General features: G+C 64.6%; 105 protein-coding genes, 5 tRNA genes and 13 pseudogenes (2 of these 123 only partly in view). 79 read left to right on the top strand and 44 right to left on the bottom strand.

The genetic code is table 11. The features are described from left to right. A protein-coding gene (gene ligD / locus FGL25_RS10845) for a DNA ligase D (RefSeq protein ID WP_138141680.1) crosses the window boundary here: on the top strand, positions 1-924 show its end. It extends 1,608 nt beyond the left edge of the window; only the last 924 of its 2,532 coding nucleotides appear in the window; its start codon lies beyond the left edge, outside the window; the stop codon is at positions 922-924. Between the two features lie 3 nt (positions 925-927). Here the strand turns inward: ligD and ku are convergent, their stop codons facing one another. The 6 genes from ku to FGL25_RS10815 all read right to left on the bottom strand — a co-directional run bounded on the left by ku (position 928) and on the right by FGL25_RS10815 (position 8,522). Beyond that, positions 928-1,761 carry a non-homologous end joining protein Ku gene (gene ku / locus FGL25_RS10840; RefSeq protein WP_112999382.1) on the bottom strand — a complete coding sequence of 278 codons (834 nt, stop codon included), beginning with the start codon at positions 1,759-1,761 and terminating at the stop codon, positions 928-930. A gap of 91 nt (positions 1,762-1,852) precedes the next feature. Further along, complete coding sequence (locus tag FGL25_RS10835; protein ID WP_167493335.1) at positions 1,853-2,470, bottom strand: cation transporter; 618 nt, start codon at positions 2,468-2,470, stop codon at positions 1,853-1,855. After that, a complete protein-coding gene (locus FGL25_RS10830) occupies positions 2,467-5,688 on the bottom strand; it encodes an efflux RND transporter permease subunit (RefSeq protein WP_138141679.1) in 3,222 nt (1,073 codons plus the stop codon). The genes FGL25_RS10835 and FGL25_RS10830 overlap by 4 nt, the downstream gene beginning before the upstream one ends. 12 nt (positions 5,689-5,700) lie before the next feature. After that, entirely contained in the window at positions 5,701-6,876 is a 1,176-nt protein-coding gene (locus FGL25_RS10825; RefSeq protein ID WP_088411366.1) for an efflux RND transporter periplasmic adaptor subunit, read from the bottom strand. Beyond that, complete coding sequence (locus FGL25_RS10820; protein ID WP_138141678.1) at positions 6,876-8,129, bottom strand: TolC family protein; 1,254 nt, start codon at positions 8,127-8,129, stop codon at positions 6,876-6,878. The genes FGL25_RS10825 and FGL25_RS10820 overlap by 1 nt, the downstream gene beginning before the upstream one ends. Before the next feature lie 54 nt (positions 8,130-8,183). Continuing rightward, complete coding sequence (locus FGL25_RS10815) at positions 8,184-8,522, bottom strand: hypothetical protein (protein WP_197733830.1); 339 nt, start codon at positions 8,520-8,522, stop codon at positions 8,184-8,186. Between the two features lie 247 nt (positions 8,523-8,769). On the opposite strand from FGL25_RS10815, the gene FGL25_RS10810 reads away from it, so the two are divergent. The 8 genes and pseudogenes from FGL25_RS10810 to FGL25_RS17565 form a co-directional block, all read left to right on the top strand. Beyond that, positions 8,770-9,945, top strand: coding sequence for a M24 family metallopeptidase (locus FGL25_RS10810; RefSeq protein WP_138141677.1), 1,176 nt, complete (start codon positions 8,770-8,772; stop codon positions 9,943-9,945). Continuing rightward, positions 9,942-10,625, top strand: coding sequence for an FAD-dependent oxidoreductase (locus FGL25_RS10805; protein WP_138141676.1), 684 nt, complete (start codon positions 9,942-9,944; stop codon positions 10,623-10,625). Before FGL25_RS10810 ends, FGL25_RS10805 begins: the two co-directional genes overlap by 4 nt. A gap of 260 nt (positions 10,626-10,885) precedes the next feature. After that, positions 10,886-11,197 (top strand): FAD-dependent oxidoreductase, encoded by a 312-nt coding sequence (locus FGL25_RS10800; protein ID WP_138141675.1) that lies wholly within the window; start codon positions 10,886-10,888, stop codon positions 11,195-11,197. Positions 11,198-11,330: 133 nt separating this feature from the next. Further along, positions 11,331-12,026: pseudogene (locus tag FGL25_RS10795) on the top strand (IS6 family transposase). Positions 12,027-12,638: 612 nt separating this feature from the next. Continuing rightward, positions 12,639-13,103 (top strand): hypothetical protein, encoded by a 465-nt coding sequence (locus tag FGL25_RS10790; RefSeq protein ID WP_138141674.1) that lies wholly within the window; start codon positions 12,639-12,641, stop codon positions 13,101-13,103. A gap of 61 nt (positions 13,104-13,164) precedes the next feature. Continuing rightward, positions 13,165-13,956, top strand: a pseudogene (locus FGL25_RS10785) (IS3 family transposase); the annotation flags it as partial. 181 nt (positions 13,957-14,137) lie between these two features. After that, a pseudogene (locus tag FGL25_RS17570) lies at positions 14,138-14,488 on the top strand (DUF3768 domain-containing protein); the annotation flags it as partial. Positions 14,489-14,494: 6 nt separating this feature from the next. Continuing rightward, positions 14,495-14,902: pseudogene (locus tag FGL25_RS17565) on the top strand (DDE-type integrase/transposase/recombinase); the annotation flags it as partial. A gap of 69 nt (positions 14,903-14,971) precedes the next feature. Here FGL25_RS17565 and FGL25_RS10775 read toward each other — a convergent pair. The 3 genes from FGL25_RS10775 to FGL25_RS16970 form a co-directional block, all read right to left on the bottom strand. Then, entirely contained in the window at positions 14,972-15,463 is a 492-nt protein-coding gene (locus tag FGL25_RS10775) for an Hsp20/alpha crystallin family protein (RefSeq protein WP_087141226.1), read from the bottom strand. A 20-nt stretch (positions 15,464-15,483) separates the two neighbouring features. Next, positions 15,484-15,882 carry an Hsp20/alpha crystallin family protein gene (locus FGL25_RS10770; protein WP_087141225.1) on the bottom strand — a complete coding sequence of 133 codons (399 nt, stop codon included), beginning with the start codon at positions 15,880-15,882 and terminating at the stop codon, positions 15,484-15,486. Between the two features lie 171 nt (positions 15,883-16,053). After that, complete coding sequence (locus FGL25_RS16970; protein WP_197733829.1) at positions 16,054-16,257, bottom strand: hypothetical protein; 204 nt, start codon at positions 16,255-16,257, stop codon at positions 16,054-16,056. 551 nt (positions 16,258-16,808) lie between these two features. Between FGL25_RS16970 and FGL25_RS10760 the strand changes: the two genes are divergently transcribed. The 6 genes from FGL25_RS10760 (at position 16,809) to FGL25_RS10730 (ending at position 24,227) form a co-directional block, all read left to right on the top strand. After that, complete coding sequence (locus tag FGL25_RS10760; RefSeq protein ID WP_252970131.1) at positions 16,809-19,655, top strand: ATP-dependent Clp protease ATP-binding subunit; 2,847 nt, start codon at positions 16,809-16,811, stop codon at positions 19,653-19,655. Positions 19,656-19,731: 76 nt separating this feature from the next. Continuing rightward, positions 19,732-20,874 carry an RNA polymerase sigma factor gene (locus FGL25_RS10755; RefSeq protein ID WP_138141672.1) on the top strand — a complete coding sequence of 381 codons (1,143 nt, stop codon included), beginning with the start codon at positions 19,732-19,734 and terminating at the stop codon, positions 20,872-20,874. 27 nt (positions 20,875-20,901) lie between these two features. Beyond that, a complete protein-coding gene (locus FGL25_RS10750; RefSeq protein WP_167493334.1) occupies positions 20,902-21,549 on the top strand; it encodes an HdeD family acid-resistance protein in 648 nt (215 codons plus the stop codon). A gap of 208 nt (positions 21,550-21,757) precedes the next feature. Then, on the top strand, positions 21,758-22,267 hold the full coding sequence (locus FGL25_RS10740) for a hypothetical protein (RefSeq protein WP_197733828.1): 510 nt from the start codon (positions 21,758-21,760) through the stop codon (positions 22,265-22,267). Positions 22,268-22,398: 131 nt separating this feature from the next. Beyond that, positions 22,399-22,974 (top strand): NADH dehydrogenase ubiquinone Fe-S protein 4, encoded by a 576-nt coding sequence (locus FGL25_RS10735; protein ID WP_167493333.1) that lies wholly within the window; start codon positions 22,399-22,401, stop codon positions 22,972-22,974. A gap of 116 nt (positions 22,975-23,090) precedes the next feature. Next, positions 23,091-24,227, top strand: a complete 1,137-nt coding sequence (locus FGL25_RS10730; protein WP_197733827.1) for a cation:proton antiporter — start codon at positions 23,091-23,093, stop codon at positions 24,225-24,227. 9 nt (positions 24,228-24,236) lie between these two features. Here FGL25_RS10730 and FGL25_RS10725 read toward each other — a convergent pair. From FGL25_RS10725 to FGL25_RS10710, 5 genes and pseudogenes are all read right to left on the bottom strand, one after another. Then, positions 24,237-25,003, bottom strand: a protein-coding gene (locus FGL25_RS10725) for an IS5 family transposase (protein ID WP_138141670.1) whose coding sequence is annotated in 2 segments (ribosomal slippage) — positions 24,237-24,673 and positions 24,673-25,003 — 768 coding nt in all. Because the reading frame shifts where the segments join, the coding sequence is not laid out codon by codon here. Then, the gene (locus FGL25_RS10720; protein ID WP_252970261.1) at positions 25,000-26,067 is read right to left on the bottom strand and encodes an IS3 family transposase; all 1,068 of its coding nucleotides are present in this window, start codon (positions 26,065-26,067) and stop codon (positions 25,000-25,002) included. The genes FGL25_RS10725 and FGL25_RS10720 overlap by 4 nt, the downstream gene beginning before the upstream one ends. Continuing rightward, positions 26,034-26,186, bottom strand: a pseudogene (locus FGL25_RS18120) (transposase); the annotation flags it as partial. The gene FGL25_RS10720 and the pseudogene FGL25_RS18120, both read right to left, overlap by 34 nt. Positions 26,187-26,213: 27 nt before the next feature. Continuing rightward, positions 26,214-27,440 (bottom strand): hypothetical protein, encoded by a 1,227-nt coding sequence (locus FGL25_RS10715; protein WP_197733826.1) that lies wholly within the window; start codon positions 27,438-27,440, stop codon positions 26,214-26,216. A gap of 325 nt (positions 27,441-27,765) precedes the next feature. After that, positions 27,766-28,786 (bottom strand): annotated as a pseudogene (locus tag FGL25_RS10710) (IS110 family transposase). A 135-nt stretch (positions 28,787-28,921) separates the two neighbouring features. Here FGL25_RS10710 and FGL25_RS10705 point away from each other — a divergent pair. From FGL25_RS10705 to FGL25_RS10675, 7 genes and pseudogenes are all read left to right on the top strand, one after another. Further along, a complete protein-coding gene (locus FGL25_RS10705; protein ID WP_138141668.1) occupies positions 28,922-29,620 on the top strand; it encodes an IS6 family transposase in 699 nt (232 codons plus the stop codon). Between the two features lie 54 nt (positions 29,621-29,674). After that, positions 29,675-29,809 (top strand): annotated as a pseudogene (locus FGL25_RS10700) (transposase); the annotation flags it as partial. Between the two features lie 57 nt (positions 29,810-29,866). Continuing rightward, positions 29,867-30,415, top strand: coding sequence for a TetR/AcrR family transcriptional regulator (locus FGL25_RS10695; RefSeq protein ID WP_138141667.1), 549 nt, complete (start codon positions 29,867-29,869; stop codon positions 30,413-30,415). A 68-nt stretch (positions 30,416-30,483) separates the two neighbouring features. Beyond that, on the top strand, positions 30,484-32,076 hold the full coding sequence (locus FGL25_RS10690; RefSeq protein WP_252970130.1) for an MFS transporter: 1,593 nt from the start codon (positions 30,484-30,486) through the stop codon (positions 32,074-32,076). Positions 32,077-32,119: 43 nt separating this feature from the next. Further along, the gene (locus FGL25_RS10685; protein ID WP_138141666.1) at positions 32,120-33,262 is read left to right on the top strand and encodes an HlyD family secretion protein; all 1,143 of its coding nucleotides are present in this window, start codon (positions 32,120-32,122) and stop codon (positions 33,260-33,262) included. Then, positions 33,262-34,626, top strand: coding sequence for an efflux transporter outer membrane subunit (locus tag FGL25_RS10680; protein WP_138141665.1), 1,365 nt, complete (start codon positions 33,262-33,264; stop codon positions 34,624-34,626). Before FGL25_RS10685 ends, FGL25_RS10680 begins: the two co-directional genes overlap by 1 nt. 170 nt (positions 34,627-34,796) lie before the next feature. Further along, positions 34,797-35,813 (top strand): alpha/beta hydrolase, encoded by a 1,017-nt coding sequence (locus FGL25_RS10675; protein ID WP_197733825.1) that lies wholly within the window; start codon positions 34,797-34,799, stop codon positions 35,811-35,813. Positions 35,814-35,853: 40 nt separating this feature from the next. Here FGL25_RS10675 and FGL25_RS10670 read toward each other — a convergent pair. Continuing rightward, positions 35,854-36,611 (bottom strand): IS5 family transposase gene (locus FGL25_RS10670; RefSeq protein WP_125901841.1). Its coding sequence is split into 2 segments (ribosomal slippage): positions 35,854-36,278 and positions 36,278-36,611, totalling 759 coding nucleotides; the frame shifts between segments, so codons are not numbered across the junction. A 134-nt stretch (positions 36,612-36,745) separates the two neighbouring features. On the opposite strand from FGL25_RS10670, the gene FGL25_RS10665 reads away from it, so the two are divergent. Next, positions 36,746-38,527 (top strand): putative bifunctional diguanylate cyclase/phosphodiesterase, encoded by a 1,782-nt coding sequence (locus FGL25_RS10665; protein ID WP_167493331.1) that lies wholly within the window; start codon positions 36,746-36,748, stop codon positions 38,525-38,527. A gap of 94 nt (positions 38,528-38,621) precedes the next feature. Here FGL25_RS10665 and FGL25_RS10660 read toward each other — a convergent pair. Then, positions 38,622-39,379 (bottom strand): IS5 family transposase gene (locus tag FGL25_RS10660; RefSeq protein WP_125901841.1). Its coding sequence is split into 2 segments (ribosomal slippage): positions 38,622-39,046 and positions 39,046-39,379, totalling 759 coding nucleotides; the frame shifts between segments, so codons are not numbered across the junction. A 684-nt stretch (positions 39,380-40,063) separates the two neighbouring features. Between FGL25_RS10660 and FGL25_RS10655 the strand changes: the two genes are divergently transcribed. After that, entirely contained in the window at positions 40,064-41,068 is a 1,005-nt protein-coding gene (locus FGL25_RS10655; protein ID WP_138141662.1) for an AAA family ATPase, read from the top strand. Positions 41,069-41,128: 60 nt separating this feature from the next. Next, complete coding sequence (locus FGL25_RS10650) at positions 41,129-43,681, top strand: S8 family peptidase (protein ID WP_138141661.1); 2,553 nt, start codon at positions 41,129-41,131, stop codon at positions 43,679-43,681. 361 nt (positions 43,682-44,042) lie between these two features. Here the strand turns inward: FGL25_RS10650 and FGL25_RS10645 are convergent, their stop codons facing one another. Next, positions 44,043-45,065 carry an IS110 family transposase gene (locus FGL25_RS10645; RefSeq protein ID WP_138141660.1) on the bottom strand — a complete coding sequence of 341 codons (1,023 nt, stop codon included), beginning with the start codon at positions 45,063-45,065 and terminating at the stop codon, positions 44,043-44,045. A gap of 149 nt (positions 45,066-45,214) precedes the next feature. Here FGL25_RS10645 and FGL25_RS10640 point away from each other — a divergent pair, with 149 nt between their 5' ends. Genes FGL25_RS10640 through FGL25_RS10630 form a run of 3 tightly spaced genes read left to right on the top strand, consistent with a single transcriptional unit; the run spans position 45,215 to position 47,080 of the window. Beyond that, entirely contained in the window at positions 45,215-45,907 is a 693-nt protein-coding gene (locus FGL25_RS10640) for an IS6 family transposase (protein ID WP_138141659.1), read from the top strand. Then, entirely contained in the window at positions 45,879-46,178 is a 300-nt protein-coding gene (locus FGL25_RS17990; protein ID WP_138141658.1) for a DUF1295 domain-containing protein, read from the top strand. The genes FGL25_RS10640 and FGL25_RS17990 overlap by 29 nt, the downstream gene beginning before the upstream one ends. Beyond that, positions 46,178-47,080, top strand: a complete 903-nt coding sequence (locus FGL25_RS10630; RefSeq protein ID WP_138141657.1) for an SDR family NAD(P)-dependent oxidoreductase — start codon at positions 46,178-46,180, stop codon at positions 47,078-47,080. Before FGL25_RS17990 ends, FGL25_RS10630 begins: the two co-directional genes overlap by 1 nt. On the opposite strand, the gene FGL25_RS10625 is transcribed toward FGL25_RS10630, so the two are convergent. From FGL25_RS10625 to FGL25_RS10605, 5 genes are all read right to left on the bottom strand, one after another. Beyond that, positions 47,077-48,012 carry a winged helix-turn-helix transcriptional regulator gene (locus FGL25_RS10625; protein WP_138141656.1) on the bottom strand — a complete coding sequence of 312 codons (936 nt, stop codon included), beginning with the start codon at positions 48,010-48,012 and terminating at the stop codon, positions 47,077-47,079. The two genes, FGL25_RS10630 and FGL25_RS10625, sit on opposite strands and share 4 nt — an antisense overlap. Before the next feature lie 62 nt (positions 48,013-48,074). Next, positions 48,075-48,887, bottom strand: coding sequence for an alpha/beta fold hydrolase (locus tag FGL25_RS10620; protein ID WP_138141655.1), 813 nt, complete (start codon positions 48,885-48,887; stop codon positions 48,075-48,077). After that, positions 48,884-50,098 (bottom strand): acetyl-CoA C-acyltransferase, encoded by a 1,215-nt coding sequence (locus FGL25_RS10615; protein WP_167493330.1) that lies wholly within the window; start codon positions 50,096-50,098, stop codon positions 48,884-48,886. The genes FGL25_RS10620 and FGL25_RS10615 overlap by 4 nt, the downstream gene beginning before the upstream one ends. Beyond that, complete coding sequence (locus tag FGL25_RS10610) at positions 50,095-51,588, bottom strand: carotenoid oxygenase family protein (RefSeq protein WP_167493329.1); 1,494 nt, start codon at positions 51,586-51,588, stop codon at positions 50,095-50,097. The genes FGL25_RS10615 and FGL25_RS10610 overlap by 4 nt, the downstream gene beginning before the upstream one ends. Positions 51,589-51,660: 72 nt before the next feature. Then, entirely contained in the window at positions 51,661-52,137 is a 477-nt protein-coding gene (locus tag FGL25_RS10605) for a MaoC family dehydratase (protein WP_138141652.1), read from the bottom strand. Between the two features lie 329 nt (positions 52,138-52,466). On the opposite strand from FGL25_RS10605, the gene FGL25_RS10600 reads away from it, so the two are divergent. Genes FGL25_RS10600 through FGL25_RS10580 form a run of 6 tightly spaced genes read left to right on the top strand, consistent with a single transcriptional unit; the run spans position 52,467 to position 58,791 of the window. Continuing rightward, positions 52,467-54,578 carry a TonB-dependent receptor gene (locus FGL25_RS10600; protein ID WP_167493328.1) on the top strand — a complete coding sequence of 704 codons (2,112 nt, stop codon included), beginning with the start codon at positions 52,467-52,469 and terminating at the stop codon, positions 54,576-54,578. 42 nt (positions 54,579-54,620) lie between these two features. Next, a complete protein-coding gene (locus FGL25_RS10595; protein WP_138141650.1) occupies positions 54,621-56,321 on the top strand; it encodes a class I adenylate-forming enzyme family protein in 1,701 nt (566 codons plus the stop codon). Further along, a complete protein-coding gene (locus FGL25_RS10590) occupies positions 56,318-57,052 on the top strand; it encodes an NAD(P)H-dependent flavin oxidoreductase (protein WP_252970129.1) in 735 nt (244 codons plus the stop codon). Before FGL25_RS10595 ends, FGL25_RS10590 begins: the two co-directional genes overlap by 4 nt. Next, positions 57,036-57,248, top strand: a complete 213-nt coding sequence (locus tag FGL25_RS17555; RefSeq protein WP_252970128.1) for a hypothetical protein — start codon at positions 57,036-57,038, stop codon at positions 57,246-57,248. The genes FGL25_RS10590 and FGL25_RS17555 overlap by 17 nt, the downstream gene beginning before the upstream one ends. Before the next feature lie 56 nt (positions 57,249-57,304). After that, on the top strand, positions 57,305-58,207 hold the full coding sequence (locus tag FGL25_RS10585; protein ID WP_138141649.1) for an MFS transporter: 903 nt from the start codon (positions 57,305-57,307) through the stop codon (positions 58,205-58,207). Positions 58,208-58,230: 23 nt separating this feature from the next. Next, positions 58,231-58,791 (top strand): hypothetical protein, encoded by a 561-nt coding sequence (locus FGL25_RS10580; protein WP_138141648.1) that lies wholly within the window; start codon positions 58,231-58,233, stop codon positions 58,789-58,791. A gap of 236 nt (positions 58,792-59,027) precedes the next feature. On the opposite strand, the pseudogene FGL25_RS10575 reads toward FGL25_RS10580, so the two are convergent. Continuing rightward, positions 59,028-60,049 (bottom strand): annotated as a pseudogene (locus tag FGL25_RS10575) (IS110 family transposase). A 146-nt stretch (positions 60,050-60,195) separates the two neighbouring features. On the opposite strand from FGL25_RS10575, the pseudogene FGL25_RS10570 reads away from it, so the two are divergent. Then, positions 60,196-60,887: pseudogene (locus FGL25_RS10570) on the top strand (IS6 family transposase). Positions 60,888-61,110: 223 nt separating this feature from the next. On the opposite strand, the pseudogene FGL25_RS10565 reads toward FGL25_RS10570, so the two are convergent. Continuing rightward, positions 61,111-62,301 (bottom strand): annotated as a pseudogene (locus tag FGL25_RS10565) (IS3 family transposase). Positions 62,302-62,746: 445 nt separating this feature from the next. Here FGL25_RS10565 and FGL25_RS10560 point away from each other — a divergent pair. Next, positions 62,747-64,078: a site-specific DNA-methyltransferase gene (locus FGL25_RS10560; protein WP_138141647.1), complete on the top strand. Its 1,332-nt coding sequence runs from the start codon at positions 62,747-62,749 to the stop codon at positions 64,076-64,078. Beyond that, positions 64,075-64,497, top strand: a complete 423-nt coding sequence (locus FGL25_RS10555; protein WP_138141646.1) for a DUF5681 domain-containing protein — start codon at positions 64,075-64,077, stop codon at positions 64,495-64,497. Before FGL25_RS10560 ends, FGL25_RS10555 begins: the two co-directional genes overlap by 4 nt. Before the next feature lie 23 nt (positions 64,498-64,520). On the opposite strand, the gene FGL25_RS10550 is transcribed toward FGL25_RS10555, so the two are convergent. Continuing rightward, a complete protein-coding gene (locus FGL25_RS10550) occupies positions 64,521-64,727 on the bottom strand; it encodes a helix-turn-helix domain-containing protein (RefSeq protein ID WP_114817804.1) in 207 nt (68 codons plus the stop codon). 119 nt (positions 64,728-64,846) lie between these two features. On the opposite strand from FGL25_RS10550, the gene FGL25_RS10545 reads away from it, so the two are divergent. The 6 genes from FGL25_RS10545 (at position 64,847) to FGL25_RS10525 (ending at position 67,757) form a co-directional block, all read left to right on the top strand. Beyond that, positions 64,847-65,392, top strand: a complete 546-nt coding sequence (locus FGL25_RS10545; RefSeq protein ID WP_138141645.1) for a hypothetical protein — start codon at positions 64,847-64,849, stop codon at positions 65,390-65,392. A 69-nt stretch (positions 65,393-65,461) separates the two neighbouring features. Next, positions 65,462-65,728 carry a DUF3489 domain-containing protein gene (locus tag FGL25_RS10540; protein WP_138141644.1) on the top strand — a complete coding sequence of 89 codons (267 nt, stop codon included), beginning with the start codon at positions 65,462-65,464 and terminating at the stop codon, positions 65,726-65,728. After that, positions 65,725-66,147: a DUF2924 domain-containing protein gene (locus tag FGL25_RS10535; RefSeq protein ID WP_290125517.1), complete on the top strand. Its 423-nt coding sequence runs from the start codon at positions 65,725-65,727 to the stop codon at positions 66,145-66,147. Before FGL25_RS10540 ends, FGL25_RS10535 begins: the two co-directional genes overlap by 4 nt. Beyond that, positions 66,147-66,704, top strand: coding sequence for a recombinase family protein (locus FGL25_RS16965; RefSeq protein ID WP_197733823.1), 558 nt, complete (start codon positions 66,147-66,149; stop codon positions 66,702-66,704). Before FGL25_RS10535 ends, FGL25_RS16965 begins: the two co-directional genes overlap by 1 nt. Before the next feature lie 13 nt (positions 66,705-66,717). Beyond that, positions 66,718-67,047: a recombinase family protein gene (locus tag FGL25_RS16960; protein ID WP_252970260.1), complete on the top strand. Its 330-nt coding sequence runs from the start codon at positions 66,718-66,720 to the stop codon at positions 67,045-67,047. 23 nt (positions 67,048-67,070) lie between these two features. Continuing rightward, the gene (locus FGL25_RS10525; protein ID WP_138141642.1) at positions 67,071-67,757 is read left to right on the top strand and encodes a hypothetical protein; all 687 of its coding nucleotides are present in this window, start codon (positions 67,071-67,073) and stop codon (positions 67,755-67,757) included. Between the two features lie 418 nt (positions 67,758-68,175). On the opposite strand, the gene FGL25_RS10520 is transcribed toward FGL25_RS10525, so the two are convergent. From FGL25_RS10520 to FGL25_RS10490, 7 genes and pseudogenes are all read right to left on the bottom strand, one after another. Next, a tRNA-Ser gene (locus tag FGL25_RS10520) sits at positions 68,176-68,266 on the bottom strand. A gap of 98 nt (positions 68,267-68,364) precedes the next feature. Beyond that, positions 68,365-69,144, bottom strand: a complete 780-nt coding sequence (locus tag FGL25_RS10515) for an NUDIX hydrolase (RefSeq protein ID WP_436835252.1) — start codon at positions 69,142-69,144, stop codon at positions 68,365-68,367. 234 nt (positions 69,145-69,378) lie between these two features. Next, positions 69,379-69,973, bottom strand: a pseudogene (locus FGL25_RS10510) (YfbR-like 5'-deoxynucleotidase). 154 nt (positions 69,974-70,127) lie between these two features. Further along, positions 70,128-71,009, bottom strand: coding sequence for a methyltransferase type 11 (locus FGL25_RS10505; protein ID WP_138141641.1), 882 nt, complete (start codon positions 71,007-71,009; stop codon positions 70,128-70,130). Positions 71,010-71,116: 107 nt separating this feature from the next. Then, positions 71,117-71,977, bottom strand: a complete 861-nt coding sequence (locus FGL25_RS10500; RefSeq protein WP_046653002.1) for an AAA family ATPase — start codon at positions 71,975-71,977, stop codon at positions 71,117-71,119. Between the two features lie 71 nt (positions 71,978-72,048). Beyond that, the gene (locus tag FGL25_RS10495; RefSeq protein ID WP_164918008.1) at positions 72,049-72,255 is read right to left on the bottom strand and encodes a hypothetical protein; all 207 of its coding nucleotides are present in this window, start codon (positions 72,253-72,255) and stop codon (positions 72,049-72,051) included. Between the two features lie 8 nt (positions 72,256-72,263). Beyond that, positions 72,264-72,686: a hypothetical protein gene (locus FGL25_RS10490; RefSeq protein ID WP_138141640.1), complete on the bottom strand. Its 423-nt coding sequence runs from the start codon at positions 72,684-72,686 to the stop codon at positions 72,264-72,266. A 167-nt stretch (positions 72,687-72,853) separates the two neighbouring features. On the opposite strand from FGL25_RS10490, the gene flbT reads away from it, so the two are divergent. Together flbT and flaF are read left to right on the top strand one after the other, a co-directional pair. After that, positions 72,854-73,279, top strand: a complete 426-nt coding sequence (flbT, locus tag FGL25_RS10485) for a flagellar biosynthesis repressor FlbT (RefSeq protein ID WP_046653004.1) — start codon at positions 72,854-72,856, stop codon at positions 73,277-73,279. Beyond that, positions 73,239-73,601: a flagellar biosynthesis regulator FlaF gene (gene flaF / locus FGL25_RS10480; protein ID WP_076224771.1), complete on the top strand. Its 363-nt coding sequence runs from the start codon at positions 73,239-73,241 to the stop codon at positions 73,599-73,601. The genes flbT and flaF overlap by 41 nt, the downstream gene beginning before the upstream one ends. A gap of 2 nt (positions 73,602-73,603) precedes the next feature. Here the strand turns inward: flaF and FGL25_RS10475 are convergent, their stop codons facing one another. The 7 genes from FGL25_RS10475 to FGL25_RS10445 all read right to left on the bottom strand — a co-directional run bounded on the left by FGL25_RS10475 (position 73,604) and on the right by FGL25_RS10445 (position 78,623). Then, positions 73,604-74,242: an exopolysaccharide biosynthesis protein gene (locus tag FGL25_RS10475; protein ID WP_003164324.1), complete on the bottom strand. Its 639-nt coding sequence runs from the start codon at positions 74,240-74,242 to the stop codon at positions 73,604-73,606. A gap of 93 nt (positions 74,243-74,335) precedes the next feature. Beyond that, complete coding sequence (locus FGL25_RS10470; RefSeq protein WP_003164325.1) at positions 74,336-74,524, bottom strand: DUF3008 family protein; 189 nt, start codon at positions 74,522-74,524, stop codon at positions 74,336-74,338. Between the two features lie 50 nt (positions 74,525-74,574). Next, positions 74,575-75,738, bottom strand: a complete 1,164-nt coding sequence (locus FGL25_RS10465; protein WP_088411376.1) for an isovaleryl-CoA dehydrogenase — start codon at positions 75,736-75,738, stop codon at positions 74,575-74,577. 44 nt (positions 75,739-75,782) lie between these two features. Next, the gene (locus FGL25_RS10460; RefSeq protein WP_167493327.1) at positions 75,783-76,607 is read right to left on the bottom strand and encodes a lysozyme; all 825 of its coding nucleotides are present in this window, start codon (positions 76,605-76,607) and stop codon (positions 75,783-75,785) included. Positions 76,608-76,698: 91 nt separating this feature from the next. Beyond that, on the bottom strand, positions 76,699-78,117 hold the full coding sequence (mgtE, locus tag FGL25_RS10455) for a magnesium transporter (protein ID WP_138141638.1): 1,419 nt from the start codon (positions 78,115-78,117) through the stop codon (positions 76,699-76,701). A gap of 62 nt (positions 78,118-78,179) precedes the next feature. Then, positions 78,180-78,264, bottom strand: a tRNA-Leu gene (locus tag FGL25_RS10450). 107 nt (positions 78,265-78,371) lie between these two features. Beyond that, positions 78,372-78,623 carry a FliM/FliN family flagellar motor switch protein gene (locus FGL25_RS10445; RefSeq protein WP_138141637.1) on the bottom strand — a complete coding sequence of 84 codons (252 nt, stop codon included), beginning with the start codon at positions 78,621-78,623 and terminating at the stop codon, positions 78,372-78,374. A gap of 65 nt (positions 78,624-78,688) precedes the next feature. Between FGL25_RS10445 and lipB the strand changes: the two genes are divergently transcribed. Beyond that, a complete protein-coding gene (lipB, locus tag FGL25_RS10440) occupies positions 78,689-79,405 on the top strand; it encodes a lipoyl(octanoyl) transferase LipB (protein ID WP_138141636.1) in 717 nt (238 codons plus the stop codon). Here the strand turns inward: lipB and FGL25_RS10435 are convergent. Next, on the bottom strand, positions 79,381-79,773 hold the full coding sequence (locus FGL25_RS10435; protein ID WP_138141635.1) for a DUF805 domain-containing protein: 393 nt from the start codon (positions 79,771-79,773) through the stop codon (positions 79,381-79,383). The two genes, lipB and FGL25_RS10435, sit on opposite strands and share 25 nt — an antisense overlap. A gap of 1,022 nt (positions 79,774-80,795) precedes the next feature. Between FGL25_RS10435 and FGL25_RS17550 the strand changes: the two genes are divergently transcribed. The 4 genes from FGL25_RS17550 (at position 80,796) to FGL25_RS10415 (ending at position 83,461) form a co-directional block, all read left to right on the top strand. After that, a complete protein-coding gene (locus FGL25_RS17550) occupies positions 80,796-81,443 on the top strand; it encodes a hypothetical protein (RefSeq protein WP_252970127.1) in 648 nt (215 codons plus the stop codon). Between the two features lie 72 nt (positions 81,444-81,515). Next, positions 81,516-82,007: a peptide-methionine (R)-S-oxide reductase MsrB gene (gene msrB / locus FGL25_RS10425; RefSeq protein WP_046653013.1), complete on the top strand. Its 492-nt coding sequence runs from the start codon at positions 81,516-81,518 to the stop codon at positions 82,005-82,007. Between the two features lie 43 nt (positions 82,008-82,050). Then, on the top strand, positions 82,051-82,671 hold the full coding sequence (locus FGL25_RS10420) for a hypothetical protein (protein WP_252865858.1): 621 nt from the start codon (positions 82,051-82,053) through the stop codon (positions 82,669-82,671). Between the two features lie 121 nt (positions 82,672-82,792). Then, positions 82,793-83,461, top strand: coding sequence for a DedA family protein (locus FGL25_RS10415; RefSeq protein ID WP_003164335.1), 669 nt, complete (start codon positions 82,793-82,795; stop codon positions 83,459-83,461). A 214-nt stretch (positions 83,462-83,675) separates the two neighbouring features. Here FGL25_RS10415 and FGL25_RS10410 read toward each other — a convergent pair whose 3' ends face one another. Then, on the bottom strand, positions 83,676-86,948 hold the full coding sequence (locus tag FGL25_RS10410; protein ID WP_138141634.1) for an amidohydrolase family protein: 3,273 nt from the start codon (positions 86,946-86,948) through the stop codon (positions 83,676-83,678). A 224-nt stretch (positions 86,949-87,172) separates the two neighbouring features. Between FGL25_RS10410 and FGL25_RS10405 the strand changes: the two genes are divergently transcribed. The 5 genes from FGL25_RS10405 to FGL25_RS10395 all read left to right on the top strand — a co-directional run bounded on the left by FGL25_RS10405 (position 87,173) and on the right by FGL25_RS10395 (position 91,410). After that, complete coding sequence (locus FGL25_RS10405) at positions 87,173-87,721, top strand: GNAT family N-acetyltransferase (protein ID WP_211205968.1); 549 nt, start codon at positions 87,173-87,175, stop codon at positions 87,719-87,721. 435 nt (positions 87,722-88,156) lie between these two features. Continuing rightward, entirely contained in the window at positions 88,157-88,975 is an 819-nt protein-coding gene (locus FGL25_RS17545; RefSeq protein WP_252970126.1) for a TonB-dependent receptor plug domain-containing protein, read from the top strand. Then, positions 88,920-89,807, top strand: coding sequence for a hypothetical protein (locus tag FGL25_RS17540; protein WP_252970125.1), 888 nt, complete (start codon positions 88,920-88,922; stop codon positions 89,805-89,807). The genes FGL25_RS17545 and FGL25_RS17540 overlap by 56 nt, the downstream gene beginning before the upstream one ends. Before the next feature lies 1 nt (position 89,808). Further along, positions 89,809-90,153 carry a TonB-dependent receptor gene (locus tag FGL25_RS17535; RefSeq protein ID WP_252970259.1) on the top strand — a complete coding sequence of 115 codons (345 nt, stop codon included), beginning with the start codon at positions 89,809-89,811 and terminating at the stop codon, positions 90,151-90,153. Beyond that, a protein-coding gene (locus FGL25_RS10395) for an IS3 family transposase (protein ID WP_095046155.1) occupies positions 90,038-91,410 on the top strand; the annotation gives its coding sequence in 2 pieces (ribosomal slippage) (positions 90,038-90,395 and positions 90,395-91,410; 1,374 coding nt in all). Before FGL25_RS17535 ends, FGL25_RS10395 begins: the two co-directional genes overlap by 116 nt. Before the next feature lie 211 nt (positions 91,411-91,621). Here FGL25_RS10395 and FGL25_RS10390 read toward each other — a convergent pair. Next, positions 91,622-91,873: a hypothetical protein gene (locus FGL25_RS10390; RefSeq protein ID WP_138141633.1), complete on the bottom strand. Its 252-nt coding sequence runs from the start codon at positions 91,871-91,873 to the stop codon at positions 91,622-91,624. A 589-nt stretch (positions 91,874-92,462) separates the two neighbouring features. Continuing rightward, positions 92,463-92,537: transfer RNA gene (locus tag FGL25_RS10385), tRNA-Thr, on the bottom strand. Between the two features lie 395 nt (positions 92,538-92,932). Here FGL25_RS10385 and murA point away from each other — a divergent pair. From murA to FGL25_RS17525, 15 genes and pseudogenes are all read left to right on the top strand, one after another. Beyond that, positions 92,933-94,222: a UDP-N-acetylglucosamine 1-carboxyvinyltransferase gene (gene murA, locus FGL25_RS10375; RefSeq protein WP_128116546.1), complete on the top strand. Its 1,290-nt coding sequence runs from the start codon at positions 92,933-92,935 to the stop codon at positions 94,220-94,222. Beyond that, positions 94,212-94,715, top strand: coding sequence for a DUF2948 family protein (locus FGL25_RS10370; protein WP_046653022.1), 504 nt, complete (start codon positions 94,212-94,214; stop codon positions 94,713-94,715). Before murA ends, FGL25_RS10370 begins: the two co-directional genes overlap by 11 nt. Further along, positions 94,712-95,179 (top strand): UPF0262 family protein, encoded by a 468-nt coding sequence (locus tag FGL25_RS10365; protein WP_138141632.1) that lies wholly within the window; start codon positions 94,712-94,714, stop codon positions 95,177-95,179. The genes FGL25_RS10370 and FGL25_RS10365 overlap by 4 nt, the downstream gene beginning before the upstream one ends. A 105-nt stretch (positions 95,180-95,284) precedes the next feature. Next, complete coding sequence (gene infA, locus FGL25_RS10360; RefSeq protein ID WP_003164348.1) at positions 95,285-95,503, top strand: translation initiation factor IF-1; 219 nt, start codon at positions 95,285-95,287, stop codon at positions 95,501-95,503. Positions 95,504-95,511: 8 nt separating this feature from the next. Further along, positions 95,512-96,111: a Maf family protein gene (locus FGL25_RS10355; RefSeq protein WP_138141631.1), complete on the top strand. Its 600-nt coding sequence runs from the start codon at positions 95,512-95,514 to the stop codon at positions 96,109-96,111. After that, complete coding sequence (locus tag FGL25_RS10350; RefSeq protein ID WP_252970124.1) at positions 96,111-96,914, top strand: ribonuclease E/G; 804 nt, start codon at positions 96,111-96,113, stop codon at positions 96,912-96,914. The genes FGL25_RS10355 and FGL25_RS10350 overlap by 1 nt, the downstream gene beginning before the upstream one ends. A gap of 58 nt (positions 96,915-96,972) precedes the next feature. Further along, positions 96,973-97,122: a hypothetical protein gene (locus tag FGL25_RS17530; protein ID WP_252970123.1), complete on the top strand. Its 150-nt coding sequence runs from the start codon at positions 96,973-96,975 to the stop codon at positions 97,120-97,122. A gap of 2 nt (positions 97,123-97,124) precedes the next feature. After that, positions 97,125-97,289, top strand: coding sequence for a DNA gyrase inhibitor YacG (locus FGL25_RS10345; RefSeq protein WP_138141630.1), 165 nt, complete (start codon positions 97,125-97,127; stop codon positions 97,287-97,289). A 63-nt stretch (positions 97,290-97,352) separates the two neighbouring features. Beyond that, positions 97,353-97,428, top strand: a tRNA-Phe gene (locus FGL25_RS10340). A gap of 431 nt (positions 97,429-97,859) precedes the next feature. Next, positions 97,860-98,777 carry a MotA/TolQ/ExbB proton channel family protein gene (locus FGL25_RS10335; RefSeq protein WP_046653025.1) on the top strand — a complete coding sequence of 306 codons (918 nt, stop codon included), beginning with the start codon at positions 97,860-97,862 and terminating at the stop codon, positions 98,775-98,777. Positions 98,778-98,782: 5 nt separating this feature from the next. Further along, positions 98,783-99,214, top strand: coding sequence for an ExbD/TolR family protein (locus FGL25_RS10330; protein ID WP_040345002.1), 432 nt, complete (start codon positions 98,783-98,785; stop codon positions 99,212-99,214). Between the two features lie 17 nt (positions 99,215-99,231). After that, complete coding sequence (locus tag FGL25_RS10325; RefSeq protein WP_138141629.1) at positions 99,232-99,945, top strand: energy transducer TonB; 714 nt, start codon at positions 99,232-99,234, stop codon at positions 99,943-99,945. A gap of 182 nt (positions 99,946-100,127) precedes the next feature. Further along, complete coding sequence (locus tag FGL25_RS10320) at positions 100,128-100,886, top strand: M48 family metallopeptidase (RefSeq protein WP_167493326.1); 759 nt, start codon at positions 100,128-100,130, stop codon at positions 100,884-100,886. A gap of 93 nt (positions 100,887-100,979) precedes the next feature. Beyond that, positions 100,980-101,056, top strand: a tRNA-His gene (locus FGL25_RS10315). Between the two features lie 41 nt (positions 101,057-101,097). Continuing rightward, positions 101,098-101,502 (top strand): annotated as a pseudogene (locus FGL25_RS17525) (methyltransferase domain-containing protein); the annotation flags it as partial. Positions 101,503-101,731: 229 nt separating this feature from the next. Here FGL25_RS17525 and FGL25_RS10305 read toward each other — a convergent pair. Beyond that, positions 101,732-103,603, bottom strand: a complete 1,872-nt coding sequence (locus tag FGL25_RS10305) for a patatin-like phospholipase family protein (protein WP_252970122.1) — start codon at positions 103,601-103,603, stop codon at positions 101,732-101,734. Positions 103,604-103,682: 79 nt separating this feature from the next. Between FGL25_RS10305 and FGL25_RS10300 the strand changes: the two genes are divergently transcribed. The 9 genes and pseudogenes from FGL25_RS10300 to FGL25_RS17520 form a co-directional block, all read left to right on the top strand. Then, positions 103,683-105,275, top strand: a complete 1,593-nt coding sequence (locus tag FGL25_RS10300; protein ID WP_003164353.1) for a carboxyl transferase domain-containing protein — start codon at positions 103,683-103,685, stop codon at positions 105,273-105,275. 113 nt (positions 105,276-105,388) lie between these two features. Further along, positions 105,389-105,871 carry a hypothetical protein gene (locus FGL25_RS10295; RefSeq protein ID WP_138141628.1) on the top strand — a complete coding sequence of 161 codons (483 nt, stop codon included), beginning with the start codon at positions 105,389-105,391 and terminating at the stop codon, positions 105,869-105,871. Between the two features lie 68 nt (positions 105,872-105,939). Next, positions 105,940-106,842 (top strand): enoyl-CoA hydratase-related protein, encoded by a 903-nt coding sequence (locus FGL25_RS10290; protein ID WP_138141627.1) that lies wholly within the window; start codon positions 105,940-105,942, stop codon positions 106,840-106,842. A 9-nt stretch (positions 106,843-106,851) separates the two neighbouring features. Next, entirely contained in the window at positions 106,852-108,855 is a 2,004-nt protein-coding gene (locus FGL25_RS10285; RefSeq protein ID WP_138141626.1) for an acetyl/propionyl/methylcrotonyl-CoA carboxylase subunit alpha, read from the top strand. Continuing rightward, positions 108,852-109,190 carry a hypothetical protein gene (locus FGL25_RS10280; protein WP_046653033.1) on the top strand — a complete coding sequence of 113 codons (339 nt, stop codon included), beginning with the start codon at positions 108,852-108,854 and terminating at the stop codon, positions 109,188-109,190. Before FGL25_RS10285 ends, FGL25_RS10280 begins: the two co-directional genes overlap by 4 nt. A 42-nt stretch (positions 109,191-109,232) precedes the next feature. Then, entirely contained in the window at positions 109,233-109,628 is a 396-nt protein-coding gene (locus FGL25_RS10275) for a DUF1489 family protein (RefSeq protein WP_046653039.1), read from the top strand. A 63-nt stretch (positions 109,629-109,691) separates the two neighbouring features. Then, positions 109,692-111,059, top strand: a complete 1,368-nt coding sequence (locus FGL25_RS10270) for an MATE family efflux transporter (RefSeq protein ID WP_138141625.1) — start codon at positions 109,692-109,694, stop codon at positions 111,057-111,059. A gap of 77 nt (positions 111,060-111,136) precedes the next feature. Beyond that, positions 111,137-112,844, top strand: a pseudogene (gene metG, locus FGL25_RS10265) (methionine--tRNA ligase). Between the two features lie 11 nt (positions 112,845-112,855). After that, positions 112,856-113,083, top strand: the 5' portion of a protein-coding gene (locus tag FGL25_RS17520; RefSeq protein ID WP_252970121.1) for a hypothetical protein. Its footprint extends 153 nt past the window's final position; 228 of the gene's 381 nt are visible here — the first part of the coding sequence; the start codon lies at positions 112,856-112,858; its stop codon lies beyond the right edge, outside the window.

The raw sequence follows: 113,083 nt of genomic DNA, 5'->3' as shown, positions 1-113,083 counted from the left end.
CCGTCGACGTCGAAAAAGGGCGGCAAGGTCATGGTGGCGGGCGTCGTCATCTCCAGCCCTGACAAGGTGCTGTGGCCGGCGAGCGAAGGTCGTCCGCCCATCACCAAGGCCGACTTGGCGCGCTATTACGAGGCGGCGGCCGAGCGCCTGCTGCCCCATGTGGCTGACCGGCCCACGTCGATCATCCGCGCCCCGGACGGCATCGAAGGCGAGATTTTCTTCCAGCGCCACGCCATGACCGGATCGAACCCTCGTCTGAAGTTGATCGATGTGAAGGCGCGCACGCCCTATGTCGCCGTCGTCGATGTGGGCGGCCTGGCCGCCGTCGCCCAGTCGGGAGGGCTGGAATTGCATCCCTGGGGCTGCAAGCCGGGCGATCCCGAGACGCCGGAGCAGATCACCTTCGACCTGGACCCCGACGTGGGATTGGGCTTCGACGACGTGATCGCGGCCTCTCTTGTGGTGAAGGCCAAGCTGGAGGCGCTGGGCCTCAAGCCCTTCGTCAAGACGACGGGCGGCAAGGGTCTTCATGTGGTCGCGCCGATCCGCGCCGACGGGCGTTCCCGCGTGACCTGGGAGCAGAACAAGGCCTTCGCCAAGGTCGTGTCCGAGGCGATCAAGGCCGAGGCGCCGGACCGCTTCACCACCACCCTGGCCAAGAAGGCGCGCGGCGGAAAGATCTTTATCGACTATCTGCGCAACGGCCGGATGGCGACCGCCGTGGCGCCCTGGTCGCCGCGTGCGCGGCCGGCGGCGGGGATCGCCTTTCCCCTGTCGTGGGATCAGGTGAAGCCGGGACTGAGGCCCGCGGACTACAATCTGTGGGTCTGGCCCGAATTGCTTGAGCGGCCCGATCCCTGGGCCGATTTCCGCGCCGCCGCCGTCAGCCTGAGACCCGCCCTGCGCAAGATGGGCATGGAGTGACGATCAGGCCGATTTCTTGCGCGGCGAGGGTTTCTTGGACGCCGGCTTGCGCGCGGCGCCGGCCGAACCCTTCAGGCTGTTCTTCAGCGCCGCCATCAGGTCGATGACGTTGGTGTCGTCCGGCTCGGCCACGTCGACCAGGCCCTTGCCGCCCTTGGTCTTGGCCTTGATCATCTCGCGCAGGGCGTCGTCGTAGCGATCCTTGAAGGCGGTCGGGTCGAAGTCTGCCTCCTTCTGGGCGATGATGCGGGCGGCGATCTCGACCATGTCGGCGTCAGCCTTCACCTTGGGAATGTCGTCGAAATAGTCGTCGGCGTCGCGCACCTCGTCATGGGCGCGCAGGGTGTAGGCCAGCAGGCCCTTGCCGCGCACCTCCAGCGCCAGCTGGCGTTCCTTGCCGCGCAGGACAAGCTGGCCCAGCGCGACCTTGCCCTGCTTCTGCATGGCGTCGCGTATGACGGCGAAGGCCTCGACGCCCGCGCCCTTCTCGGGAACGACGAAGAAGGGATCGTCCCAATACAGGCGGTCGATGTCGGACTCGTCCACGAACTTGTCGATGGCGATGGTCTTGGTGCTGTCCAGCCGCACCTTGTCGAAATCGGCGTCGTCGAACAGGACGTATTCGTCCTTGGACACCTCATAGCCGCGCACCAGATGGCTGCGCTCCACCGGACCGGCGTCGGGGTCGGTCGGCACCATGCGGATGCGGTTGTGGGTGTCCGGATTGATCAGGTGAAAGCGCACGTCGGCGGCGCTGGTCGTCGCGGTGTAGAGCGCCACCGGGCAGGTGACGAGCGACAGCTTCAGGTGTCCTTGCCATGTGGGGCGAGCGGCCATGTCGGTTCTCCTCGACAGGCTAAATGCCCGGCGCCGACATATGTTCGCTATCGCGGGCAAGCGCGGGGGCTCCCCGGCTGCCCGCGACGGTTCAGGTTTCGGCGTTCGCCTCGGCTTCTTGCGAAACGGGCCGACTCTCACGGGCGTCCTTGAGGATGTCGACGCCGCCCTTCACCGCGATAGCCGCTACGATCAGCCCCACCACCAGGTCCGGCCACGCCTGATCCAGCGCCATGACCAGACCCCCGGCGATCAGGATGCCGCCATTCGACGCGAAGTCGTTGAAGCTGAAGGTCTCGGCTGCGCGCATGTTGACGTCGTCGCCGCCCTGACGCCGGATCAGCATCAGGCAGATCAGGTTCACCACCGCCGCGATGACGGCCAGGCCCATCATGGTCCAACCGACCGGCTCGGTCCCGACGATCCAGCGCCGCCCCACGTCGATCAGCACCCCGGCCGCGAAGACCAGCAGCATGATCCCTGACAACCGAGCGGCGCCGCGCTTCCACGCCATCGCCCGCCCGACCGCCAGGAAGCTGATCAGGTAGACGATGGCGTCCGATCCGTTGTCGGCGGCGTTGGCCAGCAGGGCGCTGGACTCGGCGAACAGGCCGCCGAGTCCGAGCATGACGAACAGTAGGACGTTCAGCACCAGCACGATCAGCAGCGTGCGGCGCTGAAGCCCCTCTCCATGATGAGATCCGCTCAATCCTCTATTCCTTCCGTCTTGCGGTGTTTGACGGCCTTAGCCGCGAAGGTCGGCAGCACCAGCAGCGTCAGGGCGGTCGCCGTCAGAAGGCCGCCGATGACTACTGTCGCTAGGGGTTTCTGCACCTCGGCGCCGGCCCCGGTGGCGATGGCCATGGGGATGAAGCCGACGATGGCGACCAGGGCCGTGGTCAGCACCGCCCTTAGACGACTGAAGGCGCCGAGCAGGGCGGCGTCACGCGGCGTCTGGCCCGCCTGCAACCGCTCGCGGATGGCCTGCATCAGCACCAGGCCGTTCAGGGTCGCGACGCCCGACACGGCGATGAAGCCGACCGCCGCCGAGACCGAGAAGGGCATCCCCCTCAGCAACAGCGACAGCGCCCCGCCGACCAGGGCCAGCGGCACGCAGGCGAACACCAGCCCGGCCTCCGCGAACGATCCCAGCGCCATGAACAGCAGGATGCCGATAAGGACGAAGACCACGGGGATGACCAGGCCCAGCCTCTGCTCGGCCCGCTTCAGGTTCTCGAATTGCCCGCCCCATTTGAGCGAATAGCCCGCGGGCAGCTGGACCTGCTGATCGACCTGCTTCTGGGCGTCGGCGACGAAGCCGCCCAGATCGCGGCCGCGCACATTGGCCTGAACCACCATGCGGCGGCTGCCGTCGTTGCGGCTGATCTGGTTCTGGCCCTCCTTCACCTGAATGCGGGCGACCGAGGACAGGGGGATGGCTGCGCCGCTCGCCGTGGTGACGGGCAGGGCGTTCAGGGCGGCGGGATCGTTACGCTCCGCGTCCGACAGGCGGACCACCACGTCGAAGCGGCGGTCGCCCTCGAAGATCTGACCCGCCTCGGCGCCGCCGATGGCGGCTGAGACGGCTTCGGACACGTCGGCCGCCGACAGGCCGTAGTTGGCGGCGGCGAAGCGGTCGACGCTGACCGTCAGGGTCGGCAGGCCGGACGCCTGCTCCACCCGCACGTCGGCCGAGCCGGGCGTGTCGCGCAGGGCGTTGGCCACCTGATCGGCCGTCTTCTGAAGCTGGGCGAAGTCGTCGCCATAGACCATGACCGCCAGATCGGTGCGGACGCCCGAGATCAGTTCGTTGAAGCGCAGTTCAATCGGCTGGCTGAACTCAAAACTGTTGCCTAGCTGGGTCGAGGCGGCCTTTTCGATGCGGGCGATCAGCTCTTCCTTCGGCAGCTTCGGATCGGGCCACTCCTTGCGCTTCTTCAGCACGATGACGGCGTCCGAGATGTTCGGCGGCATGGGGTCCACCGCCGCCTCGGCCGTGCCGGTGCGCGAGAAGATGGTTTTCACCTCGGGCTGGGCCTTGATGGCCCGCTCCAGCGCCATCTGCATGGCCAGCGACTGCTCCAGCGAGGCGGAGGGCACGCGCAGCGCCTGCATGGCGATGTCGCCTTCGTCCAGCGTCGGGATGAACTCGCGCCCCAGCAGGGTGAAGGCCAGGGCGCCGATCAGCAGGGCCCCGAAGGCCGAGGCCAGCACCGTTTTCGGATGCGCAACGGCGGCGCGGATGGCCGGTTCGATCCAGCGACGCGCGTGGCGCAGCAGGAAGGTCTCGTGCTCCTCCGCTTCGCCGTTCTCATCGACGTGGACGGTCTTGGGCTCCTTGACCAGCAGGGCGGCCATGGCCGGGACGAAGGTGAAGGAGAAGATGAAGGCGCCGACCAGGGCCAGCATGACCGTGGCGCCCATGGGGATGAAGGTCTTGCCCTCGACACCTTCCAGCATCAGCAGGGGCGTGAAGACCAGAAGGATAATAAGCTGGCCGAAGGCGGCGGGCTTGACCATCTGACGGGCGGCGCCGGCGGCGACGCCCAGACGTTCGTGGCGGGTCAGGGCGCGGCCTAGATCGGCGCGCTTCTGGCCCAGCCGCAGCAGGGTGTTCTCGACCACCACCACGGCGCCGTCGACCAGCAGGCCGAAGTCCAGCGCCCCCAGGCTCATCAGGTTTCCGCTGATGCCGAAGCGGTTCATGCCGATAACCGCGAACAGGAAGCTGATCGGGATCATTAGGGCCGTGATCGTCGCCGCGCGGATGTTCCCCAGCAGCAGGAACAGCACGACGATGACCAGCAGCGCCCCTTCGGTCAGGTTCTTGGCCACCGTCTTGATGGTCGAATTGACCAGGGCGCTGCGGTTCAGCACCGGCTCGGCCACGATGTCGGGCGGCAGGCTGGCGCTGATCTGCTCCAGCCGCTCGGCGGAAGCCTGGGCCACGGTGCGGCTGTTCTCGCCCGCCAGCATCAGGGCCGTGCCGATCACCGCCTCATGGCCGTCGCGACTGGCCCCGCCCAGACGCGGCGCCTGGCCGATCTCGACCGTCGCCACATCGGCGACCCGCACGACCAGGCCGTTGCGGTTGACCACGGGCGCCTGGGCCAGATCCTCGACGGTCTGGGCCAGGGCGTCGGTGCGAACGGTCAGGGCCTCGCCCGCGCGCTGGATATAGCCCGCGCCCGCTTGCGTGTTGGCGCGGTCCAGCGCTTGGATCAGATCATTCAGGCTGAGGCCGTAACTCGCCAGCCGCGCCGGATCGGGACGGACGGCGTATTCCTTCACATAGCCGCCGTTGACGTCGACGCCCGCCAGACCGGGGGCGGTCCGCATCCGGGGCGCGATTATCCAGTCCTGAACGGTGCGCAGATAGGTGGCGCGCGTCTGGGGCGTGTCCAGCCGCTCGCCCTCGGGCGTCAGATAGGCGCCGTCGGGTTGCCAGCCGGGTCGGCCTGCGCGCGCTGTCTTGGCGTCGAAAGGCTTGAGATCGACCGTCCACATCAGGACTTCGCCCAGGCCGGTGGTGATGGGCGACAGGGCCGGTTCGACGCCCTCGGGCAGGTTCTCACGCGCCTGGGCCATCCGCTCTGCCACCTGCTGGCGGGCGAAATAGATGTCGGTGGCGTCGCTGAAGATGACCGTCACCTGGCTGAAACCGTTGCGGGTCAGGGAGCGGGTGCTCTGGATTCCCGGAATGCCCGCCATCGCCGTTTCCAGCGGGTAGGTGACCTGACGCTCCATCTGTTCGGGGGCCAGGGCCGGGGCCACGGTGTTGATCTGCACCTGACGGTTGGTGATGTCGGGCACGGCGTCGATCGGCAGCTTGGTCAGCTGGAACAACCCCCAGGCCGCGACCAGGGTCGTGGCCAGGACGATGAACCAGCGGAAGCGGACGGACGCCTCGATGATCGCTTTGAACATGATCGCCCTCCCTTAGTGGCCGTGCTCGGCTTCGCCCTTGGCCAGTTCGGCCTTGAGCAGGAAGGCGTTGGTCGAGGCGACTTTCTCGCTCCCGGTCAGGCCGCGCAGGATCTCGGTGGCCCCCCCGGCCTGACGCCCCGCCAGCACGGGCTGGGCGCGGAAGCCGCCGTTCGCCTGGACGAAGACCACCGTGGCGCCGTCGACCGTCTGAACTGCCTCGGACGGAACGGTCAGGGCGCCGCCGGTCTGACCTTCGGTGACGACCGCGCCGGTGACGGGCGATCCGGCGGGCGGCAGGCGGCCGCCCTCGGGCCGAGCACGGATCACGGTGGCGCCGCTGTCCTGCAGACCGGCGTCGGCGGCGACGCCCGTGACCAGGGCGTTGAACTCGCCCTGCGGACCGGTGACGCGAACGTGCGAGCCGAGGCGCACCTGGGCCGCCAGATGCGGCGGGGCGTTGAAGACCAGCTCGACCCGCGCCGGATTGGTCACTTCGGCCACCACCGCGCCTTGGGCGACGAAGCCGCCGGGGCCGACCTGAACATTGGTCACGACGCCTGAGATGGGGCTGACCACGCTCATCCGGCCCGAGGCGTTGGGCGAGCCCGCCGCCGCCGCCCGCGCCCGCGCGGCGCGGGCCAGGGCCTCGGCGCTGGCGGCCTGGGCCTGCGAGGCCTCGACTTCCTGACGGGCGACGACGCCCTGATCGGCCAGGTTGCGGTTGCGCTGGTGCGCTTGACGCGCGGCGGTCGCGGCGGCCGAGGCCGCGTCGATCTCGGCCCTGAGGGCGGCGCCGTCGCCGCTGATCAGGCTGACCAGCGGCTGGCCCGCGCGGACCGCCTGACCCGGCGCGACCAGCACACGCTCGACCGTGCCGCCGACCACGGCGCCGACGGCGGCGCGCGCGTCGACCATGGCCTCCACCCGGCCGGACAGGCGCGTCTCGCCGCCTCCGCCGCGCGAGACGGCGACGACCGAGATTCCGGCCGCCTGAAGCTGTTCGGCGGTCAGTTCGACCAAGCCCTCCGGCGCCTCGGCGGCTTCGCCCTTCGTCTCGGTCTTCGTCGCCTCGGGGGCGGGCGACGGGTCCGATCGGAAGCCGCCCAGATAGAGCGCGCTTCCTCCGAGAAGCAGCACGGCGGCGGCCGCGGCGATGTTGACCTTCTTGTTTGACGACAGCTTGCGCATCAGCGGCTTCCTTCAAAGGGGGCGCGGCCTTCCAGGCGCGCCAGATCGATCTCGGCGCGGACGCGCGCCATACGGGCGTCGACGGCTGCGGATCGGGCGTTGATCAGGGCGGCGCGTCCGGTGCGCAGCTCCAGTTGGGAGATGCGTCCGGCCTCGGCGCCGATGCGCGACAGGCGATAGGCCTCCTCGGAGGCGGTCACGCCCGCGTCGGCGGCCGATACCCGGCTGGCCGAAGAGGCCAGGCGCGCGGCCGCGGCGGCACGGTCGGCTCCGGCGTCCTGACGCGCCTGCATGACGCGCGCCTCGGCGGCCCGGTGTTCGGCGCGCGCGGCGTCGATGTTGCCCCGGTTTCGGTCGAACAGCGGCAAGGGCAGGCTGAGAGCGAAGGTCATGGCCGTCTCATCGTTCTCGCCGAAGCGGGTCACGCCGACGCTGGCGGTGACGTCAGGGCGGCCGTTGATGCGCTCGACGTCGATGCGGCGCTCGGCCGCCGTGGCCTCGGCCTCGGCTGCCCGCACCGTCGGCGCCTCGCGTTCGGATCGGGCGGAGGGCGTCGTCGGCGCGTCCAACAGTCCGGCCTCGATCGAGGTGGCGGGCGTCGGCAGCATGGCGACGGCGCTCAGACGGGCGAAGGCGGCGTCGCGCTCGGCCTTGGCTTCGTCGAGGCTGGCGCGGGCGGCGGCGGCCTCGCTTTCCGCCTGAATGCCGCGCAGCAGGGGCTCGCGCCCTTCCTCGACCAGGGCCAGGGCCGCGCGGGCGTCGGCCACGGCCAGGGTCAGCGCTTCCTCGGCAAGGGCGGCGCGGCGCTGGGCGGCCTCGGCCTCGGCATAGGCCAGGGCCAGCCGCGCGGCCGTTTCGACCACGGTCAGGTCGCGGCGCAACGCCGCCGCGCCCGCGTCGGCGCGGGCGGCGTTCACCCTTGCGGGGCGGCGGCCCCACAGCTCCAGATCCTGGCTGAACGCCAGGCTGAGGTCGCCTGCGCTGAGACCGGAATAGGGGCCGGACCCGACGACGTTCTCAAGGTTGATGGACAGGTTGGGATTAGGCCGAACGCGCGCCTGACGGACGCGCGCTTCGGCGGCGTCGCTGAGGGCGTCGGCTTCGACGGCGGCGGGCGTTCGGCCCAGGTGGGCGAGCAGTTCGCCATAGGAGGGCGCGGGATCAGCCCACGCTGGGGCGGCGCCGAAAACGGCGACCACGGCGAGCGCGCAGCCGACCGCCAGACGCGGCCGACGACGATGTGTCGGAGACATGTTTGATTTCCAGAGATGATCAGAAGAAGGGCGCGCGAGGGCGCAGACTTCCGATCAGCTTCTGGGAGGGCGCTTCAGTCCGTCAGAGGCGAACGACACGGTGCTGTCGTCGCGCAGGATGTAGCGGCTGGCCTGGACCTGGGGCCTGGCGATGTTGAAATCGCCGCTGGACGGGCGCTCGCCGGGGTGATGGCAGTGGCCGTGAATCTCGCCGCCCATGCGGTCGTGATCGCCCTTGGATCCGTCCTGGGCGTGTTCCCCATTCTCGCCGTGGGCGATGTCCATGGCCTGATGCGCGATCGCGGCGTCGGGCGCGCAGGTCGCCGCATCCGCCGCAGGCGCAACCACAAATACGGCGATGACCAGCATCAAAGCCGCGAAGAGGTTCGCCAATGTCATCATCGACCGAGGCATGGCCGCTTAGGTAGGAAAGGGCCGAGTTGAAGGCAATCTGTTATAAGGTTCGTCCGAAAGGGCGTTTTTGCGCCATATCGTCACGCCCTGAGGCTGCTCGCCGAACGGATCATGGCTCGGGCGCATGGGTGGGTGTCCGGGGAAGCGCGTCTGTCCGGCTCTTGCTCGATACTCCAAGCCATGAGAGAAGCAGAACGATAAATAATATACTATATACGTTGATAGCATGACGTTTCTTCCCCCCGCCGCCGGTCCCATCACTGCTGCTGAGCGGCGCGCTCGCATTCAGGCCTTGGCTGCACGGCTGACGGCGGAGGGGACGGCGGCGTTGCTTCTCGGTCCTACGGCGTCGCTACGCTATTATACCGGGCTGGACTGGCATCCTTCGGAACGGCTGACCGGGGCCTTGATCCACGCCGACGGTCGGGTGGAGTACGTCTGCCCCGGGTTCGAGCTGGACAAGGTCGCGGGATTGACGGCGGCGTCGAACGCCATCGCTGGCGACATCCTGACCTGGGAGGAGGAGGAAAGCCCCTACGTCCTGACGGCGGGGCGTTTGCCGGAAGGCGGCGTCCTGGCGGTCGACGATCAGGCGGCGACCTTCATTTGGCTGGGCCTCAGCCGAGCGCTCGGCGCGGAGCGAGTCATCGACGGCGGGCCGCTGATCCTGGCCCAGCGCAGCCTCAAGTCGCCCGCCGAGATCGCGTTGCTGACACGCGCCAAGGCCATCACGCTGGAGGTCCAGCGCCGCACCCGCCGCTGGCTGAAGGCAGGGGTCCGCACGTCTGAAGTCATGGCCTTCATCGACGCCGAACACCGCGCCCTGGGCGGAGAGGGCGGGTCGTGGTTCTGCCTGGTCTCCTTCGGCGACGACACCTGCCTGCCCCACGGCGGCGAGGGGGACCGCGCTCTGCAGGCCGACGATGTGGTGCTGATTGACACCGGCACTCTGGTCGACGGCTATCACTCGGACATCACCCGCACCTATGTCTTCGGCGAACCGACGGACGACTTCCGCCGCGTCTGGATGCACGAGAAGGAGGCCCAGGCTCGCGCCTTCGCCGCCGCCCGTATCGGCGCGCCGTGTCACAGCGTCGATGACGCCGCGCGGGGCTATCTGACCGGCCTCGGCTATGGCCCTGACTACCGTCTGCCGGGCCTGCCGCACCGCACCGGCCACGGCATCGGCCTGGACATCCACGAGGCGCCGAACCTGGTGCGCGGCGACGCCACGCCGCTGGCGCCCGGCATGTGTTTCTCGAACGAGCCGATGCTGGTCATTCCCGGCCGGTTCGGCGTCCGCCTGGAAGATCATTTCTACATGACCGAGAGCGGGCCGGTCTGGTTCACCGAACCGTCGCACAGCCTGGACGATCCCTTCGGAGAGGGCGCCTCTGCATGAGAACGCCGCAGCGCTGGGCGGTCATCGGCGGCGGCCTGGTCGGAACGGCGACGGCTCTCAGGCTTCAGGCGGCGGGTTTCGAGACGATTCTGATCGACCGAGGCGATCCGCGACGCGGCGCCTCCTTCGGCAACATCGGCCACATCGCCGCCGAGCAGTGCGAACCCATGCCCTCGGCCGCGACCTTGAAAAGCGCGTTCGGCCGCTTGTTCGCTTTCGGCGGTCCGCTGGATTTCCGGGCGCGAGACGTGGCGTCGTGGGGGCCGTGGGCGCTGCGATTCCTGGCGGCCTCTCGCCCGGCGGCGGCCGCGCACGGCGCCGAGATCCTGACGCGACTTCTCGATGATCCTCTGGGCGCCTGGACGCGGTTGGCGGTCCTGGCCGAAGCGCCGGACGGCCTGATCCGCCCGACTGGCCACGCGGTCGTCTGGTCCACGCCCGAGGCGGCGAGACGGGGCCTTGAGGCCTGGCGCGGCGCGCGCACGGGAAACGCCCGCTTCCGCCCCATGGAGACGGAGGAACTGGCCGCCTATGACGCGGTCCTGAAAGCGCGCCCTGCCGGGGGCATCCGCTTCACCGGCACGGGACAGGCCAGCGAACCCCAGAGCGTCCGCGACGCCCTGTCGATCGCCTTCACGAAGCAGGGCGGCGCATCCTTCAGGCCGATGTGCGCCGCCTGAGGCCCGTATTCCGACGGCGTCGAGATCGCTCTGGAAGACGGCGCGACCGTGGACGCCCAGCGGGTCGTTGTCGCGGCGGGGCGCCGTGGTCAGCGTCGCTGCTGGCGCCGCTCGGCGTGCGCGTTCCTCTGATTGGGGAGCGCGGCTATTCGGTCCAGTCCGCGCAGCATGATTGGGCCTGAAGCCTTGCCGGTTGACGGTGTTCGAAGATCGCGCCCTCGCCGTGGCGCGCTTCAAGGGGGGGCTGCGCGCCTCCAGCCATGTCGAGTTCGGTCGGCCGTCGGGCGCCGCCGGACCCACGCAAATGGCGTCAGATCGAGGGGCATGTGAAAGCGCTGGGCATCGCCTTCTCCGACGCGCCGGATCGTTGGTGCGGGCCGCGCCCTACCCTGGCGGATTATTTGCCAGCGATCGGCAGGCTGCAGGCTTATCCGGCCATCCACTACGCCTTCGGACACCAGCACCTGGGCCTGACCCTGGCCGCCGTCACGGCGGAGGCGATGGAGCAGATCGCCCTCGGGCGGCCGTCTCCAAAATGGATGGAGGCCTTGCGCATCGAGCGCTTCGGCTGATCAAAGCGTGCGATCAGGCCCGTGCGCCCTGGCGGGCGGGTCAGCTTGTCAGGAAGTAATGGCGGTGCTGTCAGTCTAGCGCTAAAGGTGCTCCACTTCGAAGGCTTCAAGCCATTGGTGGAGAAGGCGTTTTATGAAACCGCTATCGTTTAAGCGACATCGCTTTCCAGGCGAAGTGATCCGTCATGCCGTGTGGTTGTATTTTCGCTTTAATCTTAGCTTCCGCGACGTCGAGGAACTGATGGCGCAACGCGGAATCGACGTCAGCTACGAAAACGATCCGGTTCTGGACGATCAAGTTCGGGCCTCTGATTGCACGGCGGCTGAAGAAACGGAGAGTGCCCCCGACAGGCCGTTGGCATCTTGATGAGATGGTTTGCAAGATCGGCGGCCGACGCATGTATCTGTGGCGCGCAGTCGACGACGAAGGCGAGGTTTTAGACGTCATCGTCCAGCGTCGGCGGGACACAGAGGCGGCTTTGAAGCTGATCAAACGTCTTTTACGCAACCAACCTGTCGAGCCGGAATCCATCACAACGGATGGGCTGGCATCGTACGGTGCGGCGCTTGAGCAGTTGGAAACTGCGGCATCTTCACCGACCCGGCCGACTGCGAAATAACAACCGTGTCGAGAACTCTCATCTGCCGATCCGTCGACGAGAACGGCAGATGCAGCGGTTCAAATCCCAAGCCTCAGCCCAGAGATTTCTCACCACCCACGCAGCGATCTACAACACCTTCAACATCCAGCGCCATTTGATTAGCAGACCTACACTTCGTCGCTTTTCGCGTTGATGCGGATGCCGCATGGACGGCCGCTACCGTCTGATAGCGCGCAGGGTAGGGGTCTTTCAGCTTGGTTCAGTTAACCTGCAACACCCACCCCAGTTAACTTGTCAGTACCAAGCAGGACGCCTTTGCCTTAGGCGGCTGAGGTCAGACGCCTATTGTCGCGGACTGTCTTTGGATATGGCGAAGTGCAGCAGGGAAGACGAAGAAGCCTAATCGACGCAGATGGGAACGCGGCTCATCGTCATCGCTCCGCCACCGAACCCTGGTGTTGCGCGATTGACCCAGCGGACGTTTCGGCAGTTTTCGGCGCCGTCGCGCGACCTTGTCCTTTCTTGAGGCCGGGATTCGCCCCGCGCTCTGCGCGCCTGCTCGTCCAGCCAGCGATCTGCACTGGATTGGCCGTCTTGGAGTAGACGGCGCCGATACTCCCTCCTGTTCTGCGACCATACAGCCTGGCGTTCTGCAATGCTGAGAGTGCGCTCCGATGTCGGCGCCGAGGTGCCTCGGTGTTGCGAATAAGCTGGATAGGAAGTTGTGAGGGCGATCAGCGCCAGAGCTGCCGCTACGATTCTCTTTGTCACGATTTACGCTCTCCTATCTTGCGACGTACAAGGATGAACTGCGCCACGATAGCAGCTCGCGAAGGAATTTGTCGATCTTAGCCTGGTGCCGGCAGAACCACGACCTGCGCGCCGCCTTGGCGCAGGTCGAGGACGAGCTGGCCCCGGCGCGTTTGAACATCCGCAATCTGGCCGTCAGGCGGAGATCTTGGCGAGGAGAACGGCCAAGCGCAGCCGCGGCTGAGGTGCTGTTGCTTGCGTTGGGCGGAGCGGCGGGCTGGACCCTGCATGGCCGGAACAGCTCTCCGCCAGGCCGGGGCATCGACGCCTTGGCCCAGGAGGCGGCCGCCAGTTATGCCGTCTATGCCCCGGATCTTGAGCGACCGATCGAGATTCCGGCGTCGGACCTTGCTGCGTTGGATCAGTGGGTGTCCCGTCGCATTGGTCGTCCGGTACGGGCGCCGGACCTCAGTGGTTCCGGCTTCCGGCTGCTGGGCGGCCGACTGGTTGCGACGCCCAACGGGACGGCGGGTATGTTCCTTTATCAGGCCTAGTACGGCGCACGTGTCGCGATGCTCGTGCGGAACACCGGCATTCACCCGGAAGCGACCTGCTGGGAAAAAAGTGGTGACGCCCGCCGGCTACCGCGAGGCGGCTGGTCATCTGCAGGCCGCCTACGAGATGAGCGAAAGGCGGGCGTGCCGTGTGCTGGGCGTGGATCGGACGAGCGTGCGCTACCAGACGACGCGCCCGGACGACGGCGCCCTGCGCGACCGGCTGAAGGCCCTGGCTCAGGAGCGTCGCCGGTTCGGCTATCGCCGCCTGCACGTCCTGCTGCGGCGCGAGGGTCATGCGGTCAACAGGAAGCGGGTCCAGCGGATCTATCGCGAGGAGCGACTGACGGTGCGCCGGCGGGGCGGTCGGAAGCGAGCAATGGGCACGCGGCGACCACTAGACGTGCCGCTGGCGGCCAACCAGCGCTGGTCGCTGGACTTCGTCGCAGACCAGATGACGGACGGACGGCGCTTCCGCATCCTGACGGTGATCGATAACTGCACCCGCGAATGCCTGGCGCTGGTGGCCGACACCTCGCTGTCGGGTGCGCGGGTCGCGCGGGAGTTGGACGCCGTCATCCGGCAGCGGGGCCGGCCCGACACCATCGTCAGCGACAACGGCACGGAATACACCTCGAACGCGGTCCTGGCCTGGGCCGACGACACTGGCGTCGGTTGGCACTACATCGCGCCGGGCAAGCCCCAGCAGAACGGCTTCAACGAAAGCTTCAACGGGCGCCTGCGTGACGAGCTGCTGAGCGAGACGCTGTTCCGATCCCTGCCGCACGCCCGCGCGGTGCTGGAGGCGTGGCGACGCGATTACAACGAACGGCGTCCGCACTCGAAGCTCGGGTGCCCCCGTTCGCTAGGTTTGTGCCTTCATCGGGCTCCGACTTGTTCGCAGACTGACACAAGATCCCGCCAGTCAACGGCTGAGCCGTTTCCCTTGGCCTTCGGCCTCGGTGACAGTCGTGAAGCCTCTTGTGCCGCGTGCGGGAAGTCGGTCGCTGCGACCGGCGTAAGAGGTAAACTCGATGCAAGCACAACAAACCATCTCAGCGCCAGCCGTTGAAGTCCTGACCCGCGCCCAGCTCATCGCATCTCAGAACGATGCCTTCCGAAAGGCACTTGCTTCTACCGTTCACGATGGCGTCCGTCTCCAAGGGTTTTGCCTCACCACCCCCGGTTTCAACGCTCAAAGCTTCGTAGCTCGCGCAACCATTCTGGAAGCACTTCGGAACTTCGACGCCTTCACTGAAGGCGATGACCCCTATGGCCAGCATGACTTCGTTTCTGTTTCAGTCGCTGTTGCCGGTGGCAAACTGAATGTTCTGTTCAAGATCGACTATTTCTCCGGCTCTGACTGCTTCTACGGTAGTGACAATCCGGCTGACGATGAAGGCGAGGTTTTGGATGTCATCGTTCAGCGCCGGCGGGATACAGAGGCTGCGTTGAAGCTAATCAAGCGTCTTCTGCGCAATCAACCGGTTGAGCCCGAAAGCATCACAACGGATGGATTGGCATCTTACGGTGCGGCGCTCGATCTGTTGGAACTTCGGCATCTTCATCGCCCTGGTCGGCTTCGAGATAATAACCGCGCTGAGAACTCGCATCTGCAAATCCGACGACGAGAGCGCCAGCAGCAGAGGTTCAAATCCCAAGCTTCAGCCCAGAGATTTCTCACAGCCCACGCGGCGGTCTACAACACTTTCAACATCCAGCGCCATTTGATCAGCAGATCCACGCTTCGTCGCTTTCGCGTCGATGCTGATGCCGCTTGGGCGGCAGCTACTGTCTGAAAATGAGCAGGGAAGGGGGCTATCGACTTCGCTCAGTTAATCTGACAGCCCCACCTGACAGCACCCGGCTCAGGCCTCCTTGACCGCGATTTTCCTGACCTTGGCCTGGGCTTCGGGCGTTTGCGGCAGCTTGATCGTCAGAACCCCGTTTTTGAAGGATGCCTGCGCCTTTTCGCCATCCACACCGGGGGGGAGCGGGATTGTCCGGTAGATCGCGCCGTAGCTGCGCTCGGACAGGTAATACCCCTTTTTCTCCTCCTGGCGCTCGATCTTTTTCTCCCCCTTCACAGTCAACATGTCATCGTTGACCGTCACCTCGATGTCCTTCATCTCCATGCCCGGCAGCTCGATCGACACTTCGATCGCCTTGTCGGTCTCAACCATGTCGGATTTGGCTTCGCCGCTGCCCCAGGGCCATTCGAACTGACCGACCCGGTTCCAGAAGTTCTCGAACACATGGTTCATTTCGCGCTGGAGCGTCGCGATCGGGTTGTCTTCGCTGCTCTTGGCGTCTGGCGCGCCGTCCTTGCGCGCCCAGGGGATCAGGTCCTTGATCTGCATGATGGTGTCTCCTTCGGTTTTCAGGCGCCCTTGACGGCGATCCTTTTTGGCTGCGCTTCAGGGGCTCGGGGGAGCGTCAGGGTGAGGACGCCCCCGCGCATCTCGGCCTCGATCCTGTCGGGGTCGAAATCCTCGGAAAGCGTGAAGGCTTTCTCGAAATCACCCTCGCCATATTCGGCATAAGCAAGTTCCAGGTTTTCTGGCCGCATCGGCTCAACCTTGCCGCGGATCGTCAGCCCGCGGTTTTCGAGTGTGATTTCGACCGCACCGGCGGCGACCCAAGGCATTTCGATCATCATGGAGACACCCTGATCGGTCTCGCATATATCAGTCAGCGGGCGGTAGATGCGGCCGCCGCCGGCGGTCTCGGGCGCGTCGGTCGTCGTCTTTTCGGTGGCTGGCGTGATATCGGTGCTCATCGTTCCAGCTCCTCTCAGGCTGCCCTGATTGAATTCTCTTCGGCTTCTCCCCCTCAGGCCGGAAGATGACGATCCACAGTACGCCGTTCGCGGATCGAGCGCCAAGGCAAGAGATATCGATAATGAAACCGTTTCAGTTCTACGGCCACAATGATACGACGCAAGCATAATTCATACTAGCATTTCAATCTCCAGCGGCGTCTGATGGAGCTTCGCGACGACCAACAGAACCTTGGAGGTCAAACGATGATTGCATCCAACGACGCGTTGATCGGCGCGACGATCCATCGGGTCGCCCAGCACATCCAGCAGCGGATCGACGATGAAAGCCGTGAGCCCGGTCAGACGCGACTGTCGTGGATGGCAGCCGCCCATGTGGACGATTCCCGGGCCTCGCGACCAGCGACCTCACGGCGCGGCTGGAAGTCGGCAGTGCGACAGCCGGGCAACTCGTGGACCGCATGGCGCGGGGGCTGGGTCGAGCGGTCGCCGTCACCGAATAGTCGGCGGTCGCAGACCGTTGTGCCGACGAGAAAGACGCAAAAAATCTTGCGAGAACCAGAACCCTGACGAGCGCGTTGAAGGAAGACATCTGACCGGACCTATCAGTCGACGAGAGGCGTGTTCTTCTCGCACTTCTCGAATGCATACGTGCGCAGCTCTCACGCTAGAGGGAGCAAAATCGGCATGGAAAGGAAGACTGGATCTTACCGAGCAATCGGCGCAGGATCTCCTGCAACGAGAGACCCTGGACGAGCCCGATCTTGTGGCAATTGGGTCCAAGCTGAAACGAACGGAAGCGGTCGCTGCGTGACACTGTCACTGGCGCAGATGATCGGCGAACAACCCTGACTGGATAATGAAAACGGAGAAGGCGAATGGCAAACGGAGCTTGCGATATTTGCGGTCGCCCGGCGACGGCGCGCGTGCGCGCCTCGGTCAACGGCAGGGTTCAGAACATGGAGCTGTGCGATCAGCACTACAGCGAAATGGCGCGCCGGTCGGGGCGCAGTGCCTCGCCGCTTGAGTCCCTGTTCGGACGGCGTTCCCTTCTTGACGAATTCTTCGGCGAGAGCGGTTTCGGCAGCCTCTTTGGTGACAGTCCGCTGCGAGGCGGCACGCTCGGCTCTATGGGTGATGGCGATGACGCTGTCGTCGACGCCACTGTCGGCGAGGGCGCGCCGCTGCGTGGATCGCGGCGCGGCGGCGGACGCACCATCGCCGACCGGCTGAGCGAACAGGGCAACAAGCTGCTGCAGGATGCAGCACAGAAGGCCGGGGAATTCGGGCGCAGCGAGGTCGATACCGAACATCTGCTTCTGGCATTGACCTCGTCTGACGTCGTCAAGACGATCCTGGAACAGTTCAAGGTCGATGTGGACGATCTGCGGCGCCAGATCGAGAAGGAAGCGAAGCGTGGAGACGCCAAGACAGAAGGCGAAATCGGTGTCAGCCCGCGTCTCAAGGACGCGCTGAACCGGGCCTTCATCGCCTCGAACGAGCTTGGCCATTCGTATGTCGGGCCGGAACATCTGCTGATCGGGCTCGCCGAAGAGGGCGAAGGCCTCGCGGCGGCGATGCTGCGCAAGCTGGGGTTGACGCCGCAGGCGCTACGTCAGCAAGTGACTAAGGTGGTCGGCAAGGGTGTCGAGGAAGGCCGCGTCGAGACTCCGTCGAACACCCCCGATCTCGACCAGTTCAGCCGCGATCTCACCAAGGCCGCGCGCGAGGGCAAGCTCGACCCTGTGATCGGTCGCGCCCGCGAGATCGAAACGACGATCGAAGTGCTGGCCCGCCGGAAAAAGAACAACCCGGTGCTGATCGGCGAGCCCGGCGTGGGCAAGACTGCCATCGTCGAGGGACTTGCTCAACGGATCGTCGCGGGCGAAGTGCCCGAGGCGCTGCGCGACAAGCGGCTGGTCGAGCTCAACATCAACTCGATGGTGGCCGGGTCGAAGTATCGCGGCGAGTTCGAGGAGCGAGTCCAGAAGATCCTCAAGGAGATCACCGAGGAGAAGGACAGCCTCATTCTCTTCATCGACGAGATCCACACCATCGTCGGCGCCGGCCAGGGCGGCGGCGAAGGCGGTCTGGACATTGCCAACACCTTCAAGCCGGCGCTGGCGCGGGGCGAGCTGAACCTGATCGGCGCGACGACGCTCAACGAGTACCAGAAATACATCGAGAAGGACGCGGCGCTCGAGCGACGGTTCCAGCCGGTTTATGTGGACGAGCCCACGGTCGCACAGACGATCATGATTCTGCGCGGGTTGCGCGACACGCTCGAAAGCCACCACAAGGTGACGATCACCGACGAGGCGATCATCGCCGCCGCGGAGCTTTCGGATCGCTATATCACCGGTCGCTTCATGCCCGACAAGGCGATCGACCTGATCGACCAGGCCGCGGCGCGGGTGAAGATCTCGGCCACTGCGCGGCCCGTGGACGTGCAGGAGCTCGAAGCCGAGGTCGCGCAGATCAAGCGCGAACAGGACTATGCCGCAGCCCGCAAGCAATTCGACCGAGCAGCGGAACTGAAGAAGGAACTCGAGCAGAAGCAGAAGGAGCTTGACGAGCTTCTGGAGATCTGGAAGCGCGACCAGGCTTCGGCGACCGCCGAGGTGCGCGCCGATCATGTCGCGCAGATCGTCTCCAAGATCACCGGTGTTCCGGTCACGGAGTTGACCGCCGAGGAGAAGGACAAGCTCCTGAAGCTCGAGGAGAAGCTGCACGAGCGCGTCATTGGCCAGGAAGAAGCGATCCGCGCCGTGGCCGATGCGGTGCGCCTGGCGCGTGCGGGTCTGCGCGAAGGTTCCGGTCCGACCGCGACCTTCCTGTTCCTCGGGCCGACCGGGGTTGGCAAGACGGAACTGGCCAAGACGCTCGCCGAGGTAATCTTCGGCGATCAGGACGCGATGATCCGTATCGACATGTCGGAGTATGGCGAGCGCCACTCGGTTGCCCGGTTGGTTGGCGCACCTCCGGGCTACGTCGGATACGACGAAGGCGGGCAGCTGACGGAGAAGGTGCGCCGTCGGCCCTACTCGGTCGTGCTCCTCGACGAGATCGAAAAGGCGCATCCCGATGTCTACAACATCCTGCTTCAGGTTTTCGACGATGGCCGCCTGACAGATGGCAAGGGCCGCGTGGTGGACTTCACTAACACCATCATCATCGCCACCTCGAACCTCGGTTCGGACATCATCCAGCGCAACCTCACGAAACGCGGCAGCAGGGAGTTCGACGAGGCCAAGCAGAAATCCGAACTGATGGAGGTGTTGCGCGGTCATTTCCGGCCAGAGTTCATCAACCGGATCGATGAGATCATCGTCTTCCATTCGCTGAACCAGTCGGAGATCCGCCAGATCGTCGAGTTGCAGCTGAACCGGGTGAAACGGACCGCCCTCGGCCAGGGCGTCGAACTCGAATTCGATGTGAGCGTCGTGGATCACTTCGGCGCGGTCGGCTTCCGCCCCGAATTCGGCGCCCGCGAGCTGCGCCGGCTGATCCGGTCGGAGTTGGAGACCGAGTTGGCCCGCGAGATGCTCTCCGGGCGGATCGAGGATGGTGACAAGGTCCGCGTCGCCTGGTCGGAAGACGAACAGAGGGTCGTGTTCGAAAAGATCATAAAGGACACCGGTGACGACAGCCCGGACGATCAGGCCAAGGCCGGGATCGAGGAGCCCAGCGAAGTTGCCGAAAACAAGACGGACGTTCCAAAGCCCAGCGTTGAGGATGAGGTGCAGTCCAAGGACGACAAGTCCGCCGAGTGACAGCGCAAAAGACTGGCCCGGCGCGATATCGGTCGCGCCGGACCATCTCTTCGGGAGCTATAGGAAGGTCCACGGCATGAACGTCATTAGATCATTCCGCAATCTCGACCGGCACGGCCAACAGCGCGCGCCTGAGGTCATCGAGGAGGAGGTGCGGCAACTTGAACCGCACCTTGCGCGCTTTCGCGAGGATCTGGTCCGGCTCGAAGTCGTTGCCTCGCAGACGAGGGGCAAGAAGCGCATCAAAATCAGCCTGCGCCTGCAACTGCCGTCGGGCGTGATCGCGGCGCGGGAAGAGGGATTCGAGATCGAGCCTGTCCTGCGCAAGGCCTTTGCCGACCTGCGCCACCAGGTCGATCGGCATGTGGCGCGCCTCAAGCACGAGCCTGAATACAAGCGTCCCGCCCGCCGGCGCCGGATCGGCGCCCCGCTGCCGCCCGCGCGGGATGCGGCGGAAGCGGACCGGCGCCAGCTCTTCTTTGACCTGATCGAGGATCATCTCGATACGATCTATGACACCGTCAGGCGCGAGTTGACCTATCTCGAGTGTAGCGGGTCTGTGCCGGCTGGCTACCTGAGCGTTGGCGATATCGTCGATGCGACGATCCTCAACGGGCTCAACCGCTTCGAGCGGCGGCCGAACGAATTCTCCGTCCGGGACTGGCTGACGCAGCTGGCCTTCGAGACCGTCGAGGCCGAGGCGCAGGCTGCGCGCCGCGCGGTGCCCGAGGATGCCGCCTCGATCTACGTAGCGCCCGAGGCGCCTGCCGGGGAGCCTACCGAGTCTGATGAGGAGATGTTCGAGTTCTACCAGCCCGACGACGTGCTGCTGCTCGAGGAACTCGTCGCCGACGACGGCGGCACGGATCCTGAGACCGAAATGAGTCGTCATGATATCGCCGTGACGCTGCACCGGGCAATCGCCGATCTTCCGTCGGTCGAACGCCGCGTTCTCTATCGGCTCCACCTAGACGACGCCACGCTTGCGGAGACGGCGGACCTCCTCGGCCTTTCCGAAGCAGAGGTCGAAGAAATCGCCGAGAAGGCGGGCGAGACACTGCGCAGAAAGCTTGTCGAAGCGGGGTTGATCAGCGAGGCATCGGGGCGCGCGCCCATCGAACGGGAAATTGCCCTGACGCAGCGCCTGCCCCAGCCAGTCGAGTACCGGCGCCGCGTGGCTGCCGCGCTCGCCGGCGCGGAGACAAGCGCAGAAAACTGAGTTGAAACAGGAACAGGAGATGGACCAATGAGAACAGCCTATGAAAACCCGACCGACAAGATGCAAGACATGCTGTGCAGCCTGTCCCGGAATTGGTGGGCATTCGTGTTGCGCGGCGTGCTCGCATTGATCATCGCGGTGCTGGCCTTCGTCATGCCTGCGGAATCGCTTCTGGCGCTCACGCTGGTCTTCGGCGCGTTCGCCTTTGCCGACGGCGTGTTCGGCCTCGTCGCCGCGATACGTAACATCCGCAAGGGCAAACGCTGGGGCTGGCTGATGTTCAGCGGCCTCCTGGGGATCGCCACCGGCGTCGTCGTGGTTGTCTCGCCCTTTGTCGCGACGCTCGTGCTTGCGACATTCCTCTGGGCCAGCATCGCATTCTGGTCCGTGTTCTCCGGCGTCCTGGAAATCGTGGCGGCGATTCGCCTGCGCAAGGAAATCAAGGGCGAAATCTGGCTCATCCTGAGCGGCCTTCTGTCCGTCACCCTGGGGGTCTTAGTGACCTGGATGCTGCTGACGCGCCCGCTCGAAAGTTTTCTTGCGCTTGGCTGGCTTCTTGGCTTTTACGCCGCCTTCTTCGGAGCAATGATGCTCATGTTGGGCCTGCGGCTGCGCCGCGCCAATCACACGGAGCACGACAAAGGTCCCGAAGCCAACCAAGCCGTAGGCACATGACTCGCGGAATGACGACCGGGCGGCCCATCGGCAACGAGGATGATTTTACTCGATGGGACGAGACAATCTTTGACCGCTGTCTAAAGGCTGGTTTCAATCCTTTCGGCAGCGGTCCGACGCCGGTTTTCCCGCAGCCGAGTGGCGAAGAACAAAGCTGCGAGAAGCCCAATGTTCGGCTGAGGGCAGATTGCAAAGAGGACGATCGCCAATGAAGTACAGCCTGCGCGATCTTGCCTACCTAGTTGTCGCCACCTCGTTTGGGGTCGGCATCTATTTTATGTTTCGCGCAATGTATATGTCGGAAGAGCCTCTGCCGTTTGCCCAAGAGGTGACGCTGGTCTTTCTGGGCGCCGTCGTCACGATCGCTCTTACCGCCGCTCTCCTCAATCGTCAGACAGAACTCGAGCTTCGGAAAGAAGGAAGGGTTATCATCCTTCAGCAGCAATGCGATATATACATGTCGTGCATAGAAAAGGTCGCGGAAATTGTCGAGAACGCAAAGCATGAGGCCGGGCTGATCGATGATCTGAGGGTTCTCAATCATAAGCTTGCGGTGGTAGCCAGCGAAGAGGTTGTGATCCGCTTTGAGGTCGTTCTCGACGCCCTGTTGTCCGGCTTTGCGGACGGCGCGCTTTCCGAAGCTGACGGCGAAAAGGTGATGCAGTCCGTTGCCGATCTGACAACGGCAATGCGATCTGACAACGGCAATGCGATCTGACGTCCTCCAGAACACGGCCTTGACCTCAACGAATGCGGCGAGCGCCATTCGCCGCAACTCGACGCGAATGGAGAAACTTGACGATCTCAATTTTGGAGCGGAGCTCGCAAAGATTAAGAAGGAGAAACGTCATGATGCGCGGCCATAACCGCCCGCCCTTTCCGCCGACGATACCCGGGACCAACATGAGGTCTTGGGACGTTCCGACCGCGATCATTTACCGGCCGGCTCGTTCCGCGATGACGTCGGCGCCGCGGCCCAACTACTGGATACTGGAATTCGAGCCGTCTCGACCCCTGCAGGTCGAGCCGCTGATGGGATATACCTCCAGCAACGATCCCTACCGTTCGATCCGGCTGAAATTTCCCGACCGCGAAAGCGCCGTGGAATTCGCGGAGCGGCAGGACTGGCGCTATTTCGTGCGTGAGGATGTGGCTCACCGGCATGCGCCTGACCGCTGGCGGGGAGAGGAACGGCATCGACTCCACAAGGGAGCCGATGCGCCGGAAGCCTTCCGCATCTCGTCCCGCGTGGATCACGGTCGCTCGGATCACCGCCTCCGGCGCGCGGTCGAGCAGAAAGGCACGGTGGACCTGTCGTCGCAAGAACAGGCCGAATTCGATCCGGTGCTCGAAGCCTCGCTCGAATCCTTCCCGGCCTCCGATCCCCCAGCCTGGACGGGCGGGACGATCGCCGGGAAAAAGTAATGAACGCAATGGCCAGCGCGAGCGAGGATCTGCCGCTTGTTTCCCGACCTTGACAGAGTCGCGCGCGGCTATTGGCCTTCCCTGCGCCATGCCATCAGGAGAAGAACGTGCATGGAGTGACCGGATTTGTCGAAAGCGCGGCCTTGTTGGTCTTTGCCGCGTTCGTGCTCGTGACGATATGTTCACGGATCGGCGTGCCCAGCATTGTCGGTTACATTCTTGCCGGTATAGTCATTGGACCCGCCGGCCTCGACCTGATTGCCGAAAACGCTGCCCTTAGCAGCATTGGTGAGATCGGAGTGGTGCTGCTGCTGTTCTCGCTCGGCCTGGAATTCTCGTTCGAGAAGCTCGTAAGGCTCAGGAAGCATGTCTTCGGTCTTGGAGCCGTGCAGGTTGCAGTCACGACGATAACGGTGTCGTTGATAGCGAGTCTGATCTTCGATCTCGCGCCCGTCCCCGCAATCCTCATAGGCGGGGCCGTTGCCATGTCATCCACGGCCATGTGCCTCAAGGTGCTCGCAAGCGCGAACGCTCTGGGATCGGCCCAAGGACGCCTGGCCATTGCGGTGCTTCTGTTTCAAGACTTGGCAGCTGTCGCATTCCTGCTTCTGCACGATTCGATGAGTGGAGCCGCCGAAGGGTATGGCGTGATAACGGTCGTCGCCAGTGCAACGGCATTGGTTGCAGCTCTGTTCATTGCCCGTGGCCCGTTGCAGCTGCTGGCCCGTTGGGTAGCGTCGCGTGGCGATCCGGAACTTGCCCAGCTTCTCGCGCTCACCATTGTACTAGGGGCTGCGACTGTCGCGGCCACCTCCGGTCTTTCTCCAGCGCTCGCTGCATTCGCGGCCGGGATGATCATCGGTGAGGGTGACGCGCGCCATGCTGTCGAGAATGAGATCCGGCCTTTCCGCGATTTGTTTGTGGGGATTTTCTTTGTCGGCATCGGAACGCAATTGCCACTTTGGATCATCCCGTATGCGTGGCCAGTCGTGCTGAGCTGGCTCGCGATCATTTTTGCGGGCAAGGCGGTGATCGTTTTGGTTGTCGCCCGAATATTCGGCGAGTCGCTTCAGACCTCATGGCGGACTGGGATAATCCTGGCCCACGGAGGAGAATTCAGCCTGATGCTGCTGTCGGTTTCCTCGTCATCGGGCATTGTTGCGGAGGAATTCGCTGGTCCATTACTCCTCGCGATTGGCATGAGCATGCTGGCCGGGAGTGTAATGGTCAGATGGGCAGGACTGAAGGTTTAGGCTCAGGACTCATAGCCAAAAGAGCACTGTAGCGGCGAGGGCTATGGCGGAGAGGAAGACGTTCGGGCACCGATCATAACGCGTGGCAACGCGTCGCCAGTCTTTCAGGCGACCGAACATGATTTCGATGCGGTTGCGTCGTTTGTATCGGCGCTTGTCGTAACGAACAGGTTCGTTGCGTGTTTTGCGTCCAGGAATGCAGGGCGTGATCCCCTTGGCTTCCAAGGCGTCCCTGAACCAATCCGCGTCATAGCCCCTATCGCCAAGTAGCCACTGGGCTCGGGGCAGACTATCCAGAAGAGCCGCCGCACCGGTGTAGTCGCTGACCTGACCAGCCGTCACAAACAGGCTGATAGGGCGTCCATTCGCATCGGTGACGGCGTGCAGCTTGGTATTCATCCCGCCTTTGGTCCGTCCGATCAGTCGCCCGAGGCCCCCTTTTTTACCCGCAGGCTCGAAGCCGTGCGGTGCGCCTTTAGATAGGTGGCATCGATCATGACGGTCCGGCGTTCGGCCTGTGTGCCAGACAGGCCCTCCATCATCCGAACGAAGACGCCAGCCTCGCTCCACCGCTTCCAGCGATTGTAGAGCGTCTTGTGAGGCCCGTAGGCTGCCGGCGCATCCCGCCAGCGCAGGCCGTTGCGGTTGACGAAGATGATCCCGCTCAACACTCGCCTATCATCCACCCGAGGTTTGCCGTGGCTCTTGGGGAAATAGGGCTCCAGTCGAGCCATCTGCTCGTCCGTAAGCCAATTGACGTGCCCCTGAGTTTTCATCCAGCGGCGACCAGAGTCCTTGGGTTAGTTACGCCTCGTAGCGTGGGGTGAGCAACAGGCCGGACCGCGCAGCTTTCATCCTGCGCAGCGGGTCGGCCTGTTGCGGTCAGACTGGCGGCAAAAGCCTCCGGGGTGAGGTAGCCGATCGATGAGTGCGGCCGGCGGGTGTTGTAGTCCAGCGCCCAGGCGGCGACCTTCTGGCGGGCGTGGTCGAGGCCGAAGAACAGGCTTTCGTTCAACAGTTCGTCGCGCATGCGGCCGTTGAAGGATTCCACAAACCCGTTCTGGGTCGGCTTGCCCGGCGCGATGTAGTGCCAGTCGACGCCATGATCCTGCGCCCAGGCCAGGATGGCCGTGGACGTGAACTCCGTGCCGTTGTCGCTGACGATCATGGCAGGACAGCCCCGCCGAGCGATCAGCGCTGTCAGCTCACGCGCGACGCGGCGTCCCGAGATCGAGGTGTCGGGGATCGCCGCCAGGCACTCGCGGGTGACGTCGTCGACCACGTTGAGAATGCGGAAGCGGCGGCCCGTGGCGAACTGGTCGTGCACAAAGTCCAATGACCAGCGGGCGTTCGGCCTGGCCTCGACCAGGATCGGCGCCCGTGTGCCGATGGCGCGACGACGGCAACGACGCTTACGCACCGTCAGGCCTTCCTCGCGATAGAGCCGGTAGATCCGGTTCTTGCCCGAGGGTTCTCCCTCACGCCGCAGCAGCACGAACAGCCGCCGATAGCCGAACCGTCGCCGCTCGACAGCCAGGGCGCGCAGCCGCTCCCGCAGCGCCGTGTCCGGCTGTCGGCAGGAGCGATAGCGCACCGACTTACGGTCCGCCTTGATGATGGAGCAGGCCCGTCGCTCGCTGACGCCGAACGCCGCCTTCAGATGGGCGACGGCCTGGCGCAGCGCCGCGGGCCCTACCACTTTTTTGACAGCAGATCGTTCAACGCGGCTTTGTCGAGCATGGCGTCGGCCAGCAGGCGCTTCAGCTTTCCGTTCTCGTCTTCCAGGGCCCGGAGGCGCTGGGCGTCCGACACGCTCATCCCGCCGAACTTGGCCTTCCAGGCGTAGATCGTGCCCTCCGACACGCCGTGCTTGCGCGCCAGCTCGCCCGCTTTGGCGCCGGCCTCGTTCTCCCGCAGGATCCCGATGATCTGCTCTTCCGTGAATCTCGCTCGTTTCATTCCGTCCGTCCTTTCAAGGGCCGGACTCTAGCTCCGCGTGGAGGAAATTCTCAGGGGCACGTCAACCTGCCCATCATAGGTATACAGTCGCACGTCCATTTTGCGCCTCTGGGGTGTCTCGTCGATCTTGATCATGCGCTCGCTGGGGCGGACCAGCGTCTGGGCAACGTATCCGCCTCCCACGATCTCCGCCCAGACTCCTTTCGTCAGCTTGTCGCCACGATATACCGCCTTGCCACCATGTCCTCCTGTCGGCTTGAAGAACAGGTCGTTGCGGGATTTCCAAAGTGCATCAGCGTTGTCGGGATTGACCAGAACGGTGCGTGGAACGGCAGCAAGCCCGGCCCGAATCCCCGGGTCGACTCCCCATGCCTCAAGTGTCGCGGAATTCGAAAGAAGCGAAAGGTTGCGCTTGTCGGCAAGGAGCGCGTGGTTGTGCGGATTCGGCGTTACGACAACCGCGCCATCACGGTAGGATTCCTGCAATGCCTTGTGCTCGGGCTGATCAAAGGCGAAATCGGTGACCCGATTGTAAACGAGATCGATCGTCTTTCCGTCGACGCTGAGCCGACCATCGTCGTAGCTAAGGTGACCGGCGTCGGCGATGACCGCGTCTACCCCTCGTGCCGCCAAAACTTGCCGCGCGAGCACGAACTCGGGATAAAGGTACTGTTCCGGCGGATTGTCATCGATGATGGCGATGCGTTGTGGCGTGCCCGTTCCCCGCTGCCGAATCCATTCGTTCTGGAACATGCGAAACGCCGCGTCCTCGAACGATGGCAGCGCCGGGGGGATATCCATTTCGGCACAACACGCGCGCTGCGCCCTTGCAAGAAAGGCATTGAGAAATGCCCCGCCGGCGTTGGTATTGATCTCGATCAGCCGGGGGCCGTCTTCGCCAAGATGAAAGTCGTAGCCCATCAATGCCCCGATCGGACCGTGATCCGCCCGCGCGATTTCCGGCGCCCAGGAAAGGACCGCGGCTTTGTATGCCGCGAGTTGGGCGGTGGTCTCCACAGCCGCTGCGATGGCGCGCATCTCATCCACGGTGGTGGCCGAAAGGAACACCGGTACGTGCGAGAACAGATGGGCCTTGGGGCGGATGAACGTCTCGAAGAATGCCGGCTCACCGGCCTCGCGCTCCATCGCTTCGCGCAGCGATGGAAGGTCCAGTGTAACGCAGAAGCAGTTCTTGTTGAGTCGGTCCGTGCGGTCCTGAACCCGCTTCGATGAACTGGAGCCGGGATTGTTCATCGAGGGAAAACCCGAGGCGGCGCCAAGATCGAGCGCGCTTCAAATGCCGGTGCTGACATCTGTGGACGGCCCCTGCACTGCAAGGGTGAATCTGGTTTGAAGTGACGATCTGGGTGTTGCGGTCATCTGTCCGGCCTGTTTGTGCGGCGTCGATGGCCGCTGGCCCTGATGGAGTCCGCTGGACCAGGTCCCAATCAGGCTATCGAGCTCAAGGCTCCGACAGTACCTCGGGTTTTCCCAGCCTGCGGCCACTACCTGATCATCATCATCCCATATGCACCCTTCCAGTTCGGAGCTACAAACCAATGGTTCGCAGCAATCTCGGTTAAACCTTAGCGATAGGTCTGTAGGTCTCGCCTCGCGCCATTACCGCCCACGCAATCCGGGCGGTCTTATTGGCCATGGCTACGGTCACGACGCGGGATGGCCGACGCTCCAGTAACGCCTGGACCCAGCCAGCTGATGGCGTCACACCGGTTCGAGCACGCCGGATCACCGACGTAGCCCCGACCACGAGGAGCTTGCGCAGATAGCCATCCCTTCTTGGAGATTTGGCCCAACCGCTCCTTGCCACCAGATGAGTTTTGTCGAGGAACCAGTCCCAGGAAGGCAGCGAACTCACGACCGGATTTGAACAGTTTTGGATCGCTGATGCTGGCCGCCAGAGCGGTTGAAGTGATAATCCCGACTCCAGGAATGGTGGCCAGACGCTGGCTTGTCTCGTTCTCGCGATGCCAAGCCAGCAGTCGCCGCTCAAGCGTGCGTATTTGTACGGCCAGGGCATCAAGCTGGGCACCGAGCATCTGCATTGTCAGCACCGCCGCTTGCGGAAGCGTCGAAGGATGTGTCTCTCGCACCAACTGCAGGAGATCAGTGATCCGTCGCGCGCCCTGCGGGACGACGAGGCCGAACTCTGCGCAATGGCTACGGATGGCCCGGATCAGCGTGGTCTTCTGTCGAACCAGCAACTCCCTGGTCCGATGCAAGGTCAGGATCGCTTGACGCTCAGCGCTCTTGACCGGCACGAACCTCATCGTCGGACGCGTCACAGCCTCGCAGATTGCTTCAGCGTCAGCCGCATCATTTTTCTGGCGGCGGAGGTAGGCCTTTACATAACTCGGCGGCATCAACCGAACTTCGTGGCCCAAGGCAGAGAGTTCACGGGCCCAATAATGGGCGGTGGCGCACGCTTCCATGCCGATCAGGCACGGGGGTAAATCTCTAAAGAACCTCATGAGTTCAGAACGCCGCAGCTTCCGGCGAACAGTAACCTGTCCTTCGCTGCTAACGCCGTGAACCTGAAATACGCTCTTGGCGAGGTCGAGGCCGATCGTGGTAGTCATCATGGTGGACGGTTCCTGTTCTGTGGCCACATCAACAACGACCACACTATGGCGCACTCGACGCCGGACACAGGGGCCGTCCACCCCATCAGGCTAACGCTAAAAAGTCTCCACTTAGGTTGAAGGGTGGAGGTTTTCATGTCTGGCTTATCGTTCAAGCGTCACCGGTTTCCAGGATCGGTCATTTGTCAGGCTGTGCGTTGGTATTTTCGATTCACACTGAGCATTCGCGACGTTGAAGAATTGATGGCGGAACGCGGGGTTGAGGTCAGCCGCGAAGCTATCCGGTGTTGGGTGAATAAGTTTGGGCCAATGATTGCTGCGAACATTCGCCGAATTCGTAATCGTCCGACGGGCCGTTGGCATTTGGACGAAGCGGTTGTCAGGATCCGCGGTCGCCGAATGTATCTATGGCGTGCGGTCGATGATGAGGGCGAAGTGCTTGATGTACTGGTTCAAAAGCGACGCAACAAGCACGCGGCTTTGAAGTTGCTGCGGCGTTTGCTCCGCAACACAGGCGTTCATCCGGAAGCTATCGTGACGGATAAACTTGCGTCTTATCGCGCGGCGATGAAAGTCCTGAATCTTCAAGGGCGTCATCATCCAGGCGGGATGCGCGAGAACAATCGCGCCGAGAATTCTCACCTCGTTATTCGCCGACGAGAGCGAAAGCAGCAGAGGTTTAAATCGCAGGGTTCAGCCCAGCGATTTCTCTCCAGCCACGGCCCGATTTACAACGTCTTCAATCTTCAACCGCACCTGATTTCCCGATCTGGCCTTCGCGTGCTGCGAGGTCAGGCCGAAACCGCTTGGTCGGCAGCAACGCAAGGGGCCTGAAATCGGCAAGGGGAGGGCTGCTTTTGGCTCAATCCAGTTAACTTGTCAGCACCCAAACGGCGCAACCGCATAGAGATCATGTTTGGACGCCTGAAAGACTGGCGGCGGGTCGCAACCCGCTACGACCGCTGCCCGACCGTCTTCCTGTCCGCCATCGCACTCGCCGCTACCGTGCTCTTCTGGCTATGAGTCCTGAGCCTAGGTCGGCAGTTGACACAGTTCATCTTGATTGTCATTTGAGATATTATGTCTCAAAATCGTCGCCTCCGCAGTGATGTCCTGCGTTCAAAGGTTGCGCTGCTCGACGCTGCCGCACGCTTGTTCGCTGAGCAGGGCGTACATGCGCCGATAGAGCCGCTGGCGGATATGGCAGGGGTGTCGCGCGCGACCCTGTACCGGCATTTTCCGGATCGGCAGACCTTGCTGTTTGCCCTGTTCGATCGGCAGGTAGAGTCTTTCTTTAGCATTGGGGAAGGCCTCGAAAAGGGCGAGGTCCTGCTGGCTCTCATCCGCGAGATGGCCAATATCGCACGCGCGACGCCGGTCCTTTCCGATGCTTGGCGCGCTATTCCGCGCGACGATCCAGAGCTTATTGTCCGTCAAAACCTGCTGCGGGAGCATTTCAGAGAGCCGCTGGCGGATGCGCTGGAGGCGGGCACCGTAAGGGCCGATCTGACGCTTGATGATGTGTTGACGCTTGTCCGCATGGTCAGCGCCGGTAGCCGGTATGCCGACGCTCAGTCGGTCGACCGCATATTTGATCTCGCATTGAACGGTATGAGGTCGCGTTCATGACGTCCAAAACTAGGCGCTATGGCGACCCAATAGGCGAGACGCCGGATTGGGCTCCTCACGAGCGGCCCATGATCCCCGGTTCGCCGTCGACACCGGATATGCCCGCATCGCGCCGTGTGTGGTTCGCCTTTATCGGCCTGTTAATCGGCATAACTAGTGGCATCGGCTCTTCGATCGTGAGCGCCAATCTGCCGGCTGTTCAGGGCACCTACGGTCTGGATACCCGCCAGGGCGCTTGGCTCAGTGCCATCTATCCGATGTTCAACATCTCGATGAACCTGTTGCTGATCAAATATCGGCAGCAGTTCGGACTGGTGCGTTTTGCCAAGGTCTTCCTGTCGATCTATGCACTCGCGACGATCGCCAACCTGTTTGTCACCAGCTATCCGGCGGTGCTGGCGGTCAGGGCGCTGAGCGGCATCGCGGGCGCGTCCATGGGCGGCCTGTGCGTCATGTATATGATGCAGGGTCTGCCGCCCCAGCCCAAATACAAGCTTCCTGCTCTGCTGTTCGGGATTGGCGGCACCCAGATTGGTGCGCCCCTGATCTGGGTCCTTGGTCCGGAACTGCTGGATGCCGGCGGGATGCACTATCTGCTGCTGTTCCAGACGGCGATGGTCTTGCTGTGTCTGGCAGGGATCCAGTTGGTGCGTTTGCCGCCCGGTATGCGGATTGTTGCCTTCGAATGGCGCGATATCCCGAGCTTTATCTTCCTGGCTCTGGGCCTCGGAACGCTGGTCGCGGTGGCTACTGTTGGTCGTGTGGATTGGTGGCTGGATGCGCCTTGGGTGGGGCTGGCTATCGTTGCGGCCATCATCTGCCTCGCGACAGGTGCGGTGCTCGAGCACTATCGCGCGCACCCCATGGTCGATACGCGATGGGTGTTCACCTTCGACTTCTTGAACTTCTCGTTGTCGCTCATGCTGACGCGGGTACTGTTAATCGAACAGCCGTTCGGCGTGACCGGACTGGTGCAGACCGTGGGCCTCGGGCCTGACCAGACGCAGACCTTGTATGCCATCATTCTGGCCGCGACGGTAGCCGGCGTGCTCACCAGCGCCTTCGGTTTGATGCTCAACACCAAGCTGTTGCCGGTCATGCTGTTGCTGGCTTTGGTCCTGATTAGTGTGGCGGCCTTTAACGATGCGGGCGCGACGGTTGATACGCGGCCCGCAAATCTGTTCGTCACTCAGGCCATGATGGGTTTTGCGGCGGCCTTGTTCATGGGGTGCGCCCTTATCCTCGGCTTGGGTCGATTGCTGGCGCGCGGTCTGAACTCCGTCGTCACCTTTGCCATGATGTTTGGTGTCACCCAGATGTTGGGGGGCATTCTGGGCGGCTCACTGCTGGGGACCTATCAGTCCATTCGCGCCCTGCACCATGCTACCTATCTGGCCGAGGGCATTGTCGCGACCGACCCATCCAAGGCCCAGCTGCTGCAGATGTATTCCGGTGCCTATGGCGGCGTCATTGTAGACCCCGCGCTGCGATCGGCTCAGGGCATGGGAACGCTGGCCCAACAGATCACGCAGCAAGCCAACATCCTCGCTTTCAATGACGTCTTCACCATCATCGGCTGGGGGGCGATCGCACTGATCGTCATGAACATCTTCATGTTCATCGCCCTCGCCAAGCCAGAGCAAGCAAGCACAAGCCAATAACAGCAGCGCCTCTGGCGCCGTCGCTATCTGACGGAAATCACCAATGACCGATCAACCCCAAAACACCCCCACCCAGCCTTCCCCCCAGCCCGAGGACGAGGGTCTGGAAACGCTGACGCAAGTGGAAAGCAAGCCCAAGAATAAGGGCCTGCCCAAGGCCGCTATCATCACTGCGGTGCTGGCGCTGGCGGCGGTGCTGTTGGTGTTGTTTGTGTGGAAGCTTCCGCCCTTCAGTTCGCCGGTCGAGCGGACTGAAAATGCATATGTGCGCGGTCAGGTAACGGTCGTGGCACCACAGGTGAATGGCTACATCACCGAGGTGCTGGTCAAGGACTTCCAGAACGTGACCAAGGGCCAGCCGCTGTTCCGCATTGACGACCGCATCTATGCTCAGCGTCTCGAGCAGGCCAAGGCCAATCTGGCGTCGGCGGAGTCGCAACTCGCCAACTCGGCTCAGACCACGGCCTCGCGAGAAGCCACGGTGTCGGCCCGTTCTGCTGAACTGGCCTCTGCCCGAGCCGAACTGGCGCGCGCTCAAGCCGACATGGCGCGCGTAAGCGAACTGGCCGAGGATGGCTCTGTTTCCCTGCGCGAGCGCGATCAGGCCATGGCTACCTTGCGTACGGCGGAAGCCCGTGTGGGTCAGGTACAGGCCAATATCGAGGTCGCCCGCCAGGACGTCCGTGCAACAGGCGTTTCGCGTGGTGGCTTGGAAGCTGCTGTCGAGGCGGCACGCGCGGCCGTGCGACTGGCTGAAATCGACTTGGCCAACACGGTCATTGTCGCACCGGAAGCTGGCCAGGTGGGGCAGGTCGGTGCGCGTCTAGGCCAGTATGTCACCGCAGGAAGCCAACTGGTGTCGCTGGTCCCGCCGCAACTGTGGGTCATTGCCAACTTCAAGGAACGTCAGGTTGGCAAGATGCTCGCCGGTCAAAAGGTGACCGTCACTGTGGACGCCCTCGGCGACCGTGAGTTCACGGGGCGCATCGAGAGCATTTCCCCCGCCACCGGTTCGGAGTTCGCCGTGCTTCCTGCCCAGAATGCGACGGGCAATTTCACCAAGATCTCGCAACGTCTGCCGTTACGGATCTTGCTGGATAGCGGCCAACAAGGGCTTGATAAGCTGCGGCCGGGTCTGTCGGTCGTCGCGCGGGTGGATACCGCTTCGGCGAGGGAGAGCCGCTAATGCGCCAGCTTCTTTTGATGGGGGCGGCATCGTTTGTGTTGGCCGCTTGCGCCACAAGCCCTTCGCCCGTGCCCGAGGCCGCTATACCCGAAGTGCCCACGCAATGGCGTGAAGCGTCGCAAGGTGAGGCTTCTGTCTCGGCCGAGTGGTGGCATGCCTATGGCGATCCGCAACTGTCAGCGGCGGTTGAGGCTGCGCTGGCGGGTAATATCGATATTGCTGTGGCCGAAGCCCGCATCCGCGAGGCCGAGGCCTTAGCGGTGCAGGCGCGCTCGGCCCTGTTGCCGTCTCTTGATTTGGCTATGGGCGGTCAGGATGGCCGTAGCCTCAGCGCCTTTGGGATGCCGTCCGAAGTGGCGAACGGATCGGTCCAGCTACAGGCCGCCTATGAGGTCGATCTATGGGGACGCGTCCGCAATGGCGATGCCGCTGCGCGAGCCAGCCTTCAGGCCAGCCGCTATGGCCGCGATGCCATTCAGCTATCGATCTCTGCGGCGACGGCGCGGGCCTACATCACGCTCCTATCGCTCGATGCCCAGTTGGAGATCGCTCGTAATACGCTGGCTTCGCGCGATGAGGCTCTGCGGGTTGCGACGCGTCGTGCCGAAGTCGGCACCACTTCTCGTCTGGAACTGACGCAAGCCACAGCAGAGCAGCGGGCGGCTGCGCGTCAGGTACCGGCACTGGAGTTGGCCGTAACGCATCAGGAAAACGCGTTGCGCTTGCTGACCGGGGCTGCGCCCGGTCCAGTACCGCGTGGGCGTTTCGAATATCTGGAACTCGTTCATCCGCAAGCTGGGATGCCATCGAGTTTGCTGGCCCGTCGTCCTGACATTGCACAAGCAGAAGCCCAGCTTCTGGCCGCCGATGCCTCGCTGGCTTCGTCGAAAGCTTCCCTGTTGCCGCAAGTGCGCCTGACAGCATCGTTGGGCGAATTGGTGGCCGAAGGGATTGATCCTCTGACTGTATGGTCGTTGGGGGGCAGTGTTCTGGCACCGTTCTTCAATCATGGCCGCCTAGCTGCGGGCGTCGATGCGTCTCAAGCGCGGCGCGATCAGGCCGCTTTCGCCTATCGCAAGACGGTCCTGACGGCCTTTTCCGAGGTTGAAAACACCTTGGCCGGTATCGACCGTCTGCAACGTCAGGCCGCCGAAGCCGAAGTCCAGCATCAAGCGCTTGTTGAAGGGCTGCGCCACGCACGAAACCGATACCGTGCGGGCTATGCTTCATATCTTGAAGAACTGGATGCCCAACGCGGCTTACTGAACGTCGAACTGAGCCTTGTACAGCTTCATGAAAGCCGTCTGCTCAACTCGGTATCTCTCTACCAAGCACTCGGCGGTGGATGGGTGGCGGCAAACTGATGATCGCTTTCCGGACAAGACCCGAGGTAGGCGTCCTACGCAGGCCTTTAGGGCAATGGGCCCTTGTCGCGTGCGTGACGTTAACCCTTGGTGCTTGTGCCAGCACGCCGTCTGGAGTGCTCATTCCGGCAACTGTCTCCAAACCCGAGGCGGCCACAGACGTTAGTGTATTGGTCTATTCCACCAGGGCTCTGTCCGACGAGCCGGGCGAGATTTATTCGGGCCAGCGTGGCGACCGGCTCAGCTCTGTGGTTGTCGATATCACTATTCCGCCATCACATCAGACAGGTGTGATCGAATGGCCGAGAAACCGTGAGGTTGACCCAGCGATAGAGTTTGCCACAAGGGCCGTAACGCCTGTGCCTGATGATGCAGCCGCTGAAGCGTGGATAGCCTCACACGCAGCGCGTGGGCATTTGCTGATCTTTGTGCACGGCTACAACGTGCCCTTTGACAAAGCTGTCTATTCGCTAGCGCAGCTCACGCATGACTCCGGCATTGAAGCGGCACCGGTGTTGTTCACCTGGCCATCGCTGGGCCGCGTCTGGGGTTATGTCTATGATCGCGAAAGTGCAAACTACTCTCGCGATGCGCTCGAAACACTGCTCGTCGTTGCGGCGCGTAATCCCGAAGTGACGGAGATCACGGTGCTCGCTCATTCGATGGGCAGCTGGATCGCTGTAGAAGCCCTGCGCCAGCACGCGATCCGCTCGTCGCGGGTTGATCCGAAAATCAGGAACGTGATCCTTGCCGCACCGGACCTCGATGTAGATGTCTTCGAACAGCAGTTTGCGGCTTTGGGACCAGAGCGCCCTCACTTCACTTTTCTTGTTTCCCGCGACGATAAGGCTCTGAGGTTCTCGCGCTTGTTGGCGGGAGGCGTTCAACGCGTGGGGGCTGTAGATCCCTCGGTTGGACCTGTCCGGGACGTTTTGGAGAGGTCAGGCGGAGTAACGGTTATCAATCTGGCAGACGTGCAAGGTCGCTCCCGGCTGAACCATTCTGTCTTTCTCGAAAGTCCAGAGGTTGTTCGCCTTCTCGGTAGCAGTATCGCCAGCGGCCCCAGCCTGTCAGGGGCCATGGACCTTCCTTTCGAGGGTCTAGTGCTCGACATGGCCGAGACGCTAACTTCTAGCGTTGTTCAGGCCAAGCCTGTGGCGAGACAGTCGAGTGAGGTGAACTATTGATAACTATAGATCGTCGGATAATGGCCCTTAGGCTCAGGACTCATAGCCAGAACAGCACGGTAGCGGCGAGGGCTATGGCGGACAGGAAGACGTTCGGGCAGCGATCGTAGCGGGTTGCGACCCGCCGCCAGTCTTTCAGGCGTCCGAACATGATTTCTATGCGGTTTCGCCGCTTGTAGCGACGCTTGTCGTAACGGATGGGCTCGGTGCGGGTTTTGCGGCCCGGGATGCACGGCATGATCCCCTTGGCCTGCAAGGCGTCCCGGAACCAGTCGGCGTCGTAGCCTCGGTCTCCCAGCAGCCACTGGGCGCGGGGCAGGCTGTCGAGGAGGGCGGCGGCGCCAATGTAGTCGCTGACCTGACCCGCTGTCATGAAGAGGCTGATGGGCCTTCCGTTCGCATCGGTCACGGCGTGAAGCTTGGTGTTCATGCCGCCTTTCGTGCGTCCGATCAGTCGCCCGAGATCCCCTTTTTTACCGCGAGGCTCGAAGCCGTGCGGTGCGCCTTGAGATAGGTCGCGTCGATCATGACCGTGCGGCGTTCGGCCTGAGCCCCGGACAGGCCCTCCATCATCCGGATGAAGACGCCAGCCTCACTCCATCGCTTCCAGCGGTTGTAGAGGGTCTTGTGCGGCCCGTAGGCCGCCGGCGCATCTCGCCAGCGCAGGCCGTTGCGGTTGACGAAGATGATCCCGCTCAACACCCGGCGGTCGTCAACGCGCGGCTTGCCGTGGCTCTTGGGGAAGAAAGGCTCCAGCCGAGCCATCTGCTCGTCCGTTAGCCAATACAGATCGCTCATATCCAGACTCCTCAGGAGCCTGAATCAGATCGTTCGCCTCACATCAATGGGTCCTGAGCCTAAGGACGGTTAACATTTCTCTTGCTCGTTCCTCGTAATCTCAACCCGATCAAACCAAGGGTATGGGGGATGGAATGACTGAGTATCTTCACAGCGCCGCCTACAGCGAAGAAGCACGGCTGAATGCGTTGCGTAATCTGAATTTGCTGGACACATCGCCGAGCGAGAGCTTTGATCGCTTGACCCGGCTGGCAAGTAGGCTGCTCGACGCGCCGGTCTCGACGATCTCGCTGACCGACAATGATCGGCAATGGTTCAAGTCGCGCGTCGGCGTCGATCTGACCGAGATTCCGCGTGAGCAGGCACCATGCAGCTACGCGATCGGCGGCGATGACGTGTTCGTCGTACCTGACCTTCTCGCCGATCCGCGCTTCGCCACAAGCCCGCTCGCCCAGGTTGGAATCCGGTTCTATGCTGGCGCGCCGCTGTTCACGCGACAGGGGCATGGGCTCGGCACTCTATGCGTGGTCGACGCGAAGCCGCGCGATCTCGAATCCGATCAGCGTCAGGTGCTGCGCGACCTTGCCGGCATGGTGATGGCCCAGGTCGAATTGCAGAACATGATCGGCCGGGTCGATGCGACGAGCGGTCTCCCAAACCAGCATCAGATGTTCGAGGACTTGGAAGAGCTGGCGACAAGCAATCGTGACGCTTCCTGCACCGGCATCATGTTCGAACTGCTTTCGACCCGCCAGTTCGGGCAAGGTCAGCGGGTTCTTGGGTCAGACTTCACCGAGGCGCTCGTTCAGGGCACGGTTGACCGTTTGCGCCCGCGATTGGGTAATTCGGCGCGTCTCTATCATGTCGGCCTCACACGCTGCGTCGTTCTCCTGACGCCGCAGTTCGGCGGCGATCCGCAGGCCTTCATTCACGAACTGGCCGAACTCATGCACGAACCGGTCCCCTGCAACGGAATACCGGTGACGCCAGCGCCGTTGCTGGGAATCTGCGAGTTCCCTATCGGTGAACTGACGCCTCGCGATGTGCTGCGCAGGCTGTTCAACGCGCTCGACGATGCCGGCCTTGCCGAAGGCGGCCTCGCGCAATACTCGCCGGCGCACGACATGAAGAACATGCGCAGCTTCATGCTGCTCAACGATTTCAAGCTGGCGCTGGAGTCCGATGACCAGTTGTCGCTGGTCTACCAGCCCCGCATCGACATGCGAACCGGTGCCTGCATCGGTGCCGAGGCGCTATTGCGCTGGACCCACCCGACATTGGGTCCGATCCCGCCGGCCGAGTTCATCCCTTCGGTCGAGGAAACCGCGCTGGTCCGGCCGTTGACCGCCTGGGTCGCTAACACGGCGCTGCGGCAGATTCAGGCATGGAATGCGGCGGGATTGGAGTTGAAGGTGTCGATCAATGTCTCGGCGCTTAATCTCGATGAAACGAACTTTACCGAGCGCCTGCTCGACGCCATCGACGCCCACGGTGTCAGCACAGCGTCGCTGGAACTCGAATTCACCGAAAGTGCCGTCGCGCGTGACAGTGCACGCGTGACCGAGCAGCTCAGCCTTCTGCGCGATGCCGGCATTGACGTGGCAATCGACGATTTCGGCACCGGCTACAGCAATCTGCAGTATCTCCAGCAACTGCCTGCCTCCGTGCTCAAGATCGATCGCGGCTTCGTAATGGGGTTGGAGACCTCGGAGCGCGACCTTACCTTGGTGCGCACCATCATCGCCATGGCCCACGATCTCGGCTATCGCGTCGTCGCCGAAGGCATCGAAACGCCCATCGTCTTCGATATGCTGAGGGACTGGGGGTGTGACGAGGGGCAGGGCTACTTCATGGCCAAGCCGATGCCGGCAACGGACCTCATGCTGTGGACAGGAAAAGCGACAATAGCGGCGTAAGGCACCCCGCGCGCATGTACGGTCCATGAAGCCGTGCATGCGCCTTGTCATTGCAAGCCACTGTCGGTTAACGAAAAACGGCTAGGCTCAGGACTCATAGCCAGAACAGCACGGTAGCGGCGAGGGCTATGGCGGACAGGAAGACGTTCGGGCAGCGATCGTAGCGGGTTGCGACCCGCCGCCAGTCTTTCAGGCGTCCGAACATGATTTCTATGCGGTTTCGCCGCTTGTAGCGACGCTTGTCGTAACGGATGGGCTCGGTGCGGGTTTTGCGGCCCGGGATGCACGGCATGATCCCCTTGGCCTGCAAGGCGTCCCGGAACCAGTCGGCGTCGTAGCCTCGGTCTCCCAGCAGCCACTGGGCGCGGGGCAGGCTGTCGAGGAGGGCGGCGGCGCCAATGTAGTCGCTGACCTGACCCGCTGTCATGAAGAGGCTGATGGGCCTTCCGTTCGCATCGGTCACGGCGTGAAGCTTGGTGTTCATGCCGCCTTTCGTGCGTCCGATCAGTCGCCCGAGATCCCCTTTTTTACCGCGAGGCTCGAAGCCGTGCGGTGCGCCTTGAGATAGGTCGCGTCGATCATGACCGTGCGGCGTTCGGCCTGAGCCCCGGACAGGCCCTCCATCATCCGGATGAAGACGCCAGCCTCACTCCATCGCTTCCAGCGGTTGTAGAGGGTCTTGTGCGGCCCGTAGGCCGCCGGCGCATCTCGCCAGCGCAGGCCGTTGCGGTTGACGAAGATGATCCCGCTCAACACCCGGCGGTCGTCAACGCGCGGCTTGCCGTGGCTCTTGGGGAAGAAAGGCTCCAGCCGAGCCATCTGCTCGTCCGTTAGCCAATACAGATCGCTCATATCCAGACTCCTCAGGAGCCTGAATCAGATCGTTCGCCTCACATCAATGGGTCCTGAGCCTAGGCGCAAAAGGGCAGGGGCGTTGCCGAAAAGCGGACCTCCAGAAATTCCGAATCTGACTCATTGCAGTCTTAAGCGACGTCCGCTTTGGACTAAGGCGTCGATTAGCTGCCGAGCACGCAGGTCTGACCTTTCTCGAGCCTTGGATGAGTCGGTTTTGCCGACCATCGCGATCGGACCAGTCGAAGACGTTGCCGCCATCTACCGAGAAGGCGTGGACCCCGGCACCCATGTCGCCTAGGGCTTGGAAGCCTTGGAGACACGAGGATGTCGGGCTCGCTAACCACGCGTGCAAGAGAGGTTTCTCCGTACAGGGTTCAGCCGTGGTCTTCACCTGCTCGGACTGGCGGGATCTGAGCGGCCGGTTCCTGCGGCAGACGTGACGACAGGGGGTCGATCTGGGTTATCCTAAATGCGCGACGAGCGAGTCGGTGTAGTTGAGCCGCTGGGACAGGGCCAAGCGCACCACCCGTGGGGCGTCCGTTTCGGTCGTATTGGCGTTTAATAAAGATTGGGTCCCGTCACGCGGACCTTGTGGTCGCCTTAAACAGCGCCTATCGCCCCGCAAGGTCAATCAATCCTTAAGCGGCGGGTCCGCTTATGGTCGGGATAAAGGAGGAGTTCATGTCAGCCAAACAGATCGCCGCTCTCCTCAATTCCCACATCGACCAAGATGACGAGCAGTTCTTCTCGATCGCGCTCCAAGCCGCCGCCCAGGAGGCCCGCGCGGGACGCCAGGACGAGGCTGAACGGCTGAAGCGTCTGGTCCAGAAGGCGCGGGACAAGGCTCGGGCGGGAGGTGCCGGCACCGTCGCCACGCCGATCCCGCTCGCGCGGCCCCGGAGCGAACTCCAGGGTCTGGTTCACAGCGCTTATCCCAAGACCCAGCTCGACAATATGGTGCTGTCCTCTGACGTGCGGGCGCGGCTCAACACGGTAGTGCGCGAGCAACGCGAGCGCGCAGTGCTTCGCGACCACGGCCAGACGCCCTCGACCCATCTGCTCCTTGTCGGTCCGCCTGGGACCGGAAAGACGATGACCGCCTCGGCCCTAGCTGGCGAGTTGAAGCTGCCTCTATTCTCCGTCCGGCTCGAGGCCGTCTTCAGCAAGCTGTTCGGGGAGACGGCGGGCAAGCTCCGCGTCCTGTTTGATCAGATAGCCCAGACACGCGGCGTCTACCTGCTTGACGAGTTCGACGCTATTGGTGCGAGCCGGTCTGAAGCCAATGACGTCGGTGAAGTGCGTCGCGTGCTGAACTCCATGCTGGCCTTCATGGAGGAGCCTAACGCCAGCGACAGCCTCGTCGTTGCCGCCACCAACCATGCCGAGATTCTTGACAGCGCGCTCGCGCGCCGGTTCGACGAAGTTATTGCCTATGACGTTCCAGACGCTGCCGGCGCCAAGGCCGTCGTCCAGCGGCGTCTGGGCAAGTTCAAGCTTTCCGCAAAGGTCTGGGCCGCGACGGGGGACCTCGCTGATGGCCTCAGCCAGGCGGAACTGGTCCGGGCGGCGGATACGGTCGTCAAACGTCTAATCCTAGACGGCGCGACGGCGGTCACAGCCGATAGGCTCACGGCTGCGCTCGGAGATCGACGGGCGTTCAAAGGTCGTTTTCGATCCTCGACTTGAGCGCTGCGCGCGCGCCACTCATGATTGACGGGCGTCTACCGATTCTCGTTATGGAAAATCATGGCCGAGCCACCCGAGTTCAGCGCGCGTGCGCACCGACATATTCCGATCGACCTATGGCGTGAAACTACGGCCTATGCGTTTCCGGCGAGGAACATGCGTAGTAAGCCGAAACGGGACAACTACGCCGCACACGCCGCCGCCTTGACCCAAGCACTCGCGCAGGCGCTCCCGCCGATTCCGCCGCGCGACCAGGATCCTCGCGTCCCCATTGTGGGTCTAGCCTTGGGCGCCATCATCGTGATGGAGACCCGGCCCTTGCCGGAGCGGTCGACCGCTAAGGCGTCGAAGGTACCCGCGGGGTTTGATTTCGCAACCCAGGACATCGTGGTTCTGCGGTCCGAACGGCGCGATGATCGCACCGAGTCCGCCGTCGTCTTCGTCCCGGATGGCGCGCGAAACTTCCTCTCAGGACGGATAGCCGCCTACGGGCGCGATCCGTTTGGTCAGGACCGACCGGACCAGGCCCGGTTCGAAGTGGTCGAACGCTTCGTTGCCGCAGAAGCCCTCGCCCTGTTCGCGGAGCCGCTCGTAAGGGGCGGGCCGGCGGTCTGGTGGGAATACTGGATTCGAGCGGCGCCGGGGCGCGCTGACGTGGTTGCACAGACCGCCGCCCAGAGAGGGCTCGACGTCCATCCTGATCGTCTCAACTTCCCAGACACGACCGTGCTGCTGGTCCATGCTTCGGCGGACCACGCCTTGGCTCTGGCCGAGGCGACCGTCGGGGCGGTTACGGAAGTCCGGCGCTCCACGGAAACCATTCTGCCCTTCCTCGACAGGGGCGACGACCGTGTGGGGCAAGCAGATTTCGTCGCCGACCTGGCGGCGCGGGTGACGGCGGCGCCCAGGGACGCCCCGTTCATCTGTCTGATGGACACCGGCGTGGCCGCCGCCCACCCGCTCATCGCGCCTGGGCTCGCAGGCGCGCTAGCCTATGATGAGGCCTGGGGCGTCGACGATCACGCCGACGGCGGCGGCCACGGCACCGGTCTGGCGACTCTGGCCTTGTACGGTGATCTCCACGGTCCGATGCAGGACCTGCGCGCCGTGGCCCTGGGCCACGCCGTGGTATCGATGAAACTGCTCGCCCCTCGGGACTTTGCGCCCCACGAGCCCCGCCAGTACGGCTTCGTGACCCAGGGCGCCGTGGCCCAGGTGGAGATCGCCCACGGCCAGGCCGCTGCCTATCTGCTAGCGACGGGGTCTCAGGAACATTCTGCGGCGCGGCCGTCGAGCTGGAGCGGCGCGCTCGATCAGATCGCGTCCGGCTCGACCCTCGGCGACATAGGCGACGGTCTCGCCGCGGCGAGTGCACGCCCCAAACGTCTGCTGGCGGTTGCGACCGGCAATGTGACCGGCGGCATGAAGGCCGATATCGATCCGCCTGGACCGATCGAGGATCCGGCGCAGAGCTGGAACGCCCTGACCATCGGCGGCTACACCACCAAGGTGGAGCCGGGGCCGGACGACATCGGCATGACGCCTGTGGCCTTGGCCAACGCCCTCAGTCCGTTCAGCCGTACCTCGAGCGTGCTGCCGGGAGATCTGACGCCGATCAAGCCGGAGGTCCTGTTTGAGGCCGGCAATATGCTTGCCGATCGGTCGGGGTTCTGCGGCTATCGGCCGTCTGTTTCACTCCTGTGCGCCGGCTCAGACGTGATTAGAGAGCCGCTGACCCCGATCTGGGCCACCAGCGCTGCGACCGGAGTGGCAGGCCAGTTCTTCGGGCGGCTTGAAGCTGCTTTGCCGGGGCTGTGGCCTGAGACCTATCGGGGCCTGACCGTTCAGTCGGCGGACTGGCCAGCGCCGATGCGCAAACAGCTGATCGGCACGGGTGCCCATTGGAAGACTGGCCCCAAGGGAAAGAAGCAGACGATCATTCGATCGTTCGGGTACGGCGTCCCGAGCCTTGATCGGGCGGTGGCCTCGGCGCGCAACGCCGTGACTCTGATCGCGCAGGCCGAAATCCAGCCGTTCGCCGCCGCACAGGAGGGCCGGGGTGCCGTCTATAACGAAATGCATTTCTACAATCTGCCGTGGCCGACGCGGGCGCTGGAAGCCCTTGAGAACGAGATCGTCGTGATGAAGGTGGCCTTGTCCTATTTCATCGAGCCGAATCTTACCGGCCGCGCGGCGACACGGCCGGACACCTATCGCTCGTTCGGGCTGCGGTTCGGGATGAAGCGGCGAGGGGAGACCGACGTCCAGTTCCGGGCCCGCGTGAATGCGGCTCAGCAGAAGGAGGCGGTGGCCGATAAGGAGGCGGACCACTGGCTCCTCGGCCCGATGGCAGTCAACGTCGGATCCTTGCATTGCGACCTGTGGCGGGGGCGCGCGATCGAGCTAGCGGGGCACGACGCCATCGCCATCTATCCAGTCGGCGGCTGGTGGAAATCGCATCAGGGTCAAAGGCGGATGAACGACAAGGGCCGCTACAGTCTGACCATCACTCTGTCCGCGTCGGGGCACGAAGTCGACATGCACAGCGAGATAGAGACCTTGCTGGAAGCCAAGGTCGCGGCGACCCTCCTGGGTGTCGCCGCTGAAGCTTGAGCGGAACGTTGCCCTCGCCTTTACCTGGAGCGGGATTTTTAGCGCTGACCTGTTGGGTGGGGCGGACCGCTCAGGATTCGATAGGGTGCTGTCATCTGTGGACGGCCCCTGCACTGCAAGGGTGAATCTGGTTTGAAGTGACGATCTGGGTGTTGCGGTCATCTGTCCGGCCTGTTTGTGCGGCGTCGATGGCCGCTGGCCCTGATGGAGTCCGCTGGACCAGGTCCCAATCAGGCTATCGAGCTCAAGGCTCCGACAGTACCTCGGGTTTTCCCAGCCTGCGGCCACTACCTGATCATCATCATCCCATATGCACCCTTCCAGTTCGGAGCTACAAACCAATGGTTCGCAGCAATCTCGGTTAAACCTTAGCGATAGGTCTGTAGGTCTCGCCTCGCGCCATTACCGCCCACGCAATCCGGGCGGTCTTATTGGCCATGGCTACGGTCACGACGCGGGATGGCCGACGCTCCAGTAACGCCTGGACCCAGCCAGCTGATGGCGTCACACCGGTTCGAGCACGCCGGATCACCGACGTAGCCCCGACCACGAGGAGCTTGCGCAGATAGCCATCTCCCTTCTTGGAGATTTGGCCCAACCGCTCCTTGCCACCAGATGAGTTTTGTCGAGGAACCAGTCCCAGGAAGGCAGCGAACTCACGACCGGATTTGAACAGTTTTGGATCGCTGATGCTGGCCGCCAGAGCGGTTGAAGTGATAATCCCGACTCCAGGAATGGTGGCCAGACGCTGGCTTGTCTCGTTCTCGCGATGCCAAGCCAGCAGTCGCCGCTCAAGCGTGCGTATTTGTACGGCCAGGGCATCAAGCTGGGCACCGAGCATCTGCATTGTCAGCACCGCCGCTTGCGGAAGCGTCGAAGGATGTGTCTCTCGCACCAACTGCAGGAGATCAGTGATCCGTCGCGCGCCCTGCGGGACGACGAGGCCGAACTCTGCGCAATGGCTACGGATGGCCCGGATCAGCGTGGTCTTCTGTCGAACCAGCAACTCCCTGGTCCGATGCAAGGTCAGGATCGCTTGACGCTCAGCGCTCTTGACCGGCACGAACCTCATCGTCGGACGCGTCACAGCCTCGCAGATTGCTTCAGCGTCAGCCGCATCATTTTTCTGGCGGCGGAGGTAGGCCTTTACATAACTCGGCGGCATCAACCGAACTTCGTGGCCCAAGGCAGAGAGTTCACGGGCCCAATAATGGGCGGTGGCGCACGCTTCCATGCCGATCAGGCACGGGGGTAAATCTCTAAAGAACCTCATGAGTTCAGAACGCCGCAGCTTCCGGCGAACAGTAACCTGTCCTTCGCTGCTAACGCCGTGAACCTGAAATACGCTCTTGGCGAGGTCGAGGCCGATCGTGGTAGTCATCATGGTGGACGGTTCCTGTTCTGTGGCCACATCAACAACGACCACACTATGGCGCACTCGACGCCGGACACAGGGGCCGTCCACCCCATCAGTCTAACGCTAAAGGTGCTCCACCTAAAAGGTGGCAAGCCACTGGTGGAGTAGGCATTTCTATGAAGCCCTTATCGTTTAAGCGACATCGTTTTCCAGCTGAGGTGATCCGTCATGCCGTGTGGCTGTACTTTCGTTTCAACCTGAGCTTCCGTGATGTCGAGGAGTTGATGACGCAACGCGGAATCGACGTGAGCTACGAAACGATCCGGTGCTGGACGATCAAGTTCGGGCCTTTGATTGCACGGCGGCTGAAGAAGCGACGTGGGTCACCCACAGGCCGCTGGCATCTCGATGAGATGGTTTGCAAGATCGGTGGCAGACGTATGTATCTGTGGCGTGCGGTCGACGACGAAGGCGAGGTTTTAGATGTCATCGTCCAGCGTCGACGGGATACAGAGGCGGCTTTGAAGCTGATGAGACGTCTTTTGCGAAACCAACCTGTCGAGCCAGAAACCATCACAACGGACGGGTTGGCCTCGTACGGTGCGGCACTCGATCGGTTGGAACTGCGCCATCTGCATCGCCCTGGCAGGCTTCGTGACAACAACCGCGTTGAGAACTCACATCTGCCGATCCGACGACGGGAACGACAGCATCAGAGGTTCAAATCCCAAGCCTCAGCCCAGAGATTTCTCACCACCCACGCCGCGATCTACAACACCTTCAACTTCCAGCGCCATTTGATCAGCAGACCCACACTTCGTTGCTTTCGCGCTGAAGCGAATGCCGCGTGGGAGGCGGCCGTGGTCTGAAAATGAGCAGGGTAAGGATCTTTCGACTTCGCTTAGTTATCCTGACAGCACCGGTGAGAGTATGATGTGGTTTGGCTATTTTCTGTTTGCGCTTCAGCACCCGTGGGGTTGGTTGACGCTGTTCAGCCCAATCTACGTCTATTGGTTCATGGGCTATGGATCGGCAGCGCCTGGCAATGAGCGCCACATGCGCAAGACCCGTCCTGACTATGAAGACTACGCCCGTCGCGTGCCCGGGATGTTCCCTCGCTTGCCGTTCGGAGGTCGATAATGAGCGGCGTTGATCTGAGTGGGCGTGTCGCCATCGTCACCGGCGCCGGCAAGGGGTTGGGGAGGGCCTACGCCTTGGGTCTGGCGGCGCGCGGCGCGGCTGTGGTGGTCAACAACCGCCGCCATGCAGGCGAAAGCACCGAAGAGACCTCGGCCTGGTCGACGGCCGAGGCGATCAAGGCGGCGGGCGGACGGGCGGTGGCCAACTTTGGCTCGGTTGAAGCCGAAGACTCCGGCCTGGTCATGGTTCGTGATGCGCTGGACACGTTCGGACGGCTGGACATCGTCGTCGCCAACGCCGCAGCGCCTCAGGCGGCGGGGTTCAACAAGACGGATCTGGCGACCTTTCGCCATGTGTTCAATGTCGGCTTTCTAGGCACGCTGAACCTGCTGCACGCGGCTTGGCCGCTGTTTCGAGAGGTGGGCTATGGTCGGATCGTAACCACGACCTCCAGCGCCGGGCGTTTCGGCCAGCACGGCCTGTCGGCCTATGGCGCATCCAAGGCGGCGGTCGAGAGCCTGACGCGGACGCTGGCGGCGGAAGGGGCGCGCAACGGAATCCTGGCCAACGCCGTGTCGCCCTACGCCCTGTCGCAGATGACGGAGGGTTATATGCGATCCGATGTGGCCGAGCGGTTCACGCCTGACAAGGTGGTTCCGTTAGTCGCCTGGCTGTCCAGTCAGGACTGCACGATCAACGGCGAGGTCATCGTCGCCGGGGGCGGCCGCTTCCGTCGCGCGGGGCCGGTGGAGACGCCCAGCCGGGAAGGGGATGAGGGAAGCTTCGCCGCCCTCATGTCTGATCTGGCGACGACGCCCGGGCGGTCGTTCAGCAGTTCGAACCAGGCGTTTGACACCTTGCTGGTCGAGGCGGGCCTGGAGCCTCGCGCGCCGCTGGATTAGTTCTGATTGCCGGGAAGGCGCGCGGGCGTGACGTCAGCGTGTTGGACCGGCTGAGCGCAGCAACTGCAACGCACCACAGCCTGGAGCCGCTCGCCGCAGGCTTTGTGGGTGAGGATCAGAGGCTCTTCGCCCGGCGCATGAATGAAGCGATCGCCCCAGTGCATCATCTGCACGGTGATGGTGAAGATGGCGCGGGCCGGGGCGGATAGGCTGTAAAGGTAGCGGTCCGGCCTTTCCTGATACAGCCGCGTATGGGCCAGGCCGAGAAGTTGGAACTTGCGCAATCGATCCGACAGGATCGCGGGGTGCAGGCCTGTGTGCGTCTCGAACTCATCGAAGCGGTGGCAACCCATGAAGAAGGCGGCCAGAAGCTGGGCGGCCCGACGGTCTCCCATGGCCTGAAGGAAGCGACTGGGCTTGTCTTCGCCCCCTCTGACATCGTCAGCGCCTGAACGGGAGTTGCGAAAGCGACGCCCCTCGGCCGCCACAGAGGGCCCGGCACCGGGGCCTTCACGATAGGTGACGCCTTCAAGGGTCACGTCTCGCTCGCACCGTCCGCACACCGAACGTGAGCGCAGGGGCTGGCCGCATTTATGGATCCACATCGGCTGAACTGTCTGGTCGGGATTGTCCCATGCCAGCCGCCATTCGTCGCTAGCGGCGAAGATGGGGAACATGGCGATTCCCTTTTCGGTCAGCCGATAGCCGCCGCCGCGCTTGCTAGCCGACACCTTCTCCGCGCAGCCCGCCTCGATCAACTGGCTCAACCGTTTGGATAGGGTTGAAGGTGAGACGTGCAACAGGGCGATCAGATCGCTCCAGCTATCGACCCCGGCGAACATCGCCTCGATCAGCATCAGCATCCAGCGATCGCCGATAATGTCGAGCGTCGATAAGACCGAGCTGCGGCGTGCGGTATAAGTGTCGGTCATTCGAAGCCTGTCTCCTGCCCCTGTCTAGCTGAGAGAGGCAGGATTCAGCCAGTCTTTACGGTTCAGGCCGGTTGCAGGCGGCGCATGAGGAAGTCCAGCACCAGGGCATTGAAGCGTTCAGGCTGCTCAGCCCAGCCGAAATGGCCGACATCGGGCATACAGACGTATTCGCCGCCGATCTTGCCCGCCAGCTTCTCCATGACGGCAGGAGGTGCGGCGTTCAGGTCGTGTTCTCCTGCGATGCACAGCACGGGCCGGGTCGCCATCTTGGGCAGGATGTCGCGTCCATCGAACTGGGTGATGGCCTGGATGGCGGCGCGGAAAGTCTCCTCGCGCATCTGGGAGACGACATCGATCATCAGTTCGACGATGGGGCCGCCGGCGCCCGGAGCCATCATGTCGCGCAGCATTTTGGGCGCATATTCGGGAATGGTCTGGCCGGCGTCGAGCGGAGCGACGCGGTCACGCACGAAAGCTTGTTGCCATTCGCCTTCGCTGCGTCCGAAGGCGGCGCTGGTGGCCGAGAGGATCAGGCCGTCGATCCGGTCGGTGCGCAGGTCGAAGGCGCGTTGGGCGATCATCCCGCCCATGCTGTGGCCCAAAAGGACATTGCGATCTCCACCTTGGGCGTCGATGAGGCGGGCGCAGGCCTCCGCCGCCGTCTGTACGCTGAAGTCGGCAGGCAGGGGGCTGACGCCGTAGCCGGGCGCATCCCAGGCCACGACGCGATAACCGGCGTCGGACAGGGCTTTGATCTGGTTGCGCCAATATTCCTTAGCGCCAAAGGCGCCGTGCAGCATGAAGACGGTGACGTCGCCGTCTCCGGTGACGCTGTGGTCAGGCAGGCGGGTGTTCATCTCGATGGTGTCCTTCATCTGTTCAGAGCGGCGCGTTCGACGATCAGGGCGCCGCCGATGCCGACGGCGCCCGAAATTGCGATCAGGCCGGTGTTGAGGTCGCGTCGTTCCAGTTCGTCGACGATCGTGCTCAGCAGGTTGACGCCGGTGGCGCCCATAGCGTGCCCCATGGCGATGCCGCCGCCGTTGACGTTCATTCGGTCAGCGGGGATCGAGAGGTCGCGTGCAAACTTCATGACCGTGGCGGCGAAGCCCTCATTGATTTCCCACAGGTCGATATCGGCCGAGGTCATGCCCGCTCGGGCCAGAGCGGTCTTGGCGGCTGCGATACCGCCGGTCAGGCCCATGACGGCGGGGCCTCGGTCAGCGCCATGCGAGATGATGCGCGCCCGCACGCCGCGGCCCAGACGGCGCGCTCCGTCTTCGCTGGCCAGGATCGCAAGAGAGGCGCCGTCGACCATGGCTGGAGCGGCGCCCGCGCTGTGCACGGGAGTGACGGGGCCGATACCGGGCACGTCCTGGCGCATCCGCTCGATAAAACGGCCGGACCGTTCGGGGTCGTTGAGGGGGGCTAGCCTGGCCATGTCTTCGGCCGAGGCGCCTGGACGGATGCACTCATCGGCGTCCAGCGCCACAGCGCCGTCGGCGCCGACGATGGGAATGAGGGAATGGGCGAACCGGCCCTCGCGGGTGGCCGCCGCGGCCTTGTGATGCGAGGCGATCGCATAGGCTTCGATGTCTTCGCGCGAGAAGCCCTCAAGAGCGGCGATGACGTCGGCGATGATCGGGTTGGGGATGAAGGGAATGCGCGCAGAAACCTCGCGATCGGCGGTCAGGGGCCCATTGTCTGACGCCATGGGCACGCGCGACATGCATTCGACGCCGCCCGCCACATAGGTGTCGCCAAAGCCGGCCTGGATCTTGGCCGTGATGATCCCGCAGGCGGTCAAACCCGAACTGCACAGGCTGTTGATCGTGGTCGCCGATCCCGCCTGCTCCCATCCGGCGTAGAGCGCCGCCGTCTGGGCGATGTTGCCGCCCTGGTCTCCGGTCTGGGTGACGCAGCCCAGGACGATCTCCTGAACCACGTCGGGCGAAAGACCGGTGCGCGCAATCAAGGCGTCGAACAACTGTTTGAGGATGTCGACAGGCCGAAGGGCGTTCAGACCGCCGCCTTCGCGGCCCTTGCCGCGCGGCGCCCGCACCGCATCGATCAGATAGGTGTTCACGATCCCATCTCCGTTGCTTCCAGCCGGGCGCGTCGTGCGCGGCCTTGGCGGATGTCTTCGCCGCGTGCCCAGTAGGCGTGCGATCCGCCGGGGACACGCTGCGGCAGCAGCACGCGCGCGACCGGCCCCTTGTCGATGGCGCGGGCGTCCCAGATGTAGACCTCGGCGCTGTCGGCGTCGGCGACGTAGGCGACCAGATAGCCGTCGTCCTCCTCGACCCCGCCGGTGCGGGCCGCGAACACGGGCTGGCCCATGTATTTGCCGTCCGGCAACTCATAGCGGGCGACCTCGGCCATTAGTTCGTAGTCGAACTTCTGGATGCCTTGGGCCAGGAAAAAGGGGATGTCGGCGACGCGGGTGTTGTAGGAGTAGCGGGTCTTCAGACCCATGAAGCGGTTGTTGATGCCCGGCATTTCGAAGCATTCATCATCCACCTGCCGTTCGGTGCAGGCGCCGGTCTTCAGGTTGAAGCGGAACTCGGTCAGCCGGGGTTGGGTGTAGACGAACGACAGGAAATAGTTCGGCGTCTTGACCCGGGGGGTGCCAGCCGGAACGGTCGGAACCGGCTCATGCTGCAGATAGCCATAAGCGACGATCTCGTCGCCATCCTCCCAGGCATTAACCGTATGCAGCATGTAGCCGGGCGAGCCCTCGAACCAGCGGATCTGATCGCCGGAACCGTGCCGGGGAATGACGCCGTAGCGGCTGGGCAGGTCGCGGTTGAACGTCAGCTTCTTCTTGCGCTGCTTCAGCAGTTCGGGATCCCAATAGACCGGGTAGTCGTGCAGCACCGTGTAGTTTTCGGTCAGCCAGCAGTCGTGCGGCAGGCGCGGGCCTGGCAGCTCGATCTCGGTGGAATGGAGCAGGACGCCGTCGGCGCCGACCACGCCGTATTCCATGAAGGGGGCGGTGTTGAAGCTGTAGTTGAAGAAGATCAGCTCGCCCGTGCGTTCATCGACCTTGGAGTGGGCTGACACGCCCTTGGTCCATTCGCCGCCGAAGGTGTCAGGACCGATGGTGGCCAGGGTTTCAGGGTCCAGACGATAGGGCTGGCCGCACCGCGAGAACATGGTCTTGAACTCGCCGTTGTGCAGGACGACGTCGGTGCCCGAATTGTTCTTCAGACCCTCCTCAGCCTCAAAACCATCGCGCAGGCCGGGGAAGAGGCCGCGACCCGCCTCCAGTTCGCTGAGCAGGCCGGCGGTTAGCACCATGCGGTTGCGATAGACCGCCTTGCCATCCTTGAAGGCGGTGCTGTGCACCATCGAGTCACCGTCGAACCAGTGATACCGACCGCTCTGGGGTTGCAGGATGGGGTTGTGGCCGTTGCGGATGTAGGTGCCGTCCAGATCGAGCGGAATTTCACCTATGACTGCCATGTCGGTAGCCGTGATCTCGTGCTCCACCGGACGGAAGATCCCCGCCAGATAGTCGTTTCCCTCTTCTTCCGCTGTGATGCGGTAGGTATTCTCAATGACGGACGTGGTCACGATTTCTGCTCGTCTGGCTGATTTGCGGTTCATCCGCTTCAATAACAATAGTTCAACGTGACGGGGCGGGTGTCAAGCGGCGGTCACCAGCAGGATCAACCAGTCGCAGACGACTGCGGGACGTTCCTGGTTTTCGACCTCCACCACGCAGTTGCGCCGAACCAGGAGTCCGGCCTGGCGGCGCTCTACGGAAGCCAGGGTCTCGATCAGGCGGATGCGTGCGCCGCATGGCACGGGGGAGGTGAAGCGTAGTTGATCGAAACCGTAGTTGAAACCGTGCGATATCCCCTGGTATCGGGCGATTTCTCGAGTCATGGCCGACATCAGGGATAAGACCAGAAAGGCGTGGGCGATTGTGCCGCCGCGTTCTCGATCGGCGCGGGCCGTATCGACATGAATCCATTGATCGTCACCGTTAATTGCGGCGAAGTCATCGATCAAAGCCTGCGGAATTTCATGCCAAGCCGACCGCCCCAATTCAGTTCCGGCCAGGGCGGGCAGCTGATCTGGGAAAAGCAATCTGGGGGGCGTGTTGGGCAACCGCTTCATTAGAGATAATTTCCAGCTTCTAGATAATCCGAACGCCGCCCAGAGGTGCGAAGTTCGCTTAAATCTATTATTTTTCAGATAGTTAATTTGTAATTTTGGTTGTCGTAAGCTTCAACTTTCTAGCCTGCTTTACAAGGAAAACAAAATGTGCCTAGTCTGACTTCGATAAAAGAAGTTGGCGGACTGCGTGGCGTCCATGCGCGGGATCGACCGATCGGAATTGACGGCGACATGATCGCCGCGAGGGAGAGAAAATGCGTAGACGAGACACTCTGGCTTCGGCCTCTGTCCTGGTGCTTGCCTTGTCTTCCGTCGGGCTAAGTCCTGCGATGGCCCAGGAAGTGGCCTCAGAGCCGGTCGGTCCTGCGGTGACCAACGTTTCCGATATCATCGTCACGGCGCAGCGCCGGTCACAACGGCTGCAGGACGTGCCCCTGTCTGTATCGGCGCTTGGCGCGGAGCAACTGGAGGCGAGCCGCATCCAATCCGTTGAAGATTTTCAGGGCCGGGTGCCGACGCTGGTCTACAGCGAGCACAACGCTTCTGATCCGCAGATCCGAATTCGCGGGATTGGGTCGGATTTCGACGGTGCTTCGTTGGAGCGTTCGGTGGCCATTTTCGTCGATGACGTCTATCTGGGCCGCGCTTCAGGCGGCACAGCCGACCTGTTCGATCTGGATCGTGTCGAGGTCCTGCGCGGACCGCAGGGCACCCTCTATGGCAAGAACACCGTCGGCGGCGCCCTGAACTTCATTAGCGCTCGTCCGACACAGTCGCCGCTGGCCCGCCTGTCGGCGACAATCGGCAATTACAACACCCTGGAAGCCCGCGCCGTGGTGTCCGGGCCGCTGACAGACGCGGTGGCCGGACGCTTCTCTGTCGCGACGCGCAATCACGACGGTTACAACGTCAATCTGAACACGGGAAACGATGTGGATGATCTGTCCAGCGTGGCCTTGCGGGGGGCTCTGGACATCGATGTGTCTGATACGGTCAACCTGGTGCTGAGCGCCGACAGCTATCGTCGTCGCGGAGCCGGAGCGAACCGGCACGCCATCAACATCGGCAACCTGGCCTTTGCGGCTGCGGCCGGGCCGGACGCGCGTCACAACTATCTCGTCGATGACGGCCGTCAGGACACTGACACCTCCGGCATGTCCGCCCGCCTGGAGTGGGACAGCCCTGTCGGCGCCGTGACCTCCATCACCGCCTACCGCACCAATGACGCGGATATCGCTCTGGATCTCGGCGGCAACCGCTTCTCGCGTGTTCCGGGCGCGATCACGGCCCCGTTCGGCAACTCCAACGCCATCAAGGAATCGGCGGATCAGTATTCTCAGGAGTTCCGCTTGGGAAACACCATCGGCGCCTTCAGCTATGTCGCCGGCTTGTTCTTCTTCCATGAAGAGGTTGATCGCCGTGAAGAGACGGTCATTTTCGCCGCCGCCAGCCCGATTGACCAAGTCAACATCCAGGATGCTGAGTCCAGTGCTACCAGCTACGCTGTCTTCGCGGACGGCACCTATCGGTTCAACGATCAGTGGGAGTTTGGCGTCGGTCTGCGCTGGAGCAAGGACGACAAGTCCTACAAGGCTCTGATCAGCGGCAACCGCTTCCCAGGGCTGCCCTGGGCAGTGGATGAGGACAAGAGCTGGGACGCCGTCACCCCGCGTGTAACGCTGAGCTATCATGCGACGCCGGACCGTATGATCTACGGCACGGTCTCGCGTGGTTTTAAGAGCGGCGGCTGGGACGGGCAGCCGACCAGTCTGGCGGCTTCGAGCGTGGCCACAGACCCTGAATACGTCACCAACTATGAGATCGGCGCCAAGACCGCCTGGCTGGATCGCCGCCTGATCCTCAATGCTTCGGCGTTCTATATGGACTACACTGATCTGCAGATATTCACCCTGACGGCTTTGCCGGGTCAGTTGGTGCCGGTCGGCGCTTTGGTGAATGCCGGCAGCGCGGTCAATGCGGGCATCGAACTGGAGGCCAATCTCGCGCTCACCGATCAGACGAATGTGTCGCTGGCCTACGGTTTCCTGGACACGGAGATCACTGACGATGTCATGGTCGGAACGTTGAATGTGAACGGAAACCGCTTCTCGCGTTCGCCGGAACACACACTCAGCCTGAACGTCGACCATACTCAGTCCTTGTCGGCCGATTTCGATCTGGGGCTGCATGGTTCTTATCGCTACACCAGCGACTATTTCTACAATACGGAGAACACGGCGCCGGGACTGGTCAAGGCCACCAACATCTTCGACGCCAGCGCCGAACTGATCGCTTTGAACGCTGATTGGAAAGTCTCTCTGTGGGGCAAGAACCTTACGGATGAGGAGTATCCGACGCACATCATCGTTTCAGCCAACACCGGTTTTGCGCGGTTTGCTCCGCCGCGAACCTTCGGCGCGACCCTGACCTGGACCTATTGACGCGCATGCGGTCCGCTGGCCCTGAGCGATGGAGTTTGTAGAGTGATTGCACACGACGCTGACCTGGTCGCCGAATACCGGGTTAAGGGATGGTGGGGCGATGTGACCCTGGATGATCGGGTCCGCATCGCCGCTGCTGCCCATCCGCAGCGGTTGGCGTTGGTGGATCCGCCCAATCGGTCTGAGTTCACAGGCGGCGAACCCCGGCGTCTCGACTGGGCGGGCTTGGACGCCGCCATCGATGCAGCGGCCGGGCGGATGGCCTTGCTGGGCGTGCGCCGTGACGACGTGGTGATCTACCAACTGCCCAACACCATGGACCCGGTGATCATCCTGCTGGCCTGCGCGCGTCTGGGGGCCATCTGCAGCCCGGTCCTGCCTCAGTTCGACGAGAATGAGCTGCGTCCCATCGTGGCCCTGCTGAAACCTCGGGTGTTCATCACCGTGTCGCGGTTCAAGCGCCGCGATCTGTCCGTAGCGGCGCGCGTGGTGTGCGAAGAGACGGGGTGTCCGGTCGTGGTTCTGGATCAACCCGAGGCGGCCGACTGGTTCGAAGCCGACGCCGCGGCTGCCGGAGCGCTGGCGACCGTTCATCGTGAAGACGGGCGGGCTGTGGCCGACGACGTCTTCACCGTCTGCTGGACCTCTGGCACCGAAGGGGAACCCAAGGGGGCGATGCGCACCCACAACAACTGGGCCTGGACCGGCCAGATCATGATCGATTCCGCCCAGTTGCGGCCCGACGACGTGATCCTGAACACCCGGCCCCTGGTCAATATGGCGGCGATCGGCGGCAGCGTCATGCCGTGGCTGATGGGCGGCGGCACCCTGGTCATGCATTCGCCGCTCGATATCGGTCTAGCGCTGGAGCAGATTCGTGATGAGCGGGTGCAGGCGACCTTCATGCCGCCGGCCTTCTTTCTCTCCCTGCTCAAGGATCCCGCTGTGGCGGCGGATGCCGACATCAGCAGCCTGAGGGTGATGGGCACGGGTTCGGCGGTCATCCCCAGCTGGGCTATCGAGCGGATGGAGGCTGACTACGGCGTCGAAATCGTCAACTTCTTCGGCGCCAATGAGGGTACCAGCCTATTGAGTTCGGCGCGCGAGATGCCAGACGCTTCGCACCGAGGCAGCTATTTTCCGCGTCTGGGCAGTCACCAGTTCACCTGGGCCAGCATCCCGCAATCGACGCAGATTCAGGCGCGGCTGATTGATCTGGAAACCGGCGAGGCGGTTGACGTGCCGGGGCGGTCCGGTGAACTGCGGATGCGCAGCCCGTCGATCTTCGCCGGCTATTTCGGACGCCCAGACCAGACCAAAGCCGCCTTCGATGGGGAAGGCTATCTACGTACAGGCGACCTGTTCGAGATTGCGGGCGAGGACGAACTGAACCGTTATTACCGCTATGTGGGACGCTGCAAGGACATCATCGTGCGCGGCGGCCTTAAGATCGCGCCTGCGGAGCTGGACGAACTTCTCAGCCGTCATCCGCAACTCAAGGAGGTGGCGACCTTCGCCTGTCGTGACGCGCGGCTGGGCGAGAAGGTCGGCGTGGCCGTCACGCCGCGAGAGGGCGAGACGGTGACGCTGGAGGATTTGATCCAGTTTCTGAAAGACAAGAAGGTGGCGGTGTTCAAGCTGCCCCAGCGCCTGCTGGTGCTCGACGCCCTGCCGCGCAACGCCATGCATAAGGTGCTGCGCCGTGAATTGTCGCGCATGGCCGATGAAGGGGAAGTCGCATGAGCCATATCATCAGCAACCTGCGCCTGCCTGTGATCGCCGCGCCCATGTTCCTGGTGTCAGGCCCCGAACTAGTCATCGCCGCCTGCAAGGCGGGCGTGGTCGGGTCGTTCCCGGTCGCCAACTGCCGGACTTCTGAAGATCTCGATCGCTGGCTGACGCAGATCACCGAGGCGCTGACGCCGCAGGACGGGGCCTGGGCCGTCAATCTGGTGGTGCATCGGTTGAACCGGCGTCTGGCCGACGATCTGGCGCTGATCGTGCGCTACAAGCCGCCGCTGGTGATCACCGCCCTGGGCAGTCCCGCTGAAGTGATTGAGGCCGTTCACGCCTATGGCGGCAAGGTCTTCGCTGACGTCAGCACGGTGGAACACGCCCGCAAGGCGGCGGCGTCCGGCGTGGACGGCCTGGTGCTGATCGCTGCCGGGGCAGGGGGGCATACCGGCTCCATCACGGGCTTCGCCTTCGTGCCGGCCGTGCGCGAGTTCTGGTCCGGACCGCTGGTTCTGGGCGGCGGGCTGAGCACGGGCGCGGCCATCGACGCGGCGCTGACGCTGGGGGCGGACTACGCCTATGTCGGCACCCCTTTCATCGCCACCGAGGAAAGCCTGGCCAAGGACGCTTACAAGGCCATGCTGGTCGAGGCCGATATCCGCGATCTGATCGTCACCGACGCCTTCACCGGCATTCCCCAACTGCATGTTGAGGCCCAGCATTGTGGCGGCGGGGATTGATCCTGACGCCATCCCGGCCAGCGAACGGTCACGCATCGACTTCGACGACCCGCATAAGGGCGCCAAGGCGTGGCGCGACATCTGGTCTGCGGGGCAGGGGGTCGGCGCGATCCGCACCGTTCGCCCGGCTCGACAGGTGGTGAACGACCTCATCGACAGTCTGAACGCCCATCGCATGCGCCGCGCGGCGGCATAGTCTGAATCAATCTGACGGACGTGGCCCAGGCCCGTGATCCAGACCCGGAGACGAGAATGCAGATCACCGACAATGGACTGATCGCGCCGCCTTCCGGTCGTCACGGAGGCTATGTGCTGGTCCTGCTGATGCTGGGCTATGTGCTGTCGTTCTTCGACCGCCAGATCCTGGTCATGATGATCGAGCCGATCGGTCGTGACCTGCATCTGACCGACACCCATTTCGGCCTGCTGTACGGCTTCGCCTTCGCCCTGTTCTACACCGTCGTCGGACTGTTCTTCGGACGGCTGGTCGACAGCATGCACCGACCCAGACTGCTGGCCGGCGCCATCATCCTGTGGAGCCTGGCCACGGCGGCCTGCGGTCTGGCGACCAACTTCACCGAACTGTTCATCGCCCGCATGATGGTGGGCGTGGGTGAAGCCGCCCTGGCGCCCGTGGCCTATTCCCTGATCGCCGACCTGTTCCAGCCGCAGCGCCGGGCCAGAGCCTTCTCAATCTACGCCATGGGCATCTATCTGGGCACGGGCGTCGCCTTCATCCTGGGCGGCAAGCTGGTCGGCTGGCTGGACGCCCTGCCGCCGATGAGCTTGCCGTGGAACGGCGAACCGCTGGCCGGTTGGCACCTGGCCTTCCTGATCGCCGGCGTGCCCGGAATGTTCCTGGCCCTGGCGTTGATGTTCGTGCGCGAAGCCCGACCGGCGCGAACCGCAGCGACGTCTGTGCGCGGCGCCACCTTCGGCGCCTTTGTCGAACACGCCCGACGCCATTGGATTGCGCTGACCTGCCACCATTTCGGCTTCGCCATGCACACGGGATACGGCTACGCCCATCGCCATCTGGACCCCGGCCTTCTTCCTGCGCCACCACGGTTGGTCGATCGGGCAGGTGGGACTGGTCCTCGGCGTCATCCTGCTGACCGCGGGGGCCGCTGGGGGCCATTGCGGGCGGCACCCTGACCGACAGCTGGCTGAAGCGGGGAGTGAAGGACGCCTATCTGCGCGTCGGCGCCCTGGTCTGCGTGGCGCAACTGGGCGCCGGTCGCCCTGATGGTGCTGTCACCGTCGCCGATCGTTGGCGTCATCGGCGCCGCCTTGGCTATTGTCACCATGGCGGCGACGGCCGGACCGGCAGGGCCGCGCTGCAGCAACTCACACCTGGGACCCTGCGTGGACAGGCGGGGGCCTTCTATACGCTGGTCGCCAATCTATTGGGGCTCAGCCTGGTGCCTCTGCTGGTCGGGCTGGCGACTGACCGCGTGTTCGCCGATCCGGGCATGGTCGGTCTGTCGCTGCTGACGGTCGGCGCCGTCGTCCTGCTTCTCGGCGCGGGCTTGCTGTGGCTTGGCAAGGATCGGTTCATTCTGCGTGCTGACGGCGACGCGGATTCCTCTGAACGGCCGCCTGAACGGAATGAGCCGCATGTCTTCGACCCGTCTTTCCGCCACTCGCCGCCGCTGGCTGGCCGCGCTAGTGCGCTTCTGGGTGCAGGGGGATTGATCCGGTGCTGTCATCTGTGGACGGCCCCTGCACTGCAAGGGTGAATCTGGTTTGAAGTGACGATCTGGGTGTTGCGGTCATCTGTCCGGCCTGTTTGTGCGGCGTCGATGGCCGCTGGCCCTGATGGAGTCCGCTGGACCAGGTCCCAATCAGGCTATCGAGCTCAAGGCTCCGACAGTACCTCGGGTTTTCCCAGCCTGCGGCCACTACCTGATCATCATCATCCCATATGCACCCTTCCAGTTCGGAGCTACAAACCAATGGTCCGCAGCAATCTCGGTTAAACCTTAGCGATAGGTCTGTAGGTCTCGCCTCGCGCCATTACCGCCCACGCAATCCGGGCGGTCTTATTGGCCATGGCTACGGTCACGACGCGGGATGGCCGACGCTCCAGTAACGCCTGGACCCAGCCAGCTGATGGCGTCACACCGGTTCGAGCACGCCGGATCACCGACGTAGCCCCGACCACGAGGAGCTTGCGCAGATAGCCATCTCCCTTCTTGGAGATTTGGCCCCAACCGCTCCTTGCCACCAGATGAGTTTTGTCGAGGAACCAGTCCCAGGAAGGCAGCGAACTCACGACCGGATTTGAACAGTTTTGGATCGCTGATGCTGGCCGCCAGAGCGGTTGAAGTGATAATCCCGACTCCAGGAATGGTGGCCAGACGCTGGCTTGTCTCGTTCTCGCGATGCCAAGCCAGCAGTCGCCGCTCAAGCGTGCGTATTTGTACGGCCAGGGCATCAAGCTGGGCACCGAGCATCTGCATTGTCAGCACCGCCGCTTGCGGAAGCGTCGAAGGATGTGTCTCTCGCACCAACTGCAGGAGATCAGTGATCCGTCGCGCGCCCTGCGGGACGACGAGGCCGAACTCTGCGCAATGGCTACGGATGGCCCGGATCAGCGTGGTCTTCTGTCGAACCAGCAACTCCCTGGTCCGATGCAAGGTCAGGATCGCTTGACGCTCAGCGCTCTTGACCGGCACGAACCTCATCGTCGGACGCGTCACAGCCTCGCAGATTGCTTCAGCGTCAGCCGCATCATTTTTCTGGCGGCGGAGGTAGGCCTTTACATAACTCGGCGGCATCAACCGAACTTCGTGGCCCAAGGCAGAGAGTTCACGGGCCCAATAATGGGCGGTGGCGCACGCTTCCATGCGATCAGGCACGGGGGTAAATCTCTAAAGAACCTCATGAGTTCAGCACGCCGCAGCTTCCGGCGAACAGTAACCCGTCCTTCGCTGCTAACGCCGTGAACCTGAAATACGCTCTTGGCGAGTCGAGGCCGATCGTGGTAGTCATCATGGTGGACGGTTCCTGTTCTGTGGCCACATCAACAACGACCACACTATGGCGCACTCGACGCCGGACACAGGGGCCGTCCACCCCATCAGTCTAACGCTAAACATTCTCCGCTTAGACGGCGCAAGCCGTTGGTGGAGTAAACGTTTATGAAACCGCTATCCTTTAAACGTCATCGGTTTCCGGCGGAGGTGATCCGTCATGCCGTGTGGTTGTACTTTCGCTTTAGCCTCAGCTTCCGTGATGTCGAGGAGTTGATGGCGCAACGCGGAATCGACGTGAGCTACGAAACGATCCGGTGCTGGACGATCAAGTCGGGCCTTTGATTGGACGGCGGCTGAAGAAGCGACGTGGGTCACCCACAGGCCGCTGGCATCTCGATGAGATGGTTTGCAAGATCGGTGGCAGACGTATGTATCTGTGGCGCGCTGTTGATGATGAAGGCGAGGTTCTAGACGTCATCGTCCAGCGTCGGCGGGACACAGAAGCGGCTTTGAAGCTGATTAGACGTCTTATACGTAACCAACCTGTCGAGCCGGAAACCATCACAACGGATGGGCTGGCATCCTACGGTGCGGTCCTCGATCAGTTGGAACTACGGCATCTTCATCGTCCCGGTCGACTGCGTGATAATAACCGCGTTGAGAATTCTCACCTGCCGATCCGGCGACGAGAGCGGCAGCAGCAGAGGTTCAAATCCCAAGCCTCAGCCCAGAGATTTCTCACCACCCACGCCGCGATCTACAACACCTTCAACTTCCAGCGCCATTTGATCAGCAGACCCACACTTCGTTGCTTTCGCGCTGAAGCGAATGCCGCGTGGGAGGCGGCCGTGGTCTGAAAATGAGCAGGGTAGGGATCTTTCGACTTCGCTTAGTTATCCTGACAGCACCGTGGCAATGGTGTGAAGGCCAGATCCCCGTTTTCGTTTCCATTACTTACTGATGTCAATCCTGCCCCCTCCCTCGCGCATTCGATCGTCAGAACGCGTTCATGAAAGGTTTAATGTCAGCTGGCCGACATTGGAAGGCCGCGCCTGACGTGACTGACGTGACCCCCGTTTCTCATCCAGCCATATCGAGAGTCCTTTGGTGATCTGAGCTGGGGTTGGTGGGGTTGGCAAGAGGCCGGTCAGCGCAGCCCCCAACCAGCGCAGCGGACCGGCCGATCTGTCCGGTGAGCGCTTCTGCATAAGCCTGCGGCGTCAGCCATCCGAGCTTCGAGTGCGGACGCCGCTCGTTGTAATCGCGTCGCCAGGCTTCCAGCACTGCGCGGGCGTGCGGCAGGGATCGGAACAGCGTCTCGTTCAGCAGCTCGTCGCGCAGGCGTCCGTTGAAGCTCTCGTTGAAGCCGTTCTGCTGGGGCTTGCCGGGGGGCGATGTAATGCCAGCCGACGCCGGTGTCGTCGGCCCAGGCCAGGACCGCGTTCGAGGTGTATTCCGTCCCGTTGTCGCTGACGATGGTGTCGGGCCGGCCCCGCTGCCGGATGACGGCGTCCAACTCCCGCACGACCCGCGCGCCCGACAGCGAGGTGTCGGCCACCAGCGCCAGGCATTCACGCGTGCAGTTGTCGATCACCGTCAGGATGCGGAAGCGCCGCCCGTCCGTCATCTGGTCGGCCACGAAGTCCAGCGACCAGCGCTGGTTCGCCACCAGTGGCAGCTCCAGCGGCCTTCGGGTGCCGATGGCGCGCTTCCGACCGCCGCGTCGACGGACCGTCAGTCGCTCCTCGCGATAGATCCGCTGGACCCGCTTCCTGTTGACCGCATGGCCCTCGCGCCGCAGCAGCACGTGCAGGCGGCGATAGCCGAACCGGCGACGCTCCTGGGCCAGAGCCTTCAGCCGGTCGCGCAGGGCGCCGTCGTCCGGGCGCGTCGCCTGATAGCGCACACTCGTCCGATCGACGCCCAGCACACGGCACGCCCGCCGTTCGCTCATCTCGTAGGCGGCCTTCAGATGGCTAGCCGCCTCGCGATAGCCGGCGGGCGTCACCACTTTTTTCCCAGCAAATCCTTCAGCGCGACGTTGTCCAGCATCGCGTCCGCCAGCATCCGCTTCAGCTTGGTGTTCTCGTCCTCCAGCGCCTTCAGCCGCCGGGCCTCCGACACGTCCATGCCTCCGAACTTGGCCTTCCACTTGTAGAAGGTCGCCGAGCTGACACCGTGTCGCCGGCACACCTCTGCCGTCGCCACACCGGCCTCCTGCTCCCGCAAGATCCCGATGATTTGCTCTTCCGTGAACCTTGATCGCTTCATTCTGTCCGTCCTTCGTTGGGCGGACTCTAGCTATTCCTGGAGGAGTTTCAGGGGGTCACGTCACTGCCCGTGCTGCTGCACAACTTCGGCAATGCGGTGATGATGCTGGTTTGAAGGCTGTGCAGCTGGGGGACGGAGGCCGTTTCGGGTCGGAACGAGCACGCGGGGTGGAAGCTTTCAGCAGCCGCGCGCCGGTCGAGAGCCACGGCCTGGCGGATTCAACGGTAGGAGTCTTTCACCGCCCGCGCTTTTGACGTATTTATAGGTTGTCTCCAGCGGAGACCTGCGTTGCCTGAGGCGACGCCACCCCGAACCGCTGTCCGACGGCCCGGTCTGCTTAAATGCCGCCGTCATCAAGACCCATGCTCAGCATTCGCCGGGCATGGCTTTCTTGAACAGCCGGGTCATCCACGCAGCGGGCCCCGGCGCATGACGGGAACGCCTTATGGCCCACCTGCAAATCACATATCGCCCCATTGGCGACCTGCGACCGCGCGCTGGTAATCCACGAACCCACAGTCAAAAGCAGATCGACCAGATCGCCCGCTCCATCCAGCGGTTTGGCTTCGCCAGCCCGGTGCTCATCGACAAGGATAATGGCGTCGTCGCCGGCCATGGCCGGATTACTGCGGCCAGACAGTTGGGCCTGACTGAGGTCCCGACGGTCTGCCTGGCCGACATGAGCGAGGCCGACGTGCGCGCCTACGTCATTGCGGATAATCGGCTGGCGGAGAACGCCGGCTGGGATCGCAACCTTCTTGGGGTCGAGTTCCAATATCTGGCCGATCTGGATGTGGATTTCGATCTGTGCCTGACCGGTTTCGAATTGCCCGAGATCGACGCCATTCTTAGCGATATCGGAACGGAAGGCGCCAAGGGCTTCCCCGATGACGCAGTGCCCGCATCCGCTGCGGGCCCCGCTGTCACGCGCCCGGGCGATGTCTGGCAGATCGGGCGTCATCGCCTGATCTGCGGGGATGCGTTGCAGGCTGAGACCTACGCTCAACTCCTCGGCGAGGAGAAGGCGGGGATGGTGTTCGCCGATCCGCCGTACAATGTCCCCATCGCAGGCCATGTTTCCGGGTTGGGAAGGGCCCAGCATCGAGAGTTCGCTATGGCGTCGGGAGAGATGGCCAGCGAAGAATTCGCTAACTTCCTCTTTCGGGTCTTCACCCAGGTGACCAAGGCGTCGGCGGAGGGCTCCATCCATTTCCACTGCATGGACTGGCGCCATTTGCCCGAGATTTTGCAGGCGGGAACCGCCGCCTACAGCGAATTGAAAAACCTTTGCGTCTGGACCAAGACCAACGGGGGCATGGGCTCGCTCTATCGATCGGCGCATGAACTGGTGCTCGTCTTCAAATATGGCCGAGCGCCGCATGTGAACAACGTGGAGCTCGGGCGGCACGGCCGGTATAGGACCAATGTTTGGGCTTATGCCGGAGCCAACAGTTTCGGCGCCGGTCGGGACGAGGATCTGGCGGATCACCCCACCGTGAAGCCTGTCGCCATGATCATGGACGCCATCCGCGACTGCTCGCGCCGTGGTGACATCGTGCTGGATCCCTTTGCGGGCTCTGGCAGCACCCTTCTGGCGGCGCACCGGACCGGCCGACGCGGGTGCGGCGTCGAGATCGATCCGCTCTACTGCGACGTCATCATCCGCCGCCTCAGTGAAAGGGCCAAGCTTCAGGCGACGCTTGAGGGGGACGGCAGGGTGTTCGCTGACGTCGCCGAGGTGAGGGCGAGCCAGCAAGTCGAGGAGGGCGCAGCATGACCGACCATCCTGAGGGCCCCAATAATCCGGCCAAAGACACGCGGTTCAAGCCTGGCAGGTCGGGGAATCCGAAGGGGCGTCCGCGCAAGGTCCCGCAAGCGCAAATCCCGAGCCAGCAAGGCCGTGACGTGCGTGCGATCGCCCGGATCAAAATCCCAGTGAAAACGCCTGGCGGGGTCAAGAAAATGACCCTGGATCAGGCCATTTACTACCGCATCTTCATCGACGCGGCGAACGGCAAGATCTCTCAGCAGAGGCAGGCGATCAAGCTGATCCAGGACGCCTTCGGGGACAACATCATCCAAGATAGTCGCCTGAGGTTGATTGATCAGCATGCTCCCGACTATCAGGACGTTGGCTCCAAGGACCCGTTGATCCGGGCGTTCATGATCAGTCTGGCCGAACGCTCAAAGAGATAGCTGGGTTTATGGAGCGACTGCTCTCAGTCTAGCAGATCGCTAATCTTGACGTTCAAGGCGCGGGCCAGGCGGTCGATTACATCGATCGTCGGGTTCCGCGCTCCTCTTTCGAGATCACTCACGTAGGTTCGATGGATGCCTGCCTCGTGGGCAAAGGCTTCCTGGCTGAGATCCTTGGCGCGGCGGTGCTTTTGCAGGTTGGCGGCAAGGCGTTGGCGGACGTTTTCCATCCCCACTTGGACATGGCGATGTCGTCGATAGGTCTACAGACGATCAGAGACAATCGGCTTGACTTGTTTGTGGTTGAGACCATGACGATGTCACTTGTCGTCTACGGGAGGTCCGCTGAATGGATGCCGCCCCTAAAGCCGCTGTCGATGCCGATGGCGTTACGCCGGGTGCGTCGGCCGGCCGGCGCTTCACGAGCAAACAAATGGGCGATGCCTGCGAAATGCTGGTCGCGGCCGAGCTGACGCTCGCCGGCATTCCCGCGTTAAAAGTTCCCGACAACTGGCCCCATTACGATGTCATCGCCCAGCCCCTGGGCGCGCCTGCGCAGCGGATTTCGGTGAAGTCGCGGACCTTTAAGAGGGGCGCGGCCTACGTCGATTACAAGGCCGGCGACATGTTCGATTGGCTGGCGATCGTTATTTTATCGGGTGAGGGCGGCGCGCTGCGCCAAGTCTACATGGTGCCCAAGGCCACTGCCGATCACCATGCCCGGCGCGACAAGCCCACCAGCCGAACGGCCAATGACCGATACTTCCGCATCGACGAGGTCGAGCGCCTGTTCTCGGCCTTCAGCAGCAACTTCACCTTGGGCGAGATCGGCTCCCACAAGAAGAAGGGGCTGGGCCAGGAAACCATTGGACAAGCGCCCGGCGGAGAGCGGTAGTGAACCGCCCGGCCACCCCGGGCTCAGGTCAGTAGGGCGCTTAGCCTGGCTCACCTGGACCGGAACATCATGACCAAGGCCAACATCGACATCGACACATCCGGCGATACGCTCGCCCCGGCTGGCCCGAGGCTTTCCAAGCTGGATCATCTGATCGCCCTGCTGGGCGGCCCTGACGGCGCCTCCATGGCGCAGATGATGGCCGTGACCGCCTGGCAGGCCCATTCGATCCGCGGCGCCATGGCCGGCGCGCTCAAACGCAAGGGCTACACCGTCGTGAGCGCGAAGGCCGAGGTCGGTCGGCGCTGGCGGATCATGCAGGAGGCGGGCCAGTGAGCTGCGTCGACGATCTTCAGGCGCTTGAGACGATGAAAATCGACGCCCTGCGCGCGGTCTGGCGTGGGCGCTTCGGCGAACCGCCGCCGCTTCGATCCGGGGACCTCATGCGCCGGGCTCTGGCCGAGCGCATGCAGATGGCGGTCGAAGGCGAGGACAGCGTCCTCGACAAGCGTCTGGCCCAGACCGCCGCTCGGCATCGGACGGGACGTAAAGCCACCATCCGCACCGCAGCCTTCAAGTCCGGTTCGCGGCTGGAACGGACCTGGCAGGGGCAGCGACATCAGGTCGAGGTGGTGGAGGGAGGATTTGTCTGGGAGGGCCGGCCCTACAAGAGCCTCTCCCACGTCGCCCGCGCCATTACGGGCGTCCGGTGGAACGGTCCGCGGTTCTTTGGCCTGCGTGAGGTCGCCGCTTGATGTTAGCGCCCAAGACGATCCGCTGCGCCATCTACACCCGCAAGAGCACCGAGGAGGGGTTGGAGCAGGACTATAACTCGCTGCATGCGCAGCGTGACGCCTGCGCCGCCTACGTGATGTCTCAAGCGGGGGAGGGCTGGGTGCTCCTTCCCGAGGTATACGACGATGGCGGCTTCAGCGGGGGCAATCTGGAGCGCCCGGCGCTGCGTAGCCTGATGACGGAGATCGAGGCTAAGCGGGTCGATGTGGTCGTGGTCTATAAAGTTGACCGCCTGACGCGGTCGCTGTCGGACTTCTCCAGGATCGTCGATGTCCTTGACTGCGCGGGCGCCAGCTTCGTCAGTATAACCCAGGCCTTCAACACCACGACGTCCATGGGCCGGTTGACCCTAAACGTGCTTCTTTCATTCGCTCAGTTCGAGCGCGAGGTCACGGGCGAGCGGATACGCGACAAGATTGCGGCCTCGAAGAAGAAGGGGCTCTGGATGGGTGGGCGGCCCGTCCTTGGCTATGATCCAGACGGGCGGACGCTGAAGATCAACGAGGGCCGAGGCTGAGATCGTGCGCTGGATGTTCCAGCGCTACCTTGAAATCCGGTCCGTCAATAAGGTGATAGACGAACTGGCGGCGCGAGGCGTGACCTCCAAGCGCTGGACGAACAAGGCTGGGGAGCCGAAGGGCGGCATGGCGATTGAGCGCGGGGGCGCCTATCACATGCTGCGCAACCCCATTTACGCCGGCGATATCCCCCACAAGGACGACGTCTATCCCGGGCAGCATCCGGCCCTGGTCGATCGCGAAACCTTCGACGCAGTGCAGCACCTGCTGGACGAGACGAGGAGGAAGCGAAAGCCTGGGAAGGCGAGGCCGCCCCACGCAGGGCTCCACTTACGGGCCTGATTTTCGACAGCGTTGGCCACACGATGTCACCGGTCAGCGCGCCGCGGAAGGGCGGGGCGACTTATCGGTACTACGTCTCGACGGCGATCCAGAAGGGCAAGTCGGGTGCGGCTGGCGTCCACGGGAGAATCTCCGCGCCGATCATTGAGGCTGGGGTGCTCAACGCTGTCGCGCCGCTCATGCCGATCGAGGGGACGGGCGATTGGTCTGCCATTCGCGATCTCATCGATCGTATCGAAATCGGGCGTGATAAAATGCTCATACGACTCGATCCGACCCGCTGCGACGAGTGGGTCACTGACGCGGGCCGGATGATCCTCGAACGCTTGGAGCGGTTCGAGGGCATGCCGATTCTGCGCCTTCCGCTCTCCGTCACGCGTCGCGGCGCCCTCACCATTATCGGCCCGGATGGGGCGAGCCCCGTCATGCGCCGGACTGTCGACGGGGCGTTGAGCACGGCGCTCGTGCGAGCTGAAGCTTGGAAGCGTAAATTGATGACAGGCGAGGAAGCGACCCTTGCGGCTATCGCCCGCAAGGAAGGCATGACCGATGGCTATGCCGCGCGCTTGATCCGTGTCGCCTTCCTGGCTCCGGACCTCAAGCGCGCCATTCTTGACGGCACGCAGAAACCGTCCATGAGCCTCCAAGCGCTCATGACCTGCGATATGCCGCTCGCCTGGGCTGAGCAGCGGCGTCTCTACGCCGGCTGAGCCTCGCGCAGCACCCACTACATCGTCGCCAAAATTATCAGCCTGTTCGGGGTCGATATAAAGCCCTGTTCGGTCGAATTACGATCCTGTTCCGTCGACTTTCTCCCCTGTTATTGCGCATTAGATTTTCTGACTTTTCCAATCCGGCAAGGTACGGAATAGTCACGATTTTTGGGGAGATAGGCCTAGGAATTCCCGATGCCGAACCCCTGTTAAAATGGCGGTAACAGGAAAAGTAGGCAAAGGCCTAAACCAGACCCCCTCGCGCTAGACGGAGACCAGCGCGCTTTACGGCCGTGAATGGAGGCTGGTGGCGGCTATGAGAGACAGGAATGCGGTCTCTAGAAGCCGCTAAGGCACGGGAATGTGGGGCTTGTTTCCCGCTGTGGGGGAGACTTCAATCTAGCGAGCGAGTGTGTGGCGGAGAGGGGGGGATTCGAACCCCCGGTACGCTTCCACGTACGCCGCATTTCGAGTGCGGTACATTTCAACCACTCTGCCACCTCTCCGCAGGCCGAAAGTCCCTAATGGGGCTGAGCGAGCGGCTTCTCTAATCAAAGGCTGCGATGGCCGCAAGCCATGACGGTGAAGAAATTTGAACGGCTGTTCAACGCTGTCCAGGCAGCGACAGGCCGAAGGCGCCGCCGTCGCCCGGTTCGGGGCGGACGTGGCGGAACAGTTCGGCGGGGCGGCCGCCGGTGTCGCTGGTGAAAACGCCGGTGGGCTGGACCAGGCCGGTGCGTTCGACCCCTCGGCGGAAGTTCTGCTTGTGCAGGGACAGACCCGCCACCGCCTCTACCGCCGCCTGCAACTCCGACAGGGTGAAGGTCGGGGGCGTCAGGTCGAACAGGACGGGCCGATATTTGAGTTTGCTGCGCAGGCGAGCGACGCCTGTGGCCAGGATTCGGCGGTGGTCCGACGCCATGGGCAGGTCGCCTGGCGAAGCGGGGACGGGCCGGCCGTTGTCGCGCGCAGCCTCCTCGACCAGGCCTGCTTCATAGAGCAGCTCATAGCGGTCCAGCACGCGCTCCTCGTTCCAGCGGGCGCCGGGCGAGAGGGCGAAGAGAGCGTCCACGCGACCTTTGCGTGCTGCGTCGTCGCCCGCCCAGGCGGTCAGACCGGGGGCGAGGCGCTCCATGACGGCGGGCGGGCCTCGGCGGCGGTCCTCCCAGGGAAAGACGTGGAAGATGGGCGTCCAGGCGGCGTCGCGGCCCGAAGCGCCGAAACTGGGGTCGTCGGGCGCATCGGCGGTGAGGGCCAGATAGCCGACCGAGATGTCGCGCGCCTGATCCGGGCCGGGCGTGGCGCGCGGAGCGTCGCGGCCCAGATCGCCGAAGGTGTAGAGCTGCTCGACAAAGCCGAGCGGGAAGCCGGTCTGGTCGGCCACGAAGGCGCGCAGGGCCAGTTCGAACGTGCGGTCGCGGGCGGGGTCGAAGGGGCCGAAGGGCAGGGCGGGGGGCGCCGTCGGGGGCGTGGGTGGTCAGAACCACGGCTTCACGGCCCCGCAGGGCGATGATCACCGCCGACAGGCCGATCCTGATGCCGGTGTGGGAGGATGAAGCCTCCGTCCGCGCCTGCGCCATATGTCTCCCTTGCGTCCGCCGCTCTGTGCAGTGTCCGGCTATTCGGTATGCCAGGCGTCGGCGCCGGGCAGGATGCCGACAGCTTCGGCCAGAACGCGATAGCGGTCCAGATAGCGCTGCTGGGCGATGGCCGCAGGCTGCGGCTCGATCACCAGATCATAGCCGGGCGGAGGGGCGCCGAAGATCTGCAGCGACTCGCGGCGGGTGAAACCGGCCAACTGGGTCGCCTCATAGAAGGCGCAGGCCTTGTCGGCCTTCTTGATCAGGGTCTTGATCGTCTGCGGCGTCTTGGGCGGCAACTGGAACCGGACGTGGATGGCGGCTTCGAGCCGGGCCTCGAAATCCTTGTAGCCGGCGCCCAGAGCCGATTTGAACGGCGAGATCATGTCGCCGATGACGTATTCCGAGGCGTCGTGCAGCAGGGCGGCCAGGCGCCATTTCGGGCTCCAGCCCCGGCCGGATGTGGGCGGCGATCTCCTCGACCACCAGCGAGTGCTGGGCGACCGAGAAGGCGTGTTCGCCGATCGTCTGGCCGTTCCAGCGGGCGACGCGGGCCAGGCCGTGGGCGATGTCCTCGATCTCGATGTCGAACGGCGAGGGGTCCAGCAGGTCCAGGCGGCGGCCGGACAACATGCGTTGCCAGGCGCGGGGCGGCTTGGGTTTGCGGACTCGGGGCGCGGGGCCGGCGTCTTCGATTTCTTCGGCCAAGGTCTTGATGCTGCGCATGCTCAGGCTGGTGACTCAGACCGAACGCGCGATCAAGGGCGGCCGTTGCGATAGATGGGGGTTAATCGCCGACGTTGAGCGTCACAAGGGCCTTGGCGGCGTCGAACAGGCGGTCGGGATCGCGGTCCTTGCTGCGGACGGTGGCGACGACGATCGGGCCGCCGACCGGGCCGCGCGCCTCATAGCCGACGGTGCGCCAGCCGCTGGCCGAGGGCTCGTCCGCCGTCATCAGGAAGGTCGAACGGACGGACTCGCCGGCGGCGCTGGTGCGAATGCGTGCGGCGCCGTCGGTCGCTTCGATTTTTACGGCGTCGTCTCCGGACGAGACGTCGACGCGGCTGGATTTGTCGTCGGCGCGGATGGTCAGGCCGCCGATGCGGATGTTGGCGCGGTCGCCGTCGGCGTCGATCCGCATGCCCGGCAGGCGGACCGTGGCCTTGTCGCCCTGGGCGTCGACGCGCACGCCGGGCGCGCTGACGTGGGCGGAGTCGCCGGAAGCGGCTTCGGCCGCAGCGCGAGAGGCGTCGGCCTCGGCGCGGGCTGCGTCCGCCTCGACCCTGGCCACGTCGGCCTCCGCCTTGGCGGCGTCGGCTTCGGCGCGGGCTTTCTCGGCTTCGACCTGGGCCATGGCCTCGGGCAGGTCGGCGGTCAGGCGGGTTTCGAAGGGCTTCAGGGCGTTCTGCGCCGAACGGCCGTCCAACTGGACCAGTTGCAGGATGACTTCAGAGCCGCGAGGCCCGCTGTAGACGCAGGAGCCGTCGGCGCGGGCCGAGCCCTTGCGCGTCAGCACGCCCTGGGTCTGTGGGCATTGCAGGGCGTCGACCACCTTCAGCACGCCCGAGGAATCCGAGGTCGTGGAGGTGGTGATGCGCACAGCGCCGCCGTTGTCGCAGGCGGCGGTCATCAGCGCCAGGGCGATAACGGGCCAGGTGATGTGTTGCATGGTCGGCTCCACTCCAGGCCCCGATTGTGCGCCATCAGCGCCGCAGGACCAGTGAAATCGCGGTAATCGAAAGGCGACGGGAAGGCGGCGAAAATCAGCCGTCCCTCTCAACCGCCGGGACGGACGCCGTCGCGGCGCGCCATGAAGGCCAGGCGTTCGAACAGATGCACGTCCTGTTCGTTCTTCAGCAGGGCGCCGTGCAGCGGCGGGATCAGCTTGCCCGGCGTCTTTTCGCGCAGGGTTTCCGGCGCCACGTCGTCGACCAGCAGCAGCTTCAGCCAGTCCAGCAGTTCGGACGTCGAGGGCTTCTTCTTCAGCCCCGGCGTGTCGCGGATTTCATAGAAGGTCTTCAGCGCTTCCGACACCAGACGCGGCTTGATGCCGGGGAAGTGGACCTCGACGATGTCCTGCATCGTCTCGGCGTCGGGGAAGCGGATGTAGTGGAAGAAGCAGCGGCGCAGGAAGGCGTCCGGCAGCTCCTTCTCGTTGTTCGAGGTGATGACGACGACGGGGCGGACCTCGGCGCGGATCGTCTCGTCCGTTTCCTGGACGTAGAACTCCATGCGGTCGAGTTCCTGCAACAGATCGTTGGGGAACTCGATGTCGGCCTTGTCGATCTCGTCGATCAGCAGGACGGGGCGGACCGGGGCGGTGAAGGCCTCCCACAGCTTGCCCTTCTTCAGATAGTTGCGCACGTCGTGGACGCGCTCGTCGCCCAGCTGGCTGTCGCGAAGACGCGATACGGCGTCGTATTCATACAGGCCGTTGTGCGCCTTGGTCGTCGATTTGACGTGCCATGTGATCAGCGGCGCATTCAGCGCCCGCGCCAGTTCATAGGCCAGGACCGTCTTGCCGGTGCCCGGCTCGCCCTTGATCAGCAGCGGGCGCTCCAGCGCCACGGCGGCGTTCACGGCGACCTTCAGGTCGTCGGTGGCGATATAGTTGGACGTGCCTTCGAACCGGCTCATGCGAAACCTGCTCCATTCCGGGGGAATGGAGCAGGTAGCTTAAAGAGATGCGCGTGAACAGGCGGCAGGCGTCAGGTGATGCGCTTGGCCGATACCGGGTCGCTGGCGGGAAAGGTCTCCTCGACGCCTTCGTCGATCAGGGCTTCCTGGCGGTTCTCGGCTTCCTTTTCCTTGTCCTTCAACTGGTCTGGCTTGCCGTGCTCGTGCGGCGCGCGCTTGGCAGGGGGGGTGTTCGGGTCGGCGTCTTCCTGGGCCTTGGTCGGATGGTGTTCGGTCATTGAATCCCTCATTGCTCAGGGCCGTAGCCCAGGTCTTCTAGATCGTCGTCGGACAGACGCTTGGCTTCCCAATGGGCGGCGCTGGCCTGGGCGCCGCGCTGGTTGCGCATCAAGCCGGCGTAGACGAGCTCGATCTCGTTCGCGCCCGAGGCCGTGACGCCGTCGCTGTCCGCATCGCTCAACCGCACGCCGTTGACGCCCAGCAGAGCGTCGGCCTCGGCCTCTATCCCGTCCAGGGCTAGGTCGGCGTCCAGATCGGCGTCGTCCTCGTCGAAGGGTTCGGCGTCGGCGTCCCCGTCCATCTGGGTGACGTCAAGCACGTCATCGGCCTCGTCGAACGACAGATCGCCGTCGCCTTCATCGTCCAGATGGGTCTCGTCATAGACTTCGGCCTGATCCTGGCCGTCGGCCTCGAATTCGGGTTCTGCCATCGTCGTCTCCCTTGCGAAAGGTCAACGGCTCGGCTCGGCGGGACGTTCCCGTCTGCGCGATCGTGACGCTGGGAAGCGATCGAAGTGAAGGGATGGTTAACCACGTCGCTTTACAGTTCTTCAGCGGCCGGCCGTCACGGTGAGGGCGGCGCCACGGAGACCTTCCCTTGCCTCTGAAACTGTCGCTGAAACCCGGCGAGAAATTCGTGCTGAACGGGGCCGTCGTGCAGAACGGCGACCGTCGCGGCGTGCTGGTCCTGCAGAACAAGGCCAGCGTCCTGCGCGAAAAGGACATCATGCAGCCCGAGGACGTGACCACGCCCGCGCGCCGTATCTATTTCCCCGTCATGATGATGTATCTGGATGAGGCGGAGGCGCCGAAATTCTATGATGAATTCGCTCTGCGCCTGACGGAATTCATGGGGGCGGTCCGCAATCCGGACGTCCTGACGGAATGCGTCGCCTGCTCCAAGCACGTGCTGGCGCGCCAGTATTACAAGGCCCTGATGGGCGCTCGCAAAATCGTCGATTACGAAGACCAAAGGCTCGGCAATGTCGCTTCAGGCGTACAAGACGGCGGCGACGCGGGCTGAATCGCCGCGTGAAATGGAATACCGACTGTTCGGCCAGGTGACGCGCGCATTGATGCACGCCGCGACCCTGGACAAGTCGGACGTCGCCGGGCGGATGGACGCTCTGGACTGGAACCGCCGCCTGTGGTCGACGCTGGCGACCGCCTGCTCGGATCCGGCCAACGCCATGCCGCAGGCGATGCGGGCGCAGTTCATTTCCCTGAGCCTGTTCGTCAACCGCAACACCTCCGAGGTCATGCGCGGCGAGGACGACTTCTCGACCCTGATCGACATCAACCGCATGATCATGCAGGGCCTCAGCGGTCAGACTGACGCGGGCTGAACCTAGAAGAGGTTGGTCGCCCATTCGGCGATGCCGGCGACGACGGCGACCACCGTCGTCCACACCAGGGCCAGATAGATCCCGCACACGCCCGTGCCGAAAAAGCCGGCCAGGATGAAGGCGCCGTCGCGCTGGATGATCCCCAAGCCGAACAGGGCCAAGGTCAGGCCGGGCAGGGCGTCTCCGAACGGCACCGGCAGGGCCATCATGAGCGCCAGCAGAATGCAGATCAGGCCGATGACCACATCGGCCGCCTCGCCCGTCAGCGCGGGCCAGCGAGGACGGGTAAGTCGCTCGACGCGTTGAAGCCGCGGAAGAATCTTCTCGGCGGCCGTCCGATAGGAAGCGCGGCTCACAGACAGATTCAGCAACCAGCGCGGCAGCCAGACCCTGTCCCGCTGCAGCGCCAGTTCGGCGGCGATCAGGATGATCGGCACGGAAAAGACCGCCTTGCCGCCCGGCGGCCACGGAAACAGCGCCATCAACGCCAGCATGAGGATCACGGCGCCGAAGCCGCGCTCGCCGAACGCCTCGACCATTTCGCGAAGAGACAGCTTTTCGCCCTGGGCCTGGCCCAGGCGCTCCAGCACGTCGGAGAAGGTCCGCCCCTCATCGGGCGGCGGCGCGGGAACGAGCGTCATCAATGGGAGACTCAAGACAGGGTCGTCCGTGACGATAGGGGCCCGCCAGGCTTGGCGCCATCCCTGCCGTGGCGGTTGCGGCGAAATGGACAGCTAATCTTTGGAGACGTGCTCGGGTTTGTCCTTGCGCCTGGTGTGGGCGAGCTCTTCCAGCTGTTTCTCGCTCATCGATTCCAACATGGATTTCGACGCGCCCTTCAGTTCGGACTTGGGCGTATCGCCGCGCTTGGCCGACAGGGCGGCGCCGGCGGCCTTCTGCTGGGCGGCGGATTTGGCGGGCATGACGATCTCCTTCGAATGAAGGGCAACCGTCCGCCCGCCTTGGGGTTCCGTCAGCTTCCCAGAAGTTCGCGGCCGATCAGGAAGCGGCGGATTTCGTTGGTGCCGGCGCCGATGTCGTAGAGCTTGGCGTCGCGGACCAGGCGCTCGACCGGCCATTCCTTGGTGTAGCCGGCGCCGCCCAGGGCCTGGACGGCCTCCAGCGTGACCTTCACCGCGTTTTCCGAGGCCAGCAGGATGGCGCCTGCCGCGTCATAACGGGTGGTCAGGCCCTGATCGCAGGCGCGGGCGACCGAATAGACATAGGCGCGGGCGCTGTTCAGGGCGACGTACATGTCGGCCACCTTGCCCTGCATCAGCTGGAAGGAGCCGATGGCCTTTCCGAACTGCTTGCGGTCGCGGACGTAAGGCAGGACCACGTCCAGAGCCGCCTGCATGATGCCCAGCGGACCGGCCGACAGGACGGCGCGCTCATAGTCCAGGCCGCTCATCAGCACGGCGGCGCCGCGCCCTTCGCCGCCCATGATGTTCTCTTCGGGGACTTCGCAATCCTCGAACACCAGCTCGGCCGTGTCCGAACCGCGCATGCCCATCTTGTCCAGCTTCTTGGAGACCGAAAAGCCCTTCATGCCCTTTTCGATCAGGAAGGCGGTCACGCCGCCGTTGCCGTCGCCGGTGCGGGCGTAGACGACCAGAGTCTCCGCGTGCGGGGCGTTGGTGATCCAGAACTTGGTGCCGTTCAGGACGTAGCGGTCGCCCTTCTTCTCGGCGCGGGTGCGCATGGACATGACGTCGGAGCCCGAGCCGGCCTCGGACATGGCCAGCGAGCCGACATGCTCGCCCGAGATCAGCTTGGGCAGATACTTCGCCTTTTGCTCGGGCGTGCCCCAGCGGCGGATCTGGTTGACGCACAGGTTGGAGTGGGCGCCGTAACTCAGGCCGATCGAGGCCGAGGCGCGGCTGACTTCCTCCATCGCCACCACGTGTTCGAGGTAGCCGAGGCCGAGGCCGCCGAACTCTTCCTCGACGGTGATGCCGTGCAGTCCCAGCTCGCCCATCTCGGGCCACAGGTCGCGGGCGAACTCGTTCTTCTCGTCGATTTCGGCGGCGCGGGGAGCCAGCCGTTCGGCGGCCCAGCGGGCGGTGGTGTCGCGGATGGCGTCAGCGGTCTCGCCGAGGCCGAATTCCATGGATTGGGGCGCGAAGGGAATGCTCATGCCGCAAGGCGTAGCATCGCGCGCGAGCTTCGCAAAGACTGCTGTTAGCGCGACTGTTTCTGCTTCACGTCGCCTGTCGCCGGCGCCTTGGCGCGCAGGGCGCTCCAGGCCGCCATGCCGATGAAGACGAGACCCGCGATGGCCAGGCCGGCGCCGATCAGCACGGTCGCGTCGCTGGCCGTCGGCGCGCGCCAGGCGCGCTGGAAGGCGGCGATTCCCGCCATGAAGGCTAGGGCTCCGACGCCGCCGATAAACAGGACGGCGCCCTTGTCGCCCAGGGCCGCGTCGGGCGCGGCGGCGCGGGCTTCGTGACGCAGGACAGGGGCGGTGGGCGGGGCGGCGTCAGCGGGCGGCTCTGCAGAACCGGGGCCGCGCACCGGGGCGGTCAGCAGGGCGTCCAGAGGCGCGGGCTGATCGGGGGGCGTGTCGAACAGAGCGCGCTCGGCCGAGCGGCGGCGGTACAGGGCGTCGACCGGCGGCGAGGCGCGCTCGGGCCAGGCGGACAGGGCGACGGCGGCTTCGGACGGCGCATTCGCATCCAGCTTGGCCTGGACGTCCGATCCCTGAAACCGCTCCAGGCCGATGGAGAAGATGAAGCTGGCCAGGGCGTCGAACTGGTGCTGGTTCAGGGGCAGACGCACGCGCTCGTTCAGCAGGGCCACGATCGGCATTAGGTCGTATTGCAGCAGCAGTTCGGCCTCGGCTTCGCTGATCACGGCGCCGAGGCGGGCCGAACGGGCGTGGCCGTAGCCGATGACGGGCGTCCCGTCGCGGCGCAGCACGGTGCGCGGGCGGAAGCCCTCGAAGCTCTTGATCAGCAGAAGGCCTTCTCGAGAGACCTTGCGGCGTTGCGGCGCGGCTGCGGACACGGATTGACCCAATTCGAAACGGGGCGTTCTCGCCCTGGCCGGGACGGAGCAAGCCTTGTTCCGAAACGGGCGGGGCCGTTTCAGGTCAGATTTACAGCAGGACGATGGTCGCCAGGCCGAGGAAGATCAGGAAGCCGAAGAAGTCGGTCGTCGCCGTCACGAACACGGCCGAGGACACGGCCGGGTCGAACTTCAGCTTCGACAGGGTCAGTGGGGTCAGCACGCCGACGCTGGCCGCGACCAGCAGGTTCAGGATCATGGCCGCGCCGATCACGGCGCCGATGCGCCAGTCCTGGAACCAGAATCCCGCCGCCAGACCGATCAGCGGCGCCAGGACGAAGCCGTTGGCCAGGCCGACGGCCATCTCGCGCCAGAAGGTTCTGAGGGCGTTGGAGGCGTTCAGCTCGCGCGTCGCCAGGGCGCGCACGGTGACGGTCAGCGCCTGCGTCCCTGCATTGCCGCCGATGGCCGAGACGATGGGCATCAGCACGGCCAGGGCCACGATCTGCTGGATGGTGCCTTCGAACAGGGCGATGACGCTGGCGCCCAGCATGGCGGTGAACAGGTTGATGCCCAGCCAGGGCACGCGGCCGCGCACGATCTCGAACACGCTGGACGAGCGGTCCTCGTCGGCGACGCCGGCCAGGCGCAGGATGTCCTCGCGGTTCTCTTCCTGAATGATGTTGACCACGTCATCGACGGTCAGCTGGCCGACCAGCCGCCCGCCCGTATCGACCACGGGGGCCGAGATCAGGTGATATTTCTCGAAGATGTAGGCGACCTCTTCCTGGTCGACGTCCACCTCGATGGCGTTGACCGGCTCCATCAGCTCGATCAGGGGCGTGGCGCGCGGACTGCGCAGCATGCGGCTGATGGCGACGCCGCCGACCGGCCGATTCATCGGATCGACCACATAGATATCGAAGAACAGCTCGGGCAGGTCGTCGCCCTGGGCGCGGACGTGGTCGATGGTGTCGCCGACGTTCCAGAACTGCGGCGCGGCCATGAACTCGCGCTGCATCAGACGGCCGGCCGAATCCTCCGCATAGCCCAGCGAGGATTCGATGGCGGCGCGCTCGACCTCGGGCATAGCGGCCAGCACGCGCTCGCGCTGGTCGTCCTCCAGATCCTCGACGACCGAGGCGGCGTCGTCCGAATCCAGTTCCTGCAGGGCTTCGGCCAGGGTGGCGGAGGGGACGCGCTCCAGCACCTTCTCGCGGATGCCGTCGTCCATCTCGGGTAGGGACTCCGCCAGCAGTTCGGGCGGCAGCCACTGGACCACGACCGAGCGGTGCTCGGCGGTCAGGAAGCCCATCAGGTCGGCGACGTCAGCGGGGTGCAGGTCTTCCAGCAGTCCGCGCAGCCGCATGCCGTCGCCGTCGTCCGCGGCGTCCACGACCTTTTCGACGAAGGCCGCCGTCAGGGCGTAGTCTTCACCGAGGGCGGCGTGATCATCGTCTTCGAGATGGGGGTCTTCGGGGCGCAGAGGGGCAAGGTCCGTGTGGGTCACGTATCTGCCTCCTCTGAGATGATTTCAGCCTATCTAGCCGAGATTCGCCCTGTCAGATCAGATGGTGCGGTCGAGAAGACTCGAACTTCCACGGGTTGCCCCACAGCGACCTCAACGCTGCGCGTCTACCAATTCCGCCACGACCGCTCGCATCGGAGGGCGGGCAATAGCGGAGAGCCGACGGAAAGAAAAGAGCGTTTTGCGGAAATAGCGGAGACAGGCGCAATTCCTTCTCCTGACAGGCGAGGGATGGCTCAGGCGGCCCCGGCCATGAAATCATAGACATCCGCCGAACGCGTCACCGTGATGGCGATGCGGTCGTCGCGAATCTCGATCTCGCCGCGCGCGACCGGGTGGTTGTTGGCGAGGATCCAGACCTCGTCCTTTTCCGAGGCGTCCAGCGGGATCACCGCGCCGCGGCCCATGCGCAGCAGTTGCTGCATCGGCAGGACCGAACGGCCCAGCACGACCGAAATCTCGACATCGACGGCTTCGATCTGGCTCAAGACGGTACTCGCAAATCAACGGGCGGCCCTTGCGCCGCCGCGTTCGGCCCCACATTGAGGGCATCATGCTTGCCGACCCGTTAAACTCTTCCCAACGCAGCCTGCTTCGCGAGGACGGCCGCCCTGTCGAATGGGCGCTGTCGTCCGGCTATGTCGACTACGCCGCCGCCGAGGCCGCCATGGAGGCGCGCGTCGCCGCCATCGCCGCCGGAGAGGCCGAGGAGCTGGTCTGGCTGCTGGAGCATCCGCCGCTCTACACCGCAGGCGTCTCGGCCAAGGACGACGACCTGCTGGCGCCGGATCGCTTTCCGGTTCATCGGACGGGGCGGGGCGGGCAGTTCACCTATCACGGGCCGGGCCAGCGCGTGGCCTATGTGATTCTGGACCTGAATAAGCGCGGCAAGGACGTGCGCGGCTTCGTTCACGGGCTGGAGGACTGGATCATCGGCGCCCTGGACCGTTTCGGCGTCGAGGCGGGAATGCGCGAGGGTCGCGTCGGCGTCTGGGTCGAGCGCAAGGGCGCGGGCTGGAGCCGCGAGGACAAGATCGCCGCCATCGGCGTCAAGGTCCGCAAATGGGTCAGCTTCCACGGCATCAGCCTGAACGTGGAGCCGAATCTGGACCATTTCGGCGGCATCGTGCCGTGCGGCATCACCGAACACGGCGTGACCAGCCTGGTCGATCTGGGCGTACTGGCGACGATGGATGAGGCGGACGATGCGTTGAAGTCGTCCTTCCAGCAGGTGTTCGGGCCGGTTCAGCCCGGCGTCGCGCCGCTCTGACGCGCGGCGCCGTAGCGGTTGAAGGCTTTCTGACCTGGCAGGACCGCAAGGTCGAAGGCGATCAGGACGAGAGCGGCCGTCGCGACCCAGCCCAGAAACGTCAGCGGCTGCGGCCAGGCCAGGGCGAAGGCCAGCAGGATCGGCCCGCTCCACCAACCTGAACGCCCCCGGTCATGCAGGCGTTGGGACAGGATGCAGAAGCCGCCGTAGAGCAGGGGGGCCGCGACCAGGGCGTGAAGCCAGCCGGGCGTTCGCAGAAAAATGTCCACGGCGACCCAGACGCCGATCAGGCAGGTTGCGCCCGCTAGGAAGCGAATTCGACCGATGCGCCCCGTAGAATTCAAAAACAGATCAGCCAGGGCGGTCATTCTGGGGCACGCGGCGTTTCGGCGCGTTTTGCGCCTGCGGAAACCACGGCCTAGTCGGGAAACGGGCGCGCGTAAACGCCGCGGTCTGCAAAGCGGTGCAATTTCGTCACAGGGGTGGCGACGGCGCCGTTAATGGGTCTAAAACACGACCAACCCGCATACTGAACGGACTGGGAGAACCCCTATGCAACGCCTGCTTTCCGCTTCGGCGGCCGTACTGGCCCTGAGCTTCGCCGCCTCGGCCGCCTCGGCCCAGAACTTCAGCGATCTGGCGCGGCAAGACCTTCAGGCCATGCACGCGGCTCTGCGTGACAACCACCCTGCCGCCGTGGTGCCGGGAGACGCCAGCGCCCCCTTCCGCGCCTGGCTGGATGCGGGCTTGCAGCAGGCGCAGGCCAAGGCCGGTCAGGTCAACAGCGGCGACAGCCACGCCTATCTGCTGCGCTGGTACGCCAACGGTTTCCGCGATTCCAACATCGCCGCCCGCCCGACCTATGAGGGCCTGGGTCCGTTCTTCGCCACCAGCTGGCCGGGCGTGGCCACGGCCTGGCGCAACGGTCAGTACGTCGTCTCCTATGTTCAGCCGGGCGTGCGCGGCGCGCCGCCGCTGGGCGCCGTGCTCAAGAGCTGCAACGCCGAGCCGATCGAAGACCTGGCCAAGGCCAAGCTGGACCAGTTCGAGGGCGACCTGACGACCGAGGCCGGCCGCGTCCGCAGCGCGCCCTATCTGCTGTGGAACCGCAACAATCCGATGACCACCGGTGTGCCGGGCACCTGCGAGTTCCAGGTCGGCCGCCGCACCCGCGACTTCACCCTGTCGCCGCAACCGGCCACGGCCCAGAACCTGGAAGCGGCCTATCGCGCTTCGGTCTATGTCCCGTCGGGCGCGCCCCTGTCGGTCGAAACGGTGAACGGGCGCCCGTGGATCAACGTCCACTCCCTGGCCGATGACGCCGCCTGGGACGCTTTCTTCGCCCAGATCGAGGCGCAGTCCCGCCGCCATCCGCGGACCGCAGGGCTTTGTGCTCGACCTACGCGGCGCCAACGGGGCGTCGGTGAACGCCACCTCGCGCGGCTATGGCCTGGCCAACCGCATCTGGTCGCCGGAGTTCACCGTCAGCCGCCAGCCGGAAGCCGGTCAGATCACCTACCGCGCCACCGCCGCCAACCGTCAGTGGTTCGCCGATACCCTGAACCGCATGGTGTCGGACCCGCGCTTCGTCCAGGAATCGGGCGCGGTGATCGAGCAGACCCAGGCCATCGTCGCCGCCTTCGACAGCGCCATCGCCGCCGGTCAGCCGACCTTCGTCATGCCGGGCCGTCCGGCGACGCCGGACACCGGCGCCGCCAACCCGGTGCAGGGCCAGGTGATCGTGCTGGTCGACGCCGGCTGCTCGGGCGGCTGCCTGGACACGCTGGACCTGCTGAGCCGTCTGCCGAACGTGCGCATCGCCGGCTCGACCACGGCTGAGGACACCATCTTCATCGAGCCGACGACCCTGCGTCTGCCGTCCAACTACGCCGACCTCAGCTATGGTCATAAGGCCTGGACGACGCGTCAGCGCGGAAACAACGCGCCATACGCCCCGGCCGGCGCTCTGGCCTATGCCGGCGACGCGACCGACGAAGCCGCCGTGCGGACCTGGGTGAACGGACTGTTCGGCGCCTGATCTGAACGTTCATTACGGACTATCGAGGGCCGGACGGTGGAACGACCGTCCGGCCCTTCCTATTTTGAGATCATGACCCAGACCGAATCCGCCGCCCCGATGCGTTCCGCCTCCGGCTATGACCTGACGCCGCCGACCGACAGCCAGCGCGTGGCGCTGGAGGCCGACCTCTCGCCGGAAGAGAAGCGCGTGCTTCTGGCCCACGGCACCGAGGCGCCCTTCTGCGGAACCCTGCTGGGTGAAAAGCGGGCAGGGGTCTTCTGCTGTCGCGAGTGCGGCCTGCCCTTGTTCCGCTCGGGGACCAAGTTCGAGAGCGGCACCGGCTGGCCCAGCTTCAACGAGCCGGTCGATCCGGCTCACGTCCGCGCCGTGCGCGACGACAGCTACGGCATGGTGCGGGTCGAGACGCGCTGCGCCCGTTGCGACAGCCATCAGGGCCACGTCTTCCCCGATGGTCCGCCGCCGACGGGCCTGCGCTACTGCATCAACTCGGTCGCGCTCAGTTTCGTGGCTGAAGGCGAGCCTCTGCCTGATCCCTTAGGGCGCGACGACGGGACGGCCTGACCTTGGCCGCATTTGGGGTTAGGGTGGTTGTGAACGGGAGTAGATGCGTATGCTGATCGAACTCATGGCCGCCTCCCTCTTGCTGGCGAGCAGCGATCCCGAGGGCGTGGTGTCGACGGCGCCGCGCGCTGGTCCGGGCGCCGTGCCGACGGCGAGCGCCGATGCATTGGCCGCGACGGTCGGCGACGCCTCGCCCGCCGTGACGCTTCAGACGGCAGCCCCCCACGGCCTGTCTACAGAAGAGCAGATTTCCCGCTGGATCGGCGAGCGCAAGGCGGATGCGCCGCCCGTCGAGACCTGGGCTGACGCCTGGGAAGAGGCCGCGCCGCGCAAGATGCACGGTCAGGTCAGCGCCGGGATCGGCACCGGCGGCTATAAGGATTTCGGCGCGGCGGTCTCTCTGCCGCTGGGCGAGAACGGCACGCTGAACCTGAGCTTCAGCCAGACGAAGAACGCGCCCTGGGCTTATCCCTATGGCTATGGCTATGGGCCCTATGGTTTTGGTGCGGGACGCTTCGGCCTGGACGGCTACGGCTGGCGCGACGCCTACGGCGCCGTGCCTGGGCCCTGGGGCGTACGCAGCCCGCGCGAGCGTTCCAGCCGCATCCGGCCGTTCGATCTGGATGATGAGCGCCGCGAAACGCCGGATGACGCCACGCGATAGGGCGTTGGGCGGTTAAAGTGCGGCCTGAGGGTCACGGCGCGCGCTTTTTCCCCTTTGGCGTCGCATCGCCGCATTCCCTTTCTATGGGCTGATCCCATATGCCCTCGGGCAAAGGATCAGTATGGACAGTTTGCTTACCTCGGCCGCCGACTTCATCGCCCGCAACGCCATGTGGGCCGGCGTGATCCTTGGCGCGGTGACTTTTTTTGAGTCCCTGGTCGTCATCGGCGCCTTCGTGCCGGCGACGGGGTTGCTGGTCGCGGCGGGCGGCCTGGTGGCCGCGGGCGTGCTGGACCCCTTCACCGTCATCGGCGGCTGCGTCATCGGCGCCGTCATGGGCGACGCCATCTCCTACTGGATCGGGCGCCGTCTGGGCACGCGGGTGCTGCGCCACCATCTGCTGGTGCCGCACCGCCGCAAGCTGGCCTGGACGCGCCTGTACTGCCGCCGCTACGGCGTGGCCTCCATCTTCATCGGCCGCTTCTTCGGCCCGCTGCGCGCCTTCGTGCCGGTGATGGTCGGGGTGCTGCAGATGCGTCAGCGCGTCTTCCAGTTCGCCAATGTCAGCTCAGCCTTCGTCTGGGTGCTGGCCATGCTGGCGCCGGGCTATCTGGCGGCCAAGGGCCTGGCCAAGCTGGAGATGATGAGCGAGGCGCACAATCCGACCTTGTGGCTGCTGGCCTTCGGCGCAGTGGTGCTGGCGCTGGTGCTGGCCATGCGCTGGTTGAAGGGCCGTGCGGCGCGGCGCAACGCCTTGCTGGAAGCCTCTGTGCGAGGGCTGGGGGAGTAACCTCCTCGCCCCGTTCGCGCTTCAAGGCGCACGCCGCGAGATTTTTATCTTTCGTCACCCTTGGGCTTTCATACTGCCGGCCTCCGCTCATCCCGGCGTCCGCCGGGCTGAGCGGGAATGAAGGGCGACGACCAACGCTTAGGGCCAATAGAGTCACCACGAAAAAGGGCCCGGCGGATGCCGGGCCCTTTCGCGTTCCTGCCTGGCGGCGGGATCAGTCGTGGGTGTGGCCGTGGCTGTCGGCGGCCGAGGCGGTGCCGTCGGCGCTCCAGGCTTGGCCGTCTTCGCTCTCGAACCAGAACGGCTTGCGCTCAGCGCCGCCGACCTCGTTCATGTAGTTATCGAACAGGCGGCCGTTGATCATGGTGTAGCCGATCTTGGTCGAGTCCCGCAGGTTCTCGAGCGGATTGGCGTTCAACACGACTAGGTCGGCCAGCTTGCCGACTTCCAGCGAGCCGATGTCCTTGTCCATGCCGAGGGCGCGGGCGCCGTTGATGGTGCCGACGCGCAGGGATTCGTGGGCGCTCATGCCGCCCTGTTCGAACATCCACAGCTCCCAGTGGGCGCCGAGGCCTTCACGCTGGCCGTGGGCGCCGATCTGGACCGAGACGCCCTGGTCCATCAGCCGCTTGGACTCACGGGCGATGGAGATGTGGTTCAGCTCCTCCGGCGGGGTCTTCACCGGACGGCGCGAACGCGCGTCGAGGATGCGGCGGGGCACGTATTGGGTCAGGATCGGATCCTTCCAGACGTCCGTCGTCTCATACCAGTGGTTCTCGCCCCAGGCGCCGCCGAAGCCTACGACCAGGGTCGGGGTGTAGGCCGTCCCCGTCTGCGACCACAGTTGCACCGCGTCGTCGTACATCCGCTCCACCGGCACTGAGTGCTCGATGGTGGTGTGGCCGTCGACCAGCATGCTCATGTTGGCGTGGTACAGTGAGCCGCCTTCCGGCACGACCATCATGCCCAGTTCGCGGGCGGCCTGCATGATCTGCTGGCGCTGGTCGCGGCGGGGCTGGTTGTAGCTCTTGACGCTCCAGGCCCCGATGGCCTGCATCCGGCGCAGGTGCGAGCGCGCGTCGTCCAGATTGTTGACCACGGCCGTCGTCGGCGTAGCCGCGCCATACAGAATGGTGCCGGTCGAGAAGATCCGCGGCGCCACCACGCGCCCGGCCTTGGCCAGTTCGCTGTGGGCGAAGATCTCGCTGTTGTCGTTCGACGGGTCGTGCAGCGTCGTCACGCCGAAGGCCAGGGCGGCGTAGTTCACCCAGCTCTGCTGCGGTATGATCTCGTCGGAACCCATGCTGCCGTGCCAGTGGGCGTCGATCAGGCCGGGGATGATGGTCTTGCCGGCCATGTCCATGACGCGGGCGCCGGCCGGAACCGTGACCGAGCCGCGCGGACCGATGGCCTCGATGCGGTTGCCGTTGACGACGATGACGCCGTCCTCGATCACCTCTTCGCCCTTCATGGTGATCAGGCGGGCGCCGGTCAGGACGGTGACGCCGCTGGGGCGGGCGTAGTCGGCGCTGAAGCCGATCTTGATCCCGTGTTCGGCGGGCTTGGGCAGGTCAGCCGGCGCGCCGTCCATGAAGGCGAAGCTTTCGCTCAGCGGACGCGAGAACAGCTCCGGCCCCATCGACCACTGCAGGCGGCTGGAATCGCCGGACCAGTGCAGCCATTCGCCGGCGTCGCGGGTGACGCGCGTCTGCGGCAGGGCCTTGGCGTCGGCGCCGACCGTGATCGGGCGGCCCGTCGGGACGAAGGGGGCGACATAGGCGTTGAAGCGTTCGGTCCAGGCGATCCACCGCTCGTCCGGCGAGATCGAGAACTCGGCCGCCCAGTCGCTGCTCAGGTGGGTGCGTTCGTCTTCGCCCGACAGGTTGACGGACTTCAGGACGCGCTTGTCGCCGTCGCGATCGGCCAGGAAGATGCGGTCGTTACGGGCGCCGAACTGCGGGTTGGAGCCGGAATCAGTGACCTTGACCGGCTCGCCGCCGCGTACGGAGACGCGGTAGACGCCCGGCTCGCGGCTCCACATGGCCGAGCGCAGATAGCCGTCGCTGGAGGTGCGATAGACGACCGTCTGACCGTCCGGCGAGAAGCGCGGCTCCAGATAGTGGCCGGGGTTGGTCGTGATGGTGCGGCCTTCGCCGCCCGCGACCGGAACCACGCGGATGGAGCCCAGGTTCTCGTCGTTCCAGGTCGTGTAAACGATGGAGCGGCCGTCACGGGACCAGGACGGGTACAGCTCGAAATGGTCGCTCTGGCGCGTCAGGCGACGCGGCGTTCCGGCCACGCCGTTGCGCAGGTCGCGGACCCAAAGATTGCCCAGGGCCTCGAACACCACCTTGGAGCCGTCCGGCGAGGTTTGGGCCCAGCGGATCATCTTCACGTCGAACTGGGCGGGGGCCACGTCGACGGGGAATCGGGCCGTCTCCTGCACCCGGCGGGTGTCGGTGACGCGGAAGGGCACTTCGCTGACGGCCTTGGAGGCCACGTCGATGCGGCGGATCTTGCCGCCCGCCCAGATGACGATGGAGCCGTTGTCCGGCGTCCAGGCGAAGCCCGGATAGACGCCGTGGATGGCCCAGGTCTCCTGCATGTCGCGATCCAGGGCGTCATAGATCGGCGTCTCACGCCCGGACTCCAGGTCCATGACGTAGAGCGTCGACTGGTAGCGGTCGCGGCGCACGAAGGCGAGCGACTTGCCGTCCGGCGACGGGGTGGGGCGCACCGAGCCGCCCGGCCCGGTGACGAAAGGCTTGATCTCGCCCGTCTCGCGATCCAGGCGACGGATTACATAGAGCTGGGTGTTCGGATCCTTGGAGTATTCGAAGACGCCGCCGGGCGTGGATTCGTCGCTGAAGTACATATAGCGGCCGTCCGGCGAGAAGGCGGGTTCGCCCGTGTCCTTCTGCTGGGTGCGGCGTTCGGTCAGTTGCACGCCGCTGCCGCCGCCCGAGCGGTGATACATCCACATCTCGCCCGCGCCCAGCGAACGCGAGGAGGTGAAGTGCTTGCGCCCGACGATGAACTGGCTGTCCGGCGTCCAGGCGGGGGAGTTCAGCAGGCGGAAGGTCTCGCTGGACACCTGGCGCGGGTTGGAGCCGTCGCGGTCCATGACCCACAGGTTGTCGCCGCCCGCGCGGTCTGAGGTGAAGGCGATGAAGCGGCCGTCCGGCGAATAGCGCGGCTGCATGTCCCAGGCCACGCCCGAGGCGATGGGACGGGCTTCGCCGCCGCTGATCGGCATTACATAGATGTCGCCCAGCAGGTCGAAGATGATTTCGCGACCGTCGGGGCTGACGTCCAGCGCCATCCAGGTGCCTTCGTCGACGTTGATGTTGACGTCGCGCTGGGCGCCGATCGGGTTCTGCACGTCCCATTTCGGAGTCGCATCAGCCGCGCCCGCTGCGGGCGTCTGTGCAAACGCCGGAAAGGCCACGGTCAGCGCCGCAGCCGTGGTCATCAGAATACGCTTCATGAAAAGCCCCTCAGCCCCTCGAACAAAACTTGATGAGACGAAGCTAGCGGCGCGTGGTCAGGGTTGACCAGTCGGGATAATGGCGCAAAGGCCGAATAATCTTCGGTTTGCCGTCGCGCAGGCGATGGCGCGGGCCTGCGCGATTTCGTCGTATTGCCGTCAAGCTCCAGCTGACGGAGCTTCTCACGGGCGCTCTTGCCGGGCGACGAACAATGGAGTTCTGAGTGAGTGCGTTGAGTGAAGCGTCGAATGCGCCGGCCTGGACGCTTGTGAGCGCTCAGGCTGATGACGCCGACGCCCTGGCCTTGATCGGGGCGGCCACCTTTCTTGAGACCTTCGCAGGGGTGCTGGACGGCGCGGCCATCGTCGCGCATTGCGGCGTTGCGCATGCCTCTGGCTATTACGCGGAGCGATTGAAGGCGGGGGCGGCGGCGTGGCTGGCTCAGGTCGAACATGGCGCGCCCATCGGCTATGCGCTGCTGGACAAGCCGCAGCTTCCCGAGGTCGAGGTCCGCGAGGATGATCTGGAGCTGAAGCGGATCTACGCCCTGAGCCGATTCCAGGGCGGGGGATTGGGCCGCGCCTTGATGGCGACGGCGCAGGATGAAGCGCGACGTCGGGGCGCGCAGCGATTGCTGCTGGGCGTCTATGCTCAGAACCAGCGGGCCTTGGCCTTCTATGCCCGCGCCGGATTTGTCAGGCTCGGCCAGCGGCGCTTCAGCGTGGGCGGGCGTGAGTATGAAGACATGATCCTGGCGCTCGACCTGGCGTGACCCATGGGCGCCGAACGGCGAAGCGGAACCGTCGCAGGATTCGATCTTGTGACGTTCTTTTGTGTGTTTCCGAAAATCTGGCGCCTGTCCCCACATTGTTTTGAGGGGTTGGGCGTTCGGCTGCGTATTGCCGTTTCTCAAGTATTAAAACGAAATAATCTACGGTCATGTTTAAATCGCATGATCATTTGAAGCAACGGAAAATAGTCATGTCCAGCCCGTCTTTCGAAGGCGGGGAGGGGTGTCGTTATTATCTTGGTCAAATTCGGGGTAAATTTGCCCCATTTTTGCATTAATGCGGCATAAATATTACCGATTTTTGAGCTGTCATATGTATATACATGACTTGACGCTCAAGACGCCTCCCGCACAGGTTCCGCCCCAGTCAGAGCTAAAGGTTCTGAGCGAATACCTAAGTGGGAAGGCATGGGGACGATGAAAAAGAGGCTTTTGTTGGCGGGGGCGGCTGTCGCCGCGACTATGTACGGCGGGGCGGCGTCGGCTCAGGAAGTCGATGTGACCAATGTTGACGACATCGTCGTCACCGGCAGCCGGATCAAACGTCAGGACATCAGCGGGGTCGGCCCCGCCACGGTCGTGACTGGCGAGGACATCGAGCGCACCGGCATCACCAACGTCGAGACCCTGCTGCAGCGCCTTCCGGCGTCGGCCGGCGCGGCGGGCAATCAGACGAACTCCTACTGGACGGGCAACGGCTATGGCACGGCGCAGGTGAACCTGCGCGGCCTGGGCATCAACCGGACCCTGACGCTGATCAACGGGCGTCGCGTGGTCAACGGCGGCACCGGCGCCAACAGCGCACCCGACCTGAACATGATCCCCACCCCGATCATCGCCCGCATGGACGTGCTGAAGGACGGGGCCTCGGCCATCTACGGCGCGGACGCCGTGGCCGGGGTGGTGAACATCATCACCGTCAACGGCTATGAAGGCCTGAAGGTGTCGGGCAAGTACGGCGTCACCGATGAAGGCGACGGCCAGGATGTGACCTTCGACGTCCTGTGGGGCATCAAGAACGATCGAGGCGGCGTCACCGCCGCCCTGACCTATCAGAAGTCCGAAGAGGTCAATCTGGCCAGCCGCGCGCCGTGCGGCCTGGGCGAAGTCAACGGCGCCCTGACCTGTCTTTCCAGCGCCACGACGCCGGGCGGCCGGCGCGGTCCTGCCGAACGGGCAGATGATCAACTTCAACCAGACGCCGGGAGGAGACGGCGATTTCTACGAGCCGTATGATCCGGCCAAGCACAACCACAACTCAAACGGCTATCTGAACGCTTCTTCGCCGATCGAGCGCTTCAGCACGGCCGTGCTGGCCGACTATCAACTGACGGATAGCGTCAGCCTGTTCGGCGAGCTGTTCTTCACTCACCGCGAGAGCAACCAGATGGCGGCTCCGGGCGCCCTGCGCGACATTCGCATCGCGGCCGATCATCCGACCAACCCGACAGGCCAGGATCTGCTGCTGATCCGTCGTCTTCTGGTCGAGCCGGGCCAGCGTCAGTTCTTCCAGGAAACGGACACCTACCGCTTCGTGGGCGGCGCGCGCGGCGACATCGCCGGCGACTGGACCTGGGAGGCTTCCGCCAACTGGGGCCGCAACACCGGCGTCGACGGCATGACCAACATCGTCAACCTGCAACGGTTGGGCGATACGCTGAACACCTCGCTGTGCAGTCCGACGCCGGGCGCGGCTGTGCCGTGCGGCGACTATCTGGGCATGGGCGACGTCAATCAGGACGTGCTCGACTACATTCTGTTCAACTCGCGCGACACGGGCGGCAATGAGCAGAAGAGCTTCACCTTCGACGTCAGCGGCACGGTCATGGAGCTGCCGGCCGGCGCCCTGGCGATGGCGGCGGGGCTGGTCTATCGCGAAGAGAAGGGCTGGCGCGATCCCGACGCCCTGACGGTGCTGGGCATCTCCAACACCAACCAGCAGGATCCGATCGCGGGCGAGACCAAGGCCAAGGAAGCCTATGTCGAACTGTCGGCGCCCTTGCTGAGCGGACCTGCCGTTCGTGCAGCGGCTCGAACTGGACGGCGCGGTCCGTTACTCGGACTATGACATGTTCGGCGGCGAGACGACCTATAAGTTGGGCCTGAACTGGACGGTGGTCGACAGCCTGCGTCTGCGCGCCACCTACGGCACCGGCTTCCGCATCCCCAGCGTGCCCGAACTGTTCGGCGGCGTGGCCGAGGGCAACCTGACTGTTCGGCGTCAGCGCCTTTGGCACAGATCTGGGGTTGCGGATAATGGAGGGATTGGGTCTCGTCGCAGTGACGTAAGGAACGCAGATGAGACCCAATCCCTCCAGCCCAAAATTGGCTGCCAAGCCCACCAAGAAGCCCGCCGAGGTGGTGGTGAAAGATATTCGCCGTGCCACACGCCGGCATTTCTCGGCCGAGGATAAAATCCGCATCGTGCTCGAAGGCCTGCGCGGCGAGGAGAGCATCGCTGAACTGTGCCGCCGCGAAGGCATCGCCCAGAGCGTGTATTATTCCTGGTCAAAAGAATTCCTTGAGGCTGGCAAACGCCGTCTGGCCGGGGACACGGCCCGTGCCGCCACCAGTGACGAGGTCAAGGATCTGCGCCGTGAAGCACTGGCTCTCAAGGAATGCGTGGCCGACCTGACGCTCGAGAACCGCCTGCTTAAAAAAAGCATGATCGCGGATGGGGGCGACCAAGAATGAGGTATCCCGCCGCAGAAAAGCTCGAGATCATCCGCCTCGTCGAGCAATCCCATCTGCCCACCCGACAGACGCTGGAGAAACTGGGCATCCCACGCCGCACCTTTGCCCGCTGGTATGCCCGCTACCTTGATGGTGGGCCTGAGGCGCTGGAAGACCGCCCCTCGGCGCCAAGCCGGGTATGGAACCGGCTGCCCGAGAATGTGCGCAAACAGATCATCGACATGGCGCTGGAGGAAAGCGAACTCTCGCCCCGCGAGTTGGCCACCAAATTTACCGATGAGAAGCAGTACTTTGTCTGCGAGGCCACGGTTTATCGCCTGCTCAAGGCACAGGATCTGATCGCCAGCCCAGCCTATATCGTCATCAAGGCCCGCGACGAGTTCCACACCAAGACGATGCGACCAAACGAGATGTGGCAGACCGACTTCACCTATTTCAAGCTGATCGGTTGGGGCTGGGTTTACCTCTCAACCGTGCTCGACGACTATTCCCGCTACATCATCTCGTGGAAGCTGTGCACCACCATGACGGCGGGCGATGTCACCGACACGCTGGACTTGGCGCTGGCCGCATCAGGTTGTGACAGCGCCACCGTGCTGCACATGCCGCGCCTGCTCTCGGACAATGGCCCGAGCTATGTCGCGGGCGAACTGGCCGCCTATATCGAGGCCCAGTCCATGAGCCACGTGCGCGGCGCCCCCTTTCACCCCCAGACACAGGGCAAGATCGAGCGCTGGCACCAGACCTTGAAAAACCGCATCCTACTGGAGAATTATTACCTGCCCGGCGATCTCGAAGCCCAGATCGAAGCCTTCATCGAGCACTACAACCACCAGCGCTATCACGAAAGCCTGGGCAATGTGACGCCCGCAGATGCCTACTTTGGCCGCGATCGGCAGATCCACGCCCAGCGCGCCGCCATCAAGAAACAGACCATCGAACATCGCCGCTTGCAGCACCGCAAGCTCGCCGCCTAAAAGCCAACCCCTGACGAGGCCCGCTCTCCGTTAACGCCACGCCAAACCTGCGCCAAATGTTTCGACGACGGACAATTTGGGTTCTCACGACGGACGACTTCGGTGCCTCGACGGAGGCTATGAATAGGCCCTTTTCGCTTCAATTCCAAAAGCCCCCCGACTATTAGGCCGAGGGGCTTTCATCTGAGCGAGCTACTCTGGCGCGATCAGCTTAGGGACACATGAAGTATGTCGTCCAAACTGAATAGTCGTAGTTGGTTGTGTCGCCCCACGAGACGTCAGGACTGCTGCAAAAGACCTCCGTGTAGCCGACAGGTTGACCATCGCGAATGTAGGTGATGATGGCCCACGGCTCTTCCATGACTACTGCGGCTGACGCGCTGGTCGGAATGAGGGTTGTAGCGCCAACCGATGAAGAGGCTACCAAAGCCGCAGCAAGGGCGAGATGCACGAGTTTCTTCAAGGTTGTTTCCTCCTATGAGCCTTCCTCCCGAAGGCGAGAGAAACGATCATAGGTTGTGCATTAAAATACCAATGATCTTTGTGTGATCGCTTTGATCGGAGGGGTTCTCATTGGGAGCGTCCTCTTAACGGACACCCAATTTCGGTGTCGGAGCGAAAGCCTGCACGCAATCCTACCCAGAAGGAGTCATTGGTCGTTTCGTGTTTGTCGTTTCTTCGTTGAGCCTCCTGGCCCGCACCTTAAAAGGCACCATCAGACCATGGTGCTGTCCTTGCCGTGAGGTGGCGGTCGAGCTCTATCGGCCAGGGCGTGCAATCCTGGTACTTCCAATCATCTTCGCCATCGCCCATGCAGGCGCTATACGCACCGCCACCTGTGTGAGCTGTGACCGAGGTTCAGGCTGACGGTAAGGTGAGAAGGATCGGCTTTGACTTGACTCATGAGCCGAGGCTGACACAGGCACAAATTGTGCGCTCTCTTCAACAAATGCGGCCGGTACTTGAAATATCACGCAATCATCGAGCGTATCCCCGCGAGGGGGTAGTTTCTGATTTCTCGGAAACCCCCTTGTAAATCCAAGGGGTCAGTGTGGTGCCGCCGGGCAGGATTGAACTGCCGACCTCAGCCTTACCAAGGATGCGCTCTACCACTGAGCTACGGCGGCGGGTCACTGAGGAAGCGGCCGTATAGCCAAAGGTTTCGGCCGGGCCAAGCCAAAAATGCACGCTTGATCAAAATCTTTGCACACGGTCTGTTGCCGTCATGGATAAGCCGACCAAAGACGCAGACGAGACGGGCGCTGACGTCGCCTCGCCCCCTTCCGCCAGTCCCGCAGCCTTGGCCAAGGCCGAGCGCGCGGCGCGCCTGGCGGCCGCCTTGCGCACGAATCTGCGCCGCCGAAAGGCGCCGGGCGCGGGCGGGACGCGGCCGCCGAGCGAAAGCAACTGAAAGTCATCCGTCTTGCGACGTTACGGCCTTTCGCGGGCGCCGTTCGGCTTGCTAGATAACCGGTTCGCCGGGCCGTAGGGGTCCGGGCCTCCCAGGACTTCCCCGACACCCATGGACAGCATCGTCATTCACGGCGGCAACCGCCTTAACGGCTCGATTCCGGTCAGCGGGGCCAAGAACTCGGCGATCAAGCTGATGGCGGCGTCGATCCTGACGGATCAGCCCCTGCTGCTGACGAATATGCCGCGTCTGGCGGACACGCGTTTCCTGGGCCAGCTGCTGCGCCAGTTCGGCGTGGAGGTGACCGAGCGCGACGGGGCGGACGGGCAGGAGACCCTGTTCCACGCGCCGGAGCTGACCTCGACCTTCGCCCCCTATGACCTGGTGCGTCAGATGCGGGCCTCGTTCAACGTGCTGGGGCCGCTGCTGGCGCGCACTGGGAACGCCAAGGTCTCCCTGCCGGGCGGCTGCACCATCGGCGCGCGGCCGGTCGACCTGCACCTTCAGGCCCTGACGGCCATGGGCGCGGCGATCGAGCTGGAAGAGGGCTATGTCAGCGCCACCGCGCCCAAGGGCCTGCGCGGGGCCGAGATCGAGTTTCCCTTCGTATCGGTCGGTGCGACCGAGCACGCCCTGCTGGCCGCCGTGCTGGCGGATGGGACGACGGTGCTGAAGCGTGCGGCGCGCGAGCCGGAAATCGGCGACCTGGCTCGCTGCCTGATCGCCATGGGAGCCAAGATCGAGGGCCTGGATACGGACGTGCTGACGATCACCGGCGTCTCGTCCCTGTCGGGCGCGACCTGGTCGGTGATTCCCGATCGAATCGAGATGGGCTCCTATGCGCTTGCTGCGGCGATGGCGGGGGGCGAGGTGCGCCTGACCAAGGGCCGCGCCGACCTGATCACCGCCCTGACCGACAAGATGGTCGAGGCGGGCGTCGAGATCGAACCGACGCAGGACGGCCTGATCGTGCGTCGCGACCCGACGCAGCGGCTGAAGGCGGTCAACGTCACGACCGAGATCTATCCGGGCTTCGCCACCGACCTGCAGGCGCAGTTCATGGCGCTGATGACGACGGCCGAGGGCGAAAGCGTCATCCACGAGAACATCTTCGAGAACCGCTTCATGCACGCGCCGGAACTGGCGCGCCTGGGCGCGGACATCGCCGTCCATGCGGGCGAGGCCGTGGTGCGCGGCGTCGAGGGGTTGAAGGGCGCGCCGGTCATGGCGACGGATCTTCGCGCCTCCATGTCTCTGGTCATCGCCGGTCTTGTGGCCGAAGGTGAGACGACGGTCGGCCGCGTCTATCACCTGGATCGCGGTTTCGAGCGGATGGAAGAGAAGCTGGGCGCCTGCGGCGCCGATGTCCGACGGATCAAGGGGGAGGGCGATGAGCACTGACGGCGAACCGATCTCGACCCTGACCGACGAGGTGGCGGACGAAGGCGCCGCGGGCGAAAGCCTGGCGCCGATGACGCCGCTGCGCCTGCTGGCCGAGGACGCGGACGACCTGCAGATCATCTCGGCCGCGCTTCAGGACGCCATCATGCGTCCGGTCGACATCCGCTGGGAGAAGGAGGCGCGGCGCCTGACCGTCGTCCTGTCGCGCTTCTGCTGGGAATGCGGCGGCACGCGCGTCATGGCGGCCATGCAGTTCGGCGACGTCCAGGCGGTCAAGAGCCGCCGTCTGCCGCGCCTGCCCGAGGCGGCGCTGGAGCTGTTGGCGCTCGACTTCCTGCCGACCGAGGCGCCGGGCGGTCAGGTGATGATGATGTTCGCGGGCGGTGGCGATCTGCGGATCGACGTGGAGTGCCTGGATGCGGTGCTGACCGACCTTTCCGAACGCTGGCCCGCGCGGGTGGCGCCGACCCATCTGGACGGAGCGGCGCAATGAGCGGACCGCACAAGCTGACCGCGATCGAGATCGACAACGCCTCCCTGCCGGCCGCTACGGCCGAGATCGAGCATCAGCGCCGGGTGGCCATCTTCGATCTGGTCGAACAGAACAGTTTCATTCCGGACGGCGCGGCGGGCGGCCCTTACACCCTGGCCCTGTCGTCGCAGGATAATCGTCTGGCCTTCGATATCTCCGGACCGGATTTCAGCCGGACGCATGTCCTGTCGCTGACGCCGATGAAGACGGTGATCCGTGACTATGGCCTGATCTGCGAAAGCTATTATGAAGCCCTGCGCGGCTCTTCGCCCAGCCAGATCGAGTCGGTCGATATGGGGCGGCGGGGGCTGCACAATGAAGGGGCCGCCCTGCTGAAAACCCGGCTGGACGGCAAGGTGGAGATCGACCAGGAGACGGCGCGCCGGCTCTTCACCCTGGTCTGCGCCCTCTACCGTCGGGGCTGAACTCGACTATCTAAGCGTTTTGGTGCATTAGGCGCCCTCACTTTCACGGCTCGCGCTCACGCTCGGCGCGGGCCCGTAGCTGTTCACACGGGCGAGAGAGGCCGCATGGCTAAGGAAGAACTGCTGGAATTCCCCGGCGTGGTCAGCGAACTGCTGCCGAATGCGACGTTCCGCGTGACGCTGGAAAACGATCACGAGATCATCGCCCACACCGCGGGCAAGATGCGCAAGAACCGCATCCGGGTGCTGGCCGGCGACAAGGTGCTGGTCGAAATGACGCCCTATGACCTGACCAAGGGTCGCATCACCTACCGCTTCAAGTAAGGACGCGCGTGTCGCGTCCTGACGCTTCGGCTCCGAGGTTGATTCTGGCCTCGTCGAGCCCGCGCCGCATCGAATTGCTGGCGCAGATCGGCATTGCGCCCGATCTGGTCGATCCCGCCGATATCGACGAAACGCCTGAGAAGGCCGAGACGCCGTCGCGTCTGGCCCAGCGTCTGGCCTGCTCCAAGGCGGCGGTCGTGGCCGAGCGTCATCCCGATGACGTGGTCCTGGCGGCTGACACCGTGGTGGCCGTGGGACGCCGCCTGCTGGAAAAACCCGCTGACGAGGCGGAGGCGATCCGCTTCCTGAAACTGCTGTCGGGGCGCAATCATCGCGTCTTCACCGGCGTGGCCGTGATCTGCGGCGGGCGCACGTCCTGGCGCGTGGTCGACACCCGCGTCAGCTTCAAGCCGTTGTCTCAGGACGAGATCGCCGCCTATGTCGCTTCGGGCGAATGGCGCGGCAAGGCCGGGGGCTATGGCATTCAGGGCCGGGCCGCCGCCTTCATCACCCGAATCGTCGGCAGCCACCCCGCCGTCATGGGCCTGCCGCTATATGAGGCGGCGAATCTGCTGCGCGGCGCAGGCTGGAGAGGCGAGGCGGCCTGATGGCCGATGTCGAGGTCTTCCTGGACGCGGCTCCGGGCGAGACCCGTGGCATGGTCTTTCGCGACGGCCGCGCCTGCGCCCTCATTATACATAGAGACGACGATCGGCCCGAACATCGCCTGGGGGCTCGCGTCGTCGGCCGTGTGGCGCGCCTGGCGCCTGGCCTGCACGGGGCCTTCATCGACCTGGGTTGCGGCGAACCGTTCGGCTTTCTGCCGTTGGGCAAGGCGGATCGTCCGGCGGAAGGCGCCAAGCTTGAACTTTTGGTCACGGCCGAGCCGCGCGAGCGCAAGGGGCCGGTCTTGCGCCACCTGGGAGAAGCGGGCGGAGAGCCGCGTCTGCTGGAGGCCGGACCCGACGTCGCCGCCATTCTGAACATGCTGGCGCCGGGCGTGCCTGTGTCCACGGGCGCCGAGGCGATTCATGCGGCGCTGGAGGCTGAAGAAGAAGCCTTGTCCGGCGGCGTGATCGAACCAGGCGTGGGTCTGGACCTGGCCGTGCAGCGGACGCGCGCCCTGATCGCGGTCGACATTGATTACGCGCCAGCCGCCGGTCGAGATTCCCGCAAGGGGCGCGAGGCGGTGAATCGCGAGGGCCTGCGCCAGACGGCGCGGTTGCTGGCGCTGAAAGGGTGGGGCGGTCTGGTCGCCATCGACCTAGTGGGCGTCGGCCTGCATCCAGAGACCACTCTATCCATGGCGCGCCAGGCGTTCGCCGATCACGCCGGGGCGGCGATCGGGCCGCTGAGCCGGTTCGGCCTGCTGCAATTGTCTTTGCCGTGGGGGGCGTACGCCTGCCGATGAACGATTTGCGGCGCCGGGGGCGCTGGAGATCGGCGCCCTGCGTCGCCTGCGCCTCGCCTTGCTGACGGATCGCGCCGCGCCGCGCCTGACGCTGCACTGTAGTTCGACGTCAGCGGCGATCCTGTCCCCCTGGGTGGCGCAGCTAGGGCCGCGCGCCCACATCCGCCCGGACGCCGCGCCGGGCGTGTTCGAGATCAAGGAGGGCTGAGCATGGCCCAATGCCCCATTTGCCATCGCGCCGAGGCCGTCGCCGCCTACAAGCCCTTCTGCTCCAAGCGTTGCGCCGACATCGATCTGCAGCGTTGGTTCACCGGCGGCTACGCCATTCCGGTCGAAGATGCGCACGATGATGAAAAAGATCGCGGAATTGAGTGAATTGGCGTCTGGACAGCCCGTCCGGGCTCGCCTATAGAGCCGCCTCTCGCGACGCAAAGCGACGCCTGGATAGCTCAGTTGGTAGAGCAGCGGATTGAAAATCCGCGTGTCGGTGGTTCGAATCCGCCTCCAGGCACCACTTTCCCCTCACATGATGATTATTCGTCTCGGCCTTGAAAAAGCCGAAAAATCGTCATGGGCCTAAACATTCCTTAACATTCTCTGCGTTGGCATTTTTGTTGCCGTTATATTTCATTCAAATGGAATATTTGTGCGCCTCTGCCTCGGGGGCGAGGCGCGCGGGGTGAAAAGCTATTTTCCGCCCTTGACGCTCCGATAGCCGTTCGTCAAAGGGACTTAACCGCATTCTTGCTTGCAGGCTGTGGACGGGGGGGTATGGTTCCATCGCTCCAGTCTGCAAAGCGTCTCAGGATGTTTCGTAAGAATGCGGCGCCGACCGGCGGGGGAGAAATTCCGGCGGGAGGAAAATTTCACGGTAAAGGCCCAGCCGACTGACGCGGCTTGGGTTTTGGGTTCCACGAGTCAGACCAAAGCAGGAACTGGCGAAACATGCTCGATAGCAAGAAGACGAATATCCTCCTCGCAATGGCCGGCGCCGCCGTCCTGATGGCGAGCTCGCCGGTTCTGGCGCAGGACGCGGCCGCACCGGCTGCCCCGGCCGCCGCTTCGGCTCCCGCCGCCGCTGACGCCGCCGCTCCGGCCGCCGACGCCGCCGCCCCGGCTGCAGACGCAGCTGCTGAAGCCCCCGCTGAAGAAGCCGCCGCCGGCGGTCACGGCGGTGCGGGCCTGACCCCGATCGCCATGTTCATGATGGCGCACCCGGTCGTTAAGGTCGTGATGGCAGGCCTGGTCCTGGCCTCGATCTTCTCCTGGACGCTGCTGCTCATCAAACTGGTTGAGTTCAGCTCGCTGACCAAGAAGACCAACCGCTTCCTGGAAGAGTACCGCGGTGCTCGCAACCTGGCCGACATCCGTCGCCTGGCCACCTCGGAAGAGTTCGACGGCAACCCGCTGGCCGACATGGCTGCTGCGGCCACCGGCGAAATCGAACTGTCGCGTCAAGCCGGTCTTGATGTGACGGGCGCTCACCGCGATACGACCGTCGCTCGCGCCGGCAACGCCGTCGGCGCCGTGCAGGGCGGCATGGGTATCCGCCTGTCGGGCGGCCAGCAGTTCCTGGCCTCGGTCGGTTCGGGCGGTCCGTTCATCGGTCTGTTCGGCACCGTTTACGGCATCATGAACTCGTTCATCGGCATCGCCGAGTCGAACACCACCAACCTGGCCGTCGTTGCTCCGGGTATCGCTGAAGCCCTGCTGGCTACCGGCATCGGTCTGTTCGCGGCTATCCCGGCGGTTATCTTCTATAACTACTTCAACACCCGCATCGCTTCGTACGGCGCTCGTGCTGACGGCTTCAACGCCGAGCTGATGAACTCGATCTCGCGTCAACTCGACAAGGGGGCGTAAGACGGATGGCCGCCAAACTTTCCGGTTCCGGCGGCGGCAAGTACACCGTCGAGGCGAACAGCGAAATCAATGTCACGCCTTTCGTGGACATTATGCTGGTTCTCCTCATCATCTTCATGGTGGCGGCTCCGCTCGCCACCGTGTCGGTGCCGGTGACACTTCCACGCGCCGTCGCTCCGCCGGCCGTCAATCCGCCCAAGCCCGTCTTCATCTCCATTCAGAATGGCGGCGAAGTGTACGTGGGCGATTTCCCGACGTCGGTCGCCGCTCTGGGCGATGACCTGAGGACCCAAATCGGAACGCGTAATCCGGACGAAGAGCGGATCTTTATCCGCGCTGACCAGCAGACGCGTTACGGGGACTTCATGCAGGTCATGAACGCCTTGCAGGATAATGGTTTTTACAGTGTCGCCCTGGTTGGCGAAGATCAATCGTAGGGGGCGTGACTCAAAGCATGACTGCTGAACCTCACGAGCACCGCGACCCTCTGCTTGACGCACCCAAGAAGAAGAAACTCTCGACGGGTGCGATGGTCGGGATCGGCGTCTCGGTGATCGTCCACGTTCTTGCAGGTGTCTACCTGTACAAGAGCAAGTTCGAACTCCAGGAGTTCAACTACGTGGACGAGGCTGTGGACGTGGAGTTGATGGAGGCCCCGCCTCCGCCGCCTCCGCCTCCGCCGCCGCCGCCGCCGCCGGATACGCCTCCGCCGCCGAAGCTTCAGGTGCGCGAGCCGGTCGTCAACACCTCGGCGCCTCCGCCGCCGGTGACCTTGCCGATCGAGCCGACGAAGAAGGAAGACCGCGTCGAATACACGGGCCCGCCCGTGATCGTCCCTGGTCCTCCGCCTCCGCCGGCGCCGCCCGCGCCGCCGCGTCCTTCGGTCATCACCAACCCGCAGTGGGCTCGCCCGCCGCGTCCGACTGAACGGGACTTCCCGCAACGCGCTCTTGATCGCGGCGTGGGCGGTTCGGCTACGGTCGAGTGCACGGTGACCCCGAGCGGGAAGCCCGAAGGTTGCCGCGTCGTCTCGGAAGAGCCGTCGGGCATGGGCTTCGGCTCTGCGGCCGTTCGCATCGTCCAACGCGGGCAGCTTTCGCCCCGTACGGTCGATGGCGCTGCAACGAACGCCAAGTTCGTGGTCCGGGTGCCGTTTAACCTGGACTAAGCGTGCGAACGCACTGAACGAAAAGAAGCGCCTCGAGGTTTCGCCTCGGGGCGCTTTTTTCATGTGCTGAAGCCCGGACGCTGAGGTTCGATGAATGGACGATGGAACGCACTTTGCGGCGTCAGGCATGGAGCCGGGCGGCCCGCCTGTGCATTATGGCCCTGAACTGTTCCGGAGGATCGATGTCTCGCAAGCCCCTTATGCTCGCCTTGGCGATCACCACTGGCGTCTTGGGCGCTGGGATCGGCGCCTGCGCCTATAATGAGGCCCTGGGCCGCAATCAGCTGGTCTTCATCGACGACGGCGTACTGGTCCAGCAGTCGCAGGCGGCCTGGGCCGAGACGCTGCGGACGCAGAAGGTGTCGAACAATGCGGCGCAGAACGTCCGGGTGCGCCGAGTGGGCGATCGCATCGTCCAGGCCGCGAATCTGACCAACCGCCATTGGGAGTATGCGGTCTTCGACGATTCCACGCCGAACGCCTTCGTCCTGCCGTCGGGCCATATGGGGGTGACGACGGGGCTGTTGGCCATCGCCAAGAACGACGACCAGCTGGCGGCCGTGATCGGTCACGAGGTCGGCCACGTCATCGCCCGTCACGCCGCCGAGCGCGCCTCGACCACCCAGACGACGGGCCTGATTCTGGGCGCCGTTCAGAGCCAGGCTGGGGACTACAGCCAGGCGGTTCAGGCCTTTGGCGGCATGGGCGCGCAATTGGGCGTCCTGTTGCCGTTCTCGCGCAGCCACGAGCTGGAGGCGGATCGCCTGGGCGTCGATTACATGGCGGCGGCCGGGTACAAGCCGTCGGAATCGTTGGCCCTGTGGCGCGCCATGGCTGAAGGACGGCAGTCGGGGACGCCGGAGTTCGCCTCAACCCACCCGTCGGACCAGACCCGTTTGATGCAACTTCAGCAGTATATTGCCAGCCGCGGTTGGAACTGACGGGGATAAAACATAAAATCCTGCGCGAGGACGAAATGGCCGCTTGCCCCCGACGGCGAGGCCCGCTAGAGAACCGCCCTCGCGCAGAGATGTGCAGCCTTAGCTCAGCTGGTTAGAGCGCCGGTTTGTGGAGCCGGAGGTCCTCAGTTCAATCCTGAGAGGCTGTACCATTCTCCCTCGAATCGCTTCTTGCGATAGTCGAGGGAGAAGTATGACGATGACGTCGCCGGCGTGGGATCCCCAGCAATACAACCGTTTCGAGCGCCAGCGTGATCGCGCGGCCATCGATCTGTTGTCGCAGCTTCCAGACGATCTGGACCCGCATGAGATCTGGGACATCGGTTGCGGCACGGGCCAGCATGCGGCCCTGTTGAAACGGCGCTGGCCGGACGCGCGGGTGCATGGGCTGGATTCGAGCGCCGCCATGCTGGAGCAGGCGCGGGGCCTGCCCGATGATGTGGACTGGGTGCAGGGCGACCTTGAGGCCTGGAAGCCCGCCGCCCCGGTGGATCTGATCCTGGCCAACGCCTCGCTGCAGTGGGCGCCGGATCATGCGGAGCTGTTTCGGCGGCTGACCGAGGCGCTGGCGCCGGATGGGGTGCTGGCGGTGCAGATGCCGATGGCCTGGGAGACGCGGCACCACACCCTGATGCGCCAGACAGCGGCGGACGGCCCGTGGAGCGCGCGCCTGAAGGGCGTGGACACCATCCAGCCGCTGCTGGCGGCCGAGGCCTATTACGACGCAGTGGCGGACCTGTGCGAGGAGGTCGACGTCTGGTCGACGACCTATCTCCACGTCTTGGACGGCGAGAACGCCGTGCTGGAGTGGATGAAGGGCACGGCCCTCAGGCCTTATCTGACCGCGCTTTGCGAAGACCCAGCCAACCGCGACGCCTTTCTGGCGTGCCTGGCTCAGGTGTTGGGCGAGGCGTTTCCACGACGTCCTGAGGGAAGGACTCTTCTGCCATTTCCTCGACTGTTTCTTCTGGCGCGCCGGTCCGGCGACGGCGATGCAGGGTCTCGACCGATCCGTTGAGACTGTCGAGGGCCGCGCGGGCGGCCTCATACCCAGCCGCGACGCCGGGTTCATAGGCTTTCCAGTCGCGGATATCCACGCCGTCGAGCGTGGGCAGGATCAGCAGGTCCGTCTCGGCGCGGGCCTGCATCCGTTCGGCCTCGCTGGACAGGGTGGCCGAACGCATCAGGATCGAGACGATCGGGGGGCCGCGCTTCCACGCGCCCGACAGGATCCAGCGCCACCAGGAGGGAGGATCCTCCAGAGCCTTGGGGTCGACGCCGCGTGACTGCGATACGTCGACGCCGACCACGGGGCCTCTGTTAAGCCGCCGCATGACGTCGCTGGGGAAGTTCCGCAGCACGGCGCCGTCGACCAGCACCTGACCGTTCATCACCACGGGCGGCATGACGCCGGGCAGGGAGATGGAGGCGCGCAGGGCGTGACGCAGCATGCCTTCGCGATGCACCTCCAGCTTGCCCGAGGTCAGATTGGTCGAGACGGCGAAGAAGGGCAGCAGCATGTCCTCCATCTGCACATCGCCGAAGGCCTCCTTCATCAGCGCCTTGACCTTGCGAGCGTGTGTCATGGCGATAATGGGCGGCGCGATGTCGGCCAGGGGATCGGCCAGGACGAAGGCCTGTCGGATGTGATGCTCCAACTCTTCGTCCGACCAGCCCAGGGCGGGCCCCGCGGCGATGACCGCCCCCATGGAAGCCCCGCCGATGAAGTCGATGGGCGTGCCCGCCTCGCGCAGAGCCTTCAGCGCGCCGATGTGGGCGTAGGCGCGGGCGCCGCCGCCGGACAGCACCACGCCCACGGCCGAGCCGGTGATCAGGCGCGCGATCCGCGCCGTGTCGTCGAACAGGCCTTCGACCGCGTGGAACCAGCGGCCGGGCTTTAGCGCGTCCAGCCAGGCGCGGGTGTTGCTGGGGCGCGGCATCCGCGGGTCGCGCAGCAGGATCAGATCGGTGCGCTGGCCTGCGTCGTCCCAGTCGTCGGCGACCGGCGGGGCAGGGGGCGGCGGCCGGTCGGCGGCCCCGACCAGGAACAGCCGGTCCACCTGGCGCGCGCACAGGGCGGCCCAGTTCGGTTCGTCCGTCTCGGCGACGTAGAGGACGTAGTCGTGGGCGTCTTCAACCCGAGAGAACCATTCGGCGGCCGAGGCCAGGGCCGAGCTGTCGATGACGTGGCAGGTGCTGCCCTGGGCCTCGATCGCGCGGGCCACGCGCTCGACGAAGGCGCGGATCGGCCTGTCGCGGGCCGAGACGAAGCCGAAGACGTTCGGTTCCGCGCCGCCGCTGCGCTCGCGGGCGCGGCTCAGCATGATCTGGCCCAGCTCGGACATCAGCATGGGGTCGTTGCGCGCGGCGTCGAAGAAGGCTTCGCGCGGCAGGGCCAGAACGTCGCTGTCGCGCAGGGCGACCACGTCCGACATGTGGGAGGTGCCCGCCAGCATGGCCAGTTCGCCGACCGGCTCGCCGGGTTTGATGACGGCGGCCATCTGCGGAACCCGCGCGTCGTCGCGGCGGAAGACGCCCAGACGCCCGGCGCGCAGAAGATAGAGGGTGTCGGCCGGATCGCCGACCGAGAACAGCCGCTCGCCTCGCGTCAGGGCGAACCAGCTGGCGCGGCTGTCCCGCGCGTCCTCGAAGGCGCGTGACAGGGCGGCGGCGAGCGTGTCCGGTCGAAGCGGGGCCATGAAGGGGAGATATAGCGGATTTCGCCTTCGGTGAACCGAACGGCTTCCCCCCGAGGCGGAAGCCTCCTAAACCTTGGGCATGCCCAAGCTGATTTCCGCCGTCGATCGCAACAGTCCTGCTTTCAAAACGCTGGATGCGCACAATCGCGCCCTGCGGGACGAGCTTTATGAAAAGGTCGCCAAGGCCGCGCGAGGCGGCTCTGACGCCAGCCGCGAGCGCCATGTGGCGCGTGGCAAGCTGTTGCCGCGCGACCGGGTCGAGCGCCTGCTGGACCCCGGCTCGCCGTTCCTAGAGGTCGGCCAACTGGCCGCCAACGGCATGTATCGCGACGAAGCCCCCGGCGCGGGCATGATCTGCGGCGTTGGCCGGGTGTCGGGCCGCGAGGTGATGATCGTCGCCAACGACCCGACGGTGAAGGGCGGCGCCTACTTCCCCATGACGGTGAAGAAGCATCTGCGGGCGCAGGAGATCGCCGAGCAGAACAACCTGCCGTGCGTCTATCTGGTCGATTCCGGCGGGGCCAACCTGCCGCACCAAGCCGAGGTGTTTCCGGATCGCGATCATTTCGGCCGCATCTTCTTCAATCAGGCGCGGATGAGCGCGCGCTCGATCCCGCAGATCGCCTGCGTCATGGGATCGTGCACGGCGGGCGGCGCCTATGTGCCGGCCATGTCGGACGAGACGGTGATCGTGCGTAATCAGGGCACCATCTTCCTGGCCGGTCCGCCGCTGGTGAAGGCCGCGACCGGCGAGGTCATCTCGGCCGAGGAACTGGGCGGCGCCGAAACCCACGGCCGCAAGTCCGGCGTGGTCGACCATGTGGCCGAGAACGACGAGCACGCGCTGGAGATCGTTCGCTCCATCGTCGCCAATCTGAACACGACCAAGCCCCAGCCGCTGGACGTGCGCGAGCCGCGCGCCCCCGCCTATGATCCGGCCGAACTGTACGGGATCATTCCTGAGGACGTCCGCGCCCCCTATGACGTGCGCGAGGTCATCGCCCGCATCGTCGACGGCTCGGAACTGGACGAGTTCAAGGCGCTGTACGGCACGTCGCTGGTGTGCGGCTTCGCCCGCATCTGGGGTCAGCCGGTGGCCATCCTGGCCAACAACGGCGTGCTGTTCTCGGAAAGCGCCCAGAAGGGCGCGCACTTCATCGAACTGGCCTGCAAGCGCAAAATCCCGCTGCTGTTCCTGCAGAACATCTCGGGCTTCATGGTCGGCGGCAAGTATGAAGCCGAGGGAATCGCCAAGCACGGCGCCAAGCTGGTCACGGCCGTCGCCTCGGCTGAGGTGCCCAAGTTCACCGTCCTGATCGGCGGGTCGTTCGGCGCGGGCAACTACGGCATGTGCGGCCGGGCCTACAGCCCGCGGTTCCTCTTCACCTGGCCCAACAGCCGCATCAGCGTCATGGGCGGCGAGCAGGCGGCCAGCGTTCTGGCTACCGTCCACCGCGACGCGGACACATGGACCCCGGATGAAGCCGAGGCCTTCAAGGCGCCGATCCGCCAGAAGTATGAGGACGAGGGCAACCCCTATTACGCCACCGCCCGCCTGTGGGACGACGGGGTCATCGATCCGGCCCAGACGCGCGACGTTCTGGGCCTGGCCATCAGCGCTTCGTTGAACGCCCCGATCCCGGAGACGACCTTCGGCGTGTTCCGGATGTAAGGCAATAAATTGCACGGTGTTCAAAAAACGACTTGAAGCCGGATCGCGCGGCTGAGAGTGTCGCGTCGGCGATCTCGATGTGGGATCAGAATCTGCACGACAAGGACAGTGACATGAAGAAAACTGCAGCTCTCATCGCCCTGACCGCGCTGCTCGCGGCCTGCGGATCGCAGGCCGATTCCAAGGCCCCGGCGACGGTCGAAGCCGCGTCTGAGGCTGCGACGCCGCAGACCGAGCCGGTCTCTGCGGCTGAAGAGGCGGCCGCGCGGACGGGCGAGCCGTCCGAAGCGGTCTTCCCGGTCGGCTATCGCGGCAACTGGGACTATAGCGACGACGGCTGCGCCAAGGACGAGAGCGGCACGCGCTTCGTCATCACGGCCAATGAGATCAAGGGTTATGAGGACACCTCCAAGCTGGTGGCTCTGGAGACTTTGGAAGGCGAAGGCGACGCCATCCGCGTGGTTCTGGAGAACCAGTCGTCGGACGGCGACCAGACCCTCGTCCAGACCCTGCGCCTGTCGCCGGTGGCGGGCGTCTCGCTGCGCGTCGAGCAGGACGGCAAGACCGTTCGCGCCAACCGCTGCGATCCTGTTTAATCGCCTTCTTCCCCAGCGAGGGGGAGAATGATGACGTTTGAAGCGTTCTATCGGCCAAGGAGCCCATCATGACTGACCAAAAGCCGACCGAAGAAGAGCTGAACGCTCTGGACATCACCGACGCCGAGGCGGCGGAGATGAACGCCATCGCCCACCCCTTCGTCGCCGATGCGGCGCCGGACGCCAACGACGACCTGGTGCAGATCGACGCCACCGCCGACGGCGTGGTCTTCGTCACCATCAACCGTCCCGAGAAGAAGAACGCCTTCGACGCGGCGACCATCGCCGCCCTCTATGAGGCGTTCGAGACCCTGCACGGCGCCGACAAGGTGCGCGTAGTCTTCATTCGCGGCGCGGGCGGGACGTTCAGCGCGGGTGCAGACCTGAACTGGATGCGTTCGGCGGCCGACTGGTCCGAGAGCGACAACCGCGACGACGCCATGGGCCTGGCGAAGATGCTGAAGGCCCTGCACGACGTGCCGGCCCTGACAGTGGCCCTGGTCGAGGGCGCGGCCATGGGCGGCGGGGCGGGCATCGTCGCCGCCTGCGACATGGCCGTGGCCGTCGGAGGGACGCGCTTCGCCTTCTCGGAGGTCAAGCTGGGCCTGATTCCGGCGACCATCGCCCCCTATGTCATCGAGGCGGTCGGCGCGCGCCGCGCGCGCCAGCTGTTCCTGACGGCCAATATCTTCGACGCCGACTACGCCGCCCATGCGGGGCTGATCGACATGGTCCTGCCTGAAGGTTCGGTAGACGAGTTCATCTCCATGCTGACCGACAGCCTGTCGGCCAATGCGCCGGGCGCCATGGGCGACGCCAAGCGCCTGGTGAACGACGTGGCGGGCGAAGAGATCGACAACCGCCTGCTGGAAGAGACCGCCAAGCGCATCGCCCGCGCCCGCGTCTCGGCCGAGGGCCAGGAAGGCGTCCGCGCCTTCCTCGACAAGCGCGCGCCGAACTGGGCGCAATAAGGTAGCCTGATGTTCAAGTCCGTCCTGGTCGCCAATCGCGGCGAGATCGCCTGCCGCGTCTTCCGCACCGCCCGCCGCATGGGCCTGCGCACCATCGCCGTCTATTCCGAGGCCGACGCTGACGCACTGCACGTGCGTGAGGCCGATGAAGCGGTGCTGATCGGTCCGGCGGCGGCGCGCGAGTCCTATCTGGATGCGGCCAAGGTGCTGGCGGCGGCCAAGGCGACGGGGGCGGAGGCCATCCACCCGGGCTACGGCTTCCTGTCCGAGAACGCCGACTTCGCCGAGGCCGTGGCGGCGGCAGGGCTAGTCTGGATCGGCCCCAAGCCGTCCTCGATCCGCGCCATGGGCCTGAAGGACGCGGCCAAGAAGCTGATGATCGAGGCGGGCGTGCCCGTCACCCCCGGCTATCAGGGCGAGGACCAGTCGCTGGAGACCCTGAACGCCGAGGCGAACCGCATCGGCTTCCCGGTCCTGATCAAGGCGGTCGCGGGCGGCGGCGGCAAGGGGATGCGCAAGGTCGACCGCGCCGAGGACTTCGCAGAGGCTTTGGCGTCGGCCCAGCGCGAGGGCCAGTCGTCCTTCGGCGATCCGCGCGTCCTGATCGAAAGCTACATCACCCGCCCGCGCCATATCGAGGTGCAGGTCTTCGGCGACAGCCACGGCAACGTCGTCCACCTGCATGAGCGCGACTGCTCGCTGCAGCGCCGCCACCAGAAGGTGATCGAAGAGGCCCCGGCGCCCGGAATGGATCAGGCCACGCGCGACGCCGTCACCGCCGCCGCCGTCCGCGCCGCCAAGGCCGTGGACTATCAGGGCGCAGGCACCATCGAGTTCATCGCGGACGCCTCTGACGGGCTGAAGGCCGACCGCATCTGGTTCATGGAGATGAACACCCGACTTCAGGTCGAACACCCGGTGACCGAGAGCATCACCGGCGTCGATCTGGTCGAATGGCAGCTGCGCGTCGCGGCGGGGCAGCCCATTCCACTGGCGCAAGCCGACATTCCGATGAAGGGCTGGGCCATGGAGGCCCGCCTCTATGCCGAAGACCCGGCCAACGGCTTCCTGCCGTCGATCGGGCGGCTGGATCACTTCGTCATGCCCGACGACATCCGCGTCGACACCGGCGTGATGCAGGGCGGCGAGGTCAGCCAGTTCTACGACCCCATGATCGCCAAGCTGATCGTCCACGAAGACACGCGCGAGGTCGCTGCCGCCCGTCTGGCCGACGCCTGCCGCGAGGTCGAGGTCTGGCCGGTGAAGACTAACGCGGGCTTCATGGCGCGTTGTCTGGACCATCCGCGCTTTGTCGAAGGCGACGTGGACACCGGCTTCATCGCGGCGGAGGAGGGGGCGCTGATCGCCCCGGCTCAGGTTTCCGTCCGCGCCCTGGCCGCTGCGGCGGGACAGATCGGGCTGGAGGCGGACGCCGCCGCCTTCGACGCGCCGGACAATGTGCTGGCGCCTGCCCGTGCGGGCTTGTTCGGCTTCCGCCTGAACGCGGCGCCGCAGGCGCATACGGCGGTCCACCATGACGGCGCGGCGCACGCCCTGACCCTGACCGGCGAGCCGGGCTGGTATGGGCGTTCTTCCAGCTTCACCGTGAGCGGCGAATTCGGCTCGGCTCAGATCTATGGCGAGCCGGGCGTGGTCGTGGTCGACGGCGAGGTCGTCAGCACCCTGTCGCCGGACGCCGGACGGGTGCTGGTGTTCGACGGCGGCGACGTGGTCGAGTTTCACCGCCGCAAGTCCAGCGGTCCGGCGGGCGGTTCCGCCTCCGACGGCGGCCTGCGCGCCCCCATGCCGGGCAAGATCGTCGCCGCGCCCGCCAAGGCCGGGGACAAGGTGGCCAAGGGCCAGCCGGTCGTCGTGCTGGAGGCCATGAAGATGGAGCACGCCCTGACCGCGCCCTTCGACGGCGTGGTATCTGAGTTCAACGTCGCCGTCGGCGATCAGGTCACGGACGGCGCGGTTCTGGCTGTGGTGAAGGCCGAGGGCGCGGGCGAATGATCCTTGCGGCGATGATGGCGACGGCGCTTCTGGGCGCTGATCTGAGCGATATGCCGGCGGCCTCGGCGGCGGACCTTCAGTGCATGGGCCTGCTGGCGGTGGCGATCGACGATCCGGCCGCCTCGGATGCGGTCAAGCAGCAGTATACGGGCGGCATGATGTATTATCTGGGCCGTCTGGAAGGCCGTGATCCCGCGCGCAACTGGATCGGGCGGATGCTGGAATATACGGACTCCACCCCGGTCCAGCAGGTGCGTTCGCACAGCCAGCGGTGCGGACAGGAACTGATCGCCAAGGGGCAGGAAATCTTCACCCAACTGGATCGCCAGCCCTGAGCCGGGCTGGCCTTCGTGGCGTCGGATGACTAGTTGGGCTTCATGCCCCTGCACATGATCAAGCTCTGCGTCGGCGTGGCCGAGGTCGAGACGCTGGAAGCGAACGCGGCCCGGTCCGACTGGCGCATCGTCCACACCCGCATGACGCCCAAGCGCGCCGCCGAGATCGAGGACGGCGGCTCGCTGTACTGGGTCATGAAAGGCTCTGTGACCTGTCGCCAGCGCATCCTCGAGATCACGACCATAGGCGAGGGCAAGGCCAGCCGGTGTGAGATCAAGCTCGACAGCCAGGTCATCCGCACTGCGCCCCTGGCCCGGCGACCGTTTCAGGGCTGGCGCTATTTCGAGAAGGACGTGCCGCCGGACCTGTCGGTGGCCGAGCCGACGGACCTGCCGCCTGACCTGGCGCGCGAGCTGCGCGAGCTGGGCGCCTGGTAGGCGCCTGAATCGGCCGGAAAATCGATTGACCCGCGCCTGCGCGCGTGGCTGTTGCGGCGTCCGATGGTCCAGTCCCTGTTCAGCTTCCATAATCGCGCCACCCTGTCCGAGCTGTTGAAGCTGGCCTGGCCGGTCGTGCTGGCGCGTCTGGGCATCATGACCATGGGCCTGACCGACGCCATCGTCGTCGGCCACTACGCCAGCCGCGAGCTGGCTTACCACTCCCTGGCCTGGGCGCCGTCCTCGGTCGTGCTGACCACGGCGGTCGGCCTGATGATGGGCGTGCAGGTCATGACCGCCCGTCTGCTGGGCGAGGGGCGCGGCGATGAGGTCGGCGCGGTCCTGCGTCGCGGCATGACCTACGCCCTGCAGATCGGTTTTGTCGCCATGATCGGCCTGCTGCTGCTGGGGCCGTTCGGCCTGGTGCACATGGGGCTGGAGGACGGCCTGGGCGAGGGCGCGACGCCTGCCCTGATGGTCTTCGCCCTGTCGATGCCGGCCTATCTGATTTCGATTTGCGCCCTGTTCTTCCTTGAAGGACTGCATCGGCCCAAGGCGGGCATGGTGGCCATGTGGGTGGCCAATGCGGTCAACCTGGCGCTGAACCTGCTGCTGGTGCCGGACATCCTGGGCATCGGCTTGGACGGCGCCGTGGCCTCGGCCTGGGCGACGTTCGGCGCGCGGGCGGCGCTGGCGATCTTCCTGGTCATCTTCATTCTGCGCCTGCCCGAAGCGCGCGCCTGGGGCGTGTTCAACAAGCCCAAGCGCGACAAGGCGGTTGAAAGCCAGCAGATCAAGGTCGGTCTCGGCGGCGGCGCGTCCAACTTCATCGAGGTCGGGGCCTTCGCGGCCATGACCCTGTTCGCCGGCCAATTGGGCGCGGCCGAGACCGCCAGCTGGGCCGTGGTCATCAACGTCTCCGCCATCGTCTTCATGGTGCCCATGGGCCTGTCGTCGGCGACGGCGGTGCTGGTCGGCCGCAGCTACGGCGGCGGCGATCGAGCGGGCGTCATCCGGGGCGGCCTGGCGGGCGTCGGCGTTGTGACGGTGTTGGCCTTCATCATCGCCATCGGCCTGTGGCTGACCGCACCGCTTGTGGTCGGCGCCTATACGACGGACCCGGCGATCCTGGCCATCGCGGCCCCGGCCTTGGCGCTGGCGACTCTGTTCTTCGTCGCCGACGCCCAGCAGGTGGTCGCCGCCCAGGCGAACCGCGCGGCGGGCGACGTGGTGTGGCCGACGCTGATGCACCTGCTGTCCTATGGTTTCATCATGATCCCGCTGGGCTGGTTCCTGGCGCATCGGATGGGCGTGGACGGCCTGGTCTGGTCGGTGATCGTCGCCAGCCTGATCTCGGGCGCGCTGCTGACCGGGCGGTTCGTGCGGATCGCGCGGCGTCTGCCGACGGCAAGGGCGACGCCTGTCTCATAGGCGTCCGGCCCATAAAAGGTGACGACTGGGTTTGCGCCCTCTATATCCGACGCCTCCCTGTCAGACGTTGGAAGATCATGTCCCGCATCCTCATCACCTCGGCGCTGCCCTACATCAACGGCATCAAGCACCTGGGGAATCTGGCCGGGTCGATGTTGCCCGCCGATGTGTGGGCGCGCTTCATGCGGGCGCGCGGCCATGACGTCCTCTATGTCTGCGCCACCGATGAGCACGGCACCCCGGCTGAATTGGCCGCCGCCGCCGCCGGTCAGGACGTCCGCACCTATTGCGACGAGCAGCATCAGGTTCAGAAGAAGGCCGCCGACGCCTTCAGCCTGTCGTTCGACATCTTCGGCCGCAGCTCCAACGCCCCGAACACTCGCTTGACCCAGCACTTCGCCAAGGTGCTGGAAGAGCGCGGCCTGATCGAGGAGCGCGTCGACCGGATGATCTATTCGATCGACGACGCCCGCTTTCTGCCCGACCGCTATGTCGAGGGCACCTGCCCGCATTGCGCTTATGAAAAGGCGCGCGGCGACCAGTGCGACAACTGCGGCCGCCTGCTGGACCCGACCGATCTGATCAATCCCTATTCGGCGGTGTCGGGCAGCCGCAATCTGGAGGTTCGCGACACGCGGCACCTCTATCTGCTGCAGACCAAGATCGCCGATGACGTGCGCGCCTGGGTCGACGCCCGCTCGCCCAGTGGCAGCCGCTGGCGCGCTCCATCGCCTATAAGCATCTGGACGAAGGCCTGATCGACCGCGGCATCACCCGCGACTTGAAATGGGGCGTGCCGGTCGTCGGTCCCGACGGCGGTCCGCGTCCGGGCATGGAGGGCAAGGTCTTCTACGTCTGGTTCGACGCCCCATCGAATACATCGGCGCGACCGAGGAATGGGCGGAGCAGACGGGCGGAAACTGGCGTTCGTGGTGGCGTCTGGACGAGGGCGCCGAAGACGTGCGCTACGTCCAGTTCATGGGCAAGGACAACGTCGCCTTCCACACCGTCAGCTTCCCGGCGACCATCCTCGGCTCGGGCGAGCCGTGGAAGACGGTCGATCAGCTCAAGGCCTTCAACTGGCTGAACTGGTACGGCGGCAAGTTCTCGACCAGCATGGGCCGGGGCGTCTTCATGGATCAGGCGCTGGAGCTGCTGCCCGCCGACTACTGGCGCTGGCACCTGACGGCCTATGGGCCGGAGCATTCGGATGCGGCCTTCACCTGGGAGCAGTTCCAGTCGACGACGAATAAGGATCTGGCCGACGTGCTGGGCAACTTCGTCAACCGCATCGTCAAGTTCACGGAATCCAAGTTCGACGGCGTCGCGCCCGAGGGCGGTGAACCGGGCGCGCTGGAAGAGAAGCTGGCGGCTGACGTCAAGGCGGCCCTGGCCAGCCTGACCTATGAGTTCGAGGCCATGGAGTTCCGCAAGGCGGCCCAGGCGGCGCGCGCCCTGTGGGTGCTGGGCAACGAATATCTTCAGGAAGCCGCCCCCTGGACGGCGCTGAAGACGGATCGCGAACGCGCCGCCGTGGTGGTGCGCACCGGCCTGTCGCTGGTCGCCCTGTTCGCCCGCGTCACCGCGCCCTTCATGCCCGAGGCGGCGGCTCGCATCGCCGCCACGGTGGGCGGGACCGACCTGTCGTGGCCGGACGTCGAGGGCGATGTGCTGAATCTCGTTCCCGCCGGGCAAGCGGTCGCCGCCGCCCAGGTGCTGTTCGCCAAGATCGAGGACGCTCAGGTCGCCGAGTGGACCGAACGTTTCGGCGGCGCCGAAGGGTGAGCGCCGGGGCTATGCTCCCTGCCTTGAATGCGGTGTCGTCGGATCGGCGCGCCGCCGTTCGCGAACGCCTGCTGCGGACCGGCCGCGCCCAGGTTGAGGGCATACTGACCGAGCCCTCGGCCGCCGCGCTGTATGATCTGGCGCGTGAGGCGGATTACAACGTCGTGACGCGGAGGGGGACCGGCCATGTCGACCTGCCATCTGCGTGGCTGGCGTCTCTTCAGCCGGATCAGAAGCGT

The sequence above is a fragment of the Brevundimonas vancanneytii genome (genome assembly GCF_901421975.1).
Taxonomy (GTDB): Bacteria; Pseudomonadota; Alphaproteobacteria; order Caulobacterales; family Caulobacteraceae; genus Brevundimonas; species Brevundimonas diminuta.
The sequence above is the reverse complement of the archived record's forward strand: the minus strand, read 5'-3'. Positions and strand labels throughout refer to the sequence as shown.

What these genes read in the sequence shown, in the direction of transcription:
- ku (WP_112999382.1), bottom strand. Translation starts at nt 1,761, where the DNA reads ATGGCCGCTCGCCCCACATGGCAAGGACACCTGAAGCTGTCGCTCGTC.
- FGL25_RS10830 (WP_138141679.1), bottom strand. Translation starts at nt 5,688, where the DNA reads ATGTTCAAAGCGATCATCGAGGCGTCCGTCCGCTTCCGCTGGTTCATC.
- FGL25_RS10825 (WP_088411366.1), bottom strand. Translation starts at nt 6,876, where the DNA reads ATGCGCAAGCTGTCGTCAAACAAGAAGGTCAACATCGCCGCGGCCGCC.
- FGL25_RS10820 (WP_138141678.1), bottom strand. Translation starts at nt 8,129, where the DNA reads ATGTCTCCGACACATCGTCGTCGGCCGCGTCTGGCGGTCGGCTGCGCG.
- FGL25_RS10810 (WP_138141677.1), top strand. Translation starts at nt 8,770, where the DNA reads ATGACGTTTCTTCCCCCCGCCGCCGGTCCCATCACTGCTGCTGAGCGG.
- FGL25_RS10805 (WP_138141676.1), top strand. Translation starts at nt 9,942, where the DNA reads ATGAGAACGCCGCAGCGCTGGGCGGTCATCGGCGGCGGCCTGGTCGGA.
- FGL25_RS10800 (WP_138141675.1), top strand. Translation starts at nt 10,886, where the DNA reads ATGTCGAGTTCGGTCGGCCGTCGGGCGCCGCCGGACCCACGCAAATGG.
- FGL25_RS10775 (WP_087141226.1), bottom strand. Translation starts at nt 15,463, where the DNA reads ATGCAGATCAAGGACCTGATCCCCTGGGCGCGCAAGGACGGCGCGCCA.
- FGL25_RS10770 (WP_087141225.1), bottom strand. Translation starts at nt 15,882, where the DNA reads ATGAGCACCGATATCACGCCAGCCACCGAAAAGACGACGACCGACGCG.
- FGL25_RS16970 (WP_197733829.1), bottom strand. Translation starts at nt 16,257, where the DNA reads ATGGGCGGCTGCCATCCACGACAGTCGCGTCTGACCGGGCTCACGGCT.
- FGL25_RS10755 (WP_138141672.1), top strand. Translation starts at nt 19,732, where the DNA reads ATGAACGTCATTAGATCATTCCGCAATCTCGACCGGCACGGCCAACAG.
- FGL25_RS10750 (WP_167493334.1), top strand. Translation starts at nt 20,902, where the DNA reads ATGAGAACAGCCTATGAAAACCCGACCGACAAGATGCAAGACATGCTG.
- FGL25_RS10740 (WP_197733828.1), top strand. Translation starts at nt 21,758, where the DNA reads ATGAAGTACAGCCTGCGCGATCTTGCCTACCTAGTTGTCGCCACCTCG.
- FGL25_RS10735 (WP_167493333.1), top strand. Translation starts at nt 22,399, where the DNA reads ATGATGCGCGGCCATAACCGCCCGCCCTTTCCGCCGACGATACCCGGG.
- FGL25_RS10715 (WP_197733826.1), bottom strand. Translation starts at nt 27,440, where the DNA reads ATGAACAATCCCGGCTCCAGTTCATCGAAGCGGGTTCAGGACCGCACG.
- FGL25_RS10705 (WP_138141668.1), top strand. Translation starts at nt 28,922, where the DNA reads ATGTCTGGCTTATCGTTCAAGCGTCACCGGTTTCCAGGATCGGTCATT.
- FGL25_RS10695 (WP_138141667.1), top strand. Translation starts at nt 29,867, where the DNA reads ATGTCTCAAAATCGTCGCCTCCGCAGTGATGTCCTGCGTTCAAAGGTT.
- FGL25_RS10690 (WP_252970130.1), top strand. Translation starts at nt 30,484, where the DNA reads ATGATCCCCGGTTCGCCGTCGACACCGGATATGCCCGCATCGCGCCGT.
- FGL25_RS10685 (WP_138141666.1), top strand. Translation starts at nt 32,120, where the DNA reads ATGACCGATCAACCCCAAAACACCCCCACCCAGCCTTCCCCCCAGCCC.
- FGL25_RS10680 (WP_138141665.1), top strand. Translation starts at nt 33,262, where the DNA reads ATGCGCCAGCTTCTTTTGATGGGGGCGGCATCGTTTGTGTTGGCCGCT.
- FGL25_RS10665 (WP_167493331.1), top strand. Translation starts at nt 36,746, where the DNA reads ATGACTGAGTATCTTCACAGCGCCGCCTACAGCGAAGAAGCACGGCTG.
- FGL25_RS10655 (WP_138141662.1), top strand. Translation starts at nt 40,064, where the DNA reads ATGTCAGCCAAACAGATCGCCGCTCTCCTCAATTCCCACATCGACCAA.
- FGL25_RS10650 (WP_138141661.1), top strand. Translation starts at nt 41,129, where the DNA reads ATGGCCGAGCCACCCGAGTTCAGCGCGCGTGCGCACCGACATATTCCG.
- FGL25_RS10645 (WP_138141660.1), bottom strand. Translation starts at nt 45,065, where the DNA reads ATGATGACTACCACGATCGGCCTCGACCTCGCCAAGAGCGTATTTCAG.
- FGL25_RS10640 (WP_138141659.1), top strand. Translation starts at nt 45,215, where the DNA reads ATGAAGCCCTTATCGTTTAAGCGACATCGTTTTCCAGCTGAGGTGATC.
- FGL25_RS17990 (WP_138141658.1), top strand. Translation starts at nt 45,879, where the DNA reads ATGCCGCGTGGGAGGCGGCCGTGGTCTGAAAATGAGCAGGGTAAGGAT.
- FGL25_RS10630 (WP_138141657.1), top strand. Translation starts at nt 46,178, where the DNA reads ATGAGCGGCGTTGATCTGAGTGGGCGTGTCGCCATCGTCACCGGCGCC.
- FGL25_RS10625 (WP_138141656.1), bottom strand. Translation starts at nt 48,012, where the DNA reads ATGACCGACACTTATACCGCACGCCGCAGCTCGGTCTTATCGACGCTC.
- FGL25_RS10620 (WP_138141655.1), bottom strand. Translation starts at nt 48,887, where the DNA reads ATGAAGGACACCATCGAGATGAACACCCGCCTGCCTGACCACAGCGTC.
- FGL25_RS10605 (WP_138141652.1), bottom strand. Translation starts at nt 52,137, where the DNA reads ATGAAGCGGTTGCCCAACACGCCCCCCAGATTGCTTTTCCCAGATCAG.
- FGL25_RS10600 (WP_167493328.1), top strand. Translation starts at nt 52,467, where the DNA reads ATGGCCCAGGAAGTGGCCTCAGAGCCGGTCGGTCCTGCGGTGACCAAC.
- FGL25_RS10590 (WP_252970129.1), top strand. Translation starts at nt 56,318, where the DNA reads ATGAGCCATATCATCAGCAACCTGCGCCTGCCTGTGATCGCCGCGCCC.
- FGL25_RS10585 (WP_138141649.1), top strand. Translation starts at nt 57,305, where the DNA reads ATGCAGATCACCGACAATGGACTGATCGCGCCGCCTTCCGGTCGTCAC.
- FGL25_RS10560 (WP_138141647.1), top strand. Translation starts at nt 62,747, where the DNA reads ATGGCCCACCTGCAAATCACATATCGCCCCATTGGCGACCTGCGACCG.
- FGL25_RS10555 (WP_138141646.1), top strand. Translation starts at nt 64,075, where the DNA reads ATGACCGACCATCCTGAGGGCCCCAATAATCCGGCCAAAGACACGCGG.
- FGL25_RS10550 (WP_114817804.1), bottom strand. Translation starts at nt 64,727, where the DNA reads ATGGAAAACGTCCGCCAACGCCTTGCCGCCAACCTGCAAAAGCACCGC.
- FGL25_RS10545 (WP_138141645.1), top strand. Translation starts at nt 64,847, where the DNA reads ATGGATGCCGCCCCTAAAGCCGCTGTCGATGCCGATGGCGTTACGCCG.
- FGL25_RS10540 (WP_138141644.1), top strand. Translation starts at nt 65,462, where the DNA reads ATGACCAAGGCCAACATCGACATCGACACATCCGGCGATACGCTCGCC.
- FGL25_RS16965 (WP_197733823.1), top strand. Translation starts at nt 66,147, where the DNA reads ATGTTAGCGCCCAAGACGATCCGCTGCGCCATCTACACCCGCAAGAGC.
- FGL25_RS16960 (WP_252970260.1), top strand. Translation starts at nt 66,718, where the DNA reads ATGTTCCAGCGCTACCTTGAAATCCGGTCCGTCAATAAGGTGATAGAC.
- FGL25_RS10525 (WP_138141642.1), top strand. Translation starts at nt 67,071, where the DNA reads ATGTCACCGGTCAGCGCGCCGCGGAAGGGCGGGGCGACTTATCGGTAC.
- FGL25_RS10505 (WP_138141641.1), bottom strand. Translation starts at nt 71,009, where the DNA reads ATGCAACACATCACCTGGCCCGTTATCGCCCTGGCGCTGATGACCGCC.
- FGL25_RS10500 (WP_046653002.1), bottom strand. Translation starts at nt 71,977, where the DNA reads ATGAGCCGGTTCGAAGGCACGTCCAACTATATCGCCACCGACGACCTG.
- FGL25_RS10495 (WP_164918008.1), bottom strand. Translation starts at nt 72,255, where the DNA reads ATGACCGAACACCATCCGACCAAGGCCCAGGAAGACGCCGACCCGAAC.
- FGL25_RS10490 (WP_138141640.1), bottom strand. Translation starts at nt 72,686, where the DNA reads ATGGCAGAACCCGAATTCGAGGCCGACGGCCAGGATCAGGCCGAAGTC.
- flaF (WP_076224771.1), top strand. Translation starts at nt 73,239, where the DNA reads ATGTCGCTTCAGGCGTACAAGACGGCGGCGACGCGGGCTGAATCGCCG.
- FGL25_RS10475 (WP_003164324.1), bottom strand. Translation starts at nt 74,242, where the DNA reads ATGACGCTCGTTCCCGCGCCGCCGCCCGATGAGGGGCGGACCTTCTCC.
- FGL25_RS10470 (WP_003164325.1), bottom strand. Translation starts at nt 74,524, where the DNA reads ATGCCCGCCAAATCCGCCGCCCAGCAGAAGGCCGCCGGCGCCGCCCTG.
- FGL25_RS10465 (WP_088411376.1), bottom strand. Translation starts at nt 75,738, where the DNA reads ATGAGCATTCCCTTCGCGCCCCAATCCATGGAATTCGGCCTCGGCGAG.
- lipB (WP_138141636.1), top strand. Translation starts at nt 78,689, where the DNA reads ATGCTTGCCGACCCGTTAAACTCTTCCCAACGCAGCCTGCTTCGCGAG.
- FGL25_RS10435 (WP_138141635.1), bottom strand. Translation starts at nt 79,773, where the DNA reads ATGACCGCCCTGGCTGATCTGTTTTTGAATTCTACGGGGCGCATCGGT.
- msrB (WP_046653013.1), top strand. Translation starts at nt 81,516, where the DNA reads ATGACCCAGACCGAATCCGCCGCCCCGATGCGTTCCGCCTCCGGCTAT.
- FGL25_RS10420 (WP_252865858.1), top strand. Translation starts at nt 82,051, where the DNA reads ATGCGTATGCTGATCGAACTCATGGCCGCCTCCCTCTTGCTGGCGAGC.
- FGL25_RS10415 (WP_003164335.1), top strand. Translation starts at nt 82,793, where the DNA reads ATGGACAGTTTGCTTACCTCGGCCGCCGACTTCATCGCCCGCAACGCC.
- FGL25_RS10410 (WP_138141634.1), bottom strand. Translation starts at nt 86,948, where the DNA reads ATGAAGCGTATTCTGATGACCACGGCTGCGGCGCTGACCGTGGCCTTT.
- FGL25_RS17545 (WP_252970126.1), top strand. Translation starts at nt 88,157, where the DNA reads ATGAAAAAGAGGCTTTTGTTGGCGGGGGCGGCTGTCGCCGCGACTATG.
- FGL25_RS17540 (WP_252970125.1), top strand. Translation starts at nt 88,920, where the DNA reads ATGATCAACTTCAACCAGACGCCGGGAGGAGACGGCGATTTCTACGAG.
- FGL25_RS17535 (WP_252970259.1), top strand. Translation starts at nt 89,809, where the DNA reads ATGTTCGGCGGCGAGACGACCTATAAGTTGGGCCTGAACTGGACGGTG.
- murA (WP_128116546.1), top strand. Translation starts at nt 92,933, where the DNA reads ATGGACAGCATCGTCATTCACGGCGGCAACCGCCTTAACGGCTCGATT.
- FGL25_RS10370 (WP_046653022.1), top strand. Translation starts at nt 94,212, where the DNA reads ATGAGCACTGACGGCGAACCGATCTCGACCCTGACCGACGAGGTGGCG.
- FGL25_RS10365 (WP_138141632.1), top strand. Translation starts at nt 94,712, where the DNA reads ATGAGCGGACCGCACAAGCTGACCGCGATCGAGATCGACAACGCCTCC.
- infA (WP_003164348.1), top strand. Translation starts at nt 95,285, where the DNA reads ATGGCTAAGGAAGAACTGCTGGAATTCCCCGGCGTGGTCAGCGAACTG.
- FGL25_RS10350 (WP_252970124.1), top strand. Translation starts at nt 96,111, where the DNA reads ATGGCCGATGTCGAGGTCTTCCTGGACGCGGCTCCGGGCGAGACCCGT.
- FGL25_RS10345 (WP_138141630.1), top strand. Translation starts at nt 97,125, where the DNA reads ATGGCCCAATGCCCCATTTGCCATCGCGCCGAGGCCGTCGCCGCCTAC.
- FGL25_RS10335 (WP_046653025.1), top strand. Translation starts at nt 97,860, where the DNA reads ATGCTCGATAGCAAGAAGACGAATATCCTCCTCGCAATGGCCGGCGCC.
- FGL25_RS10330 (WP_040345002.1), top strand. Translation starts at nt 98,783, where the DNA reads ATGGCCGCCAAACTTTCCGGTTCCGGCGGCGGCAAGTACACCGTCGAG.
- FGL25_RS10325 (WP_138141629.1), top strand. Translation starts at nt 99,232, where the DNA reads ATGACTGCTGAACCTCACGAGCACCGCGACCCTCTGCTTGACGCACCC.
- FGL25_RS10320 (WP_167493326.1), top strand. Translation starts at nt 100,128, where the DNA reads ATGTCTCGCAAGCCCCTTATGCTCGCCTTGGCGATCACCACTGGCGTC.
- FGL25_RS10305 (WP_252970122.1), bottom strand. Translation starts at nt 103,603, where the DNA reads ATGGCCCCGCTTCGACCGGACACGCTCGCCGCCGCCCTGTCACGCGCC.
- FGL25_RS10300 (WP_003164353.1), top strand. Translation starts at nt 103,683, where the DNA reads ATGCCCAAGCTGATTTCCGCCGTCGATCGCAACAGTCCTGCTTTCAAA.
- FGL25_RS10295 (WP_138141628.1), top strand. Translation starts at nt 105,389, where the DNA reads ATGAAGAAAACTGCAGCTCTCATCGCCCTGACCGCGCTGCTCGCGGCC.
- FGL25_RS10290 (WP_138141627.1), top strand. Translation starts at nt 105,940, where the DNA reads ATGACTGACCAAAAGCCGACCGAAGAAGAGCTGAACGCTCTGGACATC.
- FGL25_RS10285 (WP_138141626.1), top strand. Translation starts at nt 106,852, where the DNA reads ATGTTCAAGTCCGTCCTGGTCGCCAATCGCGGCGAGATCGCCTGCCGC.
- FGL25_RS10280 (WP_046653033.1), top strand. Translation starts at nt 108,852, where the DNA reads ATGATCCTTGCGGCGATGATGGCGACGGCGCTTCTGGGCGCTGATCTG.
- FGL25_RS10275 (WP_046653039.1), top strand. Translation starts at nt 109,233, where the DNA reads ATGCCCCTGCACATGATCAAGCTCTGCGTCGGCGTGGCCGAGGTCGAG.
- FGL25_RS10270 (WP_138141625.1), top strand. Translation starts at nt 109,692, where the DNA reads ATGGTCCAGTCCCTGTTCAGCTTCCATAATCGCGCCACCCTGTCCGAG.